Below are 101,520 nucleotides of genomic sequence, written 5' to 3'. Positions count from 1 at the left end.
TGTTTCGGTGGTTTTAGCGTTAGGGAAACGCCCGGTTACATTTCGAACCCGGAAGCTAAGCCTTTCAGCGCCGATGGTACTGCAGGGGGGACCCTGTGGGAGAGTAGGACGCCGCCGAACAATCATTGTGGGAAAGCCCCGCACCTTATGGTGCGGGGTTTTTCTGCGTTCCGGCTCGTTCGCTCGGGGAGCGTTTGCATTGCGATGCCTCGGGTCCTTAAGTGCTCAATTTCTCGGGGTAGTTGGCGTCGTTTCGTAGCATGACTGACGGGCCGTCGGTGACGGCCCGTCGGGTGGCTTTGGGGTTTGGGGTTTGGGTCAGGTCAGGCCGTCGATGTCCACGTTCCCAGTGACATCTCCGCGGTGATGCCGGGGCCGAAGCCGGCCATCAGGCCGCGCTGTCCGTCCTGTGCCGATGCCTCGTCGAACAGGCGGGCCAGGGCGTCGAGCACCACCGCGCTGGCAATGTTGCCGTACTCGGTCAGCGTCGCCCGGCTGAACCGGAACGCTTCGTCGGGCACGCCGAGGAAACGGCTCAGGTCGTCGAGGATGCGCGGACCTCCCGCGTGGACGATGTAGAAGTCCAAGTTCCCCGCGTCCCAGTGGTTTTCCTCCGCGAGGCCGCGGAGTGCCGGTGCGAGCGGTTCCATCGTGCCCGGAACCCGCTTGTCCAACTGGAAGTGGAATCCGGTGGATCGCACCGCGTAGGAGATCCAGTCCTCGGTGTGGGGGATCAGGTACGAGGCGTTCCGCTCCAGATGGACGCCGGTGCCGCCAGAGCCGCGCATCACGGCTGCCGCGACCGCGTCCCCGAACAGGCCGTTGGACAGCAGCGATCCGACTCCGATGTCCTCGGGCTGGTAGCACAGCGAGCAGAACTCGCAGGCGACGAGCAGGACGTTGGCGTGCGGGTACGCCCGGCAGAAGTCGTGCGCGCGGTTGATCGCGGCACCTCCCGCGGCGCAGCCGAGTTGGGCGATGGGGACCTGCCGGGTGTCCGAGCGGAACCCCATGTGGTTGATGAGCCACGCGGTCAGTGCCGGCATCATGAACCCGGTGCACGACACGTAGATGATCAGGTCGATCTCGCGTGGTTCCACCTCTGCCTGGACGAGTGCCCTGCGCACCACGTCAGGGACGCGCGCCTTGGACTCCTCTTCGTAGATGGCACTTCGGGCGTCGAACCCCGGGTGCTCCAGCACCTTGTCGATCGGCTGGATCAGATGCCGTCGTACCACGCCCGTATGCTCGATCAGCCTGAGCACGAGATTCAGCTGTGCGTGGTTGGCGTGCAGCTCTCGTGCCAGTTCGAGGGTGTCGTCCCTGGTGATGATGTATTCAGGGACCGCGATTGCCGGTTTGCACAAAACGGCCATCGATGCACTCCTTGCAGACTGTGGTCCGCCCAGAGCTGTTCTCGCTTTGCACTTCGCGTTGTTGTCACTTCCGTTGTCGGCCGGCGGAATCCTCAGCGATTACGCCGGCCTGATGACACAGACCCCTGGAAGGACGCGAGCGGGCCATCCGTCGAAGAATGAACTGTCCCCGTGCAGCTGGGTCATTCCTAGACCGTACGCCAGGGGAGTGAGTTCCGCATGCCGCCGCCGGGGCCGCGGATTCACCGCGGCCCCGGCCCCTCACCACACCACTGGCAAGGCCAACGGGTAACGCCAGATCGCCGTGGTGTTCCAGCGGAGTTCCTCGGCAGGCTTGGCGAGCCTCAGGTCCGGGAACCGCTGCAGCAGGGTGCTGAGCGCGACCTGGAGTTCCGTGAGGGCCAGCGGGGCGCCCAAGCAGTGGTGGGCACCCCAGCCGAAGGTCATGTGGCCGGTGGCCTCGCGGGACAGGTCCAGTTCGTCGGGGCGCTCGAACTTCTCGGCGTCCCGGTTCGCCGTCAGGTACGACACGTGCACGATGTCCCCGGCCCGGATCGTCACGCCGCTGAGCTCCACGTCCTCCAGGGCGACCCGCGGGATGCCGACCCCCTTGCGGAACGGGATGAACCGCAGCATCTCCTCCATCGCCTGCGGCAGGGCCTCGGGCCGTGCGCGCAGCATCGCCAGGTCCTTGGGCCGGGTTAGCAGCGTGTACGAGAGGTTGCCGATCTGGTAGGTCGTGGTGTCCTGGCCGGTGATGAGGAGCACCATGGCCATGACCGTGAGTTCCTTCGCGTCGAGGACCTCGTCCCCGACACGGGCCGTGGCCAGCGCGCTGATCAGGTCGTCCCCGGGGTCCCGCCGGCGCCGTGCGGTGAGTTCCGTGAAGTACTCCCGCATGTCGGCCTTGGCGCGGATGGCGTTGTCCTTGTTGTCGAGGCTGGTGTTCATCATCGTCCGGGCGTAGCCGCGCAACTGCGCCCGTTCGCCCTCGGGGATGTCCAGCACCTCGCAGATCGTCGTCAGCGGGAGCGGGGACGCGAGGTTCTCCATCAGGTCGCCCGGCGCCCCGTTCTCGACCATCCGGTCCAGCAGCTCGTCCACGACGTGCTGTGTGCGGGACCGCATGCGCTCCACCTGCTTCGGGGCGAACGCCTTGGCGACCAGGCTCCGTAGCCGGCTGCTCGCGGGCGGGTCCATGACGTTGATCGCCTCGTCCTGCACGATCGGCTCCGGCGTCATCCGCGGAAAGTCCCGCCCGACGATGGCGTGCCGGCTGAACCGCCGGTCCGTCGTCACGGTCCGCACGTCGTCGTACTTGGTGACCAGCCACGCCTCGCCCTCGCCGTAGGGCAGTCGAATGCGCGCAACCGGCTCTTCGGTCATGATCCGCCTGAGCGTCGGATCGAACTCCAACGCCTCGGCGTAATCGAAGGGACAGTTCCAGACGGTGGGGTCAGCTTCCTTTGCCATTCCGAACTCCCGGGGTGAGAAGGACGGGCGATTTCGTGAGCGGGGGAATTGCCGAGAACGATGAGCGAATTGCCGTCCGCGTACCGGGGGGCGGCAGGGGAGGAGTGCCTGGTGCCTGTCTTTGCTTGCCTTCACTCATCGGTCACAAAGGTGGTATTTCATCCCGGATAGCGTACGTAGCCGATGGGGGCGACGCCTCGGCTGTGCGCGGGGGGCGGCTGCCTGTGCGGCGGTGCCGGCTTTGTTTTTCGACGCGGCCTCTTGCGTCGTTACCCGCCGTTACGCGTCGCTACCTGGGATTACCCAGCGCTTGTGCGGCGGGTTTGGGGATCGCGTGGGGGGTGGGGGTGGGGGAGGAGGTGGTGGGCTGAATGGGTGGGGCGGGAGGTGTCTGATGCGGGGGTGCGGCGGGTGCCCGCGGTGTGGTCGGCGCGTGGGGCTCAGTCCGTCTGGTGTGCCGTTCGGGCTGCCTGTACGAAGGTCTCCAGCGCCTTCCAGAACGGGCTGTACGCGGCGTTGAACTCCTCGTTGCAGTCGGCGCCCTCGGACATACCGGTCCGTAGCGCTTCGTAGAAGGGGCCGGTGGCCTTCTGGAGGGCGAGTGCCGCGGCCGCGGCCGAGGGCGGGCCCTCCAGTTCCACGACCCGCGCGCAGCGACGGATCTTCGCGTACTCGGCGATCTCGCGGTCGTGCAGCGCGTCGAGCCTGGTGGTGCGGGTGCCCGAGGCCGGGCCCCGTAGCTCCGCGGAGATCTCCCAGTACAGTTCGCCGATCTGGTGAGCCTGTTCGATCAGGTCCAGGTAGGCGGTGCGCCGACTCTCCCGCAGCTTTTCCGCACGCTGCGACCGCGCGGCGGTCTCCGCCTGGATCTTGGCTGCCTGCGTACTGCCGCGACTGGTCACCCAGCTGGCCAGTACCGCCGTACCGCCCGTCAACGCCGCGATGGCCAGAGTCCACACCGTGCTGTCGCCCACGCGGCGCCACAATACCCATGGTGCGCGGTGCGGTTGGCTGGTTCTGCGGGTGCGGTGGCAATCCGTGTGAGGGGGCGTGCCGCACCGTGGCCTTCCACCGTTCCCGGTTGACTTGCTGTGGGTTTCCTTGGCTTGTCTTGCTGTCGGGATCGCGTTTCCCGATGCCTTTGTCCCGCCGTGCCCCAACTCCCGGGTTGCGGGATGGATCGTGCACCCCGTCTGCTGTAGTGCGCGGGCGGTGGTCTTCGGGTACGAGGCGAACGGTCCGGTGCGCCTCGTCCGGGTGCTGAGGGAAGTGCCCGGTCCTTTGTCTTTGGGGAAGGCGGCCGATGCTGCGGCCAGCCGCACTTCCCGGAAGGTCGTCGAGGCGTGGGGTGAGACCGGCGTCCCGGGTGTGGCCGTCGAGGACTTCACCAGTAGTGGGAGGTCGATCGGGTGCTCCGCCACCTCTACGGCGTCTGAGGCCGGCAGCGGACCGCTGAAGCGGGCGGTGCTCGCGTCAGCGCCCAGGGGAGACCCGCCCGGGTCCGTGCTCCTGGCCGGCAGGGCGGTGTAGGTGCTTTCCGTATCGCGGAGTGCGGTCCGCAGCCGTGTGGTGGCCTTCCGTGGCGCTGCTGGAGCGATTGGTCCCGAGCGCGTCCACGAGGTCCTGCAGGGACGTGCCGCCGAGCGTGGAGCGCGGATCGAACTCCTTGGGCCTGGCCATGGGCGGCATCCTGCCCCATGGCCAGGCGCCGGCTTCTCAGGGATGAGCGGGGGCCTGTGAGGGGCTGCCCGACGTGCTCCTGCGGGGCTCCGCCTACCGGGTCTTCTCCACGGGTGCCCCTCCTCTCTGACCGGTCGAGCACCGGCTGACATGCCTCTCACTGAGAGCTAAAGTCGATATATGGCCACAGGGGACCTCCCCGATGAGCTGGCTGACGTACTGGCCGGTATCCAACGGCTGATCCGGCGTCGGCTCCGGTCCGGCTTGCCCGCCCCGCGGCTGCGGGGCGCCCAGGTCGAACTCCTGCGGCTGGTCGCTGCCCGGCCCGGCATCCGCGTCTCCGCCGCCGCGCAAGAGCTCTACCTTGCGGGCAACTCGGTCTCCACCCTCGTCAACCAGCTCAGCCGGGCCGGCTACCTGTGCCGGCAGACGGACCCCCTCGACCGGCGTTCGGCCCAGCTCTTCCCGACCCTGACGGCCCGGTCGCGGCTGCACGACTGGGAGATCCGCCGCAGTGCCCTCGTCCGCGAACAGGTCACGCGCCTCACCGAGGCCGACCGGACCGCACTGGAGGCTGCCCTTCCGGCGTTGCGCCGGCTCGCCCACAACCTGCACCAGCAGACGGAGGGACCATGAGCAGCGAAGACCCGGGCCGGTCGGCCCCGCGGACCGGCCCCGGAGCGGCCGTGGACAGCACCGGAGCGTTGCCCGGCCGAGCGGTGGCCGCTGACACCGAGCAGGTTTCCGCGGCGGATCGGGCCTCGGGCGCCGACGCCCTCACCTGCCATGGCCTCCGCTACGACTTCGGTGAGACCCGTGCCGTGGACGGGGTGGATCTGGCGGTCCGCCCCGGTGAGGTCTTCGGTCTGCTCGGTCCGAACGGGGCGGGAAAGACCACCGCTATTCGCTGCATCACCACCCTCCTGCCCGTTCCCGTGGGCATGGTCCGGGTCTTCGGGCGCGATGCGGCACGGGAACGGATGGCCGTGCGCCGTCTCCTCGGCTACGTGCCGCAGCAACTGTCCGCCGACTCCGGGCTGACCGGCCGGGAGAACGTCGCGTTGTTCGCCCGGGTCTTCGACGTGCCGCGCCGCGAACGCGCGGCCCGCGTCGCCCAGGCGCTGGCTGCCGTGAACCTCACCGTCGCCGCCGACCGGCTCGCCAAGACGTACTCCGGCGGCATGATCCGACGCCTGGAACTCGCGCAGGCACTGGTCAGCGCACCCCGCCTGCTGATGCTCGACGAACCGACGATCGGGCTCGATCCGATCGCCCGCACCAGCGTCTGGGAGCGCATCAACGAGGTTCGCGCAGCCACCGGCATGACCGTGCTGGTCACCACCCACTACATGGACGAGGCCGAGCAGTACTGCGACCGTGTCGCCCTGATGCACCAAGGCCGGATCCGCGCCCTCGGAACGCCCGGCGAACTCCGCGAAGACCTACGTGCCCGCCGCGCCCGCACGGCAGGCACTCCGGCCGCACCGGGCACCGCTTTCACCCCCGCTTCCCCCTCCCCCTCTCCCTCCCCCTCCTCCCCTTCCCTCTCGTCCTTGTCCGCCGCGGAGCCGACGCTGGAAGACGTCTTCCGGGACGTCGCCGGCACCGGCCTCGACGAGCAGTCAGGAGGCTTCCGCGATGTCCGGAGCACCCGTCGCACCGCAGCACGAGTCGGTTGAGACCGGCGCTGCCGCCCGCCACTTGGACCTCCTGCTGGTCCCGCCGCGCGCCCGTGCCGGCTGGCGGGTGCTGCCCGCCAGGGTCGCCGCGATGTGCGTGGTGGAGTTGCAGAAGCTCCGCCACGACCGCACGGAGCTTTACACCCGCGCCGTCCAACCAGCCCTCTGGCTTGTGGTCTTCGGCGAGACCTTCACCCGTATCAAGGCCATTCCCACCGGTGGCACCCCCTACATCGACTATCTGGCGCCGGGCATCATCGCCCAGTCCGCGATGTTCATCGCGATCTTCTACGGCATCATGATCATCTGGGAACGGGATGCCGGGATCCTCACCAAACTGCTGGTCACCCCCACACCACGGTCCGCCCTGATCGCGGGCAAGGCGTTCGCCGCCGGAGTCAAGGCACTGCTCCAGGCCGTCGTGGTGATCGTCATCGCTGCGCTGCTCGGCGTGGCCATGACCTGGAACCCGCTGCGCCTGCTGGGTGTGGCCGTCGCAGTGGTCCTGGGCTCCGCCTTCTTCTCGTGCCTGTCGATTTCGATCGCCGGCATCGTGCTGACCCGCGATCGGCTGATGGGCATCGGCCAGGCCATCACCATGCCGCTCTTCTTCGCCTCCAACGCCCTCTATCCCGTGGCCGTCATGCCCGGTTGGCTCCAGGCCGTCAGCAGGATCAACCCGCTCAGCTATCAGGTCGACGCCCTCCGCGGACTGCTTCTGGGCACTGCTTCCCATCTGGCCCTCGACTTCGCCGTCCTTGCCGGCGCGGCGGTCGCCGGTATCGCCGTGGCCTCCTCGCTGCTCGGGCGGCTGGCGCGCTGACCCTCCGGTCGTGACCCCTCCGCAGGATGAGCTGTACGCCTCCCGCTCGACGGGCCGGAGCCCGTCGGGTCCCGCTCTCGGCTGCAACGTTTTGTGTTCATGGGGCTACCGTACGAGGCTCCGGCGGAGTCGCGTTCGGCCTGTGGAAAACCTTGCGCGAAGCGACGTTGGCGATGTCGTCGCTGTGCCTGCCCCTCTGAGTCCCCGTCGCCGTCAGTGGTGCGTGGTCGCAACGTACTTGGGTTCCGGGGTGGGGTGTCGGGAGCGCGTCGCTCGTTCACGGGGTGGCGTTGCGGTGCTCGGGGGCGTCGTTCCCTGTGCGGCATCGTTTCCGTGATGAACCCCACGTCTGGGGTTGCGGTGGCGGGGATGTGAGGGTGCTCTTCGGCGCTGGCTCACGGGTGATCAGTGCAGGCTGTCGGGCGCAAATGTGAGTGCATGTCAGGCAGTTGTGGGTCAGTCGGTGGGCGGGGGCGCCCGGCTGTCGTCACAAGAGAGGATGAACAGGCATACAGAAACTCGACCCGGTAGATCTGTCCAGGTGTCAGCACTGGTCAGGGCTATGAGGCAGGATGGGAGAGGCTACGTCGCCGCGTGTGTCGTGGTCGGCGACCTTTGTAGGTTTATCTCTAGAATCGTGCGATGCACATACCGCAGAAAGCCAGCGCTCCTCTGGGTGAGGTGATTCGGTGAACGGCCCCGATGCCACCGACGAGCAGTGGGAAGGGCTCGCCGAAGTCGTACCGCTACGCGGCGGCAACGAATGGCCCTCCTGGCCCGACCACCGGGCCCTCCCGGACGACGAACCGACGGAGGAGACCCGGCGGTTCATCGTCATCCGCGTCCAGACCTTCGCGGACGCGAGGGAAGTGGCCGAGTACCTCATGGCGCAGTTGCCGGTCCTGTTGGACCTCAGCAGCGCGGACACCGACGTCGCCAAGCGCATCCTGGACTTCGCCAGCGGGGTCGTCTTCGGGCTGGGAAGTGGCATGCACCGGGTGGACACCAATGTGTTCCTCCTGGCGCCGGCCGGTACCGAGGTCGCCGAGCCGGCGGCGGGCAGCGTCCCCCGTTCGTAGGAAGAGCAGTTGGGCGTAACGGTTCTCCGCGCGGTCGACTGCATAGCGTCCCCGCATGGATACCGACAGTGCACGTCCGGCGGTCACCGAATTACGGCTGTCCGCCTTCAAGACGCATCGTGGCGTCACCCTGCCGCTCGGCCCGTTGACGTTGCTCAGCGGCGACAGCGGAAGCGGCAAGTCCAGTGTGTTGCAGGCCTACGAGATCCTCGCCAGGCTCGGCAGCGGCGACCCGTTGGAACGGGCCGTGGGGGTGGTGGCGGGCGGGGCCTCCGCCTGCGTGCCGGCCGACGCCCGTCCCGATGACCAGGGGCGGCGCGGCTTCCGCATCGGCTGCACGGTCGACGGCTCGGTGGGCCCGGTCCACCTCGACCTCGCGGTTCAGGCCGAACCCGAACTCCGCATCGTGGGGGAGCGGTTGACCGGCTGCGGCGCGACGCTGCTGACCACCGCCCTCACCGATCCGACCCGCTCCGCCGTCCAGGCGGCCTGGTACACCGCCGGCGCGACCCCGGTGACCCGTGCTCCGCTCCCCGACGACCGGCTGGCCACCTCCCTCCTCCCGCTGCGGGTCGCGGGTAAGACGGAGGGGCAGCGCCTCGTCCTGGCCGCCGCGGAACAGGTCGTGGTGGCGCTGCGTTCGGTGTTCGTGTGCGATCCGCGGCCGGAGGCGATGCGGGGGCAGGCGGCGGGGGACGCCGCGGAAGGCGGCCCTGCCGCGGCGGGCGCGTCCGGCGGGGGAGGCGCGGGCCGCGGTCCCGGGGCGCGGGGTGGGGGCCGGGGCGGTGGTCCGGGCCGGGCCGGGAAGGGCGGTGGCACCGGAGGCCCCGGAGGGGCGGCGGCGCTGCCGCGTGGTCGTAAGGGCATCCGCAGCGGCAGTGAAGCCAGCGGTTGGGGCCACGACGAAGAGCGGGACGAGGGGCGGCTGCGGTCGTCCTGCGACAACCTCGCGGCCGTGTTGGAGCGCACCAGCCGCGAATGCGCCCGACGGCACGCCATCCTCGTCGCGGCTGTACGGGACGCCTGTGCCGGGCCCGTCGACGGGCTGCGGGCGGTGCCGCGGCAGCCGGATGCCACGACGGCACCGGACGTCACGGACGCCCGCGGAGCCGGCGACGGGGCGGTGACGGGTGGGCAGGGGCTGCCGGACCTACGGGACGTTCGGACGGTCCTCGACCGCGGTGACCTGGGAGAGATGCCCGTCGAGCAGCTCGGCGACGGAGAGCTGCGGTTCCTCGGGCTGGCGCTGGTGCTCCTCACCGGTCCCGGGGTGTTGGCGATGGATCCGGCCGGGGAGATCCCGTCGGCGCTGCAGCAGATGACGGTGATGGCGGACGGCATGGATCGCTGCATGGACCGGCGTCAGGCCCGGGAGCTGGTGTCGCTGGCCGTGCGGATGGCCGAGCGCGGACACGTCCGGCTGCTGGGCACGGTGCGGGACCCGACGGTCGCCGAGGGGCTGCCCGACGTGCGGGTGCTAAACCTAGGGGTATGAGTGAGGACCTTCATGCCCTGCAGCGACGCCTGGCCGACTTCGCGGCCGCCCGGGACTGGCAGCAGTACCACACCCCCAAGAACCTCGCTGCGGCGCTCAGCGTGGAGGCCGCGGAACTGGTCGAGATCTTCCAGTGGTTGACGCCGGAGCAGTCGGCCGCGGTCATGGTCGACCCGAAGGCGGCCGGTCGGGTGGAGGACGAGGTCGCGGACGTCCTCGCGTACCTGCTCCAGTTCTGCCAGGCGCTGGGCATCGACCCGCTGACCGCGCTCGCCGCGAAGATCGAACGGAACGAGTCGCGGTTCCCGGCGGTCCGGCAGGCACCGCCGGACCGGCCGCGGGGCGGCGAGTGACCGTCGGGCGGACGGACCGCGGGCGTCGCGGGACGGTCTGAGGCCGGAGGGGTGGCGGGGCCGCCACCCCTCCGGCCTTTCCACGCCGGTTGCGGGCCGGCTCGCGCCGCGGGCCGTACTCCGGTCCGTGCGCCGGTGCCGTGGGCGTCGTCCGGCGGCCGTTCCCGCCGTCGGAGGGTGTTGTGCGCCGCGAGGGGCGTGTCCCGAACGCAAGGTCGGGGCGGCGGAGGCAAGTGTGCCGAAAGGGCGTTGAGTGGTGCGTGTGGTCCCCGTCATGCTGGGGGGTTGGAGGCATCAGAGTGGCGTGCGGGGGAGTCTCGACGGTCCGAAGCGCCGCTGAGACCGCCTCAAATCCGCCTCCCGTCACTCTATGGAGTCACGGATCTTTCCACAGCGCCTTGGTTGTCCACAGATTTGCGAATTCCTCTGGCCTTTTTGGCTGTTGGGCCTCACTCTGGGTAGTGGAAGGAGGGCGGAGCGATGCGCATGACGAAGGAAGGAGGGACACGGATGGACGCGGTGCGGATCATCGCGGCCAGTCGGCGCGGGCTGGCTCAGGCGAACACGGTGCACGACGTGGTCGTCGAGGCGTGGCAGGCGCAAGCCTTGGCGGAGGCGATAGGCAGCCATCTCGCGATATTCGGTCCGTACGAAGTGCGGTCCAGAGCCCGAGGGTTGGGCGACGCGGGCGGGCGGTCCAGCGGGGGACTGCTGTGCTCGGCGACGACCAACGGCGGACTTCGAGCGACCCAGTTGACCGAGATACGCGATGCCAAAGCGGCTTTAATCGGTCTGTGCCAACTGCTGCGAGAGGTGTGCGAGGCGCTGGTGGGGGTGGTGATCTCGGCGGAGGAGGAGGGGCTGTACTGGACCTGCGTCGAAGCCATGGACACCGCCGACGAATCGCGGGACCACGTCGCCGGAATACTGGAGAAGCTGGAGGTACGCGCCCGGCACCTTGCCTGACAGTGGGCGGGCCGTCCCTCGACCTGCCCTCTGCCGCCACGGTCGGCCAGGCTGGCAACCCAGCCGACTGAGCAACCCCACCGGCACGCCTAGGGCGAGGCACGTCCTCCACGCCCGGGCGGCCCGCGGCCCTGGCCTTTCGCGCTCTCGGCCGGTCGCATCGGCAAGCGAGACCCGATTCTTTCGCTTCCGGTTCCGCTTCCGCTTCCGGTTCTCGCCGGCGCTTCGCCCGTTTTTCGTCTGCGGTGTTCTTCGGCGGTGGTCTTCGGCGGTCTTCTTCCGCGGTGTTCTTTCGTCATCCGTGCCGTCCTCTGTCCCGTCCGCCGTCCTGTTCTCTGCCCTGTTCTCCGTCCCGTTCTTTGGTCTCCTCTTCCGTCAGTCCTCCTTCCTCCCGTTGGCCCCTCGCCTCGCCTCGCTTCCCTCCTCTTCCTTCGCTCCTCTCCTCGCCTTCCTTCCTCTTTCGCTGTTCCTTCCTGCTTGTTTCCGTCTGGGGTGGTCTTTCTTGCGTCCTGCTTTCTTCTGCTGCCTGCGCTTTCGGCCTCTCTGGGGGCTCAGGGGAATCGGCGGTCGTCCCGCTCACGTTGCTCGTGCTGTGGCCACGTGCCTGCGTCGGGTTCTGGGGCGAGGGCCGCGGTACGACGCACACGGTGGTGGCGGATCGCGAGCTGACGCATCGCAAGGTGATGCATGGCGAGCTGATGCATGCCGATCCGGCGGCGAACGGGGCGATGCCTGGGGAGGAGTGCATCGAGGTGTTCCGCAGTCACGGAGCGCTCCACCGGGAACGGGTAGAGGGGCGCCCAGCCGGATGGCCTTCTCAAGTGCCAGGCACACTCTGCGCCACGTACGCCCTGCGCAGCGGGTCCATCGCGCACACCGGACCGCCACGTCCTCGCCGCACCCACCGGCCGCGCCAGAGACGTCACGTAGACCGGGCCCGCCGCGTGCATTGGGTCTGCCACGTACATCGCTCCCACTACGGGCTCCGGGCTCACCATGGACTCCGCGCCCACCACGTATATCGCCCCGCCGCGGAACCCGGGCCCGTCACGTAAACCGCCCCGGTCTGCCGGGCCTTCCACTCGCCCGCCGCGCAGCAGGATGGACTTGCTTGGGATGTTGATGGGCCCGGGTGATTGTTCGGTGGGCGCCGTGCAGGATGGAGGTATGGACCTACGCATCTTCACCGAGCCCCAGCAGGGGGCTTCCTACGACACCCTTCTGACGGTCGCCAAGGCCACCGAGGACCTCGGGTTCGACGCCTTCTTCCGTTCCGACCACTACCTCCGGATGGGGAACTCCGACGGCCTGCCCGGGCCGACGGACGCGTGGATCACACTGGCCGGCCTGGCCCGTGAGACCAAGCGGATCCGGCTCGGCACGTTGATGACGGCCGGCACCTTCCGGCTGCCGGGCGTGCTGGCCATCCAGGTCGCGCAGGTCGACCAGATGTCCGGTGGTCGGGTCGAACTCGGGCTGGGCGCCGGGTGGTTCGAGGAGGAGCACAAGGCGTACGGCATCCCGTTCCCGAAGGAGAAGTTCGGGCGGCTGGAGGAGCAGCTCGCGATCGTCACCGGTCTGTGGGCCACGGAAGTGGGTGCGGAGTTCTCCTACGAAGGACGCCACTACCAGCTGGAGAAGTCGCCCGCGCTGCCCAAGCCGGCGCAGGCCAAGGTGCCGGTGCTGATCGGGGGCCACGGGGCGACCCGCACGCCGCGGCTGGCGGCTCAGTACGCGGACGAGTTCAACATGCCCTTCGCCTCGTTGGAGGACAGCGAGCGACAGTTCGGACGGGTGCGGGCGGCCGCCGAGGCCGCCGGGCGCAAGGGCGACGACCTGGTGTACTCCAACGCCCTGGTCGCCTGCGTCGGCAAGGACGACGCCGAGGTGGCGCGGCGGGCCGCGGCCATCGGGCGCGAGGTGCACGAGCTCAAGGCCAACGGACTGGCCGGCTCGCCCGCGGAGGTCGTGGACAAGCTCGGCCGGTACGCGGCCATCGGCTCGTCCCGGGCCTATCTCCAGATCCTGGACCTGGCGGACCTGGACCACCTGGAACTGATCTCCGCCCAGGTCCAGTCGCAGCTGGGTTGAGGGCTGAAGGCTGAAGGCTGAGGGCCGAGCGCAGGGGGCGGCGTGCGCGGGGCGGGGGCGGGTGGCCAACGGTCGTGTCCCCGGGCACGTCGGGTCCGTTCCCGCCCGGGGCGAGCACGTCACGGGTGGGGGCGGCGCGATCCGGGGGCGGCGGGCGGCGAGACCGGGGCGCGCGGGGGTGCCTGTTGCCTGGCTGCGGCGCGCGGAAAAATCGGTGGGGAAGCGGCACCGGACACACCGATACTCATCGTGTGTTTCTGACCATCACCACCACAGGCACCACCGACCGTCCCGCGACCGACCTCGGGTTCTTGTTGCACAAGCATCCCGACAAGGCGCAACGGTTCTCGACCGCGTACGGCACCGCGCACGTCTTCTACCCGGAGGCGCATGCGGAACGGTGCACGGCCGCACTGCTGTTGGAGGTCGATCCGGTGGCCCTGGTCCGCCGGGGGAGCGGGAAGGGCCGTGGCGGGGCCCCGGACGCGGCGCTGGCGCGGTACGTGAACGACCGGCCCTACGCGGCGTCGTCGCTGTTGGCGGTGGCGCTGCGGAGCGTCTTCGACAGTGCGATGAAGGGGCAGTGCGAGGCCCGCCCGGAGCTGGTCGGGCGGCCGCTGCCGTTGCGCGTCGAGGTGCCGGTGCTGCCCGCCCGGGGCGGTGGCGCGCTGGTGGAGAAGCTGTTCCGGCCGCTGGGCTGGTCGGTGCGGGCCGAGCCGCTGCCGTTGGACGAGACCTTCCCCGAGTGGGGCGACTCGCGCTACGTGCGGCTGGTCCTGGAGGGTGCGTGCGAACTGGCCGCCGCGCTGCGGCACCTGTACGTGCTGCTGCCGGTCCTGGACGACGCCCAGCACTACTGGGTGACGCCCGACGAGGTCGACAAGTTGCTGCGGGCCGGCGAGGGATGGCTGGAGGGCCACCCCGAGCGGGAGTTGATCGTCGGCCGGTATCTGGCCCGTCGCCGGTCGTTGGCCCGTGAGGCGATGGCGCGACTGGAGCTGGCGCGGCTGGCCGAGACGGACGACGCGGCGGTCGAGGAGTTCGACAACGCGGTGGACGAGATGGCGGACACCGAGGAGCAGCCCGTGCCGCTCGCCGTGCGGCGGCGGGACGCGATCCTCGGCGTGCTGCGCTCGGCCGGCGCGGCCCGCGTCCTCGATCTGGGCTGTGGACAGGGGCAGTTGATCGGTGCGCTCCTCAAGGAGGCGCGGTTCACCGAGGTCGTCGGGATGGACGTCTCGATGCGGGCGCTCCAGGAGGCCCGGCGCCGGCTCCGCCTGGAGAGCATGTCCGAGCGGCAGGCGCAGCGGGTGCGGCTGGTCCAGGGTTCGTTGGCGTACGTGGACGGTCGGCTCAAGGGCTTCGACGCGGCGGTGCTCAGCGAGGTCGTGGAGCACGTGGACCCGGAGCGGTTGTCGGCGCTGGAGTACGCGGTGTTCGGTGCCGCCCGGCCCCGGACGGTCGTCGTGACCACGCCCAACGTCGAGTACAACGTGCGCTGGGAGTCGTTGCCCGCCGGGCGGGTGCGGCATCCGGACCACCGGTTCGAGTGGACGCGGGGGGAGTTCCGGCGCTGGGCGGGGGACGTCGGCGCGCGGTACGGCTACGCGGTGACGTTCGACCCGGTGGGACCGGAGGACCCTCAGGTCGGGGCACCCACCCAACTGGCCTGCTTCCGTCGCGAGGACGGTGGTGCCCGCGAGGACGGTGGTGCCCGCAAGGACTGTGGTGCCCGCGAGGACGGTGGGGTCAGTGCGGGTGGAGGTGTCTGTGTGGACGGCGGTGCCCGTGCGAACGATGGTGTCCATGCAGACGGTGGTGCCCGTGCGGGCGGTGAAGCTCGGGGGAGCGGCGAGTACGGCACACCGGACGTAAGAGGTAGTAGCGGGAGTAGAGGTAGTAGGGGAATGAGCGGGAAAGCGCGCGTCGAGGGGGCGGCGGCATGACGGACGGGAACCGCACGTCAGGGCCGCAGCAGGGGGCCGAGGGGCCGGCCGCGGGGGCGGAGTCCGGTGCGCCGGATCCGGTGCACGGCCCGGGCCCGCGGGCGCTCGGCGTGCCCGACCTGTCGTTGGTGGTGCTGATCGGCGCGACCGGCTCCGGCAAGTCGACCTTCGCAGCCCGGCACTTCAAGCCGACCGAGGTGGTCTCGTCGGACGTCTGCCGGGGGCTGGTCAGCGACGACGCCAACGACCAGGCCGCCAGCGGCGACGCGTTCGAGGTGCTGCACTTCATCGTGGGCAAGCGGCTCGCGGCCGGCCGGTTGACGGTGGTGGACGCCACCAACGTGCAGGCCGAGTCGCGCGCCCAGCTGGTGCGGCTGGCCCGCGAGCACGACGTGCCGCCGGTCGCGATCGTGCTGGACGTGCCCGAACAGGTCTGCGCGGAGCGGAACGCGGCGCGCGCCGACCGGGCCGGCCTGCCGCGCCGTGTCATCCAGCGCCACCAGCGCGAACTGCGCGGCTCGGTGGGGAAGTTGGCGCGCGAGGGGTTCCGCACGGTGCACGTGCTGCGCGGCGAGCGGGAGGTCGAGGGCGTCGAGGTCGTCCGGGAGCGGCGGTTCAACGACCTGCGCCACCTGACGGGGCCGTTCGACGTCGTCGGTGACGTCCACGGGTGCCGCGCGGAGCTGGAGGCCCTGCTCGACCGGCTCGGCTACGCGCTCGCCAGGGACGCCGCCGGGCGGGCCGTGGACGCGGTGCATCCCGAGGGCCGCACGGCGGTCTTCGTCGGGGACCTCGTCGACCGGGGACCGGACAGTCCGGGCGTGCTGCGCCTGGTGATGGGCATGGTGGCGTCCGGCCACGCCCTGTGCGTGTCCGGGAACCACGAGAACAAGCTCGGCCGGCACCTCGACGGTCGCACGGTGCGGCACACGCACGGCCTGGCCGAAACCGTCGAGCAGTTGGCGAGGGAGGACGAGGCGTTCCGTGCCGGGGTCGCGGAGTTCATCAAGGGGCTGGTCAGCCACTACGTCCTCGACGGCGGCGGACTGGTGGTGTGCCATGCCGGACTGCCGGAGAAGTACCACGGCCGCACGTCGGGCCGGGTGCGGTCGTTCGCGCTGTACGGCGACACCACGGGCGAGACCGACGAGTTCGGGCTGCCCGTGCGCTACCCGTGGGCGGAGGAGTACCGCGGCCGCGCCGCCGTCGTCTACGGGCACACGCCCACCCCGCGCGCCGGCTGGCTCAACAACACCCTCTGCCTGGACACCGGCTGCGCCTTCGGCGGGAAGCTGACCGCACTGCGCTGGCCGGAGCGCGAACTGGTCGACGTGCCGGCCGAACGGGTCTGGTACGCGCCCACCAAGCCGTTGGCGGCCGAGGCGCCGGGCGGGGCCGACGGCCGCCCGCTGGACCTCGGGGACGTGGCCGGTCGCCGCACGGTCGAGACCCGCCACATGGGCCGGCTCGCGGTCAGGGAGGAGAACGCCGCGGCGGCCCTGGAGGTGATGAGCCGCTTCGCGCTGGATCCGCGGCTGCTGCCGTACCTCCCGCCGACCATGGCGCCCTGCGCGACGGCCGAGCCCTCCGACGAGGCGGACGCCCGGGGCGAGGGCTTCTTGGAGCACCCGCGGGAGGCGTTCGCCGAGTACCGCGCGGCGGGCGTGGGCGAGGTGGTGTGCGAGGAGAAGCACATGGGGTCCCGGGCGGTCGTGCTGGTCTGCCGCTCCGAGGCGGTGGCCCGCGAACGGTTCGGCGTGCCGGACGGGGCGTCGGGCGCCGTGTACACCCGCACCGGCCGACCGTTCTTCGACGACCGCGCGACGACGGAGCGGCTGCTCGGCCGGGTCCGGGACTGCGTGGAACGGGCCGGGCTGTGGGCGGAACTGGAGACCCCGTGGCTGCTCCTGGACGCCGAGTTGATGCCCTGGTCCCTCAAGGCGACGGGGTTGCTGCGGACGCAGTACGCGGCGGTCGGCGCGGCGTCGAGGTCGGTGTTCCCCGGGGCGCTCGGCGCGTTGGAGGCGGCGGCCGCCCGCGGGGTCGACGTGGCGTCGCTGCTGGACCGCCAGCGCGGGCGGGCCGCCGATGCCGCGGCGTTCACCGACGCCTACCGGCGGTACTGCTGGCGGGTCGGCGCGGCGGACCCGAGCGCGGCCGCCGCCGGGTCCACCGGGTCGGCCGGCATCCGGCTCGCCCCGTTCCAGCTGCTCGCCGTCGAGGGTCGCAGCCTGGCTGCCGTGCCGCACACCGAGCAACTGGCCCTGATCGACCGCCTGTTGGCGGCCGAACGGGCGCTGCTGGAGGAGGCCGGCGACGCCGCACCGCAGGCCGCGGGGCCCGCCGCCGACCGCTCGCCACTGCTCGCGCCGACCCGGCGGTTGGTCGTCGACACTGAGGACGAGGCGTCGGTCGCGGCCGGCGTCGCGTGGTGGCTGGACCTGACCGCCGACGGCGGCGAGGGCATGGTGGTCAAGCCGGTCGGCGCGCTGGTCCGGCAGCCGGACGGGCGGCTCGTGCAGCCGGGCGTCAAGTGCCGCGGTCGGGAGTACCTGCGGATCGTCTACGGCTCGGAGTACACCCGCCCGGAGAACCTACGTCGCCTGCGCGCCCGGCACTTGGGGCACAAGCGCTCGCTGGCACTGCGCGAGTACGCCCTGGGCCTGGAGGCGCTCGACCGGCTGGCGGACGGGGAACCGCTCTGGCGGGTCCACGAGGCGGTCTTCGCGGTGCTCGCGCTTCAGTCGGAGCCGGTCGACCCGCGACTGTGACCGGCCGCGCCCCGGGCGGCCCGGGTGGTTCAGGCCCCCCGGGCCACCCGGGCCCCCGGCCCGCCCCGGGGGCGACGCCGCCCGACATGGCGCGACTCCCGACGTCGCGCGCCCGGAGCGGACAAGATGGGGAGATGGGATTCCATGTCGACTCAGAGGCCGGGCGGCTGCGCCGGGTGATCCTGCACCGCCCCGATCTGGAACTGAAGCGGCTCACCCCGTCCAACAAGGACACCCTGCTCTTCGACGACGTGCTGTGGGTGCGCCGGGCCCGGGCCGAGCACGACGGGTTCGCCGACGTGCTCCGCGACCGGGGCGTCGAGGTCCACCTCTTCGGGGACCTGCTGGCCGAGAGCCTGCAGATCCCCGAGGCGCGGACGCTGGTCCTGGACCGGGTCTTCGACGAGAAGGAGTACGGGCCGCTGGCGACCGACCACTTGCGGGCGGCGTTCGAGCAGCTGCCGGTGCCCGAACTCGTCGAGGCGCTGGTCGGCGGGATGACCAAGCGCGAGTTCCTGGAACGCCACCCCGAACCCACCTCGGTCCGCTTCCACGTGATGGACCTCGACGACTTCCTGTTGGGGCCGCTGCCCAACCACCTCTTCACCCGCGACACCTCCGCCTGGATCTACGACGGGGTGTCGATCAACTCGATGCGCTGGCCCGCCCGGCAGCGCGAGACCGTGCACTACGAGGCCATCTACCACCACCACCCGCTCTTCCGCGACGCGTCGTTCCACGTCTGGTCCGAGGGCCAGGCGGACTACCCCTCGACGATCGAGGGCGGCGACGTCCTGGTGCTGGGCAACGGCGCGGTGCTGATCGGCATGAGCGAGCGGACCACCCCGCAGGCGGTGGAACTCCTGGCGCGCGGGCTGTTCGCCGCCGGTTCCGCCCGGACGATCGTGGCGCTGGACATGCCCAAGCGCCGCGCGTTCATGCACCTGGACACGGTCATGACGATGGTCGACGGGGACACCTTCACCCAGTACGCCGGCCTGGGCATGCTCCGCTCGTACACCATCGAACCGGGGGCCGGCGCCCAGGACCTCAAGGTCACCGACCATCCGCCGGAGCACATGCACCGCGCCATAGCGGCCTCCCTGGGGCTGGCCGACATCCGGGTGCTCACCGCGACCCAGGACGTCCACGCGGCCGAGCGCGAGCAGTGGGACGACGGCTGCAACGTGCTGGCCGTGGAGCCCGGCGTGGTGGTCGCCTATGAGCGCAACGTCACCACCAACACCTTCCTGCGCAAGCGCGGCATCGAGGTGATCACGATCCCCGGCAGCGAACTGGGCCGGGGCCGCGGCGGACCGCGCTGCATGAGCTGTCCGGTGACGCGGGACCCCGTGCCGGGCCTCGGCTGACCGGGGGCGGAGCGCGGGTGCGGGCGAGCCGGGGCGGGGCCGGTCGGCCCCGCCCACCCGGGCGGGCGGCGACGCGGGCCCCGTGCCACGGTGGAGGCGGGCCCCGGTGCGCCTCCGTGCGCCGGGGCGTACGGGATTGGGGCGTGCTCCCGGGGGCAGCATCGTATAGAGATACGGAAGCTCGTATAGACTTCCAGAGTCCGTACGGGATCGATCCCGCCGCAGGTCCGATCCGCCCACCGGGTCCGCACCCGGTTGCGGTCCGGACCCGGTACCGACGACCCGCCCCTCCCGACCGCCGCGAACCAGGAGCCCCCCATGGCGATAGACCTCACGGGCCGCCACTTCCTCAAGGAGCTGGACTTCAGCGCCGAGGAGTTCCGCCGACTGATCGACCTGGCCGCCGAGCTGAAGGCGGCCAAGCGCACCGGTACCGAGGTCCGCCGCCTGAACGGCCGCAACATCGCCCTGATCTTCGAGAAGACCTCCACCCGGACCCGCTGCTCCTTCGAGGTCGCCGCCGCCGACCAGGGCGCGACCACCACCTACCTCGACCCGTCCGGCTCGCAGATGGGGCACAAGGAGTCGGTCAAGGACACCGCCCGCGTCCTCGGCCGGATGTTCGACGCCATCGAGTTCCGCGGCAGCCGCCACGCCGACGTCGAGGAACTCGCCGCGCACGCCGGGGTGCCCGTCTACAACGGGCTCACCGACGACTGGCACCCCACCCAGATGCTCGCCGACGTCCTGACCATGATCGAGCACGGCGGCGGCCGGCCCCTGCCGGAGACCGCCTTCGCCTACCTCGGCGACGCCCGCAACAACATGGGCAACTCCTACCTCGTCACCGGTGCCCTGCTCGGCATGGACGTGCGGATCGTGGCCCCCCGGAAGCTGTGGCCCGAGGAGACCGTCATCGCCCGGGCGCGCGCCCTCGCGGAGACCAGCGGGGCCCGCATCACCCTCACCGAAGACGTCACCGAGGGCGTGCGGGGTGCCGATTTCGTCACCACCGACGTCTGGGTCTCCATGGGCGAGCCCAAGGAGGTCTGGGACGAGCGGATCGCCCTGCTCGCCCCGTACGCGGTCACGATGGACGTGCTGCGCGCCACCGGCAAGCCCGGGGTGAAGTTCCTGCACTGCCTGCCCGCCTACCACGACCTCGGCACCGAGATCGGCCGGGAGATCCACGCCCGCCACGGCCTGGACTCGCTGGAGGTCACCGACGAGGTCTTCGAGTCCGCGCACTCGGTGGTCTTCGACGAGGCGGAGAACCGCATGCACACCATCAAGGCCGTGCTGGTGGCCACGCTGGCCCCCTGAGGCCGGCGGCGACCGCCGCCGGCGGTGCGCCGGGCGGCGCGGGGCCGTGCGCCCACGTGCGCGATCTTGCGGCGGGGATGGGTACCATCGAGCCGCTCACGGGGTTCGGACCCACCGGTCCGGACCCCGCTGCGTGCCCGGCCCACCCGCGCCGCGCGCCTCGCACCACCCAAGGGAGAACCACCCCATGCCCCGCCCAGGCGCGACGGGACTGCGCATCAAGTCCCCCGATCTGCTCATCGCCGAATCCGGCGCGGACCTGAACGGCCACGGGCTGCGGCGCAGCATGGGCCTCTTCCAGCTCGTCTGCTTCGGCATCGGCGCCGTCGTCGGCACGGGCATCTTCGTCGGGCTCTCCGACACCGTCGCCCAGGCCGGCCCCGCGGTCGTCGTCTCCTTCGTCCTGGCGGCCGTCACCTGCGTCTTCACCGCCTTCTCCTTCGCCGAACTGGGCGGCGCGATCCCGGTCTCCGGCAGCTCCTACTCCTACGCCTACGCCACCCTCGGCGAGCGCACCGCCTTCCTCGTCGGCTGGTGCCTGCTGCTCGAATACGGCGTCTCGGTCTCGGCGGTCGCCGTCGGCTGGGGCCAGTACCTCAACCAGCTCCTGGGGAGCCTCACCGGCTGGCAGCTGCCCGCCGCGCTCGCCAACCCGCCCGGCGACGGCGGCGTCGTCAACCTCCCCGCCGTGGTCGTGGTGCTGCTGGCCGCGCTGCTGCTGGTCCGCGGGGTCCGGGAGAGCGCCCGGGCCACCGCCGCGATGGCGGTCCTCAAGCTGGCGGTCCTGGTGCTGTTCTGCGTGATCGGCTTCGGGGCGTTCCGCAGCGGCAACCTCTCCCCGTTCGCCCCGGAGGGCCTCGCCGGGATCACCTCCGGCGCCTCCGTCGCGTTCTTCTCCTACATCGGCTTCGACTCGATCACCACCGCCGGCGAGGAGGTGCGCAACCCGCGCCGCAACGTCCCCCTCGCCATCCTGATCTGCATCGGGGTGGTGACCGTGCTGTACTGCCTGGTCGCGCTGGCCGCCATCGGGGCGCTGTCCTCCCCAGAGGTCGCCGGCCGGCCCGCGGCGCTGTCGCTGATCGTCGACCGGGTCACCCACTCCGACCTCGGCGGCGCGGTGATCGCCTTCGGCGCGGTCGTCGCCATCGCCTCCGTGGTCCTCGCCGTGATGTACGGCCAGACCCGCATCCTGATGGCGATGGCCCGCGACGGCCTGGTCCCGCGGGCCTTCGCCCGGGTCTCACCGCGCACCGCCACGCCCGTCGCCAACACCTGGATCGTCGCCGTGGTCTTCGCGGTGCCGGCCGCCGTCGTCCCGCTGGACATGGTGATGAACCTCAGCAGCGTCGGCACGCTGGCCGTCATGGCGGTGGTCAACGTCAGCGTCCTGGTCCTGCGCCGCACCCGGCCCGACCTGCCGCGCCACTTCCGGGTCCCGCTCGCGCCGCTCTGCCCCCTGCTCGGCGTCGCCTTCTGCGGCTACCTCGTCTACGGCACCGGCCCGGCCACCTGGCTCCAGTTCGCCGCGTTCCTCGCCGTCGGCGCGGTGGTCTACTCGCTCTACGGGCGCCGCCGTTCCCGCCTCGCGGCCGACGCCGACGCCGCTGCCGCCCCGGACGGTGCGGTGAGCGTCCCGACGTCGCGCCCCGACGCCGGGACGGACGAGGCCACCCGCGACGGGGCCGCACCTGCCGCCACGACGGCCGCGGCCCGCGCGGCACGGGAAGACTGAACGGCACCGCACCGCCGCACCGCACCGCCGCGCGGCGTCCGGCGCGGGCCGGCGGCCGCACGGCGCCCCGGACCCGCCGGACGCCCCGCCCGACCACCGGCGGTCACCGACCGCCGGCCGGTCTCCACCGCCCCCTTCCGGCCCGGCCGGACGCGCACCCGCCGCGCCGCTCCACCTATCGCGCCCTCGTGACGACGGTCACGAACCAGTGATAGCTTCGAGGGGCATTCCGCGCGTCCCGCACCGCCACCGCATCCGCGGCCACCGCACGCACCAGCCATCCGGCTGAAGGGGGCAGGCAGACCGATGAGTCCGTTCGCAGGATCCGCCCGCAGCACCGACGCATGGCGCCACCTCAGGGTCACCACCGAGGGCGGCGTCGCCACCGTCACCCTCGCCCGTCCCGAGAAGCTCAACGCCCTCACCTTCGAGGCCTACGCCGACCTCCGCGACCTGCTCGCCGAACTCTCCCGGGAGCGCTCGGTACGCGCGCTGGTGCTGGCCGGCGAGGGCCGCGGCTTCTGCTCCGGCGGCGACGTCGAGGAGATCATCGGCGTCACCCTCGGCATGGACACCGCCCAACTCCTGGACTTCAACCGGATGACCGGACAGGTCGTCCGGGCCGTCCGGGAATGCCCCTTCCCGGTCATCGCGGCGGTGCACGGCGTGGCCGCCGGCGCCGGCGCGGTGCTCGCCCTGGCCGCCGACTTCCGCGTCGCCGACCCCTCCGCCCGCTTTGCGTTCCTCTTCACCCGCGTCGGCCTCTCCGGCGGCGACATGGGCGCCGCCTACCTGCTGCCGCGGGTCATCGGCCTCGGCCACGCCACCCGGGTGCTGATGCTCGGCGACCCGGTCCGCGCCCCCGAGGCCGAACGCCTCGGCCTGATCAGCGAACTCGCCGAGGAGGGCCGCGCCGACGAACGGGCCGCCGCCCTGGCCCGCCGGCTCGCCGAGGGCCCCGCGCTGGCCCACGCCCAGACCAAGGCCCTGCTCACCGCCGAACTCGACATGCCACTGGCCGCCGCCGTCGAACTGGACGCGGCCACCCAGGCGCTGCTGATGAACAGCGCCGACTACGCCGAGTTCCACGCCGCGTTCACGGAGAAGCGGACGCCCAAGTGGCAGGGGAAGTGACCGCCCCCGCGGGCCCGGACCACCGCCCGCTGAAGGTCGCCGTCCTCGGCGGCGGCCCCGGCGGGCTCTACGCCGCGGCCCTGCTCAAACGACTCGACCCGGGTCGGGAGGTCACCGTCTGGGAGCGCAACGCCCCCGACGACACCTTCGGCTTCGGCGTCGTCCTCTCCGACGAGACCCTCGGCGGCATCGAGCACGCCGACCCGGACGTCTACCGCGCGCTGCAAGCGGAGTTCGTGCGCTGGGACGACATCGACATCGTGCACCGCGGCCGCACCCTCACCTCCGGCGGCCACGGCTTCGCCGCCCTCGGCCGCCGCCGGCTGCTGGCCGTCCTGCACGACCGCTGCCGGTCCCTGGGCGTGCGGCTGCTCTTCCGCACCGAGGCCCCGCCGGCCGCCCTGCTCGCCCGCGACCACGACCTGGTGATCGCCGCCGACGGCGTGCACAGCGCCACCCGCACCGCCCACGCCGACGTCTTCCGGCCCCGGCTGACCACCCACCGCTGCCGCTACATCTGGCTCTCCGCCGACTTCGCCCTGGACGCCTTCCGCTTCGAGACCGCCGACACCGGCCGGGGCATCGCCCAACTCCACGCCTACCCTTACGCCCACCCGTCACCCGACCACCACCCCTCACCGACGCCTCCCCGGACCGCATCCGCGCCCCCGCACCCGACCACCGACCGCGTCGGCGTGCCGGACGGCGGCGCCAGCACCGTCATCGTCGAGATGCGCGAAGAGGTCTGGCGCGCCAACGGCCTCGACGCCCACGACGAGTCCGCGGCGGCCGCCTGGTGCGCCGCGCTCTTCGCCGACACCCTCGGCGGCCGCCCGCTGCGCACCAACAACTCCAGCTGGATCGCGTTCCGCACGGTCGTCAACGAACGCTGGTCGCACGGCCGCATCGTGCTGCTCGGCGACGCCGCGCACACCGCCCACTTCTCCATCGGCTCCGGCACCAAGCTCGCCGTCGAGGACGCCCTCGCCCTCGCCGCCTGCCTACGGGAACACCCCGCCCTGCCGGACGCCCTCGCCGCCTACGAGGCCGAGCGCCGCCCGGTCGTCGCCTCCACCCAACGCGCCGCCCGCGCCAGCCTCGCGTGGTTCGAGGACCTCGCCACCTACGCCGACCAGCCGCCGCACCAGTTCGCCTTCAACCTGCTCACCCGCAGCCGCCGGGTCACCCACGACAACCTGCGGCTGCGCGACGCCGGGTTCACCGACGCGGTGGCCGCGGCGGCGGGCGTCCCCACCGGGACCCCGCCGATGTTCACCCCCTTCCGACTGCGCGGCCTGACCCTGCGCAACCGGGTCGTGGTCTCCCCGATGGACGTGTACGCGGCCGACGACGACGGCACCCCCGGCGACTTCCACCTCGTCCACCTCGGCGCCCGCGCGCTGGGCGGCGCCGGCCTGGTGATGACGGAGATGGTCTGCGTCAGCCCCGAAGGGCGGATCACCCCGGCCTGCACCGGCCTGTACGCGCCGCAGCACGAGCGGGCCTGGCGGCGCGTCACCGACTTCGTCCACGCCCAGGCCCCCGGCACCGCCGTCGGCGTGCAACTCGGTCACGCCGGCCGCAAGGGATCGACCCGCCGGATGTGGGAGGGCATCGACCAACCGCTCCCGGACGGCAACTGGCCGCTCGTGGCCCCCTCCGCGCTGCCCTACCGCCCCGGCGTCAACCAGACCCCGCACGCCCTGACCACCGCCGAACTCCACACCGTACGCGCACAGTTCGCCCGCTCCGCCGCGGCCGCCGCCCGCGCCGGCTTCGACCTCCTCGAACTCCACTGCGCGCACGGCTACCTCCTCTCCGGCTTCCTCTCGCCGCTGACCAACCGGCGCACCGACGCCTACGGCGGCTCCCTCGCCGGCCGCCTCCGCTTCCCCCTCGAAGTCTTCGACGCGGTACGCGAACAGTGGCCGGCGGACCGCCCCATGACCGTCCGGATCTCCGCCACCGACTGGGCGGACGGCGGCACCACCCCCGACGACGCGGTGGCCCTCGCGGCCGCCTTCACCGAGCACGGCGCCGACGCCATCGACGTCTCCACCGGCCAGGTCGTGCCCGACGAGCGCCCCGACTTCGGCCGCTCCTACCAGACGCCGTTCGCCGACCGGATCCGCAACACCCTCGGCGTGCCCGTGATCGCGGTCGGCGCCATCTCCTCCTGGGACGACGTCAACTCCCTGATCCTGGCCGGCCGCACCGACCTGTGCGCCCTGGCCCGGCCCCACCTCTACGACCCGCACTGGACCCTGCACGCCGCCGCCGAACAGGGCTACAGCGGCCCGGGCGCCCCCTGGCCGCTGCCCTACCAGGCCGGTAGCCGCACCCCGCCCACCGGCCGCACCGACGCGCCGAAGCCCCGCCTCACGCTGCCCTGACGCCGGCGGCCGGGCGCAGCGCGGGGCGGGGCGGGGCGGGGCCGATACGGGGCGCGGACCGGGCGCGCCGTCAACAGGGGTCGGGCAGGCCCTCCGGCAGCGGCAGGCCGGTGACCCGGGCGTCGACCACCGGCCGGCCGTGCTGCTCGACCCGCACCGCCACCTCCCGACGACCGTCGGCGCCCGCCGCGGCGGCCCGCGCCGCCACCCAGCACGGCGCGTCCAACTCGGCGTACCGCGCGAAGGAGCAGTCCAGCGCGACCGGCAGCGACCAGTGGGGCGCCACGGCCCGGGCGGCCTGCCGGGCCGCCTCGACCATCAGCATGCCCGGGACGTGGTCCACGGGATGGTCGAACAGCACCGGGTGCGCGGTGTCCACCCGCAACCGCCAGCAGTCGGCGAGGTCGGCGCGGCCGGTGGGGGAGAGCACCACGTCCGCGGCCCGGTCCCGGCCCACCACCGGCGGGGCGACCGGCTCCGACGGCGGCAGCCGGCGGGCGTTGGCGCGCAGCAGGTCGCCGTACTCGCCGCGCAGCCGGCGGTAGACGGCCGGACTGTGGCAGGTGTAGTCCAGGGACGCCCGGGCCAGTTCGGCGCCGTCGCGCACGATGCGGAACTCCTGGCGGACGCCGGCCAACTGCTTGCGGCGGCGGACCACCTCCTGGTCGGTGACGTGCAGCGCGACGTCGGCCGGCGTGTGGGTGGCGCGCAGCGCTTGCGGGCGCAGGACGTAGCTGACCTTCTGCCAGATGATCGGGTGGTCCAGCGGCACGCCGTGCGCGACGTGGCTCAGTAATATCCCCGTCTGCCGCACCGTCTCGATCAGCAGCAGCGGATCGTGCAGGCCGCCCGCCGGCCCGTAGAAGCTGTGCGCGCGGGGCCACTGGGCCGTCACCAGCCAGCCGCCCGGCCCCTCCTGCCGCCAGTTGGTCAGGAACACCTCGGAGACCGCCGCCCGGTGCACGTACTCCCGCGGTACGGTCGTGGTCAGCGCCCGCGGTCGGTTTCCGTCCGCCCACCGCCCCGGGAGGTCGTCGGATCGCTCACGTGCGGACGGGCTGAGGATGGCGCTGGCCATGAAGGTCCTTTCGGAGAGGAACGGCTCTCGGCGCCCCGGCGAACGGCATCCGATCTCCCGGCCAAGATACGAACCATGCGGTTTGTTTTCCAGTGATGAGCGCGCCGTTCCCCCGTCAGGGCGACACCCCTGGTGAACGGTCAGACGGCGATGCGCGCGGAGCGCCCCTGTGGGTCCAGATGGCCCAGCGCCCCCGGTGCCGCCAGGCCCGGCAGGGTGTGCCGCCACAGGGCCGTGACCCGCTCGGGCAGGTCGGCGCGGTTGGTCGCCGCCCGCGAGAACAACTGCACGCCCATGTAGGCGGCGACGAAGAACTCCGCGGCCCGTTCCGGCACGACGGCGGGCAGCAGTTCGCCCTTGTCGCGGGCGTCGGCGAACATCGCGGTGATGATGTCGGTCCATGCCTGGTAGGGGACCAGCGGCTCCTCGCTGAACGTCGTCTCGACCGCGATCCGGGTGCCGGCCTGCAACAACGGATCGCTGCGCAGCGCCAGGGCGACCTGGTGGGTGAAGTCGATGGCGTCCTGGAGGCGGGAGTCGCTGACCGGTGGCACGAACGGCTCGGTCTGCTCCCGGATGACCGCGCGCGCCAGGGCGTCCTTGGAGCGGAAGTGGAAGTAGACGGCGCCCTTGGTGACGCCGGCGCGCTGGATGATCTCCGCCATCGTGGCGGCCTGGTAGCCGCGGATGCCGATGACGTGAGCCGCGGCCTCGAGGACGGCGCGCCGGGTGCGCACTGCGCGTTCCTGCTTGACCACCGATCATCCTCCGTATGCTCTCTTGGAGTTGTTGTGCCCGGGCGCGCCCCGCTGCCGTGGCCGCGCAGTCTATTTCCGCATCATAAAGAAGCCAACCGTGCGGTATTGATAGCCGACGGCGCGTCCCTGGCCGGAATGCGTGGCCCGGCGACGCGGTGCCGCGCGGTGCCGTCGAACGTCCGAGGAGCAGATCGATGACCGTCCCCGCCGCACCCGGCCTCCCCGCAGTCCACCGGGAAGTGCGGCTCGTCCGCCAGGTCAGCGGTGAGCAAGTGACGGAGCGTCACTTCGAGCTGGCGGAGGTGCCGCTGCCCGCGCTCCAGCCCGGTCAGGTGCTGGTCCGCACCCGCTTCATGGCGGTCACCGCGGCGATGCGCACGCGGATGACCGCGGCCCGGCTGCCGATGCCGTCCTTCGAGCCCGGCCGGCCGCTGTGGGGCTCCGCGGTCGGCGAGGTCGTGGCCGCCGAGGGCGCCGCCCTCGCCCCCGGCGACCTCGTCCACCACCCTTACGGCTGGCGGGAGTTCGCCGCCGTCGACGAGGCGCGCGCCCAGCGGCTGGCTCCCGACGCCCTGCCCTTCCCGGCCGCCCACCTCTCCCAGGGGGCCACCGCCTGGGGAGCGCTGCGCCGGGCGGCCGGGGTCCGGCCCGGCGACACCGTCTTCGTCAGCGGCGCGGCCGGCGGCGTGGGCAGCATGGCCGGCCAGCTCGCCCGCCGCCTGGGCGCCACCCGGGTGATCGGCAGCACCGGCTCGGAGGCCAAGGCGTCCCGCCTGCGGACGGAGTTGGGGTACGACGCCACGGTGGTGCGCGGCGCCGGGCCTATCGAGGAGCAACTGCGCCGGGCGGCGCCGGACGGCATCGACGTGCTGCTGGACCTCGTCGGTGGCGAGCAGCTGCGCGCGGCGCTCGCGCTGGCGCGTCCGGAGGCGAGGTTCGCGCTGGTCGGCGCACTCTCCAGCCAGATGGGCGAGGGGGGTGGGGTGGTCAGTCCGGTCGAACTCGACGCGGGACTGATCATCACGCGCCGGGTGGCGCTGCGCGGCTTCGGGGTGTACGCGCATCCCGACCTTCCGGCCCAGTGGACGGCGGAGTTCGGTCGGGGGCTGCGGGACGGCTCCCTCGCCTTCCCGCACGTCCTGCTGCAAGGGATCGCGCAGGCGCCGCGGGCGCTCTGCGAACTCACCCAGGGGCGCCATGTCGGGTCGGTGCTCGTGGAGTTGTGAGAACGGCGCGGGGCCGGTGCGCGGCGCGGGGCGGGCGCCGCGGGCGGTCGGTCAGCCGGCCGGGACCTGCGCCGGCGCCGGGATTCCGGCCGGGAACCGGCCCGACGCGGCGGGCAGCAGCCCCCACAGCCCGGTGACCGCCTCCGCGTCCCACCACGTCCGGTCGCCGCCGCCCAGGTGCAAAAGGCCCACCACGATCGACGTCAGCAGCTGGGCGGTGCGGCGGGGTTCGGCGTCCGAGGGGTGCGGGCCGGTGAGGCCGTCCCCGATGCCGACCGGCGCGCCGGTGCCGCAGGTGACCGCCTTGTCGAGGAAGAGCGCGTACCAGCGCTGCTCCAAGGCGTGGATGTCCAGCCCCGGTGCGGTCTCCGGGCGCAGTCGCAGGCCGGCGCGGAGCACCGCGTCCGACTGCACCCGGCCGAACAGCTCCACGGCGAAGTTCCGGACCGCGACGGTCAGGGGCTCGGGAGAGCGCGCGAAGCCCTCCTCGATCTCGTTGAGGGTGGCCAGGGCGGCGTCCCGCACCGCGAGGGTGAGGTCGTCCTTCGACGTGAAGTGGAAGTACAGGGCACCCTTGCTCAGTCGGGCCCGCCGGCTGATCTCGACCATGCCTGCGGCGGGTACCCCCTTCTCCAGGAAGGTCTCGGCGGCCGAGCGGATGAGTGCCTGACGGCTTTGGATGGCGCGATGCTGCGTGGGCACGGTGTCCGTCCCGTCTCTCGTACGACTGCAACGTGTTTGCAGTCTACAGAGAAAACCAACCATGCGGTTCGCTATGGCTGAGCGAAATGGCCGGAACCCCGCTGACCTGTCGGGAAGTGATCGCTCGGGCCGGTGGGCCAGGGGTCTGTGCCGTGCGGCGCCGGGGGGCTATGTCCAGTGTGGGGGGCCTGGGGAGGCTTGTCGACCGTCAGGGACGGGCTAAGGCACATTGACAAACAGCGCAGGCGGTTTTTAAATCTCCGAAGGCGGTAAACGGGACGATCCCTTCCGATGCCGCCGCCTCGACGGTCGCGTGCCGCCCTTGGACAGCGGTGCGCCTCGGCGAGACCGCCTCTGCCGCCACAGTCGTCGACCGCAGGCCCGCCCGACCAGCTGAGCCCGCACAGTCACCCGAGCCCCCGCACCCACGGAACCCGGAAAGGTCCCCCTCCATGCGCGTATCAATGGAAGTCGGCGAACGTCCTGTGAGAGGCGCGCGGAGCGCCGGCGGTGAGACCCTCAAGGCCGCCGTCTTCGATCTGGACGGCACCCTCGCCAACACCCTGCCCGCGATCAGCAAGCTGCTGGTCAAGGTGGCCGCGGAGCAGGGCTGTTCGGTGACGGCGCGGCAGGCGGCCACGGCCATCGGCAAGCCCCCGGCCGCCGCGTTCGGGCGGCTGCTGGGCCGCCCCGAGGACGACGGCCGGGTCCAGGCCGCCATCTCCCGCTACCGGGAGCTGTTCGCCTACGAGGTCCTGTGCCAGGGGCCGCAGCTGCTGTACCCCGGAGTGACGGCCGGGCTGTCCGCGCTGCGCGCCCACGGCGTCGAACTCGCCGTGGCCACCTCCAAGACCACCCGCAGCGCCGAGGCCCTGCTCGACGTGATGGGCATCCGCGACCTGGTCGGACCGGTCGTGGGGCAGGACATGGTGCGCCGCGGCAAGCCGCACCCGGAGATGGTGCTGCGCGCGGCCGGCCGGTTGGGGGTCCCGGCCTGGCAGAGCGCGTACGTGGGGGACACCGTCGGGGACATGCGGATGGCGGTGACCGCGCGCATGGAGCCGGTCGCGGTCACCTACGGCAGCGGAACGTTCGGTGAACTCGCCGCGGTCGCCGGCACCCGGATGTGCAGCTCCTTCAAGGACGTGGTGTCGGTGATCGCCGCCGCCCGTCCGCGTCCGGCGGCGGCTGCCGCGGGGCCGGTCGTCCGGCCGCGCCGGGCCGCCGTCCCGGTGGGGGCGCAGCAGCGGCGACGCTGACGACGGGGGCACGGGGCGTGCCCGCGGCCCAGGGGGAACACCGGGGCCGCGGGCAGGAGGCGATGGCACGGGGCGTGCGAGGACGCGGGACACCTCCCGCTCGACCGGGGGTCGAGCGGGTCGGGTCAGCCGGCGTCCTGGGTGCGGGACGTCCCGGCCGTCGCCTCGTGCGCGTAACGGGCACCCGCCGCGTGCAGCGTGTCGTGCAGCCGGCGGAAGACCTCCGCCGCGCGGCCGCCCGGCCAGTCCGGGGGCAGCAGCGCCGGCGGCAGTCCGGGATCCGCGTAGGGCAGGCGGCGCCAGGCGTCCAGGGCGAGCAGGTAGTCGCGGTAGGCGGCCTCGGGGGGAACGGAGCGGCGCCGGTTCCACTGCTCCAGCACCGGTTCGTGCGCCGCCAGGAACGCGCGGTGCCGCGCGGCGAGCGCGTCCAGGTCCCACCAGCGGGCCACGGCCCGTGCGGTGGGCGTGAAACCGGCGTGGGCACCGGTGAACAGGTCCACGTAGGAGTCCAGTTGGAGCCGCTCCAGGGTGTGCCGGGTCTCCTCGTAGAGGTGTGCGGGGGCGATCCACACGCCGGGGGCGGCGGTGCCGAAGCCCAGGCGGGCCAGTCGGGAGCGCAGCAGGTGGCGCTTGTGCCGCTCCTCCTCGGGGACGGAGAAGACGGCCAGGACCCAGCCCGCGGGCGGTGGGCCGGTCGGCCGCCCGAATATCCGGCGGTCGCCGTCCGCCAGCAGTTGGCGGCCCGCCTCCGACAGGCCGTACGCGGCGGCGCCCGCGGTGGTGCGCTCCGGGACCAGCAGCCCGCGGCGCTTGAGCCGGGAGACCGCGGACCGCACCGACGGCGGGTCCACGCCGAGTACACCGAGCAGCCGGATCAGCGCGGCCACCGGCACCGGACCGGGCGCGCCCGGGTGGTCCGCTGTGCCGCCGCGCCCGTAGGCCCCGTAGAAGGTGACGATCAGGGACCGCGGGGTGTGCTGGGCTTGCTCGTCGCTCACCGGGTCACTCTAGTTCCCGGGAGCGCAGCCGGAACCGCTGGAGCTTGCCGGTCGGGGTGCGCGGCAGCGCGGTGTGGAAGACCACCTCGCGCGGGCACTTGTAGGGCGCGATCTGCGTTTTGACGAACGCCCGGAGCGCGCCGACCGTCTCCGGCCCGGGCGGTACGCCGTCCCGCAGCACCACGTGGGCGACGACCAGCTGACCGCGGTCCTCGTCGGGTCGGCCGACCACCGCCGCCTCGGTGACGTCCGGGTGCCGCAGCAGGGCGTCTTCGACCTCGGGGCCGGCGACGTTGTACCCGGCCGAAATGATCATGTCGTCCGCGCGGGCCACGTAGTGGAAGTAGCCGTCCCGGTCCCGTACGTAGGTGTCGCCGGTGAGGTTCCAGCCGTCGCGGACGTAGCCGGTCTGGCGGGGGTCGGCCAGGTAGCGGCAGCCGGTCGGGCCGCGGACCGCGAGCAGCCCCGGTTCGCCGTCCGGCACCGGCCGGCCGTCCGCGCCCACCACGCGCGCCTCGAAGCCGGGCACCGGCAGTCCCGTCGTCCCCGGCCGGATCGCGTCGTCGGCGGCGGACAGGAAGATGTGCAACAGCTCGGTGGCGCCGATCCCGTTGATGATCCGCAGGCCGGTCGCCTCGTGCCAGGCCCGCCACGTCGCGGCCGGCAGGTTCTCGCCGGCCGACACGCAGCGGCGCAGCGAGCCCAGGTCGTGCCCGGCGAGCTTGGGCAGCATCGCCCGGTAGGCGGTCGGCGCGGTGAACAGCACCGAGATCCGGTGCGCCGCGACGTCGGCGAGCAGCCGCTCCGGCCCGTTCCAGTCGGCCAGGTACGTCGAGGCGCCGACCCGCAGTGGGAAGACCACCAGACCGCCGAGCCCGAAGGTGAAGCCGAGCGGCGGGCTGCCGGCGAACACGTCGTCCGGTCGCGGCCGCACCACCTGCGCGGAGAAGGTGTCCGCGATGGCCAGGACGTCGCGGTGGAAGTGCAGGCACCCTTTGGGGCGGCCGGTGGTGCCCGAGGTGAAGGCGATCAGCGCGACGTCGTCGGAGGCGGTCGGCACCGCTTCGTACGGCGCGCCGCCGGGCCGGGCGCACCGCGTCAGGTCGTCCGGGCCGTCCCCGCCGAACGTCGTGATGCGCAGCCCCGGGACGCCCGCCCGGACCAGGTCGCTGACCGCGTCCGCGGCGCACAGCGCGTGCCGGACCCGGGCGAGCCCGCAGATCGTGGCGAGTTCCTCCGGCCGGTGCGCCGCCAATACGGTCACCGCCACCGCGCCGGCCTTCATGACCGCGAGCCAGCAGGCGGCCAGCCAGGGGGTGGTGGGGCCGCGCAGCAGCACCCGGTTGCCCGGCACGACGCCCAACGGGCCGGTGAGGGCGTGGGCGATCGCGTCGACGCGGGCTTGCAACTCCCCGTAGGACCACGCCCGACCGTGCGCGTCGCGGACCGCGGGGCGGTTGGGGCCCAGTCGGGCGATGGTGGCGTCGAGGAGTTCGGCGCCGCAGTTCAACCGGTCCGGATAGCCCAGGTCGGTGAGGTGCGGCCACTGCTCCGGCGGTGGTAGCCGATCGCGCGCGAAGGTGTCGGTGTGGGCCGAGGACCGTAGCTCCATGCGGGGTGCGCCCCCTTGGGCCGGGTGGCCGCCGCGCGGCCGGGGAGGGGTGGTGGTCGGGTGCGGGGACCGGGGAGGACTGCCGTACGGATCCTCGTCAGCGTAACGTCTTCGTGACGGCAGTCAACAGACCGCGATATCCAGCCGCCGGGCCGTCGCCGTGCCCGGTCCGCCACCAGGGAGCCGCCTCGTGACCGCATTCGCACTGGGACCGGAGGAACAGCAGTGGTGCGCCGAGCTGCGCGCCCGGACCGCCGAACGGCTGCGCCCCCTCGCCGAGCAGGGGCGGGCGGGCCGGATCAACCGGCCCCTGGTCGCCGCCCTCGGCGAACTGGGCCTGCTCGCCCGGCTCTTCCCCGACGGCGGCAGCCCCAGGGCGCTGGACCTGTGCCTGCTGCGCGAATCGCTGGCGCAGGAGTGCACGGAGGCGGAGACCGCGCTGGCGCTCCAGGGACTGGGCACCTGCCCGATCCTGCAGTCCGGGACGGACGCCCAACGGGCCCGCTGGCTGCCGGAGGTGACGGCCGGCCGGGCCGTCGCGGCCTTCGCGCTGAGCGAGCCGGGCGCGGGCTCGGACGCCGCGGCGCTCGCCCTGGCCGCCACGCCCGACGGGCCCGGCCGTTGGCGGCTCACCGGCGAGAAGTGCTGGATCTCCAACGCCCCCGAGGCCGACTTCGCCACCGTCTTCGCCCGCACCGGCGGCGCCGACGGTGCCCGCGGCATCACCGCCTTCCTCGTCCCCGCCGACCGCCCGGGCCTGGGCGGCGAGCCGTTGGACATGCTCAGCCCGCACCCCATCGGCACCCTGGTCTTCGACGGCACGCCGGTGACCGAAGCGGACGTGCTGGGCGACGTGGGCGGCGGTTTCGGGGTGGCGATGCGCACCCTGAACCTCTTCCGGCCGAGCGTGGGCGCCTTCGCGGTCGGCATGGCGCAGGCCGCGTTGGACGCCGCGCTGGCGCACGCCGGGACGCGCACCGCGTTCGGCGGGCCGCTCAGGGAACTCCAGTCCGTCGGCCACCGACTGGCCGAGATGGCCACCCGCGTCGAGGCCGCCCGCCTCCTGGTCTACGCGGCCGCGGCCGCCTACGACCGCGGCGCCCCGGACATCGCCCGCCGCTCGGCCATGGCCAAGCTCCTGGCCACCGAGACCGCACAGGAGGTCGTCGACGCCGCCGTCCAGATCCACGGCGCCCGCGCGCTGCGCCGCGGCCACCTGCTGGAACACCTCTACCGCGAGGTCCGCGCACCGCGCATCTACGAGGGCGCCACGGAGGTCCAACGCTCCCTGATCGCCAAGGAGCTGTACCGCGAGGCCGGTCGTCAGCCGGTCTGAGGCGTCGCCGCGCACGATGTCGCGTCCGGCCCCGACCGGCCCCGGCGGCCCCGTCGTGGCCGGTGATCGGGCGGGGGCCGGTCGCCGCGCCGGCCTCGCGCCGGACCGCTCTCCGGCGCGTCCGATGCCGCCGACGGCCGTCGAGGGTGGACTTACTAGGACGTCCAACTATATCGTCGTGACCAAGGCCCGCGGTGCAGGGAAGCCGGTGCGATTCCGGCGCGGTCCCGCCACTGTGACCGGGGAATGCGCTCCCCGAACGAGACCGGCCACTGACGGAGAGTTCCGTCGGGAAGGCCGGGGAGCGCGTGCTGATCCGGGAGTCAGGATACCGGCCGCGGGATGTTCCGTGTTGTCCACGAGGATGGAGCAGACACGCATGGCACCGGCACGCACCCGCGCCCCCGACCGGCGCACCGTATGGGTGCCGCGCACCGACGTCTGACGGTCACCCGGCCCTGCGCATCCCGCGCTGCCCGCACGCGCCGCTTCCGGCGACCGTGCCGGGTCCGCGCGCCATCCCCGGATCGCACCTGACGGAGAGCAGGCATTCATGGTCCGTGAACTGGCACATTTCATCGGCGGCAAGCACACCCCGGGCGTCTCGGGGACCTACGGCGACGTGCACGATCCCAACACCGGCGCCGTCCAGGCCCGGGTGCCGCTCGCCGGCCGCGCCGAGACCGAGGCGGCGATCGCCGACGCCGCCGAGGCCCAGCGCGGGTGGGGCGAGTGGAACCCGCAGCGCCGCGCCCGGGTGCTGCTGAAGTTCCTCCAACTCGTCGAGGGGGAGCGGGAGTCGCTGGCCCGGATGCTGTCGTCCGAGCACGGCAAGACCGTCGCCGACGCCCACGGCGACCTCCAGCGCGGCCTGGACGTGGTGGAGTTCGCCGCGGGCATTCCCCATCTGCTCAAGGGCGAGTTCACCGACAACGCCGGCACCGGCATCGACGTGCACTCCCTGCGCAGCCCCATCGGCGTCACCGCCGGCATCACCCCGTTCAACTTCCCCGCGATGATCCCGCTGTGGCAGGCCGCCCCCGCCCTGGCCTGCGGCAACTCCTTCATCCTCAAGCCCTCCGAACGCGACCCCTCGGTGCCGCTGCGGCTCGCCGAACTCTTCCTGGAGGCGGGGCTGCCGCCGGGCGTCCTCAACGTCGTCAACGGCGGCAAGGAAGCGGTCGACACCCTGCTCACCGACCCCAGGGTCGGGGCCCTGGGCTTCGTCGGCTCCACCCCGATCGCGGCGCACCTCTACGCCACCGCCGCCGCGCACGGCAAACGGGCCCAGTGCTTCGGCGGCGCCAAGAACCACCTGATCGTGATGCCGGACGCCGACCTCGACCAGGCCGTCGACGCCCTGATCGGCGCGGGCTACGGCTCGGCGGGGGAGCGTTGCATGGCGATCTCCGTGGCCGTCCCCGTCGGCGAGGCCACCGCCGACGCCCTGGTGGAGCGGCTCAAGGAACGCATCGGGCAGCTGCGCATCGGCCGCAGCGACGACCCCCAGGCCGACTTCGGCCCGCTCGTCAGCCGCGAGGCCCTGGACCGGGTGCGGCGCTACGTCGACATCGGCGTCAACGAGGGCGCCGAACTCGTCGTGGACGGCCGCGGGTTCACCCTCGCCGGCCACGAGGACGGCTTCTTCGCCGGCCCCTCGCTCTTCGACCGCGTCGCCCCGCAGATGCGCGTCTACCGCGAGGAGATCTTCGGGCCCGTCCTGTGCGTCGTACGGGCCGCCGACTACGAGGAGGCGCTGCGGCTGCCCAGCGAGCACCCGTACGGCAACGGCGTGGCGCTCTTCACGCGGGACGGGGACACCGCCCGCGACTTCACCCGCCGGGTGAACACCGGCATGGTCGGCGTCAACGTGCCCATTCCGGTGCCGGTGGCCTACCACACCTTCGGCGGCTGGAAGCGTTCCGGCTACGGCGACCTGGGCCAGCACGGACCGGACGCGATCCGCTTCTACACCCGCACCAAGACCGTCACCTCGCGCTGGCCCTCCGGGACCAAGGAGGGCGCGAGCTTCACCCTCCCGACGATGGGCTGAGCGCCGTGACCACCACCTCGCTCACCGAGGACCAACTCGCCCTCGTCGAAGCCACGCTGGACTTCACCCAGGACCACCTCGTCCCGCACGCCGTCGCCTGGGACCAGGCCAAGCACTTCCCCGTCGACGTGCTGCGCAAGGCCGCGGGCCTGGGCCTGGGCGGCATCTACGTGCGCGAGGAACACGGCGGCAGCGGACTGGGCCGCACGGACGGGGTGCTGATCGTCGAGACCCTGGCGTCCGGCTGCCCGTCCATCGCCGGCTTCGTCTCGATCCACAACATGGTCGCCTGGCTGATCGACCACTACGGCGACGCCGCCCAACGCCGGCGCTGGCTGCCGCGCCTGTGCGCCATGGAGGACCTGGGCAGCTACTGCCTGACCGAACCGGGCGCCGGCTCGGACGCCGCCGCCCTGCGCACCCGCGCGGTGCGCGACGGCGACCACTACGTCCTCACCGGCGTCAAGCAGTTCATCTCGGGCGCCGGCGCCTCCCAGACGTACCTCGTCATGGCGCGCACCGGCGACGACGGCGCGCGCGGCGTCTCCGCCTTCCTCGTCGACAAGGACGACCCCGGCCTGTCGTTCGGCCCCGACGAGAAGAAGATGGGCTGGAACGCCCAGCCGACCCGCCAGGTGATCCTCGACGGGGTGCGGCTGCCCGCCGACCGGCTGCTCGGCCGCGAGGGCGAGGGCTTCCGCATCGCCATGAGCGGGTTGAACGGCGGCCGGCTCGGCATCGCCGCCTGCTCCCTCGGCGGCGCCCGCGCCGCACTGGACCGCAGCCTGGTCCACCTCGCCGACCGCGAGGCGTTCGGCGGGCGCCTGCTGGACGCACAGGCACTGCAGTTCCGGCTCGCCGACATGGCGACCGAACTCACCGCCGCCCGCGCCCTGGTCCACCAGGCCGCCCACGCCCTGGACCGCGGCGACCCGCAGGCGCCGCAACTCTGCGCGATGGCGAAGCGGTTCGCCACCGACACCGGCTACACGGTCGCCGACCGGGCCCTGCAACTGCACGGCGGCTACGGCTACCTCAGCGACTACGGCATCGAGAAGATCGTCCGTGACCTGCGAGTCCACCAGATCCTGGAAGGAACCAACGAGATCATGCGCGTGATCGTCGCCCGCGGCCTGACGGAGGCCCTGCGGTGACCGACTCCGACGAGCCCGTCCTCCTGACCGAGGAGGGCCGCACCGCCCGCATCACCCTCAACCGGCCCCGCGCCCTCAACGCCCTCACCCACCCCATGGTCGAACGCATCGACGCCGCGCTGCGTGCCTGGGAGACGGACCCCGCCGTGGCGGCCGTGGTCCTCACGGGTGCCGGGGACCGCGGCCTGTGCGCCGGCGGTGACATCCGCTCCATCTATGAGGACGCCCGCGCCCGGGGCACCGCCTCGGCGGCCTTCTGGCGCGCCGAGTACCGGCTGAACGCCCGCATCGCGCGCTACCCCAAGCCCTACGTCGCCGTCATGGACGGGATCGTGATGGGCGGCGGGGTCGGCCTCTCCGCCCACGGCAACGTCCGCCTCGTCACCGAGCGTTCGAAGATCGCCATGCCCGAGACCGGCATCGGCTTCGTCCCGGACGTCGGCGGCACCTACCTGCTGGGACTGGCCCCCGGCGAACTCGGCACCCACCTCGCGCTCACCGGCACCGCGATCGGCGCCGCCGACGCCCTGCTGTGCGGCCTCGCCGACCACTTCGTCCCCGCGGACCGCCTGCCCGACCTGCTCGCCGACCTCACCACCACCGAGGTCTGGGACGCGCTGGAACGCCACGTGCGCCAGCCGCCCGGCGGCGAACTCGCCCGGCAGCGCGCCTGGATCGACTCCTGCTACCGCGCGGACACCGTGGAGGAGATCGTCGAGGCGCTGCGCGCCCACCCCGCGCCGGAGGCCGCACGGGCCGCCGAGACCCTGTCCGGGAAGTCGCCCACCGCCCTGAAGGTCACCCTCGCCGCGGTGCGCCGCGCCCGGCGCCTCGGGCCCCTGGAACGCGTACTGGAGCAGGAGTACCGGATCTCCTGCGCCGCCCTGTCCTCGCCCGACCTGGTCGAGGGCATCCGGGCCCAGGTCATCGACAAGGACCGGGCCCCGAAGTGGTCACCGGGCACGCTGGCCGAGGTCGGCGCGGCGGACGTCGAGCGGTTCTTCGCCTCCCCCGAACCGCCCTGCCCCGCCGCGTCCTTCGGACCCGCCCCCCGCGCGACGGCACAGGAGGTGCCCTGGTGAACGGCCCGTCCCGCACCATCGGCTTCATCGGCCTCGGCCACATGGGCGGCCCGATGGCCGCCAACCTCGTCAAGGCCGGCCACCGCGTCCTCGGATTCGACCTGGTGCCCGAACTCCTCGCCACCGCCACGGGGAACGGGGTCGAGGCGGCCGGTTCGGCCACGGCGGCCGTGACCGCGGCGGACGTGGTGCTCACCATGCTGCCCGCGGGCCGGCACGTCCTGGGCCTGTACCAGGACGGCGGGCTGCTGGCCGCCGCCCGCCCCGGCACGCTGTTCGTCGACTGCTCCACCATCGACGTCGCCGACGCCCGCACCGCCCACGACGCCGCGGTCGCCGCCGGCATGCGCGCCCTGGACGCCCCGGTCTCCGGCGGCGTGCCCGGCGCCGAGGCCGCCACCCTCACGTTCATGGCGGGCGGCGCGCCGGCCGAGTTCGCCGAGGCCGAACCGCTGCTCGCCGCGATGGGCCGGAAGGCGGTGCACTGCGGCGGGGCCGGCGCGGGCCAGGCCGCCAAGATCTGCAACAACATGATCCTGGGCGTCTCGATGATCGCCGTCAGCGAGGCGTTCGTCCTCGGCGAGCGCCTCGGCCTCTCGCACCAGGCGCTCTTCGACGTGGCGTCCACCGCGTCCGGCCAGTGCTGGGCGTTGACCGTCAACTGCCCGGTGCCCGGCCCCGTCCCCACCAGCCCCGCCAACCGCGACTACACCCCAGGCTTCGCCGCCCCCCTGATGGCCAAGGACCTCGGGCTGGCCGCCAACGCGGTGCGGGAGCACGGAGTCCCCGCTCAACTCGGCCTCGCCGCAGCCCAGTTGTACGCCGATTACGCCGCGGGAGCCGGCGCCCGGCAGGACTTCTCCGGCATCGTGCGCACCCTGCGGGACGCCGCCACCGCCCCACCGCCCGCCGAACCCACCAGCGACCCGAAGGACGGCACCGCCGCATGACCGCACCCCACGAGCCGACCTACGAGACCCTCCTCGTCGAACGCACCGGCCGCACCGCCCTGGTGACCCTCAACCGCCCCCGGGTGCTCAACGCCCTCAGCCTGAAGGTCATGCACGAGGTCGTCGCGGCGACGGAGTTGCTGGACCGCGATCCGGGCGTCGGCTGCATCGTCCTGACCGGCTCGGCGAAGGCGTTCGCGGCCGGCGCCGACATCAAGGAGATGGCGCCGCAGGGCCCCGTCGACATGTACCTCACCGACTGGTTCGCCGCCTGGGACCGGCTGGCGCAACTGCGCACCCCGACCGTCGCGGCCGTCGCCGGCTTCGCCCTCGGCGGCGGCTGCGAACTCGCCATGCTCTGCGACGTCCTGCTCGCGGCCGACACCGCCGTGTTCGGCCAACCGGAGATCAAGCTGGGCGTCATCCCCGGCATCGGCGGCTCCCAACGCCTGACCCGCGCCGTCGGCAAGGCCAAGGCGATGGAACTGTGCCTGACCGGCCGCATCATGGACGCCACCGAGGCGGAACGCGCCGGCCTGGTCTCCCGCATCGTCCCCGCCGCCGACCTCCTCGACGAGGCCCGCGCCGTCGCCGAGACCATCGCGGGCATGTCGCTGCCCATCGCGATGATGGCGAAGGAGGCGGTCTCCCGAGCCTTCGAAACCACCCTCGCCGAGGGCGTCCGCTTCGAACGCCGGCTGTTCCACGCGGCCTTCGCCACCGCGGACCAGAAGGAGGGCATGACCGCCTTCATCGACAAGCGACCGCCAAAATTCCAACACCGCTGACGGGCGGTGCCCGGCCCGCACCACTGCGCCCCGGAGCGGACCCCCTCGCGGGTTCCGCTCCGGGACGGCCGGCCACCGCTTCCGGGGCGACCCGGTCCGCAGGCCGACTCGACCGGGAGGACCGTCTTCGTTGCTCAGGAAGCGGGGTCCGTGCCCAGCTTCACCACGTGGTTGCGCTCGTCGACGAAGACGACCTTCGGCTCAAGGGTGCGGGCCTGGGCGTCGTCGACCGTGGCGTAGCCGATGACGATGACGATGTCGCCGGGGGCCACCAGTCGGGCGGCGGCGCCGTTGAGGCAGATGACGCCGGAGCCGGGCTCGCCCTCGATGACGTACGTCTCCAGGCGGGCTCCGTTGTTCACGTTCACGATGTGCACCTGCTCGCCCACCAGCAGGTCCGCTGCTTCCATGAGGTCGCGGTCGACCGTCACGGAACCCACGTAGTGCAGATTGGCCTCGGTGACGGTGGCCCGGTGGATCTTCGACTTGAGCATGGTCCGTTGCATGGTGCGCGGCGCCCTGCCTTTCTGACGTGGGTGTGAACCGGTCATGCGGAAGACCGGCGGAGCCCGGGGACCTGAGGGGGTGGCTGCGTGCGGGCCTTCGCTCGCGCGCCGTCGCCTCGGTGCCCCAGGGTGCGGAACGTACGGATCAGGTCGCGGAGACCGCGTCGGCGAGACTGGCCGGGCGCATGTCCGTCCAGTTCTTCTCGATGTAGTCGAGGCAGCTCTGCCGGTCGGTCTCCGTCACGACCACCTCCCAGCCCGCCGGTACCACGGCGAACGCGGGCCACAGGCTGTGCTGACGCTCGTCGTTGACCAGCACCAGGAACGTGCCGTCCTCGTTGTCGAAGGGGTTGGTCATGGTCTTTGGTCCTCCAGGTCTCGGTGCTCTCGGGTGTGCGGAAGGCGGGGGAGGGCGGCCCAGGGGCCGGGGCGGTTCAGGTGAGGGCCTTGGCCAGGCCGCGCGCGGTGCGGCAGCGGAAGACGGTCTCGACGTCGACGGGGCGGTCCAGTACTGCCTCAAGCCGGCCTGCCAGGCGTAGCGCCGACAGCGAGTCGCAGCCCAGGGCGAACAGATCGTCGTCCGCGCTGACGAAGTCCCGGCCGAGCACCTCGGCGATCAGGCCGCACAGCGTCGAGGGCCCCGGGCCACGGGCGGACTCCGGCTCGGCCGTCAGGAAGCGTTCCGTCGGTGCGTCCATGGCCTGGGGCAACGCGGTGAGCAGTGCGCGCAGCCGGTCGGCGGTCTGCTGGGCGAACGCCCCGTCGATCAGGTCGGGGCGGTGACTGACCTCCAGTCGGAGCCGGGGGCCGGGGGCGACCATCAGCTTCAACGGGTAGTGGTAGCCGTCGTATCCGGTGACCTGCACCAGCCCCAGGCCGTCGTCCGGTCCGCTCGGCAGCTCCTCGGCGGTCGGGAAGTTCTCGAAGACGACGCAGCTGTCGAAGAGCGTGCCCATGCCCGCGATCCGCTGGATGTCCGGCAGGGGCAGATGGTGGTGGGGCAGGAGTTCCGCGTGCTCCTCCTGGAGCCGGGCGAGCAGCTCCGCCACCGGCTCGGCGGGCTCCAGCCGTACCCGCACGGGAACGGTGTTGATGAACACCCCCACCATGTCCTCGACACCCGGCAGTTCCGCCGGGCGGCCGGAGACCGTGGCGCCGAACACGAGGTCACGCTGGAGGGTCCGCCCGTGCAGGCACAGCGCCCATGCGGCACGTACCAGCGTGTTGGGCGTGATGCCCTGGTGACGCGACACCTCGTGCAGCGCGTCGGTCTCGGCCTCGGACAACTCGACGACGACGCGCTTTGGCAGTGCCCGCACCCGAGCGGTGTCGTCGTCCGCGGTGAGCAGGGTGGGTTCCTTGAGCCCGGCCAGCGCCGCGCGCCAGGCCGACCGGGCCTGGCCCTGGTCCTGGGCGGCCAGCCACGACAGGTAGGCACGGTAGTCGGGAGGCTCCGGCAGGGCGCCGCCGCTGCCGTCGCCGTACAACCAGAGCAGGTCGCGCAGCAGGAGCGAGGTGGTCCAGCCGTCCACCAGCAGGTGGTGCATGCTCAGGACCACCTGCCAGTGGTCCGGGGCGAGGTGGACGCAGGTGCAGCGCAGCAGAGGCGGGGTGGCCGGGTCCATGCGCTGGTGCCGGTCGTCCTCAAGGAGCTCCGTGAGCCGCTCGGCCCGCTCCCCGGGCCGAAGGTCCGTGAGGTCGTACGCGTACCAGGGCATGCGGGCGTCGGCCGGTACCACCTGCACCGGCTCGCCCGAGCGCAGTTGCAGGAAGCCTGCCCGCAGCATGGGGTGGCGCCGCAACAGTGCGTCGCAGGCGGCCCGCAGGCGCGGTAGGTCGAGCGGTCCTGCTACTTCCAGCGCGATCTGCACGTTGTACACGTCCAGGCTGCGGCTGTCGTACCGGGCGTGGAAGAGCAGTCCTTCCTGTAGCGGTGTCATCGGCAGCACGTGGGAGACGGGCAGGCCCGTCCGGGCGCCGAGCCGGGCCAGTTCCTCGGTGTCGGCCTGGGCGGCCGCGGCGGCGGACACCGCCCGGGTCGCCGCGTGCGCGACGAGCGCGCGCAGCGCGGCGAACCACAGCCGGGCCAGTTCGCGGGCTTCGGCCTCCGCCAGGTGCAGCCGGGCCCACAGCCAGTGGGCGACCAGGCGCGGTCCCGCCGGGCCGTCGTCGACCACCGCGTTGACCTCGACGAGGTGCCGCATCGGCATCCGCGGATCCGCTCCGAGGGGCAGTGCGTCCGACTCGGGCGCCACGTCCCAGTCGCCGTCTCCCGAACCGCGTCCTCTGCCGAGGTAGTTGAACCCGACCTGGGGGCTCGGAAAGCCCTTGAGGTCGGCGGCCGCGTTCCGGTTCAGATGGCGTAGCAGGCCGAAGCCGAGGCCGTTGCGGGGCACCTCGGCGAGTTGGTCGGCGACCCTGCGCACTGCCGCGCCGAGCCGCGGGTCGGCGGGGTCGCCCTCGGCGTTCCAGTCGCCGAACCCCGCGTCGATGCGCACCGGGTACAGGGAGGTGAGCCAGCCGACGGTGGCGGACGGGTCCACGTCCTCGTCGAGCTGCTCGCGGCCGTGCCCCTCGACGTCGACGAGAACGGCCGTGCCGTCCGCCGCGCGGGGTCGCCAGGCGGCGACCGCGAGTGCCAGACCGGCGAGCAGCACCTCGTTGGTGCGGGCGTCGAACGCGGCGGGCACGGTCGTCAGCAGCGGGGCGGTCAGGGCCGTCGGGAGGGTGAGGACACTCTCCCCGGCCGTGGCGTAGATGTCGTGGGCGGCGGACAGCGGGGCGTCGCCGATCTGGATGCTGCGACCGCCCAACGTCCGCTTCCAGTACGGCATTTCCCGCATCACGTCGGGGCTGTGCGCGGCCTCGCGCAACCTGTCGCTCCAGTCCCGCAGGGTGAGTGGCACCGGCTCCTGGCGCGGGGCGGTGCCGGTCGTGGCGCCGTGCCACGCGGTGTACAGGTCGGTGAGCAGGACCCGCCAGGAGACCGCGTCCACCGCCAGGTGATGGACGGTGACGAGCAGTCGGCCCTGGCCGTCCGGGCCCGCATCGAACCAGGTGACCCGCATCATCGCGCCGTCGTACGGCGCGAGTGCCGCAGCGTCCTGCCGGGCGCAGCCGGTGACGCGACCCCGCAGGGCCTCCTCGGCCAGTCCTGACACGTCGACCCGGCGCACGGCGTCCCGCAGCGCGTCCCGGTCGACGGGTTCCAGCACCAGACCGCCGCTTGCGTCCAGGCGCCCGCGCAGCGCCTGGTGGCGTTCGGCCACGGCCTGTGCGGCGGTGACCAGGTGGTTCAGGCCGAGTCGCGGCGGGACGCGCAGGAGAGTCGACTGGTGGAAGGCGTCGATGGTGCCGCGGTGCTCGTGCAGCCAGTGCATGATCGGGGTGGCGAGGGCCGTCGCGGAGCCGTCGTGGTCCGCCTGCGTCTCCGCCCTCGTCTCCGGCTTCGTCTCCGCCCTCGTCGCGCCGGGGCCCCGCCGGGAGGTCTCGGCGTGGGCGGTGGGCCGGCCGTCCCGTTCCGGGGTGGTGTCGGTCCCGGTGCGGGGGGTGCTGACGTTCTGTTGCAGGAAGTGGGCGAGGGTGGCGGCCGTGCGGTGGGTGAAGACGTGCTTCGGGGTGAGGTGCAGACCTGCCTTGCGGGCGCGGGCGACGAGTTGGATGGCGGTGATGGAGTCTCCGCCGAGGGTGAAGAAGTCGTCCCCGGTCCCGGCGTCGTCCAGGTGCAACACCTGTGCGAACAACTGGGTCAGGGTGTCCGCGACGTCCCGGTCGGACGCCTCGGTTCCGCCGGCGGCTCCGGTCGCCCTGGCAGTTTCCGCTTCCCGGGCCTGCGCGAGCGCCTCGGCTTCCTGGCGCGCGGCGGCTCCCGGAGTCGGCTCCGGCGAGGGCCGGTGGTCCTCGGCGGGGAGCGGCTCGTGCGCGGGGAGCGCCGCCCGGTCCACCTTGCCGTTGGGGGTCACGGGCAGCGTGGGCAGCGTGACGAACGCCGACGGGACCAGGTATGCGGGCAGCCGCGCCGCGATCCGCTCGGCGAGCCCTGCCGTCCCGTTCTCCGGGACGTCGGACGCCACCACGTAGGCCACCAGCCTGGGTGTCCCGCGTCGGTCCTCCCGTACGGCCACCGCGGCCCGGGCGACAGCGGGGTCGGCCACCAGCGCGCTCTCGACCTCGCCCAGCTCGATCCGGTAGCCGCGGACCTTGACCTGGTCGTCCAGCCGGCCGCTGTACATCAGCATCCCGTCGTGCCGCCACCAGGCCGCGTCCCCGGTGCGGTACATCCGGCCACCGGGGGTGCGGAACGGGTCGGCGACGAAGCGTGCCGCGGTCAGCCCCGGGCGGTTGACGTATCCGCGGGCCAGCACGTCACCGCCGATGTACAGCTCGCCGGGTACGCCCGCCGGTACGGGGCGCAGGAAGCCGTCGAGGACGTAGATCCGGGCGTCGGGCACGGGCACGCCGATCGGCACCGCGCCCTGCGGCAGCGGGGCACCGGGCTCCAGTCGGTACTCCATGCAGCCCACGGTCGCCTCGGTGGGGCCGTACTCGTTCACGACCGTCGCTCCCGGGTGACGTGCGCGCCATTCCGCCAGCGCCTCCCCGGTCAACTGCTCGCCACCGAGCACCAGTTCGCCGGAGGGCGAGTACCAGTCGTCCGACGCCACCAGGATCGGCAGGTGGCTGGGGGTGGCCTTCACGAACGAGGGGGGGCGCCCGTCGCCGACCGGGGCGTCGAAGTCCTCCAGGTCGACGACGCGCACCAGCCCGCCCGTGACGAGCGGGCCGAAGAGGCCGGTGACGGTCAGGTCGAAGGAGGGCGGCGAGTGCACCAGCGCCTGTTCTGCGAGGCCGGGGTAGGCCGTGCTCGCGAAGGCGAGGTAGCCGTCGACCGTACGGTGCTCCACCGCAACGCCCTTGGGGCGGCCGGTGGACCCGGAGGTGTAGATGACGTACGCGAGATCCTCCGGCCGTAGGGGCCGGCCGCGCTCGGTGTCGTTCACCGGGTGCTCGGACAGCGGCGTCAGCTCGGCCTGGACGGCGGGGTCGCCCAGCGGGAGCAGTGACGGGTGCCCGGCGAGCCCCGGATGGCCCCGGTCGGCGCAGACGACCAGCGCGGGAGCCGCGTCGGTGAGCATGAACGCGACCCGTTCCACCGGGTAGCCCGGATCGACCGGTACGTAACAGGCGCCCGCCTTCCACGTGGCGAGCAGCGCGACGACCAGGTCCGTGCCGCGCGGCAGTGCCACGGCGACCGCGTCCCCGGGCCGCACTCCGCGGCGCAGCATCAGCCGGGCGAGACGGTTCGCCGCCTCGTCGAGTTCCCGGTAGCCGAGCGGGCGCTGTCCGTCGGTCACGGCCGGAGCGTTCGGCCGTCGTCGCACCTGCGCTTCGAACCGCTCGACGAGGGTGGCGGCCCGGCGGCCGGCCGCCCGCTCGGCCCCGGGGCGACGGCCCCAGGCGCCGAGCACCCGCTGCGTCTCCTCCCCGGTCAGGAGCGGGACGGCTGCCACGGGGGTCTCGGCCGCGTGGGTGAAGGCGTCGAGCAGGAGACGCAGCCGGGAGGAGACCAGCTCCATGCGGCGCGCGTCGAACAGGTCGGTGCGGTAGTTGAGTTCGAGCCGCAGACGGGGTCCGGGCACGGCGACGATGCTCAGCGGGTAGTGGGTAGAGCCGCTGATCTGCGGCTCGGCCGCATCGGCTTCCTCCGTCAGCGGCCCCAGGCGCAGACCGGGCGCGATCTCCTGGACGGACGCCCAGTCGAAGGGCGCGTTGCCGAAGCCCGTCGAGGTGTCGTAGAGCGTGCCGAGTCCGGCGAGGCGCTGCACCTCGTCCAGACCGACGTGCTGGTGCGGCCCCAGGGCGAGTTGCTCGTCCTGCACGCGGGTGAACAGCTTGGCCAGCGACTCGTCGGGGGAGAGGCGGATGCGGACCGGAACCGCGTTCATCAGCAGACCCACCATGGAGTCGGCGCCCCCGAGGTCCACGGGACGCCCGTGCACGGTCTGGCCGAACACCACGTCGTCGCGCCCCGTCAGCAGCGACAGCAGCAACGCCCATACGCCCTGCACCACCGTGTTGAGCGTGAGGTGGTGCGTCCGGGCGGTGGCCGTGAGCGCCTCGGTCGCCTCTTCCGACAGGACCAGCGGGAGCATCGCGGGCATCGCGCCGGCGCCCGCCGGGGCCGCACCGGGGGCCACGAGGGTCGGCTCCGCCAGCCCGTGCAGTGCCTGTTGCCACGCCTGATGCGCCGCGGCACGGTCCTGCCGGCCGAGCCAGCGCAGGAAGTCGTCGAACGGGGCCATCGGTCCGAGACCGGCGGGTGCGGCTGCGGTGTCCTTCGGGTCGTCGAGGCCGGGGCGCCCGTACAGCGCGCACAGGTCTTTCAGCACCAAGGGCAACGACCAGCCGTCCAACAGGATGTGATGGTACGTCAGGACGAGGACGTGCCGCTCCTCGGTCAGCCGGATCAGGGCGAACCGCATCAGTGGGGGCGCGGCCATGTCGAAGCGCCGCAGCCGGTCCTCCTCCATGAAGGCCAGCAGCCGCGCGCGCCGGGTCTCCGCGGGCTCCCCCGCCAGATCGTGTTCCGTCCAGGGCGTCGTCACGGTGCGCCGGACGAGCTGCACCGGCTGCCCGTTGGCCCGCACCCGGAAGCCCGTCCGCAGCACCGGGTGGCGGGCGAGCGTCGCGGCGCAGGCGGCGCGCAGCCGTGCGGGGCAGACGTCGCCGTGCAGCTCGAAGGCGGCCTGGACGGTGTAGACGTCCACCGCGTCGCTGTCGTACAGCGCGTGGAAGAGCATGCCCTGCTGCATCGGCGTGAGCGGCAGTACGGACTCGATCGGCGACTTGGGCACTTCGTTCACAGATAGCTCCCCAGGGGGCAGACAGGGTTGGCTGCGCGAGAGCGCGGAGGGAGGGGGGACGCGGGTCGGCCCGGCGGGGGAGGGGAAGACGGCGCGGACCACGGCGCGACGCCGTCGTACGGCCGGCGGCGGCCGGGAGGTGCGGGATCCGCCCGGTTCAGCTCCGGGTGATGAGGTCCGTCATCGAGACCAGGACACGGCGTTCGCCGGTGAACGCCTCTCGGCCGTGCGACCAGCGCATGTTGTCGATCACCATGAGGTCGTGGAGCTCCCAGTCGAAGCGCTGCTGGCGCCGCTCGAACGCCGACCGGACGGCGGCCACCGTCGCGTCGGGGATCGGCTCCCCGTCGCCGAACAAGACGTCGTTGGGCAGCCCGTCTTCTCCCAACACGGCCACCAGGGCCTCCCGCACCTCCGGGGCGAGCGAGGACTGGTGGAACAGCACGAGGTGGTTGAACCACAGGCGTCGCCCGGTGCGTGGGTGCGTCGCGAGGGCCGGCGCGCGGCGCACGGTGCGCAGACAGTCGTCCTCCCGCCACTCCCACTCCAGGCCACCGTCGGCGCAGAAGCGGTCCACCGCCGCCCGGTCGTCGGTCTGGAAGGCTTCGCGCCAGTCCATGCCGACACCGCTGCCGTAGTGGCGCACATAGCGCAGACCGCGCCGTTCCACGGCCTCGACCACCTCGGCCGGAATGTCGTCGAGCACTCTGCTGACGTCCGTGATGGGGGTCGCGCCGCCGGTCAGGGCCGGGGTCGCGGAGAAGAACGCCAGCCGTCCGGGCCAGGCGCCGGCGTACGAGGACTCGCAGTGCTGCGGGATCACCTCGCGCGCCGGGTACTCGGTCGAGGTGAACACCCCGTCGCCCACCTGGCTCCGGGGCGTGGACCGCTCCGTGTACGCCAGCGGCTCGAAGCCGAGCCATTTCAGGGCCCGTTCGAAGTCCTCGGTGCCCTCGGCCCGGGCGCCCCGGACCAGCGCCGCACCGTTCTCGGCGACGGCTTCGTCGATCATCCGGGCGTGCCCCTGCGTGAAGGACGCCAGCCCTTCGCCGTGTGCCTCGAACACGCCGATACCGGTTAGATCGTTCAACTCTCACAACTCCCTGGAAACCGGGTGGCACCACCGGTACCGCCCACCGGGCCGGCGCCGCGGGGCGCACGCGCCACCGTCGCCGTCCCGCCGCACGTCAGCTGCTGCCCGCCCACCGGCGGATCCTCGGTACCGGGCCGGGCCCCGGCTCGCGCCGTGGTGCGCGCTCCGCAGCGGGCCCGGCTGCGGTGTGCGTACGCATCTGGCTCCCCGTCCCTCCCCGTGTGCCGCGGCCGGCGCGGGACCGAGGTCCTGCGTGGCCAGCTGTCCCGCCCATCGTGGCGGGACGGCGAGAGCACGACCAGGCATATGGACCGGCAACCGGCCTGCCGCCCAATTGCCCGGCCAATTCCTGGAGGGGGGACAGGCCTGGCGCGCACACTCGGTGCCACGACCGCCGTTTTCGAAGAGGACTCCGACACCGCCCTCTTCACCCTGGAGCCAGCCACCGCCGACCCGAGGGAAGCCGGCGCGCCGCTGTGGGCCTGCGTGAACGGGGACCGCGGGCAACAGCCGTGGGCCCGGACCGCGTAGGCGGAGCCGCCTTCGGGGTTTCCGGGCGCGCCCGACGCCCGGCGGGGGTGGGGCGCCGCGGACCCGCGCCGCCTGGCAGCGGCCGGGCGGCGGTCACCAGGCACGCGGGCGGTAACTCGCCGGCGTCGGGCGGCAGCTTCGCCGGGCAGCGCGATTGCCGGTCGGTTGCCTGGTGAGCGGTTGTGCGGGAAGTGCAGCATCGTCTCGAATTGCCGGCTCCCGGCCCACCCCAGAGCGCACCAGAGAGCGGTTCACGAGAGAGCGGTTGACACTCCGAATGACTTCACGCGACGCAGTGACCTCACACCATCCCGCGGGCAGCGGCCTCCTCCCGCTCACGGTCGCCCAGCGGGGAGTCTTCTACGCCCAGCAGCTCGACCCCGGCAATCCCGCCTACAACACCGTCGTCGTCATGGAGATCCACGGGCCGGTGGACGGCGGCCTGTTGGCGCGTGCGGTGCGCCGGGCCGAGGCCGAGAGCGGAACCTTCGACGTGGAATTCGTCGAGTTGCCCGAGGGGCCCCACCAGCGCCCCGTCGCCCCGGGCTGCTCGACCTGGCAGGACCTGGACCTCAGCGGCGAGGCCGACCCCCTCGGCGCGGCGCGCGCGCTGATGGAGCGCGACAGCCGGACCGCGAACGACCTGTTCACCGACGTCCTGTCGGTGCACGTGCTGATGCGCGTCGGCGACGACCACTACCTCTGGTACCAGCGCAGCCACCACATCCTGTCCGACGGCTACGGCTCGGTGCGCCACTCCCGGCGGATCGCCGAGGTGTACGAGCAGCTGGCCGCCGGCGAGGAGGTCTCCGGTCGGCCGCTCGGCCGGCTCACCGACCTCCTCGCGGACGAGGCCGAGTACCGGGCGTCCGCGGACTACCGGGCGGACAAGGCGTACTGGACCGGCGCGTTCGACGACCGGCCCGAGACGGTCAGCCTGGCTCCCGGCGTACCGACCGGCGCCGCGGCCCGCGCCCTGGCCGCGACCAGTGAACTGCCCCACGCCGAACTGCAGGCGCTGCGCACCGCCGGGCGGGAAGCCCGTACCTCGTGGAGCGTGGTGATGCTGGCGGCGGTCGCCGCGTACCTGCACGGCATGACCGCAGCCACCGACCTCGCCATCGGAGTGCCCGTCGCCGCACGGGTCGGAGCACGCTCCGAGAACGTGCCGGGCATGGTCTCCAACACGCTCCCGCTGCGGCTCTCCGTCGATCCCGGGGCGAGCCGCAGCGAGCTGGTCCGGCACGTGGGACAGCGCCTCGGGCAACTCCTCGCGCACCAGCGCCACCCCTACGACGACCTGCGGCGCGACCTGCGGATGCTCGGGTCGAACGAGCAGCTGTTCGGCGTGCTGGTCAACATCATGCCGGCCGGCTCCGAGAGCAACTTCGCCGGCCGCGAGGCCACGTTGACCGCACTGTCGGGCGGAGCCGTCCACGACCTCAACCTCACCTGCCACCCGGGGCCGGACGGCCAGGGCATGCGGATCGATTTCGAAGCCAATCCCGAGCGCCACACCGCCGACGAACTCGCCGCGCACCAGCGCCGTTTCCTCGACTTCCTGACCCGCTTCCTCGGCGCGCCCGCCGGCCGGGCACTGGCCCGGACCGATGTCCTGACAGCGGCCGAGCGCGCAGCGGCGTTGGCCGCCGGACAGCTCCCGGGCCCGTCCGCTCCGGTGCCCGCGCGCACGTTCCCGGACCTGTTCGAGGAGCAGGTCCGCACCACCCCGCACCGTCCCGCGGTGCTCTCCGCCGCCGGAACCCTCGACTACGCCGAGCTCAACGCCCGCGCCAACCGGCTGGCCCGGGCGCTGGTGGAACGCGGGGCCGGGCCCGAGAGCGTGGTGGCCGTCGCCCTGCCGCGCGGCGTCGCCGCCCTGACGGCCGTCGTCGGCGTACTGAAGTCCGGCGCGGCCTACCTGCCCATCGACCTCGTCCACCAACGGGCACGGGTCACCACCATGCTCGACGACACCGCGCCGGTGCTCCTGCTGACCACGCGCGCGGCCGATGACCCCGCCCTCGCCCCCGATGTGGTGCGGCTGCACCTGGACGACGCCGACAGCCTCACCCCTCGGCCCGTGCCGGGACCGCCGGACACCGACCTCACCGACGCCGACCGTCGTGCGCCGCTGCGGCCCGCCCACCCGGCGTACGTCATCTACACCTCCGGTTCGACCGGCAACCCCAAGGGCGTCGTCGTCCCGCACACCGGCCTGGCCGGCCTCCTCGCCCACCAGAAGGCCCTCCTGGACCTCACCCCGGACACCCGGGTGCTCCAGCTGGCGTCACGGGGCTTCGACGCCTCGATCTGGGAGCTGTGCACCGCGTTGTTGACCGGAGCGGCCGCCGTCGTCGCCCCGGCGGAGCGGCTCCTGCCCGGGCCGCAGTTGGCCGCCCTGGTGCGCGAACTGGGCGTCAACTGCCTGCTGATGGCCCCGTCCGCCCTGGCCGCCATGGAGCCGGACGGTCTGCCCGAGGGCGTCACGCTGGTCGTCGGCGCCGAGGCGTGCGCACCGGAGCTGGTCGCCCGGTGGTCCCCGGGCCGACGCATGGTCAACGCCTACGGGCCCACCGAGTCCACGGTCATCGCCACCCAGACCCCGCCGCTGTCCGGCCGGACCGTCCCCCCCATGGGCCGGACCGTCCCCGGCACCCGGGTCCGGGTCCTCGACACCGCCCTGCGGCCGGTTCTGCCCGACGTCGCGGGCGAGGTGTACCTGAGCGGCGACGGGCTCGCCCGCGGCTACCTGAACAACCCCCGACTGACCGCCGAACGGTTCGTCGCCGACCCGTACGGGCCGCCCGGCACCCGCATGTACCGCACCGGTGACCTGGCCCGCCGGACCGCCGAGGGCGAACTGACCTACCTCGGCCGCACCGACAGACAGGTCAAGGTCCGCGGATTCCGCATCGAACCCGGCGAGATCGAGAGCGTCCTCGCCCAGGCGCCCGGCGTCGGCCGGGTGAGCGTCGTCGCCCGCGAGGACCGGCCGGGCATCCGCCAGTTGGTGGCGTACGTCGTCCCGGCGGCAGGCGCCGAGCCGCTCGACGCGACGGCGCTGCGCGACACCGTCGGTCGTGCGCTGCCCCCGTACATGGTCCCGGCAGCCGTGGTGTTCCTGCCCGATCTGCCGCTGACCCCGAGCGGCAAACTGGACCATCGGGCGCTGCCCCGACCCGAGTACACCGGCTCGGACACCGGGCGCGCTCCGCGCGACGCGCGCGAGGCCAAGCTCTGCGAGCTGTTCGGTGCCGTGCTCGGTGCGAGCCGCGTGAGCATCGACGACAGCTTCTTCGAGCTGGGCGGGGACTCCATCGTCGCGGTCCGGCTCGCCTCGCGGGCCACCCGCGCCGGCATCCCGCTCACCCCGCAGGCGGTGTTCGCGCACCGGACGGTGGCGGAGCTGGCCGCCCATGCCGCCGAACCCGTCGAGGAGCCGACACAACTCCCCGTGGAAGACGTCGAGTTGGTCTCGTTGGAGGTCGGCGAGCGAGCCCGTCTGGAGCAGGCGTGGCAGCACCTGGACACGACGGGTGAGGGCCCTGTGGCGGATGTGCTGCCGCTCGGCCCCCTCCAGCAGGGGATGCTCTTCCACGCCGGGTTCGCCGAGGGAGCCGACGCCTACACCGTGCAGAAGGTCTTCGGGCTGTCCGGCCCGCTGACCTCCGGCGCCTTCCGACGCGCCTGCCAGGCCGTGGTGGAGCGGCACACCGCCCTGCGGGCCGGCTTCACGCAGTCGGCGGCGGGTGAGCCGCTGCAACTCGTCGCCAGGCACGTCGAGGTGCCCGTGTACGAGCACGACCTGCGCGGACTGCCGCCCGAGGAGCGGGGCGGGCGCCTGGCCGACCTGCTCGCCCGGGACAAGCGGACCCGGTTCGACATGTTCGCGCCGCCGCTGCTGCGCTTCAGCCTGATCCGGCTGGCGGACGAACGGCACCTGGTCGCCCTGTCGGGCCACCACATCCTCTTCGACGGATGGTCGGTGCCCCTGATCCTGCGCGACGTGCTCGCACTCCTGCACGGCGCGGAAGCGGAGCTGCCCGCACCGGTACCGTTGCGTGCCTCTCTCGCCTGGGCCGCGAGCCAGGACCGGACCGCCGCCGAGCAGGCGTGGCAGCGGGCGCTCGCCGACCTCGACGGGCCCACCCTGGTGGCCCCCGCACGCCCGGCTTCCGCCGACTCCCTCCCGGGCCTGCTGGTCACCGAACTGCCCGCGGGCCTCACCGCGGCCGTGGAAAGCACGGCCCGCACCCGCGGCCTGACCCTCAACACCGTGATCCAGGGGGCGTGGGCGCTGCTCCTGCACACCCTCACCGGCCGTGACGACGTCGTCTTCGGCGGTACCGTCTCCGGCCGTCCGCCGCAGCTCGCAGGGGTGGACGAGATCGTCGGCCTGCTGATGAACACCCTCCCGGTCCGGATTCGCCTCAACCCCGGTGAGCCATTGGCCGCACTGCTCGCCCGGGTCCAGGACGAACAGAGCGCGCTCGTCGGACACCACCACCTCGGCCTGCCGGATCTGCACCGGCTCGCGGGACACGGCGAGTTGTTCGACACCTCGGTCGTCTTCGGGAACGCGCCGATCGACCGCGAGGAGATCCTCAAGCAGGCCAGGGGGTTGCGCGTCACCGTCGAGGAGTCCGACCCGACCGGTGGCACGCACTATCCGCTCAGCCTGTCCGTGGTGCCGGGCGAGCGGTTGCGACTGGAACTCACCTACCGGGGCGACCTGTTCGAGGCGGCGGACGCCGAGAGCTGCGTCGGTCGGCTGCGCCTGGCCCTGGAGGCCTTCGCGACCGCTCCCGACCGGCTGGTCGGCCGGATGTCACTGCTCACCGACGCCGAACGGCCAACCCCGGCACACCACACCGAGGACTCCGCGGGCGACGTCCCGGCCACCACGCTTCCGGCCCTCTTCGCCGCGCAGGCACGACGCACCCCGGACGCCGTCGCGGTCGTCTGCGACGGCGAGCGGATCACCTACGCGGAGCTGGCCGCCCGCGCCGGTCGGCTTGCCGGTGCCCTGGCCGCCCAGGGCGCGGGCCCGGGGCAGGTCGTCGCCGTCCGACTGCGACGGTCCGTCGAGCTGATCGTCGTCCTGCACGCGATCCACCTGGCGGGCGCCGCCTACCTGCCGCTCGACCCGGACTACCCCGACCAACGCATCCAGCACATGCTGGCGCAGACCCGGCCCGTCCTCGTCGTCGACGACGCCTTCCTGGCCGGCCTCGGACCCGAAGCCGCCGTCCTCGCACCGGCCTTGGGCCTGCGGCCCGAACACCCGGCGTACGTGGTGTTCACCTCAGGATCGACGGGCCGTCCCAAGGGGATCGTGGTCACTCACGCGGGCGTCACCAACTACCTGGCCGGCATGCAGGAACGCCACCCGCTCGGCCCGGCCGACCGCGTGCTGCAGCGCACCTCGCTCAGCTTCGACCCGTCGGTGTGGGAGATCTTCTGGCCGCTCCAGCAGGGCGCCGCCGTGGTCGTGGCCCGGCCCGACGGCGAGGTCGCCCCCGGCTACCTGCCCGCGCTGATCCGCGAGGAACGGGTCACCGTCGCCCAGTTCGTGCCGTCCACCTTGGAGGTCTTCCTGCGCGAACCGGGCAGTGACCGCTGCGACAGCCTCACCCGGGTGTTCGTGGGCGGCGAGCAGCTGACGGGAGCGCTGGCCGACCACTTCCATGCCGTGGTGGGAGCGGAACTGCACAACCAGTACGGCCCCACCGAGGTTTCGGTCTACACCACCACCGGCCGCGCCGTGGCAGGCGAGAACCCGGCCGGCGTACCGGTCGGCACGCCCCTCACCCACCTGCGTGTGTATGTGTTGGACGGGTTTTTGCGGCCGGTTCCGGTGGGTGTGGTGGGGGAGATTTATATCGGTGGTGCGGGGGTGGCTCGGGGGTATGTGGGTCGTCCTGGGTTGACGGGTGAGCGGTTTGTTGCGGATGTGTTTGGTGCGTCGGGTGGGCGGATGTATCGGACGGGGGATTTGGGGCGGTGGGGTGCGGATGGGGTGGTGGAGTACTGCGGTCGGTCTGATTTCCAGGTGAAGGTGCGGGGGCACCGGATTGAGCTGGGGGAGATCGAGGCGGTGTTGGCGGGTGATCCGTCGGTGGCGCAGGCGGTGGTGGGGGTGCCTGTGGATGGGGCGGGGGTGCGGCGTGTGGTGGGTTATGTGCGTGCTGTGCCTGGTGTGGTGGTGGATGTTGAGGGTGTGCGGGGTCGGGTGGCGCGGGTGTTGCCGGAGTACATGGTTCCGGTGCGGGTGGTGGTGGTGGAGTCCTTTGTGTTGACGCCGAACGGGAAGGTGGATCGGCGGGTTTTGCCGGTGCCGTCGTTTGGTTCGGGTGGGGTGTATCGGGCGCCGTCTTCGGTGCGGGAGCGGGTGTTGCACGAGGTGTTTGTTGAGGTGTTGGGGCGTGATCGGGTGGGGGTGGATGACGGTTTCTTCGAGTTGGGTGGGGATTCGATTTCGTCGATGCGGTTGGCGGCGCGGGCGCATCGGGCGGGGTTGTTGTTGACGGCGAAGGACGTGTTCGTCCACAAGACCATCGCCCGCCTGGCCACCGTCGCCCAGGACGTGGACCCCGCCGCCGGAACCCCTCGCACCGACGACCTGGTGCGGATCGACGCCGACGAACTCGACGAGCTCGAAGCCCAGTGGAAGAAGACATCGTGAGCCAGACATCCCTGGAAGCAGTCCTGCCGCTTACCCCGCTCCAGCAGGGCATGCTCTTCCACGCCCAGTTCGACGGCGGACCAGCCGACGGCGACGACGTCGACTTCTACAACGTGCAGACGCCGTTGGAACTCGTCGGTGCCCTCGACACGGAGGTACTGCGCGCTTCCTGTGCCGCCTTGCTGGAGCGCTACGGAAGCCTGCGCGCAGGCTTCCTCAGACGCCGTTCCGGCGAGGCCGTCCAGGCGATCGCCCGCACGGTGGAGCCCCACTGGGAGGAGGTCGACTTCTCCGGCTTCGGCGCCGACGAGCGCCGGGCGCGCCTGGCGAGGCTGCTGACCGAGGACCGCGCCCGCCGCTTCGACATGGTCAGACCGCCGCTCCTGCGGTTCACGCTGGTCCGGCTGGCAGCCGACCGGCACGTCCTGGTCCTCACCCACCACCACATCCTGCTCGACGGTTGGTCGGTCCCGCTGGTGCTCAGCGACCTGTTCCACAGCTACCGGGACGGCGGCACCACCAAGAACCTGGCCCCGGCGGTGCCGTTCGCCAACTACCTGGGCTGGCTCTCCCAACAGGACGGCGACGAGGCCGAACAGGCGTGGCGCGCCGCGCTGTCCGACGTCGACGGTCCGACCCTGGTGGCCGGCGGAGCCGGTACCGGCGCCTCGGACCGCGGTCAGCGGCGGGTCGTCGTGCAGCTGGCCGAAGCGGCCACCGCACGGATCGCGGAGGTCGCCCGCACCCGCGACCTCACGGTCAACACCCTGGTGCAGGGCGCCTGGGCACTGATGCTGACCTCCTTGACCGGTCGCCGGGACGTCGTCTACGGCAACACCGTCGCCGGCCGGCCCCCGGAGCTCGCGGGCAGCGACCGCATGGTCGGCCTGATGATCAACACCGTGCCCGCCCGGGTCCGCGTCGACCCGGCAGAGCCCGTGGCCCGCCTGCTGTCCCGCATCCAGGACGAGCAGACGGCCCTGTCCCACCACCACTACCTGGGCCTCGCGGACATCCACCGGGCCGCTGGCGTCACCGAACTCTTCGACACGACCCTCGCGTTCGAGAACTTCCCCGTCGACCAGGCCGTGCAGGGCGCTTCGGTGGCGGGCCTCACCATCGGCATCCTGCGGGACGCCGTCGAGGACACCCCGGAAGGCACCCACTATCCGCTGAGCCTGGCCGTCTACCCGGGCGAGGGCCTCCGCTTCGAGCTCAACTACCGCGAGGACGTGTACACCGCGCCGCTCGCGACCGGCATCCTCACCCGGCTGTGTGCGCTCCTGGAGGCCATGGCCGCGCACCCCGAGCTGCCGGCCGCACAGCTGCCCGTGTGGAGCGACGACGAGCCGGGCGACCTGCCGGGTACGTCCGCCGGCCGCCGGGTCGCGCACGCACCGCGGACCCTGCCGGACCTGTTCGAGGAACAGGTCCGTGCCACGCCCGAAGAGATCGCCGTGGCCGACGCCACCACCAGCCTGACCTTCGGCCGGCTCAACGCCGAAGCCAACCGGCTCGCCCGGCTGTTGCGCGCGCACGGCGCGGGCCCGGGCCGGCTCGTCGCCGTCGCCCTGCCGCGCACCACCGACGCGGTCGCCGCGATCCTCGCGGTGCTCAAGTCGGGAGCCGGATACCTCCCGATCGACGCCGAGAATCCCGTCGAACGGGTCGCCGCGATCTGCGCGGAGGCCCGGCCCGTGCTCGTCCTGGCCGCCGGCCCGACCGCGCACGTCCTGCCGGCCGACGTACCGGCACTGCTCATGGACACGGCCGAGCTTCCCGACGACGCCCGTGACCTCACCGACGCCGACCGGACCGGGGCCCTGCGCCCCGCCGACCTCGCGTACGTCATCTACACCTCGGGCTCCACCGGCCGCCCCAAAGGCGTCGCCGTCGAGCACCGCAACCTGGTCAACATGTTCCACAGCCATCGGGCGAACTACTTCGAGCCCGAGCGGATCCGGGCGGGCGGGCGCCGGCTGAGCGCCGCACTCACCAACTCGCTCGGCTTCGACGCGTCCTGGAGCCAGCTGCTGTGGATGGTCGCCGGGCATGAACTGCGCATCGTCGACGACACCGTGCGCAAGGACGCGCTGGCCCTCGTCGACCACGTGCGGGAGACCGCTGTCGATGTCCTCGACACCACGCCCTCCGTCGCCCGGCAGCTGCTGGACGCGGGCATGTTCGCGGGGGAGCGGCACCGCGTGCGGGTCCTCGCGCTCGGCGGCGAGGAGGTCGGCGAGGACCTGTGGGCCGAGCTGCGGGACGTCCCCGGGCTGTCCCTGTACAACCTCTACGGCCCGGCCGAGTGCACGGTCGACGCGATGTTCTGCCACGCCGACGCGGCTGCCCGACCCTCCCTCGGAGGCCCCGCCGACAACACCCGTGTGTATGTGTTGGACGGGTTTTTGCGGCCGGTTCCGGTGGGTGTGGTGGGGGAGATTTATATCGGTGGTGCGGGGGTGGCTCGGGGGTATGTGGGTCGTCCTGGGTTGACGGGTGAGCGGTTTGTTGCGGATGTGTTTGGTGTGTCGGGTGGGCGGATGTATCGGACGGGGGATTTGGGGCGGTGGGGTGCGGATGGGGTGGTGGAGTACTGCGGTCGGTCTGATTTCCAGGTGAAGGTGCGGGGGCACCGGATTGAGCTGGGGGAGATCGAGGCGGTGTTGGCGGGTGATCCGTCGGTGGCGCAGGCGGTGGTGGGGGTGCCTGTGGATGGGGCGGGGGTGCGGCGTGTGGTGGGTTATGTGCGTGCTGTGCCTGGTGTGGTGGTGGATGTTGAGGGTGTGCGGGGTCGGGTGGCGCGGGTGTTGCCGGAGTACATGGTTCCGGTGCGGGTGGTGGTGGTGGAGTCCTTTGTGTTGACGCCGAACGGGAAGGTGGATCGGCGGGTTTTGCCGGTGCCGTCGTTTGGTTCGGGCGGGGTGTATCGGGCGCCGTCTTCGTTGCGGGAGCGGGTGTTGCACGAGGTGTTTGTTGAGGTGTTGGGGCGTGATCGGGTGGGGGTGGATGACGGTTTCTTCGAGTTGGGTGGGGATTCGATTTCGTCGATGCGGTTGGCGGCGCGGGCGCATCGGGCGGGGTTGTTGCTGACGGCGAAGGACGTGTTCGTCCACAAGACCATCGCCCGCCTCGCCACCGTCGCCCAGGACGTGGCGGACTCCGAGACGCGGAACGGCCCCGCCGTACCCGCCGGTCCGCTGATCACCCTCGACGACACCGAGCGGGCCGAGCTCGACGCGAGCGGGTACCAGGTCGCCGACGTCCTGCCGCTGACCCCGCTCCAGCAGGGCATGCACTTCCACGCCCTGATGTCCTCGGACGCCCTCGACGTCTACGTCACCCAGCGGCCGTTGCGGCTAGCCGGGCCGCTGTCGCCCGCCGTACTGCGCACCGCGTGCGACTCCCTGCTCGCTCGCCACCCCGCACTGCGCGCCTCGTTCGTCTCGCTCGGCTCCGGGCGGACCGTCCAGGTCGTGCACGAGGACGTGCGCGTGCCCTGGCAGGAGGTCGACCTGTCGGCCCTGGACGCGGAGAAACAGCGTGCCGGGCTCGCCGAACTGCTGGCCGAGGACCGGACCCGGCGCTTCGACCTGGCGCGGCCGCCGCTGCTGCGGGTGGCGCTGATCCGGCTGGCGGCCGACGAACACCTGCTGCTGGTGACCCACCATCACCTGCTGCTCGACGGCTGGTCGCTGCCGCTCGTCTTCCGTGACCTGTTCGCCCTCTACGCCCACGCCGGCCGCGACCGGGGCCGGCCGCCGGCGCCGTTCGCCGACTTCCTGCGGTGGCTCGGCACCCAGGACGACGAGCGGGCCGCCGGGGCGTGGCGCGAGGCCCTCGCCGGACTCGACGAGCCGACCCTGGTCGCCCCCGGCTCCGAGCCCGCCCCCGGCACGCTGCCCGAGCTGGTCTCGACGGCCCTCGACCCGACGGCCACCGAGCGGCTCACCGCTGCTGCCCGCGCCGCGGGCCTGACCCTCAACACCCTGGTGCAGGGTGCCTGGGCGATGGCGCTCGGCCACTTCCTGGGCCGCGACGACGTCGTCTTCGGCGCGACCGTCGCCGGGCGCCCGCCGGAGCTCGCGGGCGCCGAGGAGACCGTCGGCCTGCTGATGAACACCATCGCCGTACGGGTGGGACTCGACCCGGCGCGGCCCCTCGGCGAGGCGCTGGCCGACCTCCAGGCCGCACAGGCCGGGCTGCGCCCGTACCACCACTTCGGGCTCGCCGAGGTGCAGCGCGTCGCCGGGCTCGGCGAACTCTTCGACACCGTCGTGGGCTTCGAGAACACCCCCGTGGACCGGGACGCCGTCCAGGAGCAGGTGCCCGGCCTGCGGATCTCCGTCGACGACACACCCGCACCCGGGGCGTCCCACTATCCGTTCAGCCTGGTCGTGGTGCCGGGCGGGAGCCTCAGCCTCGAACTGACCTACCGGGCCGACCTGTTCACCGCCGAGGTGGCCGGTTCCCTGCTCCAGCGGGTCCGCGCGGTCCTCGACACCTTCGTCCAGGCCCCGACGATCCCCCTCGGCCGGATCGCACTGCTCACCCCGCGCGAGTGCAGCGAACTCCTGGGCACCGCGGCCTCCTCGGCCGTGGCGCCGGCGCGCTCGACCTTCCCCGCGCTCTTCGAGGAGCGGGTCCGGGCGAGACCGGCCGCCGTCGCCGTGCACGACGGGCCGCTCGCCGTCACCTACGGCGACCTCAACGCCCGCGCCAACCAGCTCGCCCGCGCCCTGGTGGCCCGCGGCATCGGCCCGGAGAGCGTCGTGGCGGTGGCGATGCCGAGGTCGGCCCAGTCGGTCCTCGCCGTGCTGGCGGTCCTCAAGAGCGGGGCCGCGTACGTGCCACTGGACCTCGGCTACCCGCCGGAGCGGTTGCGCTACGTCGTCGCCGACGCCCGGCCGGACCTGGTGCTGACCACCGCCGAGGGCGCGGGCCCGATGGCCGAGGCGGGCGCGGGTGCGACCCTGTGCCTGGAAGGCGACTCGGGTACCGAAACCCTCGGCGTGCCGGCCGAGTTGATCGGCGGGCTCTCCGCGGCCGACCTGTCCGACGCCGACCGGACGGCACCGCTGCGCCCCGACAACGCGGCGTACCTCATCTACACCTCCGGCTCCACCGGCCGACCCAAGGGCGTCCTGGTACCCCACGCCGGCATCGCCGCCCTGGTCGCCCAGCAGCGCGCGGGGCTCGCCCTGCGCCCGGACGAGCGGGTGCTGCTGTTCGCCTCCCCGAGCTTCGACGCCTCGGTGTGGGAGCTCGCCACGGCCCTGCTCACCGGTGCCGCCGTGGTCGCCGCGCCGGCCGACGAACTGCTGCCCGGGCCGGCTCTCGCGGCGACCGTGGCCCGGCACGGCGTGACGACGCTGCTGGTACCGCCGTCCTCGCTCGCCGTCCTGCCCGACGGCGCGCTGCCCGAGGGCGTCACCCTCGTGGTGGGCGGCGAAGCCTGCCCGCCCGACCTCGTCGAACGCTGGTCGGTCGGGCGGCGCATGGTCAACGCGTACGGTCCCACCGAGGCGACCGTCATGGCCACGATGAGCCGGCCGCTGGCGGGTCGCACCCACCCGCCCCTGGGCGAACCGGTCGTGGGCGCCCGGGTGTACCTGCTGGACGACGCCCTGCGGCCGGTCCCGGTGGGCGTGACCGGTGAGCTCTACCTGGCGGGGGAAGGTCTGGCCCGCGGATACCTGCGCCGGTCCGGGCTGACCGCCGAGCGCTTCGTGGCCGACCCGTACGGCGCCGCGGGGTCGCGGATGTACCGCTCCGGAGACCTGGCGCGTCGCAGGCCGGACGGCACCCTGGAGTACCGGGGCCGGGGCGACCGGCAGGTCAAGGTGCGCGGCTACCGCATCGAACCCGGCGAGATCGAGTCCGTACTGGCCGAGGACCCCGCGCTCGCGCAGGTGGCCGTGGTCGTGCGTGAGGACAGCCCCGGCACGCGCCGTCTCGTCGCGTACGTCGCTCCGGTGGCCGGCGCCGAGCCGGACCCGGTGGCGCTGCGCGGCAGGGTCGCCGCCGCACTGCCCGAGTACATGGTGCCCGCGGTCGTGGTCACCCTGGATCGGCTGCCGGTCACCCCGAGCGGCAAACTCGACCGGGACGCCCTGCCCGAGCCGGACTTCGCCGCGGCCGCGGACAGCCGTGCCCCGCGCACCGCCCGTGAGCGGCAGCTGTGCGAGCTGTTCGAGAAGGCCCTCGGGGCGCGCCGGATCGGCATCGACGACAGCTTCTTCGACCTCGGCGGCGACTCGATCGTCTCCATCAGGCTCGTCACGCTGGCCCGGGCGGAGGGCCTGGACATGACGCCCCGGGACGTGTTCACGCACAAGACGGTGGCCGAACTCGCCACCGCGGTGAAGGAACTCGTCCCGGTGTCGGAGGCCGAAGCCTTCGAGGAGCCACTGATCACCCTGGACGAGGACGAGCTCGCCGAGTTCGGCGAGGACTGGCGGGACACGGTGTAGGACGCCGCTCCCGGACCACTCGCACCGCCCCCTTCCGCACCACCGCTGGACCACACCCAGGCCGGGACCCTGCTCGGCCGGTTCGGCGTGCACCAACAGGCGGCCCGGCCACCGGCGCGGGCCGCGCAGGACCGAACGACGACGACCCTTGCGGTCCCGACCCGGTGAGGACACCGAACATGACACTCACATCTCCGCCCGCTGCCCCGTCCCGCCCGGCCGAGGCCGACACACCGCTCGACACTCCCTCGGAGTTCCACCTCGACGCCGACGAAGTGGCCGAGCTGGAGGCCGCCGCGCACGAGCTCGCCCACTCCTACGGCGATCCCGCACTGCCGGACTTCTACGACCGGGCGCAGCTCGCCGAGGAACTGCTGCCCGCCCGACTGCGCTCCTTCCTGACGGCATACCGGCGTTCCGGGCGGTCGGCCGCCTGCCTGCTGCACGGCTTCCCGGTGGACGAGGCGCGGCTCGGCCCCACACCGGAGCACTGGCGCAAGGCCATCGACGGTGCGACCGCCCGGTCCCAGGAGATGTGGCTGGCGCTGTGCGGTCTGGTGCTGGGCGACCCGTTCGGCTGGGTGACGCTCCAAGACGGCCGCATCATCCAGAACATCCTGCCCATCCGCGGCGACGAGACGCGCCAGAGCGGGCACGGCAGCGAGACCCTCCTGGAGTTCCACACCGAGGACGGCTTCCACCCCAACCGCTGCGACTACCTCCTGCTGTTCGGACTGCGCAATCCCGACCGGGTGCCCACCATCGTGGCGTCGGTGCGCGACGTCCGGCTCGACGACCGTGACCGCACGGTCCTCTCGGAGGACCGCTTCCACATCCTGCCGGACACCGAACACATCCGGCAGCTGGAGACGCACGCCCCCGCTCACCCGGCGCTGCCCAGGCTGCGCGCCATGCGCGACCGGCCGACGCCGACCGCCGTGCTCTCCGGCGACCGGCTCAACCCCTACCTGCGCATCGACCGGCCCTTCATGAACGTACGGACCGGTGACACCGAGGCCGAGGCCGCGCTCGACAGACTGATGGCCGAGTTGCAGCGCGTCCAGCAGGACGTCGCCGTGGGCCCCGGCTCGCTGATGATCGTCGACAACTACCGGGCGGTGCACGGCCGCAGAGCCTTCACCGCACGCTACGACGGCACCGACCGCTGGCTCAAGAAGCTGACGGTCAGCCGGAACCTGCGCCAGAACCTCAACGGCTACGCCCTCCACCACCCCCGTGTCATCGTCTGAGCCGGGCCCGTCCACCCTCCGCACCGACCCTGCAGAAGGGCAGCCAACCGTGCGCACCGTCATCGTCTCCGGCGCGTCCAGTGGAATCGGACGTGCCACCGCCGAGCGCTTCGCCCGCGCCGGCGACTTCGTCGTCAACCTCGACGTGCACGCCCCGCCCGCGGACGCCCCGACCGGCCCCCGGGAGGGGGGCGGTCACCTGCGCTGGGTCGAACAGGACGTCGCCGACTGGGAGGGAGTGCGGACGGCCGTCGACGAGGTCCGGGCCGAGCGGGGCCGACTCGACGTGGTCATCGCCAACGCGGGCATCAGCGTGCGGCACGGCATCCTCGACCTGACCGAGGCCGACGCCCGGCGCACCGTGGACATCAACCTGATGGGCGTCCTCGCCCTGTGGCGCCACAGCGTTCCGCACCTGCTGCACCAGGGCGGGGGCGTGCTGTTGGCCACCGCGTCGGTCAACGGCACGCGGGGCTATCCGCTGTACGCCGACTACAACGCCTCCAAGGCCGGGGTGACCTCGCTGTGCCAGACCTTCGCCGTGGAGCTGGCCCCCCTGATCCGCACCGCCTGCGTCGCGCCCGGCGCCGTGCTGACTCCCATGCAGCGAGCCGAGTACACCGACGCCATGCTCGACGAGGTCAACGCGCGCATCCCCGCCCGCCGCCACGCCCGGCCCGAGGAGATCGCCGACGTCTTCCACTTCCTGGCCTCACCCGAGGCCGCGTTCGTCTCCGGCCAGCAGTTCGTGGTGGACGGCGCCGAGACCGCCGGAGCCACCACCGCGTTCTTCCCCGGCCCCACCGAGGCGACGCGGTGACCGCTGCGACGCGCGCACCACACCACCGAGTCACCACGTCAGCAGGAGTTCCAGGATGACCGCCATGACCAGCCGCCCCGAGCCGGCTCCGGATGCGCTCGGGGACGTGGACCTCGCGGACCCGCTGCTGCACGCCCGCCACGACCTGGGGCCACTGTGGCGTCGGCTGCGCACCGAGGCCCCGGTCCACTGGCAGCCGGAGAGCGGCACCCGCCCCGGGTTCTGGGTCATCAGCCGCCATGCGGACGTCGTCGCGGTCCTCAACGACCAGCAGACCTTCACCTCCGAGCGCGGCAACGTGCTCGACACCCTGCTGGCCGGCGGTGACTCGGCCGCCGGCAAGATGCTCGCCGTCACCGACGGGGACCCGCACAAGGCCCTGCGCAGTGCCCTGCTCAAGCCGTTCTCGCCGCGTGCGCTCGACGTCGTCGTCGACAGCGTGCGGCGTGGCACCCGGGCCCTGGTCCAGGAGGCGGTGGCCCGGGGCACGGTGGACTTCGCCGCGGACGTCGCCGCGCACATCCCGCTCGCCGCGATCTGCGACCTGCTCGGCGTGCCGCTCGCGGACCGCCGGCAGATCATCGAACTGACCTCCTCCGCGTTGTCCTCCGCGGACGGCGTCCCCACGGAGGAAGCGACCTGGTCGTCCCGCAACGGCCTGCTGTTCTACTTCTCGGAACTGGCCGCCGCGCGCCGCGAGAAGCCGCTGGACGACGTGATCAGCCTCCTGGTGACCAAGGAGATCGACGGCCGCCCCCTGTCGCACGAGGAGATCGTCTTCAACTGCTACAGCATCATCATGGGCGGCCACGAGACCACCCGGTTCGCCATGGTCGGAGGGTTGCAGGCGCTGATGGAGCGGCCCGAGCAGTGGCAGGCACTCAAGACCGGGCAGGTGAGCACGGCCTCGGCGGTCGAGGAAGTGCTGCGCTGGACGACGCCCGCCCTGCACAGCGGCCGTACCGCCACGCAGGACGTCTTCCTCGGCGGGCAGTTCGTCGAGGAGGGCGACGTCGTCACCACCTGGATGGCCTCGGCCAACGGTGACGAGCGGGTCTTCGACCGGCCCGACACGTTCGATCTGGCGCGCACCCCCAACAAGCACCTGTCGTTCGCTCATGGGTCGCACTTCTGCCTCGGTGCGTTCCTGGCCCGCGCCGAACTCGCGGCCCTGCTGGAGAGCCTGTGCGACCTGGTCGCCGTCGCGGAGCCCGCGGGTGCCCCGGGCCGCGTGTTCTCCAACTTCCTGAGCGGCTTCTCGTCCCTGCCGGTCACGCTCGTGCCGCAGGGCCGTCAGGCAACCTGAGGGACCCGATCCGCCCACGGCCCCCGAACCGTTGGGGCCGTGGGGGTTTCGCGGCCCGCGCTCGCTACCGCGCCGACGACGCCGCCAACTCCTCGGCCACCGCGGTCACGGTGGCCTGCGCATGGCTCTGCGGAAAGTGGTGCCCGCCGGGCAGGACGTGCATCCGGTGCTCGGCCGTGGTGTACAGGTTCCACGGCGCCACGTGCGCCACCGGGGACACCGCATCCTCGGCGCCGGCGAAGGCGACCAGCGGGCAGCCCACGGCGGCCGGCCGCGGGATGCGGTAGCCCTCCGCGAAGGCCATGTCGCTGCGCACGGCGCGCAGCAGGTCCCGCAGGAAGTCCGGAAAGTCGAGGAGTTCGTCGGGGAGGCCGCCGCTGCTGCGCAGCCAGGCGACCAGCCGGGCCTCGTCGCCGTCCGCGACGGGTTCCCGGTCGAGCGGCACGTGGGGAGCGCGCGATCCCGACACCAGAAGGACGCTCGGCGGCCGCAGATCGGCGCCCCGCTCGATCTCCCGCTCGATCCGTCGTGTCAGCTCATAGCCGAGCAGGGCGCCGAAGCTGTGCCCGAAGAGCGCGTACGGCACGGTGAACTCGCCGCGCAGCCCGTCGAACAGGGCGTCCACCAGCGTGTCGAAGGACTGCGGCAGGGGTTCGTCGATGCGGGAGCCGCGGCCGGGCAGCTCGACCGGCGCCAGCTCGACCCCGTCGGGAAGGTGCGGTTGCCAGGAGCGGAAGGTGCCGGCCCCTCCGCCGGCGTGCGGCAGGCAGATGAGCCGGGACCGGAGCGGGCCGGGCGTGTGCCGGGAACCGATCCAACTGACGGTGGCCGGGGTGGGGTTCGAAGCGCGCATGGGGTCAGCCTCGGCATGGCCGCCGACGCCGACCAGGCAAGGGGTGCGGCAAGTTGTGCGGAGTCCGCCCGCACGCGCCCGGAGTTGCCGCTTTCCTGCCGGTGCCGCTGCCGGCGGCCGGCGGCGCACCCGCCTGGTGTGCGGCGCGTCCGTCCAACGGTCCGTGGGCTCGCTTCCGGTGATGCTCGCCCGCCGTCCGCCCGGCCGGTCGCCGGGCAAACCGACCGGCAACCGGGATGCTGGTCGAAATGCCGCCGGGCCGCGGGTGAGTTACCGGCCGCTTGCCTGGCAGGAGCGGGGGCCGCGCCGCGATGCTGCGCAGCAGGCGGGCATGTGCACCGCGCCCCGTGCGTACCGGACGTGCCACACCTCCCTGACCTTCCGAGAGGACAACTATGCTGGGTGTACCGGACCGGGGCCTGCTGGCGTGGCTGGACGAGGCGTCCACCGAGCGCGGCCTGTACTACGCGAACCGCGACGACGACTGGGACTTCTCGTCCTACCACGACCTGGCGGAGCTGGTGCTGCGGACCGCCGCCGCACTGCGCGCGAAGGGCGTGGGCGAGGGCGACGTGGTGGGGCTGGTGCTGCGTTCCAGCCCCGGTTTCGTCGCCGGCTTCTTCGGCGCGCTGGCCGCCGGTGCGACGCCGTGCTCCATCGCCCCGCCGTTCGCCTTCCAGCGGGCCGACGAGTACGAGCGGCACGCGGCCCACCTGTTCGCGACGGCACGGCCCCGGTACACGATCTGCGACGACGAGTCGCTGGAGCGGATCCGCAAGGTCACCGCGGGGGTCGGGGTGCCCGAGCCGGAGGTCTTCGACCGACTCGTCGCGGGCGTGGCGCCGCTTCAGCGGCCGCGGCCGCTGCCGGAGACCGCGCTGGTGCAGTTCACCTCGGGCTCCAGCGGCTTCTCGCGCGGCGTGCGGATCTCCGCCGACGCCCTGCGGACCAACCTCACCGGCATGCGCCGCTGGATCGACTGGACCCCGGACCGCCCCGGCATCAGCTGGTTGCCCGTGCACCACGACATGGGCCTGGTGGGCTTCCTGCTGAACGCGGTCGTCACCGGCTGCGACGGCTGGATGATGCAGCCGGACGACTTCATTCGCTCGCCGCTGCGCTATCTGCGGTGCATCAGCGAGCAGGGCGCCGCCATGACGGGCATGCCGAACTTCGGTCTCGCCTACATTCTGCGCCGGGTCAGGCCCGCCCAACTGGAGGGCCTGCGCTTCGACTCGATGCGGGCCGTGATCATCGGGGCGGAGCGGGTCGACCCGCAGGTTCTGGAGGAGTTCCACGCGCTGTTGGGGCCGCACGGCCTCGACCGCGGCGCGCTGCTGCCGGCGTACGGCGGCGCGGAGGCGACGCTGGCGGTGACCGGTCTGCGGCCGGGCGACGGCTGGTCGACGCAGGTGCCACAGGACGGGGACGCCGCGTCGCTGGCCGGGACGGCGGTGGTCGGCTGCGGCCGTCCGTTGGAGGGCCGGGAGGTGAAGATCGTTTCGGAGGACGGCGAGGAACTGCCGGACGGGCAGGTCGGCGAAATCGTCGTCACCGGGGTGTCGATCGCGAGCGGATACGTCGGCGACGAGGGTTCCGCGTCCGGTACCAGCCTCGCCGGTCAGAGGCTCGCATCCGGTGACGCGGGCTTCGTGCGCGACGGGCAGTTGTTCGTCATCGGCCGGCTCGGCGACGGGCTCAAGGTCAGCGGAAAGATGGTCTTCGCCGAGAGCCTGGAGACCCTGCTGCACCAGCGGGGCATTCCCGAGCGCCGGGTCGCCGTCCTGCTCGGTGTCCGGGACGGTCGGCCCACGGGCGTGGCCGTCTTCGGCGGCGTGCAGGACGGCTGGCGGGAGGCCGTCCACGAGGTGCTCTCGGAGTGGCTCGGTGACGCCGACCTCCTGGCCGTCGAGCTGCCCCGCGGCGGCATCGCGGTCACTTCCAGCGGCAAGCCCCGCCGCCGGGTCATCTGGAAGGCGCTGTGCGCACGGGAGTTCACCGACGTCACCACCCTCCTGACGGGGGTGTGACCAGGACGGGAGCCCGGGCAGCAGGGCGACGCCGCCGACCCTGCAACGCGCCGCCCATTAGTGTGTCCATGGACAATGGTGTGCGTCGCACACTATGGTGTCTCATGTGTCCGTCGAAGAACTCACTCTCGCCCAAGCACACGAACTGCGCCGTGGGACGGTGGTCCTGGCCTGTCTGGCGCTGCTCCGAGAGCCGAGTTACGGCTACGCGCTTCTGGAGACGCTCAACGGTGCCGGGGTGTCCGTCGATGGCAACACCCTCTACCCCTTGCTGCGCAGGCTGGAGAAGCAGGGCCTGCTCACCAGCGAGTGGAACACCGACGAATCCCGGCCGCGGAAGTTCTACCGGGTGAGCCCCGACGGCTCCCTGGTCCTCGCCGGCCTGGTCCGCGAGTGGCAGGACCTCTCGGCCACGATCGCACGACTCACCAAGGAGAACGGATGAGCACCACCAGTCTCACCGAGCGCTACGTGGACGAGGTCGTCCGACGGCTCCCGGCCGCCCAACGCGACGACATCGGCGAGGAGTTGCGCACCACGATCGCCGACACCGTCGAGGCGCGCGATCCGGCGGACCCGCAGTCGGCCGAGCGCGCGGTGCTCACCGAGATGGGCGACCCCGCCCGGTACGCGGCCCGCTACACCGGCCGGCCGCTCGCGCTGATCGGGCCGGACCACTACCCGGCGTACATCCGCCTCCTGGTGCTGCTGCTCTCCTCCGTGCTCCCGGTGATAGCCACCGTGTCCGTACTGGTGGAACTGGCCGACAGCGGCGACGTCGGCGCGGCAGTCGGTGAGGGCGTCACCACCGTGCTGACGCTGGGCGCCCAGATGATCGCCGTGCTCACCATTGCCTTCGCCCTGGCCGACCGGCTCCGCAACCGTGACGGCGCGCCCGCCCGCACCACCGCATGGACCCTCGCCGACCTGCCCGAGCCCCGCAAGAAGGGCAAGGTTGGCATCATGGATGCCCTCGGAGCGGCGTGGTACGCGCTGCTGATCTCCCTGACCGTGTGGCAGCACGTCGCGAAGCCCTACGGGGCCGACGGCAACGGCGGCGGCAAGGCCGTCGAGGTGCTCGACCCGGCCCTGTGGTCGGGCTGGATCTGGCCCGTCCTCCTCGGCCTCGCCGCCATGCTGGCGCTCTCGGCGGCCCGGATCACCGTACGGGGGTGGACCGTTCGCCTCGCCGTCCTGAACGCCGTGACCCAGGCCGTGTTCGCCCTGCCGTTCGCCTGGATCCTCCAGCACCGGATGCTCTTCAACCCGGAGTTCCTGAAGACCGCGGCCACGGACGCGCTGACCCAGCAGGTCTACTCGGGGCTGGCCGTCATCGTGCTCGTCCTCGGCGTGAGCGCCGCGGTGACGGGCTTCCGCTCGGCCCGGCGCTGAAGATGACGCCCCCGGTGGCACCGACCGCGCCGGCGCCCGACGCGCCGGCGCCCGGGTGGACGCGCTCTCGCGTGCATCCGCCCGGGCACCGCGGGTCCCGTCGGCAGGCCGGCCGCCCGGCGCGGGCGGAGCGGGCCCCGGCCGGGCCCGTACCGCTGCCGTCAGCGGATCCGCAGGGTCTCCGGGCGCACCAGGTTCTCCGCGATCAGCAGGTCCTTCACCCGGTCCGAGAGCATGTCCAACTGGCGCAGCACGAGGATGACTTGCTGGAACAGCATCTGCCGGTAGGTGGCCATCATCGGGTTGGTCCGCGCGAAGTGCAGCCCTTTGGCCACGTCGAGGTCCATCCGCTCCCAGACCTCGCGCAGCATGAACCGGCGCGACATCAACTGGATCGCCTCCAGCAGGAAGTCCTCGCGCTCACGCAGCTCCGCGGCGGTGACCTGGCTGTACATGCCGGTGAGCGCGGTGACGCCGAAGGCGATGTGCCGGGCCTCGTCCTGCGCGACCATCCTGGTGATCTGCCGGATCACCGGGTCGCCGAAGCCGCTGCTCGCCAGGCGCAGCGCGGTGATCGCCAGACCCTCGACGACCACCTGCATGCCGAGGTAGACGATGTCCCACCGGGACTCCGACAGCAGATCGTGCAACAGCGTCTTGAGCCCGGGATTGATCGGGTAGACGGACTGCAGCTTCTCGTCGACGTAACGGGCGAACGCCTCGACGTGCCGCGCCTCGTCGGCGACCTGCGAGGCGGCGTACGTCTTGGCGTCGAGGTCGGGCACGGTCTCCACGAGACGGGCCGTGGTCACCAGCGCACCCTGCTCGCCGTGCAGGAACTGGCTGCACATCCACGCCTGGTACTCCCAGCGGAACTGGGTCAGCAGCTCGCGGGGCACCGGACTGCCCTCCCCGACGACGAAGGACGCCAGCCGCGCACCGTTCTCCTCCGACAACTCGGCGCCGAACTGGACGTCGTGGTCCCAGTCGATGTCGGTGGTGGCGTTCCACTGCGAGACCTTGTTCTTCTCGTAGAGGTTCCACACGCGGCTGTCGCGGTCCCCGTAGTTCCAGTTCAGGCACGCCTGGAACATCGCGTCGACCTCCATGAGGTCGGCCTTGACAGCATCCAGGGTGAAGAGCGTCGACTCGGACGTCTCGTCGGGCACTGTGGTCATTGGATTGCGGTCCACCCCTCCGGCGCGGAACAGAACTGTTCGCCGTCAGTTTTGGTGCGCCGAAGCCCGCTCTCCAGGAACTGCCGGGGCAACTTGACGGCAGACCGGTTGCCGGTTCCCTTGCCTGGCCCCGCCCTCCCACCGGCCGCACGATGGAGCACGGCGGGCAACAGCTCCCCCCGCACACCGGCCGAAGGAGGAGCGGGATGGGAACCCGTGCGACCTCACCAGTCGCCGCCCCGAAGGGTGCACCGGCGCACGACTGGGCCCGCCCGTGGATCGTCGGCCGGGTCACCGCGCCCGACCCGCGCCTGCGGCTGATCTGCCTGCCGCAGGCGGGGGGCAGCGCGGGCTCGTTCGCGCCCTGGCGCCTCGCGCCGCCGGCCGGGGTGGAACTCGCGACCGTGGAACTGCCCGGCCGGGGCGTGCGCAGCGCCGAGCGCCTGCCCGACACCCTCGAAGAGCTCGCCGATGCCGTGCTCGACGGCATCCGCGACGAGTTCGACCAGCCCTACGCGCTCTTCGGACACAGCTTCGGCGCCCTCCTCGGCTACGAGCTCGCCGTCCGCATCGCCCGGCGCGGCCTCACCCCGCCCCGCGCACTGCTCGTGTCCGCCGCACGCGCACCGCACACCCCGGTGCGCCGGCGCGTCTCCGACCTGGACGACCCCGAACTGCTCGGCTGGCTGGACGGGTTCGGCGGCTTCCCGCCCGAGCTGGCCCGCTACCCGGCGTACCTCCGGTACGCGCTGCGCACGGTCCGCGCCGACCTCGCCCTCACCGAGTCCTACCTGGCCGCGGGGCCGGCCCGGGTCGGCTGTCCGCTGCACGCCTTCGGCGGCGCCGACGACCCGCTCGTCAGCGGTGCCCACCTGGAGCGCTGGCGCGACTGCGCCGCGGCCGACTTCACGCTCCGCCTGCTGCCCGGCGGGCACGACTTCCCCTTCACCGGCGCGTCGGCGCTCGACGCGATCGTGTCGGCCCTGCACTGACCGGCGACCGACCGGGAGAGACGGGGCGCCGTCAGGTTCTCCTCGGCGCGCGCCCGCCGCTGCCCCGTGTGCACGGCGGCACCGGAACCGCGTCACGGCCCCGGTGTCAGGGCACCGGGGGCCGCCACGAGTGCCACCGCGGTGAGCACCAGCCCGGACCGTGCGGACCAACGCCCCGTGAACCCCGCGGCCCACGGGCCCGCAGCCGTCGGGACGGCATCCGGCAGGACCGCACGGAACGTGCCGTCGGCCCGCAGCCGCACCCGGTAGTCCCCGAAGCCGAACCGGGCCCCGATCCACGGCGAGAACGCCTTGTAGGACGCCTCTTTGGCGCAGAAGAGCACCCGGTCCAGCGGCACGCCGGCACCCCGCGGAAACTCCTCGCCGAGCCAGCCGCGCTCGGTGTCCGTGACGATCCGGTCCGCGACCGCGCGGGGCAGCGGCTCCTGCGGCTCCGCGTCGATCCCCACGGCGGCGAAGTCCGCGGCCCGCGCGACGGCGGCCGCGCGGTACCCCCGACAGTGGGTCATGCTGCCCACCACCCCCGCAGGCCAGCCGGGAGCGCCCAGCGCACCGGGCACCAGGGGTACGGGACGCACTCCGATCCGCTCCAGCGCCGCGCGGGCACAGCCCCGTACCGTGGTGAACTCCCTGCGACGTTCCTCGAACACCCCCGCCACGGCGACCTGTTCGGCGGCGAAGAGCACGGCGGTCGCCTCGGGACCCGTGTCGCCGAACGCCTCGTGGGTGCGGACGCCCGCGGGGACGAGGTGAGTGATCACCCGCAGATCATGCCACCGGCACGCCCCCGGATAGTTGCCGGTGCACTGCCTGGCCCGGCCCCTGACGCATCGGCCAGCATGCAGGGGAGGTCCACGGCGCAGGCCCGGACGAGCACACACCAACGGGCGGGGAGACGGGTACCCATGGCGCAGTCGTGTCCCGAGGAGTCGGCGGAAGCGCACCGGCGCCCCCCGGCGTTGTGGCGTGACCGCGACTACCTGTACTGGTGGACGGGGAACGGCCTGTCCGCGCTGGGCACCAGCATGTCGACGCTCGCCTACCCGCTGCTCGTCCTCTACCTCACGGGATCGGCGACGCAGGCCGGTCTCATCACCGTCCTGCACATGATCGGCAGGCTCGCCACCCTCGCGACCGGCGGAGCGCTCGCGGACCGGATGAACCGCCGCGCCGTTTTGTGCCTCGCCCCGCTGGTCCAGGCGCTGTCGATGGGCGCCGTCGCCCTGCTGGCGTACCGGGGGGACCCCTCGATCGCCCTGATCGGCGCGATGGCCCTGGTCGGCGGGCTCGCGGACGGGCTGCGGAACGCCGTGTCGATGCCGGTGCTGCGCCGCATCGTCCCCAAGGAGCAGGTCGCCGCCGCCACCGCCCAGAGCATGGGCCGCGACATGGTCGCGCAGCTGGTCGGTGCCCCCCTCGGCGGTCTGCTGTACGCGATGGGCCGTTGGATCCCGTTCCTCTTCGACGCGCTCTCCTTCCTCTTCGTCTCCCTGGGCTCCGTGCTGATCCGCCGCCCGCTGGGCCCGGACCGGCGCGCCGACGACGCACCACGGGCCGGCCTGGCCGAGGAGCTGCGCGACGGCCTGCGCATGATCAGGCGCAGCGACTACCTGGTGTTCACGATGATCTGGGGAGCTCTGCTGAACGCGGTGGCGGAGGGCTTCAGCCTGCTCTTCGTCGTGCTCGTGCAGCACCGCGGCGGTGGGCCCGCCGCCGTCGGCACCGCGACCTCCCTCGCGGTGGCGGGCGGCGTCGTCGGGGCCGTCATCGGGCCGTGGCTGATGGGGCGGCTGGGAGCGCGACGCGTACTCCTGCTGTCCGCATGGGTCTTCACGGTGTCCTTCGCCGCCGCGATGGCGGTCCCGAGTCCGTGGCAGATCGGCCTGGTCACCATGGTGGCCATGGCGGCCATGGTGCCGATGAACGTCGTCATCGAGTCCTACGAGGTCCGTCTCGTCCCGGACCAGTACCAGGGCAGGGTCGCCGCACTGAGCCGGTTCTTCGTCCAAGGGCTGCAGTGGGTCGGCCCGCTGGCGGCGGGGGTCCTCGCCGACGCGGCCGGGGTGGAGGGGGCCGTCCTCCTCCTCGCCGGGGCCATGGCCCTGCTGGCCCTCGTGCTGCACACCTCCCGGCGCCGCCTCACGGTCCTGGACGTCCCGCTCGCCGCCGTACGGGAACTCGACCCGCCGGCGGACGCCCGGCCGCTGCCCGACCCGGTCGGGTAGGGCCGGACGTCGCCAGGCAGGGGCGGAACCGGGCACGACCCACCCCAGGCACCACGCATCGCAGGAGAATCGCAGCAGAAGGGAAGGACAACACGTGACACCGTCAGTGGAGATGGGCATCGTCTCGACCGGCATGGCGTTCGGCGAGCGGCGGGACGTGGCCGCCACGGCAGCCGACTACGTCCCCTACCCGGAGGACGTCGCCGCCCTCGGGTACGAGAGCTACCACCGGATCGTCGACGGCGTCACCGCGACCGCCCTCGCGGTGGAAGCGGCCCGCGAGGCCCTGGAGAACGCGGACCTCGCCGTCACCGACGTCGACCTGATCGTCGTCGGCAACTCCGACGTCCCCGAGTACTTGGGCTGGGACGGTTCGGCGGCGGTCGCCAGGGCACTGGGCGCCCACGGCACGCCCACCGTGCTCTTCACCCAGGCATGCGCCGCCTGGTCGCTGGCGTTGGACCACGCGGCCGGCGCGATGGCGCTCTCGACCGACACGAACACCGTGCTGGTGGTCCTGGTCAACGTGGTCAGCGAGGCGCACAGCAACCGGATGGACTTCAACGGTTCCATCGCCAGTGACGGCGCCGTCGCGGCCGTACTGCACCGGGGGCACCCGCGGTTCAGGCGGCTGGCCTCCGCGCGCTTCACCAACCCGGAGTTCGCGGACCTGTTCCGCATCGAGCGCGGCGGCGCCGCCGCGCCCCTGCCGCTGCCGGGACGCGAGCACCTGCGCTCGGACCCGATGGTCGCGGTCTACGAGCACTTCGGACGGGACCCCGGGCGCTTCAAGGGATTCATCGAGGAGATCCACGGGCGGGTCGCGGACGTGGTCGATGAGGCCTTCGCCCGAGCCGGGAGGGACCGCAAGGACCTCGCCCGGCTCATCTACGTCAACGAGGGACAGCAGGGGATCCGCGCCGTGGCCGATGCCGTGGGCATCCCCTTCGAGCGCACCAACGCCCAACTCGCCAGCGAACTGGGCCACATGGGCGCGGCGGACCAGCTGATCTGCCTGTGGCGGCACGTCGAGGCGGGGGAGTTGGCGCGCGGCGACCTCGTGGCGCTCGCGGGCGTCGCGTCACCGGGCATGCACTGGTTCTGCACGCTGATCGAAGTCTGAGCGGCGCGGCCTTCCTCCCGTACGCGAACAGGCCCGTCCGGGGGCGGATCGTCAGGTGATCCGCCCCCGGACCGGCCTGCGCAGGGGACCGACCCACCACCAAGGTCAGCCCCTGGGCCGGTCCTTCAGGAGGGCCAGGCACGACTCGGCGCGGGCCGTGGCCGCCTCGCGCGGGGTCATCGACCCGTCGGCCGCGCCGTCGAGCGCCGACACGACGAGATCCTCCATCACGGAGGAAACGCGCGCGTAGGCCGACTCGGCGGTCGGCTCGATGTCCCCGAACAGCGTCCACCACCACCAGGCGTTGCCCGCCGAGTTCGCGACGAAGTCGGGGATCACGGCCGTACCCCTGGCGGACAGTGCGCGTTCGGCCCCGGCCGTCACCGAGATGTTGGCGCCCTCGACCACGTAACGCGCGCTCACCCGGTGGTGGTTGCGCTCGTCGACGGCGTACGGGATGGCCGCCGTCACCAGGACGTCGCACGGTACGGACAGCCAGTCGGACTCCACCGGCCGGTCGTCGGGGCGCAACCGTTCGCGGTCGACGAGCCCGTCCGCGGTGCGGTGCGCGAGCAGGTGTTCCACGTCCAGCCCCGCGGGGTTGGCCACCACACCGTGCTGGTCGGCGACCGCCACTACCCGCAGCCCGGCCTCGGTGAGGTAGCGGGCGAGGGCGCCCCCCATCGTCCCGAAACCCTGGACCGCGGCCGTCGCCCCGCGCACCCGGTCGCCCCGGTGCCGCAGCGCCGCGACCGTGGCCCGGGCCACCCCGTAGCCGCCGATGAGATCGGCCAGCGAGATCCCGCCGACCTCCGCCGCGAACCCCGCGTCGAGGCGGGCGAGGCCCGCCTCGGGACCGTCCGGCACGTGGGGCAGTGCCGCCTGCACGGTCGAGGCGATGCCGGCCTCGGCCGCGGCCTCGTCGAGCGACCGCTGCTGCACGCCGAGGTCCTCGCCGGTCGCCCAACAGGTGTCGATGTAGGGCTTCATCGCGCCGAGATAGCGGGTGAGCACACCACGGGCCTCGGGACGGCGCGGATCGAAGTCGATGCCGCCCTTCGCGCCGCCGTAGGGAACGTAGCGGTCAGAAGGACGGTAGTTCAGCGCCTCCTTGAGGCTCATCGTCCTGGCGAGGTCCGCGACCTCCGCGAGGGTGCAGCCGCTGCGCATGCGCAGACCGCCGCTGGAGGCACCGCCCAGCAGCCGGTCGATCACCAGATAGCCGCGTGCCTGCGTCTCCGGATCCGTCCAGGTCACCTGCAGATAGGGGTCAGTCATTACCGTCTTCCGGGTTCAGCGAGTGGTCGGGGATCGTGATCAGGGTCGGTCCCTGGCGTGCCAGGGCCGCGGCGACTTCGGCGGACACCGCGGCGGGGCTCGCGGCCACCACGCCGTGCGCTCCGTAGGCGGCGGCCAGGGCGGTGAAGTCGGGGCTCGGCAGGTCCGCGCCCAGGGGCGGGACGCCCAGCCGGGACTGCTCCGCGCGCACCGAACCGTAACCGCCGTTGTCCACGATGACGACGGGCAGCGGTCTGCCCAGCAGGACCGCGGTGGCCAGCTCGTTGATGCTGAACTGGAGGCCGCCGTCGCCGGTCAGCGCCACCACCGGCAGATCGGGGCGGCCCACCAGGGCGCCGATGGCCGCCGGCAGCGCGAAGCCGAGCGTGGCGAACCCGGTGGGGTGCAGGAACGCGTCGGGGCGCGGCACCCGGAACCCCTTGAGCGCGCCGTAGTGGGACACCATCGAGCTGTCGCTGGTGAGGACCGCCTCGGGCGGCATCGCCGCCCGCAGCGCGTCGATCAGCCCTGTCCACCGGGCTCCCTGACCTGCGTGCTCGGCCGCCATCCGGGCCTGGACGGCGGCGAGTTCACGCCGGTACGCCGCGCTCGCCGGCGTCCGGTCGGGCACGGCGTCGAGGGCGATGAGGAGCTGCCGCACCACGGTGTCCGCGTCGCCTGTGAGCGCGCGGGCCGCCGCCCCGTTGCGGTGCCGCTGCCCGGGGTCGATGTCCACCCGGACGACGTCGCCCGGCAGGTCCAGGGGGCCGGACCAGGTGTCGGTGTCGGCCAGTTCGGTGCCGACGGCGAGCACCACGTCGGCACGGCGCAGGAAGTCCCGGGCGGATCGCAGGTGCAGTGCCGCACCCAGCGCGTGCGGGTGGTACTCGTCGAGCACTCCCTTCCCGTTCGCCGTGGTGACGACCGGGGCGCCGGTCTCCTGCGACAGACGGGTCACGGCGGCGGACGCGGCGCGCGCGCCGCCGCCCGCGATGACGACGGGCCGTCGGGCGCCCGCGATCAGGCGCGCGGCGTGGGCGATCCCGTCGGGGTCAGCGGTCCGTTCGGGGTGTGCCGCCGGCCGCTCGGCGCCCGGGACCGGCTCCGGCGGAGCGGCCCGCGACACCTCCGCCGCGAGGACGTCTGCGGGGATCTCGATGTGCACGGGCCGCGGGCGGCGGCCGGCGAAATCGTGGAACGCCCGCGCCAGCAGCTCTTCGAGCCGGTCCGCGTCGGTGGCCCGCCGGCTCCAGGCACAGATGGCGTCCATCGCACCGGACTGGTCCTTGACCTCGTGCAGCAGGCCGTCGCCCGGCAGTTGTCCCACCGGGGGGCCGGCGGACAGGAACAGCACCGGTACGGAATCGGAGTACGCCTGTCCGGCCGCCGCCGCGGCGTTGAGCAGCCCGGGGCCGGCGGTGGTCAGGACGACACCGGGGCGCCCGGTGACCCGCGCGTACCCGTGGGCCGCGTACCCCGCGCCCTGTTCGTGGCGCGGGGTGACCGTCCTGATGCCGCTGCGGCCCAGATGCCGGAAGACCTCCAGGTTGTCGATGCCCGGGATGCCGAACACGGTGTCCACACCGTGCCCGGCCAGCGCGTGGACCAGCAGCCGGCCCCCCGTGCCGCGGACGGCCGCAGCACGGGGAGCCGGCCGGCGCTCGTGCCGGGAGGTCATGAGCGCGGCTCGACGTCCCGCTCCGCCAGCAGTTCCTGGATGTGCGCGTTGATGCGGTAGCCCTGGAGGAGGTCCGCGGCCAGGAAGGCCGCACCGGCCACCTTGCCCACGCACTCCGGTGCCGCGCACGCACAGGTGAACGGGCTGGACATCTCCCATTCGGTGGAGGGATAGAAGAAGGTCAGCTCGTCCCCGGGCACCAGCCGCCGGGTGGCGACGACGTTTCCGGCGGCGGCGTCCACGTAGGTACTCGGGTCGCAGGAGTGGTTGAGGAACCGGATGTCCGTGCCGATGACGTGCTTGTCCCGCCCGACCTGGATCGTGTACTTGGTGGCTTCCGCCGGGACGCAGTCGCTCAGGGTCATGATCTCGGCCCCCTCCTCGATGACCGCGCCGGCCACCAGCCCGCTCCCTACTGCCAGTCCCGTGACGGTCCGGTACTTCCGCTCCGCCGTGAGCTGCGTGCCGTGCGAGTTGCTCATGACTGTGGTGCCCTTCGTCTGTTCTTGCATGGGTTGAGGGGGGACGCGGAACGGCTCAGCCGCCGTCGAACGCCTTCACGACCAGGACGGCGTTGTGCCCGCCGAACCCGAACGAGTTGCTCATGGCAGTACGGATCTCGCGTCGCTCGACGCCCCGCGTGCCGAGGTTCAGCACCGTGTCCTCCGGGCGCGTGCAGTTCGTGGTCGGCGGTACGGTGCCGGTGCGCAGGGCCTCGATGGTCGCGATCAGGTCGACGGCGCTCGCCGCGCCCATCATGTGGCCGAGGACGGACTTCACCGAGGTCGTGGGGATGCGGGGCAGCTGCTCGGCGAACACTTCGCGCAGCGCGGCGAGTTCGACCCGGTCCCCACCGACGGTCCCCGTGGCGTGCGCGTTGACGTAGTCGATCCCGTCGGCGGCCGTCTCCGCGTCCGCCAGCGCCAGTCGCATCGCCCGCTGCAGCCCCGTCCCCTGGGGATCGGGAGAGGTCAGGTGGTAGGCGTCGGTGGTCGCGGCGTAACCGGCGACCTCGGCCAGAATGCCGGCGCCCCGCCGCAGCGCGTGCTCGGCCTCTTCCAGCACCAGCACACCGGCGCCCGCGCTCATCACGAACCCGTCGCGCTCCATGTCGAACGGGCGGCTCGCGCCCGCCGGGTCGTCGTTCCGCCGGGACAGCACCCCCGTCCTGGTGGTGGCGGCCATCTGCACGGCGGTGAGGCAGTCGTCCGAGGCTCCGGCCAGCATCACGTCCGCCGCGTCCGTCGCGATCATGCGCGCGGCGTCACCGATGCAGGTCGCCCCCGTGGCGCAGGCGGTGCTCGCCGCACCGGACGGGCCCTGCGCGCCGAAGTGCAACGCGACGTCGACGGCCGCGGAGTCGATCCCGCCGCTGACGGCGTAGTACGGGCTGACAGCCCGGGAACCCTTGGTGACCAGCGCCCGCGCGGCCTCGAAGGTCGACTTCTCCGCACCGTACCCGGAGCCGATGAGCACCCCCGTCCGGTCGCGCCGGACCGCCGGCACGTTCAGGGCGGCCGCCTCCACCGCCTGCACCGCCGCGGCGAGCGCGTACTGGGCAAAGGGGTCCAGGCGCCGGACCGTCCGCCTGGGCATGTACGCGCAGGGGTCAAACTCCCGTACCTCTCCGGCGATCGTCACCGCGAGGTCGGTGGTGTCGAACCCGGTCACCTCCGCGATCCCGCTCCTGCCGGACAGCAGCGCCTCCCACAGGGAGGGAACGTCCGGTCCCACCGGCGTGACCGCGCCGTAGCCGGTCACCACCACCCGTCGCCGTGCCGTGCGCGCCGCTTCGACCCTCACCGCCTGGCTCCGTTCTGCGCGCCGCCCCACAGCGCCGGGTGCTCCTCGCGCAGCAGTTGCCGCAGCTGCCCGGTGTCGGTCTTCCCGTTCCGGTTCAGCGGCAGGTCCGGCAGGACCACGACGTGGTTCGGCTGCTCGTACGAGGGAAGCAGCGAGCAGAGCAGCTCCCGCCACCCCTTGGGGTCGCCCTGCTCCGGATCGGCCACCACGAAGATCAGCCGGCTTCCCCACCGCGCGTCGTCGACCGGAACGACCACGACCTGCCGTCCGCACCGGCTCGCCTTCGCGGCGAGGGCCTCCGGGTAGAGCAGGTGCCCCATCCGGTGGACGGCCTGGGAACGGCCGATCACATACAGGTCGCCCTCGTCGGAGAGATAGCCGAAGTCGCCGGTCTCGTACCACTCGTCGGTCTGCTCGCGGATCGAACCGTCGGGCTCCAGATAGCCGACCAGGGCGTCGGGGGAGCGCACCCAGAGGTGACCGAACTCGGCACTGTGGTCCGCCTCCGCGTCCGCACCGTCGCCGGACTCCGCGGCCGGGGAGCCGGGTGCTGCGCCGTCGCTGCGCGCCGGAGCCAACCGGACGTCGATCCCCGCCAGCACGCTGCCGCAGCCCTTCGGCCGGTCAGGGGTGGCGAAGGAGACGTTGCCCAACTCGGTGCTCCCGTAGCCGTCCAGCAGCGGGGCGCCCACAACGGACCGGAACCGCTGGGTCAACGCCTGGTCCAGCGGGGCGCCCCCGGTGCACCAGAGCCGCACGCCCGCCAGCCCGTCGAGCAGACCCGGGTTCCGCCGGGCCAGGTTGAGCAGGCTCCGGTACGTCGACGGGGTGGCGTCGACGATGGTGGCGCCGTGCGACGCACCGGCCCGGATCGCCAGGTCGACCCGGTGGAACGGGGAGATCAGCAGGGAGGCGCCGGAGAGCTGGGCGAGGAAGATCAGCGAGAGGCCGTACTGGTGGGAGAACGGCAGCAGCGGAAGGAACGTGTCGCGCTCGCGGTAGCCCATGTGCGCCAGGGTCCGCTCCAGGTTGGTCAGGAACCCGTCACCCGATTTGACGATCGCCTTGGCCCGGCCCGTCGAACCGGTCGACCAGGCCACCAGCGCGTCGGTGCGCCGCCGCCACCGGGAGAAGTCCAGGGCGCTCGCGGCCGCATCCGCCGTGCCGGCCGCGCCCGCCGGAGGGCCGGCCGCCGCGACGAGCGTGTCCAGGGCCAGGAAGCAGGACGCCCGGGGGCCCGGGAAGAGCAGGCCGCCCGGCGTGTCACCGATCACCCAGCGGACCCGGCACTGCTCGATGACCGTACGGGTCTCGTCGTCGGTCTGGCGGTGGTCCAGGACGACCAGGGAGGCGTCGAGGTGCGCGAGGGCCAGCAGCGTGTACACGTACGCGGCGGAGTTCTCCGCCTTGAGCACCACCCGGTCGCCGGGCCGCAACCCGCGGCGGGTCAATTCCTCGGCGACCGCGAGGGAGGCGGTCGCCATGGCGGACCGGGTCGGGACCTCGACACCGTCCGCGACGTCAGCCGGCACACTCATCGTTTCTCCTGAGCTGTTCAACGCGTCACTGACCACGGACGGTCGTCGTGGTGGCCTTCGGCATGCCGTACGCGGACGGCCGCCGCGGGTGCCTCGCTCACGCCTCGCCGCCACCCGCCGCGACGCGCTCCGCCGTCTCCCGGATCGCGCGCACCGAGCGGAAGTTCCGCTGGGACAGCGCCTCGGAGGGGAAGGTCATGCCGTACCGGTTCTCCAGCCAGGCCACCACGTGCAGCACGCCGAGGCTGTCGATCGACCCCTCGGCGAGCAGGTCCCGCTCCGGATCGAGGCCGTCCACGTCGTCGTCGAGGAAGTGGTCGACGACGAACCGGACGATCTCGTCCTCGGAGATGACGGGCGTCGTGGTGGGTGTGGGGGGAGGCTCAACAGGCATGGACGTTCCTCTCGAAGAGTGCGGGTTGGTGGGCCACGCAGCCGCGGTCGGCAGTGAGGCATCCGCCGACGTCTCCGGTTGCGACCGCGCTCGTTGCCACGTACTCCCCGTCCGTCGAATGCGCGGCCGGCCACGCCACTTGGCGTGGCCCCCGTCATGGATGCTCGGGGATCCCTCACTGCGCGACCAGGCAGTGCACCGGCAATACGGGGGGCCAGAGCACCGGCAACTCAGGAGGCTGGAGGAGGCGGGTTCGGCCGCGACGCGTCGCGTCTGCCGCGCGGCGGCCCGCCCCGACGCCGCTCGTCCCGTCGAGGCCCGGTACCGACGCACCAGGCCGCGCAACCACCCCGAGCACAGGCACATCACCCCACCCGAAACACGGAGTTGCCGTGAATTTGCCGGGCCCTTTGCCTGGGTGCCGGGCCCGCCTCGCCCTAGCGTCGGCGCCATGACTCAGACCCCTGCCGCCCTCGACAACGAAGCCGTCGCTCCCGTGGTGAGCGGACTCGTGCGGCTGATCGCACCGCGCAAACTCGACCGGGTCGAGGCGGACCACCGCCTCGTCGGCGACCTCGGTTTCCACTCGCTCGTCCTCGCGGAACTCGGCTACAACCTGGAGGAGTTGTACGGCCTGCGGTCGCTCAACCCCGAGGAGGCCATGCGGCTGGAGCGCGTCAGCGACGTGATCGAGCTCGTCAGCACCGAGGTGGCCGCAGGCAGGGCGACCCTCCCCGACGCCGACGACGTCGCCGGCATGTTCGCCCGCTACGGCTTCGAGGGCCCCGCGGCATGACGGACCGCGCCTTCGACCGCCCGGCCTACGCACTGGCCGCCGACCTGGACCGGACGCTGGGCGACCCGAACGCTGACAGCGGCCCGTTCAGCTACGCCGCGATGGTCGCGCACGAGGAGAACGGCGAACTGCCGCCCGGCGCGGTGGACCTCATCAGGTCCTGGGGGTTCGCGCAGTACCTGGTGCCCGAGGAGTTCGGCGGCCGGCTGCGGAACCTGGAGCAGCTCTTCCTGCTGACCCGGTCGCTCTCGCGCCGCAACCTGACCGTCGCGGTGATGTTCGGCTCTGCGATCCTCGGCGCCAACCCGGTGTGGCTGTGGGGCGACGAGGAGCAGCGCGCGAAGGTCGCACGGGGCATCCTCGGCGGCGACCTCGCATGCTTCGCCGTGTCCGAACCGGACCACGGCAGCGACCTGGGCACCAACGAGACCGTGGCGGTGCGCCACGCCGACGGATACCTGTTGACCGGCGAGAAGTGGCCGGTCGGCAACGCCACCCGCGGCCGCTTCGTCACCGTCTACGTCGCCGTCGAGGACGCGGGCTCCTCACTGCTGCTGCTCGACAAGGAGGAGCTGGACGAGGGCAGTTGGGACAACCACCCCTTCGTGCGGACCGTGGGCCTGCGCGGACACGACCTCAGCGGCATCACCTTCCACGACACCAGGGTGCCCGCCCAGTCGCTGCTCGGCCGCCCCGGCGCCGGCCTGGTCGAGATCCTCCAGGTCCTCCAGATCACCCGCACGGCGATCGGCGGACTGTCGCTCGGCACCATGGACTCCGTCCTGCGGATCGCCCTGCGCCACGCGCGCGAACGGATCCTGTACGGGCAGGAGATCTACCGGCTGCCGGTGATCCGGCGGCACCTGGTCGACTCGTACCTCGACCTGCTGATCGCCGAGTGCACGGCGCTGCCCGTGGCGCGCGCGCTGTCCGTCGCGCCGTCCCGGCTCAGCCTGTGGTCCTCTGTGGTCAAGTACCTCGTCCCGACACTTGGCGAGCAGGTCGTCCAGGAGTGCGCCCGGGTCCTGGGCGCACGCAGCTACCTGCGCGAGGGCGTGGCCTCCGGCGTCTTCCAAAAGCTCCAACGCGACCACGCGATCGCGAGCATCTTCGAGGGCACCACCCACGTCAACCTGCACAGCATCGCCTCGCAGCTCCCGGCCGTGGCCCGGGTGGCCGACCGGCCTTCCCGCGGCGGCGAGGACGTACTGCGGCAGCTCTTCGACTGGTCCGAGGAAGCGCCCCAATGGCACCCCTCGGGGCGGGAACTGCGGCTGACCAGCGCTGCCGAGGACGAGATCACCCGCGGCTGGAACCCGGCCGTCGAAGAGGCGCTGCGGATCGCGGAGCACGAGCTTCCGCAGTCCGAGGGCACGGCGCTCGCCAAGGTCGTCGGCGAACTGTCCGCGCGCCGGACGGCGTTCTACGCGCACCTCGCCACCGCATCGCTCGACGCGGCGACGACGGAGGGGCAGGACCGGGCCGCCGAGCACTGCGTGTACCACGCGGCTGCCTCCTGCCTCTACACCTGGCTCCACACCTTCGGGTCGGAGCGCGCGGAGACGGGCGGCAGCGGATGGTTGGTGCTGGTGCTCCAGCGGCTGTTGCAGCGGCTGCGGCCGGAGGCCGTACTGGACGAGACCTTCCTGCCCTGGCTGGAGGAGCGGATCATGTCGAGCCTCGACGCGGCGGAGCACTTCTCGCTCCGTACGGTCAAGGAGGCCGCCGGGCAGTCCGGGGCGTGAGCGGTGCTCCGGATGCGCCGCGGCGTTCGACGCTCGTGTGGTTCCCGTCGTCCGGGTGGGGTGCCGGGCCTCCCGCACCCCACCCGGAATCCGACCGGGCCCCTAGCGGTCAAGTCCGAGGAGGGCGCCGCCTCCTGCCGGGCTGGGTCGGCGCGCGTGGGTGAGCAGCCAGTGCCGTACGAGTGCGTGGACCCGGTACTGGTAGTGCAGTTGCCGTTCGATGTGGACCAGCGAGGCATCGGCGAGGTCTGCCAGGAGGTGAGCGACCTGCATCGCATCGGGGTGGCCCTGCTGGACCCTGAGCACGTCGTCCAGGGAGAACGGGCTCTGCAACGCGACGAGTTCGTGCAAAAGTTCCTGGTGCGGCGCGGGGAGCAGGTCGTAACTCCACCGCACGCTCTCCGAGAGCGTGCGGTGCCGGGACAGGCGGCCCGCGTCGACCTGGTCCAGCAGGGGGAAGGGGTTGCCGCTCTGCAGGAGCGACGTCAGCGGAAGCGACCTGAGCCGCTGGGCCGCGATCTCCAGGGCCAGCGGAATGCCGTCGAGGAGCCGGCACAGTCGGGTGACCAACGGCAGATGGTCGCTCAGGTCGAGGGTCGGCAGGCCGGCCTGCACCCGGCGCAGGAAGTGCTCCACCGCACTGGGTACGGCCGTCTCGCCGCCTTCCGGTCCTTCCACCCGCAGCGGCTCCACGTCCCAGGTCTCCGCGGCACCGACGGACGGCGTGCGACGGGAGGTGATCAGCAGATGGAGGCCCGGATGTTCGCTGAGCAGGTTCCGCGCGATCCGTGCCGTGTGCTGGACGACGTGCTCGGCGTTGTCGAGCACCAACAGCCGGCACCCGGTCCGCGAACCACCGCGCAGGAAGCCGTCCTCACCGTCCAGTTCCCGCACGATGCGCATCATTTCACTGCCTGCGAGCGAGGAATCGAGGTGCTCGGGCGGGCAGTCGTGCAGGTCGGCGACGGCCACCCCCTCCCGGAACAGCGGGCGCAGCTGCACCGCGGCCGCGTGCGCCAGTCGGGACTTGCCGACCCCGCCTGCCCCGGTGAGGGCCACGAGCCGACTGCGCTGGACGGTGGCCACGACGTGCCGCAGGTCCGTCTGCCGGCCCACCAGCGGATCGTTGAGCAGCCAGGGCCCGCGCCAGGGCGGCAGCTCCAGGGCGGGCGAAAAGTGCGACTCGGTACGTTGCTCGGGCAGTGTCGGCCAGCCGGTGCTTCCCCAGGACGCCGTCTCGGCGGCGGTTGCGGTCGCGCCGAAGGCGGAGAGCAGCAGGTCCACCGAGGTGCGGCGCGGGTTGGTGTTGGAGCCGGTCTCCAGGTTGCGGATCGTGCGGACGCTGACGCCGGAGCGTTCGGAGAGCTCCTCCTGGGTCCAGCCGGAGATCTTGCGCTGATTGATCAAGAAGTTCCGCAGCCGGTGGACGTCTTTTCTGTCGTGCAGAAAGTGGCCGTTCGGAACTAGCATAGTTAATCCTCCCCCAAGAATTATATGTACAGCGCCCGGCGTACCTCGCGGCATGCGAATGGATCACCAAGCATCGGCCTGCTGGTCGACAGGGCGGTGCGCTGGAGGCGACAAGCTGGACCGAAACGGGCTGGTTTGCCGAGCGTTGATGTGGATCCTACTCGATCAAACGCGCGAGTCCATAGCCCCGGGTTCCCCGCTGGGACGGCGCTCCAGTACGCCACTATGGGCCCGCGCCTCGCTTGCTCAACTGCCCTTCGAACGTACCGGGTTCACCTGTGATGCTCACGAAAAGGGATTCCGTCAGGTCATTGTCGAAGCTAAATCCGACGCGCTCCACCAGGCGATGTATGCCGTGCTCACGACATGCTGACGCGAACGTAGCCGACGCGTATTGCTCGTCCACCAGGTGTCGTTGCAACACCGCTGCTCCGGGGCACGAGTAGCGGGTCGTCGGGGACTTTGCCGGGAGTTCACCGACCGCGTGTTGTGGGGGAGCGGGGGTGCGGCGGTGCGGCGGTGGCGACGGCGCCGCGGACGGCCGGGGCACCGTGACCGGACAGGGCGCGGGCCGTTCTCGAACAGCGGGCCGATGCGGAGCCGTTGACCGCCGGTGCGCTCCCGTTCGGGAACACGAGGTAATGCTGGGACATCGCCGTCGAGGTGACGCCCCACCACGCTTCGCATTCCTACGGGCTTTTCGGCAGCCTTCTCGTAATGCGAATCCTCTCCTGACCGGAACCCATCGCCGCCTTTCCTGACGAACCATATCGATGATGAGATCGACATCTCTCGGAGGTATTTCGGAGGTATTTCGTCCGCGGTCCCTTCGGCGCCCCGGCGTCATCGCGTCCGCAGTGAAGTACACATTGCGGCAGGCCACCAGAGGAAACTGGCAAGGGAAAAGTACTGATACGGCCGTTCCAGCACAGGCCACACCTGCCACCGTCGCGAAGGGCAGTCAACACCACTTCGACGCTCGGTATTACGGATTCCTCCGAGTCTCGCCTCGGGTCCGTTCACCGGCCCGGGCAGTACCACGGTTTCCGGACGGTTGTCGACGGCTTGACATGCACCTTCACTGTCCGGCAGGAATTTCCGCAGTCCGCGCATCCGGAGTGCTCCGCGCGTCTCCTCGTCGAGCGTGACCATGGCCGATCCGGTCGGCCGGCCCGCTGGCGGGCGCGATCGGAAGGCCGGGTGTTCGAAGATGCGTTGGGCGCAATGCTCGGGGAGATCGAGGCGCGCGCGGGAGGATGCTCAGCGCGGGGAGGGCGAGGAGCGGACCAAGGCGGAGCGCGGCGTGCACCGGCGTCGCCTTGCCGAACCGGCCGGCAGGTACGTGAATTCGGGTGTGGCCGGCCTCTTGTGTCGGCTTCCGGAGATGCCAACCCCAAGGGAACCGACGCCAGATGATCTGAAGGCGCACCGGAAGGGGGAGTCCCTATGGGCCGGAATGCCGGGATGAGCGGTGAAGTGCGGAGCGCGCGGGCGGTTCGTCGATCGGCCCCACGTGTTCTCGATGACCCACCAAGTGGAGTGCGTCGCGATCCTTGAACGTGCCGAAAAGCAGCGCCACTGACCCGTGGTCTCGATAAGTGATCATAACGTGCGCTGTGCGCGGTATGGGCGATATCTCGACGCTGAAATGGCGCTCCCGACGTTGCCTTGAACCCGGCGGCGAAGTGGCTGCCGTGAGTGCTCGCCGGCAACGCCACCGACGCCCGAGCAGTTGGTGGCGATGACGATGACGATGGCGATGGCGACGCGGCTTCGGCAGTTCGCGGCGGTGCACCCGGGAGGGCGCGAGCCGACCGGTGGCTTTCGTCGGGGTCTCATCCTCCGGTGGTGGTGCGGAGGATGAGCAGGCGATCGACCAGTTCGTCGACGTAGGCGGGGGTGAGCGGGCCCGTTCCGAACAGGATGCGGAGGTACATCGGGGACAGGATGAGGTCGAGCACCTGGAGGACGTCTGGCGGGTGTTCGCCTCGGTCGCGGGCCCGGTCGAGCATGACCTGCAGTTGACGGGTGCGTTCGGCGAGGAACGCGTCGCGGGCCTCCAGGCCCGGCTGTCCCGAGTTGGAAAGGGAGATGGCCAGGCGCAGTATCGCCGTCCCGTCCGGTCCGGCGACGTCGCGGGCCGCGGTGGCCGCGTAGGTGCGGAGGTCGCCCTCCAGGCTGCCGGTGTCGGGGGCGGGGGAAGTGGCGGCGAGCCGGGTGGCGGCCACGTCCGAGAGCAGGGCCTCCAGGTTTCCCCAGCGACGGTAGACGCTGGAGTCGGCCACGCCCGCGCGGGCGGCGACATCGCCGACCGTGAAGTTCCCGTAGCCGCGGTCGCCGACCAGGTCCGCGACTGCCTGATGCACTGCCGCGCGGACCCGGGCCGCACGGCCACCCGGCCGGCGGACCGGCTCCCTTTCCTTCTCCATGCCCCCACCTTAACGCAGTCACCACTTGCGTTTTTCGTCTCGGCGCCCCTACAGTCTCGCTAACGCAGTCAATAACTGCTTTAGGAGTCTCCATGAAGCCCCTGTTCTTCCCGCGCAACCCTTCGTTCTGGTTCGAGACCCTGCGCTCCTTCGGCCACATCGCCTACGGCGGCGCCGACTTCGGCGAGGTCGTGGTGACCACTGAACGGATCACCGATGACGACTACGACAGCTGGCACGACGAGTGGCTCGCCACCGCCGACCGGGTGGCCGATGAGGGACGCGCGGCCCTGGCCGGCGGGCATCGCGTCAGCGCCCGCGACGCCTTCCTGCGGGCGTCGAACTACTACCGAAGCGCCGAGTTCTTCCTGCACGGCGACGCCACGGACCCGCGCATCCTGCACGCGTACGACGCGTCGGTGAGGTGCTTCCGCCAGGCAGCCGCACTGTTCACCCCGGTCGTCGAGCCGGTGGAGATCCCTTACGAGGACACCACGCTGCCGGGGTACCTGTACCGCGCCGACGACTCGGGCACCGCCCGGCCGACCGTCGTCATGTTCAACGGATTCGACGGTACGGCCGAGGAGATGCACTTCGGCGGCGCCGCCGCGGCCGTCGAGCGCGGCTACCACGTCCTGTCCTTCGACGGCCCCGGCCAGCCGGGTACCCGCCACCACCACGGCCTGGTGTTCCGGCCCGACTGGGAGAACGTGGTCGGCCCCGTCCTCGACCACGCCCTCACCCGTCCCGAGGTCGACCCCGCCCGGATAGCCCTACTGGGCAACAGCATGGGCGGCCTGCTCGCACCGCGCGCCGCGGCCTTCGACCACCGACTCGCCGCCGTGATCGCCCTCGACGGCGTCTACGACCTGGGCGACCTGGCCGCCGGCGCCCTGTCCCTGGACCGCGCCGAGGCCGAGCGGAGGCTGCGCGCCGACCACGACCCCGAGCTCGACGCCGCCGTGGACGCGGCCGTCGCCGCCAGCCCCAAGATTCGCTGGCTCGTCGACCAGGGCAGGTACGTCATGGGCGCCGACACTCCGCGCGGGGTCTTCGCCACCTTCCTCGACTACCACCTGCGCGACGGCATCGCCCAGAGGATCACCTGCCCCACCCTGGTCTGCTCGGCCTCGGACGACGTGTTCTTCGAGGGTCAGCCCGAACTGCTCCACAAGCACCTGACCTGCCCGAAGACCCTGCTGGAGTTCACCGGCGCACTGGGCGCGGACGCACACTGCCAGGCCGGCGCCCAGCGCCTGGCCTTCGCCCGTGTGTACGACTGGCTGGACGATGTCCTGGCCGAAAACACCTGAGCCCGTCCCGTCGCCGCTGCCCTGGGACGATCCGCGTCCTCCGACGACGCCCGTGGCGGCGAAGCGCCGGCGGCCGAAGACGTACCGCCTCCTGGTGACGGGACGCGAACGGCAGGCGGTCAACCGGAACTGCTCCAACTCCTGCCCCGGGCGGGTGCGAGAGGCACCGCCGCCGTCGATGCGGTCTTCGCTTGGCCGCACCCGGACGGTGCAGAGCACCGCCTGCGAAAGCCCCGCCGAAGCGCGCCAAGTCGCAGAGGAAGCCCCACAGGTGCCTCCGCACCCCTATCCGACCCGCTGCATCGCAGGCCAGAAGGGGTGTGGAGGCCCCTGCCGATCAGATGTCGCGGAAGATCTCGATCTGCGCCCCGATCGAGTTGAGGCGTTCGGCGAGGTCCTCGTAGCCGCGGTTGATGACGTAGACGTTGCGGAGGACCGAGGTGCCCTCGGCGGCCATCATGGCGAGGAGGACGACGACGGCGGGGCGCAGGGCCGGGGGGCACATCATTTCCGCGGAGCGCCAGCGGGTGGGGCCGTCGACCAGGACGCGGTGCGGGTCGAGGAGTTTGACCTGGGCGCCGAGGCGGGTGAGGTCGGTGAGGTAGATGGCGCGGTTGTCGTAGACCCAGTCGTGGATGAGGGTCTGTCCCTGGGCGGTGGCCGCGATGGCCGCGAAGAAGGGGACGTTGTCGATGTTCAGGCCCGGGAAGGGCATCGGGTGGATCTTGTCCAGGGGGGCCTGGAGCTTGGAGGGGCGGACCGTCAGGTCGATGAGCCGGGTGCGGCCGTTGTCGGCCGGGTACTCGGCGCTGCGCTCGTGGTCCAGGCCCATCTCCTCCAGGACCGCCAACTCGATCTCCAGGAACTCCACCGGGACCCGGCGGATCGTCAGTTCCGACTCGGTGACGACGGCCGCGGCCAGCAGGCTCATCGCCTCGACCGGGTCCTCGGACGGGGCGAAGTCCACGTCGCGGTCGATCTTCGCCACGCCGTGCACGGTGAGGGTGGTGGTGCCGATCCCGTCGACCCGGACGCCCAACTCCTCCAGGAAGAAGCACAGGTCCTGGACCATGTAGTTGGACGAGGCGTTGCGGATGACCGTGACGCCGTCGTGCCGGGCGGCGGCCAGCAGCGCGTTCTCGGTGACGGTGTCGCCGCGTTCGGTCAGGACGATCGCGCGCTTGGGGGCGATCGTCCGGTCGACCTCGGCGAGGTAGGTGCCGTCGGTCGCGGTGATCTCCAGGCCGAAGTGCCGCAGGGCGGTCATGTGCGGCGTGACGGTCCGGGTGCCGAGGTCGCAGCCGCCCGCGTACGGCAGCTTGAAGCGCTCCATCCGGTGCAGCAGCGGGCCGAGGAACATGATGACGCTGCGGGTGCGGCGGGCCGCCTCCAAGTCCATCGATTCCAGGTCGAGTTGGGCCGGCGGCACGATCTCCAGGTCGTTGCCGTCGTTGATCCAGCGGGTGCGGACGCCGATGCTGCCCAGCACCTCCAGGATGCGGTAGACCTCCTCAATACGGGCCACCCGGCGCAGGGTTGTGCGGCCCGCGTTGAGCAGGGTCGCGCACAGCAGCGCGACGCAGGCGTTCTTGCTCGTCTTGACGTCGATGCTGCCCGACAGCCGACGCCCGCCGACCACGCGCAGATGCATCGGCCCGGCGTATCCGAGCGAGACGATTTCGCTGTCCAGGGCTTCGCCGATGCGGGCGATCATCTCAAGGCTGATGTTCTGGTTGCCGCGCTCGATCCGATTGACCGCACTCTGGCTGGTGCCGAGCGCCTCGGCGAGCTGCGTCTGTGTCCAGCCACGGTGCTGCCGGGCGTCACGGATGAGCTTGCCGATGCGTACGAGGTAGTCGTCTGCCATGGGGTGACCGTATCTCAGATATGAGATTGATGCGGCGCGCCACCCCGCCCGCTAGTTGTTCTACTACTATGCGAACAACTGGAGGTTGCCATGATGCGATCCGTACCGTCCGCCCCGCCCGCGCCCAACCGTCCGCGGGGCTGGATAGCCGCCTTGCCGTTCCTCCTCGTCACCGTCTGCCTCGGTGGCGTCTACGCCGTCGTCGCCCACCGGTTGCCGGAGCGACTCGCCACCCACTTCGGCGGCGACGGCCGACCCGACGGCTACGCGTCGGCGCAGGGCCTGCTGTGGGGGTGCCTGGGCATCCTGCTCGTCCTCGGCGTCGGCATCGGCGTCCTGGTGCGGCTTGGGATGCCCGCGCGAAGCGGGCGCACGCTCATCGCGACGGGCTACTTCACGGCCGTCGTCCTCGGCTATCCGGCGGCCGTGGTCCTGTTCGGCAACGCCGCCGCGACCGACGCCGCCGCGGTCCGCATGCCCCTGTCGCAACTGGCCGCGGCGCTGGGGGCGGGCGCGCTCGCCGCCGGGCTGGGCTGGCTGCTCGCCGGTCCCGACCCCGAGGAGCGCCGCCCGGAGCCCGGCCGGGTGCGCCGCCTCGACCTGCCCGCCGGCGTCCGGGCCGGCTGGACCCGCACCGTCAGCTCCCCGCCGATGGCCGCCCTGGCGGCGCTGATGGCCTGCGGCGGGATCGTCATGGGGGCGTTCGCCGGATGGGTCGGCGGCGGCGCGCTGCTCCTCGGCGCGCTGACGGTCGCGGTCCACTGCTCCGTGCGGGTGACCGTCGACCAGCGGGGGCTGACCCTCACCCCGGCGCTGTTCCCGTTCCCGCTGCACCGCGTACCGCTGGACAAGGTGGCCGAGGCGACCAGCCGCCGGATCTCCACGCTCGCCGAGTACGGTGGCTGGGGGTACCGCATCCGGCCCGGTGGCAGCGGTCTGCTGCTCCGTTCCGGCGACGGCCTGGTGCTGCGGCGCACCAACGGCCGGGAGTTCGTGGTGACGGTCGACGACGCGGCGACCGCCGCCGCGCTGCTCACCACCTGTCTCGACCGCAAGCGCTCCACACAGGGGGACTGAGGTGCTCTTCCGCGTCGATCCCGGCTCGTCCGTCCCGCTCGGCGACCAGATCGCCGCCTCGGTGCGCGGCGCCATCGCCGACGGGGCGGTCCTGGCCGGTGAGCGCCTGCCCGCCGCCCGCGCGCTCGCCGCCTCCCTCGGCGTCAACGTCCACACCGTGCTGCGCGGCTACCAGCGGCTGAAGGAGGAGGGGCTGATCGAACTCCGGCGCGGCCGCGGGGCGGTGGTCACCGGCGCCGCCGCACCGGCCCGGGCCCGGCTCGGCGAGGCCGCCGAGCGCCTCATCGCCGAGGCCCGCCACCTGGGCCTGACCGACGAGGAGATCGTGCGGGTGGTCCGGCTGGGACTGGCGGACGGCTGACGCGGCCCGGCCGTGTCGACGCGGCCGGGCGCGGGCCCTGCGGTCGGCCGCGCCGGTCGGCCGCCCCGCGCGGGCCGTCCGGTGCCGTACGCCCGGGCGCGGTACGGCGGTTGGGGCCGCCGGGTGCCGGGCAGGTGGCGGGGGATCGGAACCGGGACGTCCGCCCGCGGCGGACGGGACAGGGGGCGGCCATGCGGGCGACGACCGACGCGCGGGAGCCGGTGCCGCCGGCCACCGACGCGCTGCTCCGCACGTTCCTGACCGGCCTTCACGACCGGGTGCCCTTAAGGGCGTTGTGGGTGCACGGCTCGCTGGCCGGCGGTGACTACCAGGAGGGCCGCAGCGACCTCGACCTGGTCGCGGTCCTCGCGCGTCCCGCCACGCCGCGGGAGGAGGCGGAACTGGCCGGCCTGCACCGTCGGCTCGCCGCCACCGGCGGTCCGGCGGCCCGGGCGGTGCACTGTGCCTACCCCGACGTCGCCGCGCTCGACGATCCGGCGCGCGCCCATCTGGGCTGGGCGCACGAGGAGTTGCTGCACCGACCGCTCACCCCGGTCGCCCGCCGCGAACTCCACGCCTTCGGCCTGGTCCGGTACGGCGACGGCCCGGCCGCGCTGCTGCCCCCGGTGACCGACGCCCAACTGACCGCCTTCGTCCTCGCCGACCTGCGCGGGTTCTGGCGGCCCGCGCTGGAACACCCCGCGTACTGGCTGCGCGACGTCTGGGTGGACCTCGGGCTGCTGACCTTCGCCCGGGCGACGGTGACGTTGCGGGACGGCACCCTGATCACCAAGGGCGAGGCGCTGGCCGTACTGGCCGCGCTGGGCGCGCCGGCGCCGCTCCTCGCCGACCTCCGGCACCGGCGCTACGGCCCGCCGGCCGCCGTGCCGGGGCCGACCGCGGCCGCCGCGCCCGGGGCGTCGGCGGCCCACCGCGCGCACTGGCCGGCCCGGCGCGCCGCACTCACCCGGGCCTTCCTGGGCCCGGCGATCGACCGGACGCTGGCCGCGTACGGGGACGGGGGCGGGGGCGGGGGCGGTTGAGCAGCCCGGTCCGGCGACGGCCGCGCGCCTCCTCCGCCTGACGTTTCGTCAGGCGGAGGAAGCGCGGGCACGCCGGGTCGGAGTGCTCGGGGGAAAACGACGAGCGGCCGGCGCGGCGCCGAGGGCGCCGGGCCGGCCGCTGCCGGTGGTGCGTCGCGGGCGCCGGACCGGCCGCCCGGTGCGGCGGGTCAGTCCGTGCCGAACTCCATCGCGGCGCGGTCCAGCAACTCGTCGTCACCGGAGACCTCGCCGCGGGAGGCGATGGCCTCGGCGCCGCCCTCCGGCATGTTGCCGATCAGGCCGGTCGCGGCGGCCTGGGCGGCGCCGACCGCGGGGTTGGCGGTGCCGATCAGGCCGATCCCGGCGTACTGCTCCAGCTTGGCGCGCGAGTCGGCGATGTCGAGGTTGCGCATGGTGAGCTGGCCGATCCGGTCCACCGGGCCGAACGCCGAGTCCTCGGTGCGCTCCATGGACAGCTTGTCCGGGTGGTAGCTGAACGCCGGGCCCGTGGTGTCGAGGATCGAGTAGTCCTCGCCGCGCCGCAGCCGCAGGGTGACCTCGCCGGTGATGGCCGCGCCCACCCAGCGCTGCAGCGACTCGCGCACCATCAGCGCCTGCGGGTCCAGCCACCGGCCCTCGTACATCAGCCGGCCCAGCCGCCGACCCTCGTTGTGGTACTGGGCGAGGGTGTCCTCGTTGTGGATCGCGTTGACCAGCCGCTCGTAGGCGGCGTGCAGCAGCGCCATGCCGGGCGCCTCGTAGATGCCGCGGCTCTTGGCCTCGATGATCCGGTTCTCGATCTGGTCGGACATGCCCATGCCGTGCCGACCGCCGATGGCGTTGGCCTCCATCACCAGGTCGACGGGGGAGGCGAACTCCTTGCCGTTGACGGTGACCGGGCGGCCCTGGTCGAAGCCGATGGTGACGTCCTCGGTGAGGATCTCGACCTCGGGGTCCCAGAACCGCACGCCCATGATCGGCTCCACCGTCTCCACGCCGGTGTCCAGGTGCTCCAGGGTCTTCGCCTCGTGGGTGGCGCCCCAGATGTTGGCGTCGGTGGAGTACGCCTTCTCCGTGCTGTCGCGGTAGGGCAGGTCGTGGGCGACCAGCCATTCCGACATCTCCTTGCGGCCGCCGAGCTCGGTCACGAAGTCCGCGTCGAGCCAGGGCTTGTAGATCCGCAGGTTCGGGTTGGCGAGCAGGCCGTAGCGGTAGAACCGCTCGATGTCGTTGCCCTTGAAGGTGGAGCCGTCGCCCCAGATCTGGACGTTGTCCTCCATCATCGCCCGGACCAGGAGCGTGCCGGTGACGGCGCGGCCCAGCGGGGTGGTGTTGAAGTACGCCCGCCCGCCCGAGCGGATGTGGAACGCCCCGCAGGTCAGCGCGGCCAGGCCCTCCTCGACCAGCGCCGCGCGGCAGTCGACCAGGCGGGCGATCTCGGCGCCGTAGGTCTTCGCGCGACCGGGCACCGAGGCGATGTCGGGCTCGTCGTACTGGCCGATGTCGGCGGTGTAGGTGCACGGGACGGCGCCCTTGTCGCGCATCCACGCGACCGCGACGGAGGTGTCGAGGCCGCCGGAGAAGGCGATGCCGACGCGCTCGCCGGCGGGAAGGGAGGTGAGGACCTTAGACATAGGAAGAGTATGCATCCTCGCGCATGGTCATGCAAAGGGGGTGTGGAGGATGAATGGCACGGAAGGGGCTTCGGGCGTGTCGCCGCGTCGATCGGTCGGCGGGACGGTGGTGGTGTGGCCGCTGTCCCGTCGCAACGAAGTGAGTCGTCCGTATGACGGTGACCTGCGTGGACCGAGTCGGACGAGGCAGGTCGACTCGGTTCGTCGCGGCGAAGGGCCGGAGCCGGCCCGTGGGGGCGTAAGGGGACGTCTCGGTGCGGCCACCGCTCGCGTGCGGCCCCTCGACGGGATCAGACGGTGAGGACGAGCTTGCCCTGGAGGTGACCGCGGTCGAGCAGTCGGTGTGCGTCGGCGACCCGCTCGAACGGGAACGTCTCCTGCACGTGGACCCGGAGCCTGCCCTGTTCGACGAGTTCGACGAGACCTCGCAGCGCGACCGGATCGGGGTCGACCGCGATGCCGCTGAAGCGCATACCGGCGGCCTCGTACCTGGCGGCAAGCCCCGCATCCCCTTGGGCGACCGCCGTCACCAGGTGACCGCCTGGGCGGAGCACGCCGAGCGACCGCTCGACGGTGTCGCCGCCGATGGTGTCGAGCACCACGTCGATGTCACGAACCGTCTCGGTGAAGTCGACCGCCGTGTAGTCGATCACCTCGTCGGCGCCGAACCCCTCGACGAACCTTCGCTTGCTCCCGCTGGCGGTCGCGATCACGTGCGCGCCGAGCGCCTTCGCGATCTGGATCGCGACATGGCCGACCCCGCCACCGCCGCCGTGGACCAGGACGCGGTCGCCCTCGGCCACACCGGCGAGGTCGACGAGGCCCTGCCACGCCGTCAGCCCGACAACCGGCAGCGCCGACGCCTCGACGTGCGAGAGCGAGGCCGGCTTGCGCACCAGGTGCAACGCCGGCGCCGACACGACCTCGGCGTACGCGCGCGCCGCCCGCGGGAACAGCGGCATCCCGAACACCTCGTCGCCGGGCCTGAACCGCCATGTCTGCGGCCCCTGTTCGACCACGCCGCTGATGTCCCAGCCGAGGACGAACGGCGGCCGACCGAACAGCGGGAACTCGCCGGCGCGCAGGAGCGCCTCCAGCGGGTTCAGCCCGATCGCTTTGACGCGGACGAGAACCTCCGTCGGGAGGGGCTGGGGCTCGGGCGCGTCCACGATGGTGAGCACCTCGGGACCGCCGAGCGTGTGCTGGGTGATGACTCGCATGACTCTCCTGCTTCTGGAGGGGAAGAGAACCCAGGCTATGAATGTGATAGGGACCAGCAGGTGCCTAAGGCGCAGGTACCTTTGGCGCCATGAGCGGCTTCGGTCCCAGCGATCCCTTCCTCGCCGACTGTCCGGCGCGTCTGGCGGTCGAGCTGATCGCCGACAAGTGGACGGTGGTCGTGCTCTACGGCCTCAGCAAGGGCCCGGTCCGCCATGGCGAGTTGATCGAGCTGATCGGCGGCATCTCCCGCAAGATGCTCACCCAGACGCTCCGACGGCTACAGGCACACGGACTCGTCCGCCGGCACGCCTACGCCGAGGTGCCGCCCCGCGTCGAGTACGAACTCACCCCGCTCGGGGCGACGCTGATCGAACCGATCCACATGCTGACCGAGTGGGCAAGGGCCAACGGCGACGCCGTGCTCGATGCACTCGACGCCGATCCCGAGCCGGCCACCCACAGCGACTGAGCCACCCCTGGGGACAGCCCCTCCAGATCCACCCCGGCCGGTACGGCCACCCGGCCCCCCCCATGCGATCACCCGCACGACTGGGTTCACTGAGACAGAAGGCCAGCCGACCGGGTTCGCTGCGTAAACGCCTGGACGGGATGAGAGCGGTCAGCCGCCGTCGGGGCATGACCCGGAAGCGGCGATGTATTAGAGTTATCTCGACATCGAGATATCTGCCGAGAGGCGTACCGCTGCCGCGCTAGTAAGGGCTACCTAACTAAGGCTCACCTTAGCTGATCGGCAACGAACCTGTGACGGCAGGATTGCGGCGGTACGCGCGAATTCATTGAAGGAGACTGTCGTGTCGGCGAACAGCTTCGACGCCCTCAGCACGCTGCAGGTGGGCGACGAGTCGTACGAGATCTTCAGGCTGGACAAGGTGGAGGGCGCCGCCCGCCTCCCCTACAGCCTCAAGGTGCTGCTGGAGAACCTGCTCCGCACGGAGGACGGCGCCAACATCACCGCCGACCACATCCGTGCGCTCGGCAACTGGGACTCCCAGGCACAGCCCAGCCAGGAGATCCAGTTCACGCCGGCCCGCGTGATCATGCAGGACTTCACCGGTGTGCCGTGCGTCGTGGACCTCGCGACCATGCGCGAGGCCGTGAAGGAGCTGGGCGGCGACCCGGCGAAGATCAACCCGCTGGCGCCGGCCGAGCTGGTCATCGACCACTCCGTCATCGCCGACAAGTTCGGCACCAAGGACGCGTTCGGCCAGAACGTCGAGCTGGAGTACGGCCGCAACAAGGAGCGCTACCAGTTCCTGCGCTGGGGCCAGACCGCCTTCGACGAGTTCAAGGTCGTCCCGCCCGGCACCGGCATCGTCCACCAGGTCAACATCGAGCACCTGGCGCGCACGGTCATGGTCCGCGGCGGCCAGGCCTACCCCGACACCCTCGTCGGCACCGACTCCCACACCACCATGGTCAACGGCCTGGGCGTGCTGGGCTGGGGCGTCGGCGGCATCGAGGCCGAGGCCGCGATGCTGGGCCAGCCGGTCTCCATGCTCATCCCGCGCGTCGTCGGCTTCAAGCTGACCGGTGAGCTCAAGGCGGGCACCACCGCCACCGACCTGGTGCTCACGATCACCGAGATGCTGCGCAAGCACGGCGTCGTCGGCAAGTTCGTCGAGTTCTACGGTGAGGGCGTCGCCGCCACCTCGCTCGCCAACCGCGCCACCATCGGCAACATGTCGCCGGAGTTCGGCTCCACCGCCGCGATCTTCCCGATCGACGACGAGACGCTGAACTACCTGCGTCTGACCGGCCGTGACGCCCAGCAGGTCGCGCTCGTCGAGGCGTACGCCAAGCAGCAGGGCCTCTGGCTCGACCCGGCCGCCGAGCCCGACTTCTCCGAGAAGCTGGAGCTCGACCTCTCCACGGTCGTCCCCTCCATCGCCGGCCCGAAGCGCCCGCAGGACCGCATCGTCCTCGCGAACGCCGCCCAGCAGTTCGCCCAGGACGTGCGCAACTACGTCGCGGACGACTCCGAGGCGGGCAAGGAGTCCTTCCCGGCCTCCGACGCCCCGGCCGTCTCCAACGGCGTCCCGTCGAACCCGGTCACCGTGACCGCCCCCGACGGCACGACGTACCAGCTCGACCACGGCGCCGTCACCGTCGCCGCGATCACCTCCTGCACCAACACCTCGAACCCGTACGTGATGGTCGCCGCCGCGCTCGTCGCGAAGAAGGCCGTCGAGAAGGGCCTGACCCGCAAGCCGTGGGTCAAGACCACCCTCGCGCCGGGCTCGAAGGTCGTCACCGACTACTTCGACAAGGCCGGTCTGACGCCGTACCTCGACAAGGTCGGCTTCAACCTGGTCGGCTACGGCTGCACCACCTGCATCGGCAACTCCGGCCCGCTGCCGGACGAGGTCTCCAAGGCCGTCAACGACCACGACCTGGCCGTCACCTCGGTGCTCTCCGGCAACCGGAACTTCGAGGGCCGGATCAACCCGGACGTCAAGATGAACTACCTGGCGTCCCCGCCGCTGGTCGTCGCGTACGCCCTCGCCGGTTCGATGAAGGTCGACATCACCAAGGACGCGCTCGGCGTCGACCAGGACGGCAAGCCCGTCCACCTGGCCGACATCTGGCCGACCGAGGCCGAGGTCAACGACGTCGTGGCGAACGCCATCGGCGAGGACATGTTCAACAAGTCCTACCAGGACGTCTTCGCGGGCGACGCCCAGTGGCAGGCGCTGCCGATCCCGACCGGCAACACCTTCGAGTGGGACGCCGAGTCGACCTACGTCCGCAAGCCCCCGTACTTCGAGGGCATGGAGATGGAGCCGGCCCCGGTCTCCGACATCACGGGCGCCCGCGTCCTCGCCAAGCTCGGCGACTCGGTGACGACGGACCACATCTCGCCCGCCGGTGCCATCAAGGCCGACACCCCGGCCGGCCAGTACCTCACGGAGCACGGCGTCGAGCGCCGCGACTTCAACTCCTACGGCTCGCGCCGTGGCAACCACGAGGTCATGATCCGCGGCACGTTCGCCAACATCCGCCTGCGCAACCAGATCGCGCCGGGCACCGAGGGCGGCTACACCCGCGACTTCACGCAGGCCGACGCTCCCGTCTCCTTCATCTACGACGCCTCGCGCAACTACATCGCGCAGGGCACCCCGCTCGCGATCCTCGCGGGCAAGGAGTACGGCTCCGGCTCGTCCCGCGACTGGGCCGCCAAGGGCACCGCGCTGCTCGGCGTCAAGGCCGTCATCGCCGAGTCCTACGAGCGCATCCACCGCTCGAACCTCATCGGCATGGGCGTCCTGCCGCTCCAGTTCCCGGAGGGCCAGTCCGCCGAGTCCCTCGGTCTGACCGGCGAGGAGACCTTCTCCTTCACCGGCGTCGAGGAGCTCAACAACGGCACCACGCCGCGCACGGTCAAGGTCACCACCGACACCGGTGTGGAGTTCGACGCGGTGGTCCGCATCGACACCCCCGGCGAGGCGGACTACTACCGCAACGGCGGCATCATGCAGTACGTGCTGCGGAACCTGATCCGCAAGTAAGCGGTACGGCACGGCAGTGAACGAGGGCCGCACTCCCCGGAAGGGGGGTGCGGCCCTCGCGTCGTGCCACGTCAGCCGCGTCGGCCGGCCGCCTCGGGCGAGGCGACCGGCCGACGTTGCCGATCGGTCAGGAGAACAGCTTGGTGTAGATGTTCCAGCCGGTGCCGATCTGGACGCGTGGCTGGTAGGGGTTGGTGGCGTTGCCGGTGCCGTAGTAGGCGTAGAGGCGGCCGGTGGTGTCGCGGGCGACGAAGTCGGTCTTGCCGTCGAGGTTGATGTCGCCGGTGGAGACGAGGGCGTTGTAGCCGCCCCAGCCGGT

Annotated in this window: 68 protein-coding genes, 1 rRNA gene, 1 pseudogene and 1 riboswitch; of the genes and pseudogenes, 43 read left to right on the top strand and 27 right to left on the bottom strand. The window is 72.3% G+C overall.

Going from position 1 to position 101,520, the window contains the following annotated elements:
* The first annotated feature begins 3 nt into the window (after positions 1-3).
* Positions 4-120, top strand: a 5S ribosomal RNA gene (gene rrf, locus ABD385_RS30705).
* A gap of 203 nt (positions 121-323) precedes the next feature.
* Here the strand turns inward: rrf and ABD385_RS30700 are convergent.
* From ABD385_RS30700 to ABD385_RS30690, 3 genes are all read right to left on the bottom strand, one after another.
* Positions 324-1,376, bottom strand: a complete 1,053-nt coding sequence (locus tag ABD385_RS30700; protein ID WP_344582185.1) for a type III polyketide synthase — start codon at positions 1,374-1,376, stop codon at positions 324-326.
* Between the two features lie 261 nt (positions 1,377-1,637).
* On the bottom strand, positions 1,638-2,849 hold the full coding sequence (locus tag ABD385_RS30695) for a cytochrome P450 (protein ID WP_344582183.1): 1,212 nt from the start codon (positions 2,847-2,849) through the stop codon (positions 1,638-1,640).
* 440 nt (positions 2,850-3,289) lie between these two features.
* Positions 3,290-3,823, bottom strand: coding sequence for a hypothetical protein (locus tag ABD385_RS30690; protein ID WP_344582181.1), 534 nt, complete (start codon positions 3,821-3,823; stop codon positions 3,290-3,292).
* Positions 3,824-4,709: 886 nt separating this feature from the next.
* On the opposite strand from ABD385_RS30690, the gene ABD385_RS30685 reads away from it, so the two are divergent.
* The 15 genes from ABD385_RS30685 to ABD385_RS30615 all read left to right on the top strand — a co-directional run bounded on the left by ABD385_RS30685 (position 4,710) and on the right by ABD385_RS30615 (position 25,687).
* The gene (locus tag ABD385_RS30685; RefSeq protein WP_344582179.1) at positions 4,710-5,165 is read left to right on the top strand and encodes a MarR family winged helix-turn-helix transcriptional regulator; all 456 of its coding nucleotides are present in this window, start codon (positions 4,710-4,712) and stop codon (positions 5,163-5,165) included.
* Positions 5,162-6,208: an ATP-binding cassette domain-containing protein gene (locus ABD385_RS30680; RefSeq protein ID WP_344582177.1), complete on the top strand. Its 1,047-nt coding sequence runs from the start codon at positions 5,162-5,164 to the stop codon at positions 6,206-6,208. The genes ABD385_RS30685 and ABD385_RS30680 overlap by 4 nt, the downstream gene beginning before the upstream one ends.
* The gene (locus ABD385_RS30675; protein ID WP_344582176.1) at positions 6,168-7,031 is read left to right on the top strand and encodes an ABC transporter permease; all 864 of its coding nucleotides are present in this window, start codon (positions 6,168-6,170) and stop codon (positions 7,029-7,031) included. Before ABD385_RS30680 ends, ABD385_RS30675 begins: the two co-directional genes overlap by 41 nt.
* Positions 7,032-7,720: 689 nt before the next feature.
* The gene (locus tag ABD385_RS30670) at positions 7,721-8,110 is read left to right on the top strand and encodes a cell division protein SepF (protein ID WP_344582175.1); all 390 of its coding nucleotides are present in this window, start codon (positions 7,721-7,723) and stop codon (positions 8,108-8,110) included.
* Between the two features lie 55 nt (positions 8,111-8,165).
* A complete protein-coding gene (locus tag ABD385_RS30665) occupies positions 8,166-9,605 on the top strand; it encodes an AAA family ATPase (RefSeq protein WP_344582173.1) in 1,440 nt (479 codons plus the stop codon).
* Positions 9,602-9,958, top strand: coding sequence for a nucleotide pyrophosphohydrolase (locus ABD385_RS30660; protein ID WP_344582172.1), 357 nt, complete (start codon positions 9,602-9,604; stop codon positions 9,956-9,958). Before ABD385_RS30665 ends, ABD385_RS30660 begins: the two co-directional genes overlap by 4 nt.
* Positions 9,959-10,468: 510 nt before the next feature.
* On the top strand, positions 10,469-10,924 hold the full coding sequence (locus tag ABD385_RS30655; protein ID WP_344582189.1) for a DUF6099 family protein: 456 nt from the start codon (positions 10,469-10,471) through the stop codon (positions 10,922-10,924).
* Positions 10,925-12,091: 1,167 nt separating this feature from the next.
* Entirely contained in the window at positions 12,092-13,015 is a 924-nt protein-coding gene (locus ABD385_RS30650; protein WP_344582170.1) for an LLM class F420-dependent oxidoreductase, read from the top strand.
* A gap of 251 nt (positions 13,016-13,266) precedes the next feature.
* Positions 13,267-14,961 carry a 3' terminal RNA ribose 2'-O-methyltransferase Hen1 gene (locus ABD385_RS30645; protein WP_344582168.1) on the top strand — a complete coding sequence of 565 codons (1,695 nt, stop codon included), beginning with the start codon at positions 13,267-13,269 and terminating at the stop codon, positions 14,959-14,961.
* Entirely contained in the window at positions 14,958-17,732 is a 2,775-nt protein-coding gene (locus ABD385_RS30640; RefSeq protein WP_344582167.1) for a polynucleotide kinase-phosphatase, read from the top strand. Before ABD385_RS30645 ends, ABD385_RS30640 begins: the two co-directional genes overlap by 4 nt.
* 134 nt (positions 17,733-17,866) lie before the next feature.
* Positions 17,867-19,102, top strand: coding sequence for an arginine deiminase (locus ABD385_RS30635; protein WP_344582166.1), 1,236 nt, complete (start codon positions 17,867-17,869; stop codon positions 19,100-19,102).
* Positions 19,103-19,420: 318 nt separating this feature from the next.
* Positions 19,421-20,425: an ornithine carbamoyltransferase gene (argF, locus tag ABD385_RS30630; RefSeq protein WP_344582164.1), complete on the top strand. Its 1,005-nt coding sequence runs from the start codon at positions 19,421-19,423 to the stop codon at positions 20,423-20,425.
* Positions 20,426-20,612: 187 nt separating this feature from the next.
* The gene (locus ABD385_RS30625; protein ID WP_344582162.1) at positions 20,613-22,160 is read left to right on the top strand and encodes an amino acid permease; all 1,548 of its coding nucleotides are present in this window, start codon (positions 20,613-20,615) and stop codon (positions 22,158-22,160) included.
* 306 nt (positions 22,161-22,466) lie between these two features.
* On the top strand, positions 22,467-23,294 hold the full coding sequence (locus tag ABD385_RS30620) for an enoyl-CoA hydratase family protein (protein ID WP_344582161.1): 828 nt from the start codon (positions 22,467-22,469) through the stop codon (positions 23,292-23,294).
* Entirely contained in the window at positions 23,291-25,687 is a 2,397-nt protein-coding gene (locus tag ABD385_RS30615; protein WP_344582187.1) for an oxidoreductase, read from the top strand. The genes ABD385_RS30620 and ABD385_RS30615 overlap by 4 nt, the downstream gene beginning before the upstream one ends.
* Before the next feature lie 70 nt (positions 25,688-25,757).
* Here the strand turns inward: ABD385_RS30615 and ABD385_RS30610 are convergent, their stop codons facing one another.
* Both ABD385_RS30610 and ABD385_RS30605 read right to left on the bottom strand, forming a co-directional pair.
* The gene (locus tag ABD385_RS30610; RefSeq protein WP_344582160.1) at positions 25,758-26,765 is read right to left on the bottom strand and encodes a ScbA/BarX family gamma-butyrolactone biosynthesis protein; all 1,008 of its coding nucleotides are present in this window, start codon (positions 26,763-26,765) and stop codon (positions 25,758-25,760) included.
* Positions 26,766-26,905: 140 nt separating this feature from the next.
* Positions 26,906-27,523, bottom strand: a complete 618-nt coding sequence (locus tag ABD385_RS30605) for a ScbR family autoregulator-binding transcription factor (RefSeq protein ID WP_344582159.1) — start codon at positions 27,521-27,523, stop codon at positions 26,906-26,908.
* Positions 27,524-27,717: 194 nt separating this feature from the next.
* On the opposite strand from ABD385_RS30605, the gene ABD385_RS30600 reads away from it, so the two are divergent.
* Positions 27,718-28,749: an MDR family NADP-dependent oxidoreductase gene (locus ABD385_RS30600; protein WP_344582158.1), complete on the top strand. Its 1,032-nt coding sequence runs from the start codon at positions 27,718-27,720 to the stop codon at positions 28,747-28,749.
* A 51-nt stretch (positions 28,750-28,800) separates the two neighbouring features.
* Here ABD385_RS30600 and ABD385_RS30595 read toward each other — a convergent pair whose 3' ends face one another.
* On the bottom strand, positions 28,801-29,451 hold the full coding sequence (locus tag ABD385_RS30595; RefSeq protein ID WP_344582156.1) for a TetR family transcriptional regulator: 651 nt from the start codon (positions 29,449-29,451) through the stop codon (positions 28,801-28,803).
* Between the two features lie 452 nt (positions 29,452-29,903).
* On the opposite strand from ABD385_RS30595, the gene ABD385_RS30590 reads away from it, so the two are divergent.
* A complete protein-coding gene (locus ABD385_RS30590; protein WP_344582155.1) occupies positions 29,904-30,710 on the top strand; it encodes an HAD family hydrolase in 807 nt (268 codons plus the stop codon).
* Positions 30,711-30,835: 125 nt separating this feature from the next.
* On the opposite strand, the gene ABD385_RS30585 is transcribed toward ABD385_RS30590, so the two are convergent.
* Positions 30,836-31,708 carry a PaaX family transcriptional regulator gene (locus ABD385_RS30585; RefSeq protein WP_344582154.1) on the bottom strand — a complete coding sequence of 291 codons (873 nt, stop codon included), beginning with the start codon at positions 31,706-31,708 and terminating at the stop codon, positions 30,836-30,838.
* Positions 31,709-31,712: 4 nt separating this feature from the next.
* Positions 31,713-33,320, bottom strand: coding sequence for an AMP-binding protein (locus ABD385_RS30580; protein ID WP_344582153.1), 1,608 nt, complete (start codon positions 33,318-33,320; stop codon positions 31,713-31,715).
* A 190-nt stretch (positions 33,321-33,510) separates the two neighbouring features.
* Here ABD385_RS30580 and ABD385_RS30575 point away from each other — a divergent pair, with 190 nt between their 5' ends.
* The 6 genes from ABD385_RS30575 (at position 33,511) to ABD385_RS30550 (ending at position 40,683) form a co-directional block, all read left to right on the top strand.
* The gene (locus ABD385_RS30575; RefSeq protein WP_344582152.1) at positions 33,511-34,656 is read left to right on the top strand and encodes an acyl-CoA dehydrogenase family protein; all 1,146 of its coding nucleotides are present in this window, start codon (positions 33,511-33,513) and stop codon (positions 34,654-34,656) included.
* Positions 34,657-34,831: 175 nt separating this feature from the next.
* Positions 34,832-35,010, top strand: a riboswitch (cobalamin riboswitch).
* A gap of 199 nt (positions 35,011-35,209) precedes the next feature.
* The gene (locus ABD385_RS30570) at positions 35,210-36,709 is read left to right on the top strand and encodes a CoA-acylating methylmalonate-semialdehyde dehydrogenase (protein ID WP_344582150.1); all 1,500 of its coding nucleotides are present in this window, start codon (positions 35,210-35,212) and stop codon (positions 36,707-36,709) included.
* Between the two features lie 5 nt (positions 36,710-36,714).
* On the top strand, positions 36,715-37,863 hold the full coding sequence (locus ABD385_RS30565; RefSeq protein ID WP_344582148.1) for an acyl-CoA dehydrogenase family protein: 1,149 nt from the start codon (positions 36,715-36,717) through the stop codon (positions 37,861-37,863).
* Positions 37,860-38,945: an enoyl-CoA hydratase/isomerase family protein gene (locus tag ABD385_RS30560; protein ID WP_344582146.1), complete on the top strand. Its 1,086-nt coding sequence runs from the start codon at positions 37,860-37,862 to the stop codon at positions 38,943-38,945. Before ABD385_RS30565 ends, ABD385_RS30560 begins: the two co-directional genes overlap by 4 nt.
* 41 nt (positions 38,946-38,986) lie before the next feature.
* On the top strand, positions 38,987-39,895 hold the full coding sequence (gene mmsB, locus ABD385_RS30555) for a 3-hydroxyisobutyrate dehydrogenase (protein ID WP_425585514.1): 909 nt from the start codon (positions 38,987-38,989) through the stop codon (positions 39,893-39,895).
* Positions 39,892-40,683 (top strand): enoyl-CoA hydratase, encoded by a 792-nt coding sequence (locus ABD385_RS30550; protein ID WP_344582142.1) that lies wholly within the window; start codon positions 39,892-39,894, stop codon positions 40,681-40,683. Before mmsB ends, ABD385_RS30550 begins: the two co-directional genes overlap by 4 nt.
* A 134-nt stretch (positions 40,684-40,817) precedes the next feature.
* Here ABD385_RS30550 and panD read toward each other — a convergent pair whose 3' ends face one another.
* The 4 genes from panD to ABD385_RS30530 form a co-directional block, all read right to left on the bottom strand.
* A complete protein-coding gene (gene panD, locus ABD385_RS30545; protein ID WP_344582140.1) occupies positions 40,818-41,189 on the bottom strand; it encodes an aspartate 1-decarboxylase in 372 nt (123 codons plus the stop codon).
* Between the two features lie 145 nt (positions 41,190-41,334).
* The gene (locus ABD385_RS30540; protein WP_344582138.1) at positions 41,335-41,547 is read right to left on the bottom strand and encodes an MbtH family protein; all 213 of its coding nucleotides are present in this window, start codon (positions 41,545-41,547) and stop codon (positions 41,335-41,337) included.
* Positions 41,548-41,623: 76 nt separating this feature from the next.
* Positions 41,624-48,052: an amino acid adenylation domain-containing protein gene (locus tag ABD385_RS30535; RefSeq protein ID WP_344582136.1), complete on the bottom strand. Its 6,429-nt coding sequence runs from the start codon at positions 48,050-48,052 to the stop codon at positions 41,624-41,626.
* A gap of 157 nt (positions 48,053-48,209) precedes the next feature.
* Positions 48,210-49,142, bottom strand: coding sequence for a TauD/TfdA family dioxygenase (locus tag ABD385_RS30530; RefSeq protein ID WP_344582135.1), 933 nt, complete (start codon positions 49,140-49,142; stop codon positions 48,210-48,212).
* A gap of 811 nt (positions 49,143-49,953) precedes the next feature.
* Between ABD385_RS30530 and ABD385_RS30525 the strand changes: the two genes are divergently transcribed.
* From ABD385_RS30525 to ABD385_RS30505, 5 genes are all read left to right on the top strand, one after another.
* Positions 49,954-56,364, top strand: coding sequence for an amino acid adenylation domain-containing protein (locus tag ABD385_RS30525; protein WP_344582134.1), 6,411 nt, complete (start codon positions 49,954-49,956; stop codon positions 56,362-56,364).
* Complete coding sequence (locus ABD385_RS30520; RefSeq protein WP_344582132.1) at positions 56,361-62,837, top strand: amino acid adenylation domain-containing protein; 6,477 nt, start codon at positions 56,361-56,363, stop codon at positions 62,835-62,837. The genes ABD385_RS30525 and ABD385_RS30520 overlap by 4 nt, the downstream gene beginning before the upstream one ends.
* Positions 62,838-63,016: 179 nt before the next feature.
* Positions 63,017-64,087 carry a guanitoxin biosynthesis L-enduracididine beta-hydroxylase GntD gene (gene gntD, locus ABD385_RS30515; RefSeq protein WP_344582130.1) on the top strand — a complete coding sequence of 357 codons (1,071 nt, stop codon included), beginning with the start codon at positions 63,017-63,019 and terminating at the stop codon, positions 64,085-64,087.
* 49 nt (positions 64,088-64,136) lie between these two features.
* Positions 64,137-64,907: an SDR family NAD(P)-dependent oxidoreductase gene (locus ABD385_RS30510; RefSeq protein ID WP_344582129.1), complete on the top strand. Its 771-nt coding sequence runs from the start codon at positions 64,137-64,139 to the stop codon at positions 64,905-64,907.
* 55 nt (positions 64,908-64,962) lie between these two features.
* Positions 64,963-66,213 (top strand): cytochrome P450, encoded by a 1,251-nt coding sequence (locus ABD385_RS30505; protein WP_344582128.1) that lies wholly within the window; start codon positions 64,963-64,965, stop codon positions 66,211-66,213.
* A gap of 64 nt (positions 66,214-66,277) precedes the next feature.
* Here ABD385_RS30505 and ABD385_RS30500 read toward each other — a convergent pair whose 3' ends face one another.
* Positions 66,278-67,066 carry a thioesterase II family protein gene (locus tag ABD385_RS30500; RefSeq protein WP_344582127.1) on the bottom strand — a complete coding sequence of 263 codons (789 nt, stop codon included), beginning with the start codon at positions 67,064-67,066 and terminating at the stop codon, positions 66,278-66,280.
* A 395-nt stretch (positions 67,067-67,461) separates the two neighbouring features.
* On the opposite strand from ABD385_RS30500, the gene ABD385_RS30495 reads away from it, so the two are divergent.
* The 3 genes from ABD385_RS30495 (at position 67,462) to ABD385_RS30485 (ending at position 70,488) form a co-directional block, all read left to right on the top strand.
* Positions 67,462-69,096, top strand: coding sequence for an AMP-binding protein (locus ABD385_RS30495; RefSeq protein ID WP_344582125.1), 1,635 nt, complete (start codon positions 67,462-67,464; stop codon positions 69,094-69,096).
* 106 nt (positions 69,097-69,202) lie between these two features.
* A complete protein-coding gene (locus ABD385_RS30490) occupies positions 69,203-69,541 on the top strand; it encodes a PadR family transcriptional regulator (RefSeq protein ID WP_232817160.1) in 339 nt (112 codons plus the stop codon).
* Positions 69,538-70,488, top strand: coding sequence for an HAAS signaling domain-containing protein (locus ABD385_RS30485; protein ID WP_344582124.1), 951 nt, complete (start codon positions 69,538-69,540; stop codon positions 70,486-70,488). Before ABD385_RS30490 ends, ABD385_RS30485 begins: the two co-directional genes overlap by 4 nt.
* Positions 70,489-70,649: 161 nt before the next feature.
* On the opposite strand, the gene ABD385_RS30480 is transcribed toward ABD385_RS30485, so the two are convergent.
* On the bottom strand, positions 70,650-71,666 hold the full coding sequence (locus tag ABD385_RS30480) for a diiron oxygenase (RefSeq protein ID WP_344582122.1): 1,017 nt from the start codon (positions 71,664-71,666) through the stop codon (positions 70,650-70,652).
* A 206-nt stretch (positions 71,667-71,872) separates the two neighbouring features.
* On the opposite strand from ABD385_RS30480, the gene ABD385_RS30475 reads away from it, so the two are divergent.
* Positions 71,873-72,658: a thioesterase II family protein gene (locus ABD385_RS30475; protein ID WP_344582121.1), complete on the top strand. Its 786-nt coding sequence runs from the start codon at positions 71,873-71,875 to the stop codon at positions 72,656-72,658.
* A 92-nt stretch (positions 72,659-72,750) separates the two neighbouring features.
* On the opposite strand, the gene ABD385_RS30470 is transcribed toward ABD385_RS30475, so the two are convergent.
* Entirely contained in the window at positions 72,751-73,440 is a 690-nt protein-coding gene (locus tag ABD385_RS30470) for a 4'-phosphopantetheinyl transferase family protein (protein ID WP_344582119.1), read from the bottom strand.
* Positions 73,441-73,584: 144 nt separating this feature from the next.
* Here ABD385_RS30470 and ABD385_RS30465 point away from each other — a divergent pair, with 144 nt between their 5' ends.
* Together ABD385_RS30465 and ABD385_RS30460 are read left to right on the top strand one after the other, a co-directional pair.
* Positions 73,585-74,904 carry an MFS transporter gene (locus ABD385_RS30465; RefSeq protein WP_344582117.1) on the top strand — a complete coding sequence of 440 codons (1,320 nt, stop codon included), beginning with the start codon at positions 73,585-73,587 and terminating at the stop codon, positions 74,902-74,904.
* A 94-nt stretch (positions 74,905-74,998) separates the two neighbouring features.
* A complete protein-coding gene (locus tag ABD385_RS30460; RefSeq protein WP_344582115.1) occupies positions 74,999-76,027 on the top strand; it encodes a 3-oxoacyl-ACP synthase III family protein in 1,029 nt (342 codons plus the stop codon).
* 105 nt (positions 76,028-76,132) lie between these two features.
* Here ABD385_RS30460 and ABD385_RS30455 read toward each other — a convergent pair whose 3' ends face one another.
* The 6 genes from ABD385_RS30455 to ABD385_RS30430 all read right to left on the bottom strand — a co-directional run bounded on the left by ABD385_RS30455 (position 76,133) and on the right by ABD385_RS30430 (position 82,718).
* Entirely contained in the window at positions 76,133-77,305 is a 1,173-nt protein-coding gene (locus ABD385_RS30455; RefSeq protein ID WP_344582113.1) for a Glu/Leu/Phe/Val dehydrogenase dimerization domain-containing protein, read from the bottom strand.
* On the bottom strand, positions 77,298-78,983 hold the full coding sequence (locus tag ABD385_RS30450) for a thiamine pyrophosphate-binding protein (protein ID WP_344582111.1): 1,686 nt from the start codon (positions 78,981-78,983) through the stop codon (positions 77,298-77,300). The genes ABD385_RS30455 and ABD385_RS30450 overlap by 8 nt, the downstream gene beginning before the upstream one ends.
* On the bottom strand, positions 78,980-79,465 hold the full coding sequence (locus tag ABD385_RS30445) for an SET domain-containing protein-lysine N-methyltransferase (RefSeq protein WP_344582109.1): 486 nt from the start codon (positions 79,463-79,465) through the stop codon (positions 78,980-78,982). The genes ABD385_RS30450 and ABD385_RS30445 overlap by 4 nt, the downstream gene beginning before the upstream one ends.
* 55 nt (positions 79,466-79,520) lie before the next feature.
* On the bottom strand, positions 79,521-80,786 hold the full coding sequence (locus tag ABD385_RS30440) for a beta-ketoacyl-[acyl-carrier-protein] synthase family protein (protein WP_344582108.1): 1,266 nt from the start codon (positions 80,784-80,786) through the stop codon (positions 79,521-79,523).
* Complete coding sequence (locus ABD385_RS30435) at positions 80,783-82,324, bottom strand: class I adenylate-forming enzyme family protein (protein ID WP_344582106.1); 1,542 nt, start codon at positions 82,322-82,324, stop codon at positions 80,783-80,785. The genes ABD385_RS30440 and ABD385_RS30435 overlap by 4 nt, the downstream gene beginning before the upstream one ends.
* Positions 82,325-82,421: 97 nt before the next feature.
* Complete coding sequence (locus ABD385_RS30430; protein ID WP_344582104.1) at positions 82,422-82,718, bottom strand: phosphopantetheine-binding protein; 297 nt, start codon at positions 82,716-82,718, stop codon at positions 82,422-82,424.
* A gap of 451 nt (positions 82,719-83,169) precedes the next feature.
* Here ABD385_RS30430 and ABD385_RS30425 point away from each other — a divergent pair, with 451 nt between their 5' ends.
* The gene (locus ABD385_RS30425) at positions 83,170-83,514 is read left to right on the top strand and encodes an acyl carrier protein (RefSeq protein WP_344582102.1); all 345 of its coding nucleotides are present in this window, start codon (positions 83,170-83,172) and stop codon (positions 83,512-83,514) included.
* Positions 83,511-85,259 (top strand): acyl-CoA dehydrogenase family protein, encoded by a 1,749-nt coding sequence (locus ABD385_RS30420; RefSeq protein WP_344582101.1) that lies wholly within the window; start codon positions 83,511-83,513, stop codon positions 85,257-85,259. The genes ABD385_RS30425 and ABD385_RS30420 overlap by 4 nt, the downstream gene beginning before the upstream one ends.
* Before the next feature lie 102 nt (positions 85,260-85,361).
* Here the strand turns inward: ABD385_RS30420 and ABD385_RS30415 are convergent, their stop codons facing one another.
* Together ABD385_RS30415 and ABD385_RS30410 are read right to left on the bottom strand one after the other, a co-directional pair.
* The gene (locus ABD385_RS30415; protein ID WP_344582099.1) at positions 85,362-86,729 is read right to left on the bottom strand and encodes a helix-turn-helix domain-containing protein; all 1,368 of its coding nucleotides are present in this window, start codon (positions 86,727-86,729) and stop codon (positions 85,362-85,364) included.
* Between the two features lie 1,835 nt (positions 86,730-88,564).
* Positions 88,565-89,158 carry a TetR/AcrR family transcriptional regulator gene (locus ABD385_RS30410; protein WP_344582097.1) on the bottom strand — a complete coding sequence of 198 codons (594 nt, stop codon included), beginning with the start codon at positions 89,156-89,158 and terminating at the stop codon, positions 88,565-88,567.
* 92 nt (positions 89,159-89,250) lie between these two features.
* Between ABD385_RS30410 and ABD385_RS30405 the strand changes: the two genes are divergently transcribed.
* On the top strand, positions 89,251-90,471 hold the full coding sequence (locus tag ABD385_RS30405) for an alpha/beta hydrolase family protein (protein WP_344582096.1): 1,221 nt from the start codon (positions 89,251-89,253) through the stop codon (positions 90,469-90,471).
* A 337-nt stretch (positions 90,472-90,808) separates the two neighbouring features.
* On the opposite strand, the gene ABD385_RS30400 is transcribed toward ABD385_RS30405, so the two are convergent.
* A complete protein-coding gene (locus ABD385_RS30400; protein ID WP_344582094.1) occupies positions 90,809-92,338 on the bottom strand; it encodes a helix-turn-helix domain-containing protein in 1,530 nt (509 codons plus the stop codon).
* Positions 92,339-92,428: 90 nt separating this feature from the next.
* Here ABD385_RS30400 and ABD385_RS30395 point away from each other — a divergent pair, with 90 nt between their 5' ends.
* The 3 genes from ABD385_RS30395 to ABD385_RS30385 all read left to right on the top strand — a co-directional run bounded on the left by ABD385_RS30395 (position 92,429) and on the right by ABD385_RS30385 (position 94,819).
* Complete coding sequence (locus ABD385_RS30395; RefSeq protein ID WP_344582092.1) at positions 92,429-93,415, top strand: DUF1648 domain-containing protein; 987 nt, start codon at positions 92,429-92,431, stop codon at positions 93,413-93,415.
* 1 nt (position 93,416) lies between these two features.
* Complete coding sequence (locus ABD385_RS30390; RefSeq protein ID WP_344582090.1) at positions 93,417-93,776, top strand: GntR family transcriptional regulator; 360 nt, start codon at positions 93,417-93,419, stop codon at positions 93,774-93,776.
* Positions 93,777-93,967: 191 nt separating this feature from the next.
* On the top strand, positions 93,968-94,819 hold the full coding sequence (locus tag ABD385_RS30385; RefSeq protein ID WP_344582088.1) for a nucleotidyltransferase domain-containing protein: 852 nt from the start codon (positions 93,968-93,970) through the stop codon (positions 94,817-94,819).
* A 188-nt stretch (positions 94,820-95,007) separates the two neighbouring features.
* Here the strand turns inward: ABD385_RS30385 and argG are convergent, their stop codons facing one another.
* Together argG and ABD385_RS30375 are read right to left on the bottom strand one after the other, a co-directional pair.
* Positions 95,008-96,453 carry an argininosuccinate synthase gene (argG, locus tag ABD385_RS30380; RefSeq protein ID WP_344582086.1) on the bottom strand — a complete coding sequence of 482 codons (1,446 nt, stop codon included), beginning with the start codon at positions 96,451-96,453 and terminating at the stop codon, positions 95,008-95,010.
* A gap of 290 nt (positions 96,454-96,743) precedes the next feature.
* Complete coding sequence (locus ABD385_RS30375; protein WP_344582085.1) at positions 96,744-97,673, bottom strand: NADP-dependent oxidoreductase; 930 nt, start codon at positions 97,671-97,673, stop codon at positions 96,744-96,746.
* An 89-nt stretch (positions 97,674-97,762) separates the two neighbouring features.
* Between ABD385_RS30375 and ABD385_RS30370 the strand changes: the two genes are divergently transcribed.
* Together ABD385_RS30370 and acnA are read left to right on the top strand one after the other, a co-directional pair.
* Positions 97,763-98,143 (top strand): winged helix-turn-helix transcriptional regulator, encoded by a 381-nt coding sequence (locus ABD385_RS30370; protein ID WP_344582084.1) that lies wholly within the window; start codon positions 97,763-97,765, stop codon positions 98,141-98,143.
* Positions 98,144-98,486: 343 nt separating this feature from the next.
* A complete protein-coding gene (acnA, locus tag ABD385_RS30365; RefSeq protein ID WP_344582083.1) occupies positions 98,487-101,201 on the top strand; it encodes an aconitate hydratase AcnA in 2,715 nt (904 codons plus the stop codon).
* A gap of 127 nt (positions 101,202-101,328) precedes the next feature.
* Here the strand turns inward: acnA and ABD385_RS30360 are convergent.
* Positions 101,329-101,520 (bottom strand): annotated as a pseudogene (locus ABD385_RS30360) (hypothetical protein); the annotation flags it as partial.

This window comes from Streptomyces lunalinharesii (assembly GCF_039532155.1).
GTDB classification, from domain to species: domain Bacteria; phylum Actinomycetota; class Actinomycetes; order Streptomycetales; family Streptomycetaceae; genus Streptomyces; species Streptomyces lunalinharesii.
Note: the sequence above shows the minus strand (reverse complement) of the source record. Positions and strands in the feature narration are given on the sequence as shown.

What these genes read in the sequence shown, in the direction of transcription:
- ABD385_RS30540 (WP_344582138.1), bottom strand. Translation starts at nt 41,547, where the DNA reads ATGACCAACCCCTTCGACAACGAGGACGGCACGTTCCTGGTGCTGGTC.
- ABD385_RS30480 (WP_344582122.1), bottom strand. Translation starts at nt 71,666, where the DNA reads ATGACCACAGTGCCCGACGAGACGTCCGAGTCGACGCTCTTCACCCTG.
- ABD385_RS30430 (WP_344582104.1), bottom strand. Translation starts at nt 82,718, where the DNA reads ATGCCTGTTGAGCCTCCCCCCACACCCACCACGACGCCCGTCATCTCC.
- ABD385_RS30610 (WP_344582160.1), bottom strand. Translation starts at nt 26,765, where the DNA reads ATGGCCAGCGCCATCCTCAGCCCGTCCGCACGTGAGCGATCCGACGAC.
- ABD385_RS30370 (WP_344582084.1), top strand. Translation starts at nt 97,763, where the DNA reads ATGAGCGGCTTCGGTCCCAGCGATCCCTTCCTCGCCGACTGTCCGGCG.
- ABD385_RS30685 (WP_344582179.1), top strand. Translation starts at nt 4,710, where the DNA reads ATGGCCACAGGGGACCTCCCCGATGAGCTGGCTGACGTACTGGCCGGT.
- ABD385_RS30570 (WP_344582150.1), top strand. Translation starts at nt 35,210, where the DNA reads ATGGTCCGTGAACTGGCACATTTCATCGGCGGCAAGCACACCCCGGGC.
- ABD385_RS30600 (WP_344582158.1), top strand. Translation starts at nt 27,718, where the DNA reads ATGACCGTCCCCGCCGCACCCGGCCTCCCCGCAGTCCACCGGGAAGTG.
- ABD385_RS30650 (WP_344582170.1), top strand. Translation starts at nt 12,092, where the DNA reads ATGGACCTACGCATCTTCACCGAGCCCCAGCAGGGGGCTTCCTACGAC.
- ABD385_RS30590 (WP_344582155.1), top strand. Translation starts at nt 29,904, where the DNA reads ATGCGCGTATCAATGGAAGTCGGCGAACGTCCTGTGAGAGGCGCGCGG.
- argG (WP_344582086.1), bottom strand. Translation starts at nt 96,453, where the DNA reads ATGTCTAAGGTCCTCACCTCCCTTCCCGCCGGCGAGCGCGTCGGCATC.
- ABD385_RS30415 (WP_344582099.1), bottom strand. Translation starts at nt 86,729, where the DNA reads ATGCTAGTTCCGAACGGCCACTTTCTGCACGACAGAAAAGACGTCCAC.
- ABD385_RS30660 (WP_344582172.1), top strand. Translation starts at nt 9,602, where the DNA reads ATGAGTGAGGACCTTCATGCCCTGCAGCGACGCCTGGCCGACTTCGCG.
- ABD385_RS30655 (WP_344582189.1), top strand. Translation starts at nt 10,469, where the DNA reads ATGGACGCGGTGCGGATCATCGCGGCCAGTCGGCGCGGGCTGGCTCAG.
- ABD385_RS30485 (WP_344582124.1), top strand. Translation starts at nt 69,538, where the DNA reads ATGAGCACCACCAGTCTCACCGAGCGCTACGTGGACGAGGTCGTCCGA.
- argF (WP_344582164.1), top strand. Translation starts at nt 19,421, where the DNA reads ATGGCGATAGACCTCACGGGCCGCCACTTCCTCAAGGAGCTGGACTTC.
- ABD385_RS30505 (WP_344582128.1), top strand. Translation starts at nt 64,963, where the DNA reads ATGACCGCCATGACCAGCCGCCCCGAGCCGGCTCCGGATGCGCTCGGG.
- ABD385_RS30695 (WP_344582183.1), bottom strand. Translation starts at nt 2,849, where the DNA reads ATGGCAAAGGAAGCTGACCCCACCGTCTGGAACTGTCCCTTCGATTAC.
- ABD385_RS30455 (WP_344582113.1), bottom strand. Translation starts at nt 77,305, where the DNA reads ATGACTGACCCCTATCTGCAGGTGACCTGGACGGATCCGGAGACGCAG.
- ABD385_RS30500 (WP_344582127.1), bottom strand. Translation starts at nt 67,066, where the DNA reads ATGCGCGCTTCGAACCCCACCCCGGCCACCGTCAGTTGGATCGGTTCC.
- ABD385_RS30635 (WP_344582166.1), top strand. Translation starts at nt 17,867, where the DNA reads ATGGGATTCCATGTCGACTCAGAGGCCGGGCGGCTGCGCCGGGTGATC.
- panD (WP_344582140.1), bottom strand. Translation starts at nt 41,189, where the DNA reads ATGCAACGGACCATGCTCAAGTCGAAGATCCACCGGGCCACCGTCACC.
- ABD385_RS30550 (WP_344582142.1), top strand. Translation starts at nt 39,892, where the DNA reads ATGACCGCACCCCACGAGCCGACCTACGAGACCCTCCTCGTCGAACGC.
- ABD385_RS30640 (WP_344582167.1), top strand. Translation starts at nt 14,958, where the DNA reads ATGACGGACGGGAACCGCACGTCAGGGCCGCAGCAGGGGGCCGAGGGG.
- ABD385_RS30475 (WP_344582121.1), top strand. Translation starts at nt 71,873, where the DNA reads ATGGGAACCCGTGCGACCTCACCAGTCGCCGCCCCGAAGGGTGCACCG.
- ABD385_RS30700 (WP_344582185.1), bottom strand. Translation starts at nt 1,376, where the DNA reads ATGGCCGTTTTGTGCAAACCGGCAATCGCGGTCCCTGAATACATCATC.
- ABD385_RS30675 (WP_344582176.1), top strand. Translation starts at nt 6,168, where the DNA reads ATGTCCGGAGCACCCGTCGCACCGCAGCACGAGTCGGTTGAGACCGGC.
- ABD385_RS30425 (WP_344582102.1), top strand. Translation starts at nt 83,170, where the DNA reads ATGACTCAGACCCCTGCCGCCCTCGACAACGAAGCCGTCGCTCCCGTG.
- ABD385_RS30375 (WP_344582085.1), bottom strand. Translation starts at nt 97,673, where the DNA reads ATGCGAGTCATCACCCAGCACACGCTCGGCGGTCCCGAGGTGCTCACC.
- ABD385_RS30395 (WP_344582092.1), top strand. Translation starts at nt 92,429, where the DNA reads ATGATGCGATCCGTACCGTCCGCCCCGCCCGCGCCCAACCGTCCGCGG.
- ABD385_RS30665 (WP_344582173.1), top strand. Translation starts at nt 8,166, where the DNA reads ATGGATACCGACAGTGCACGTCCGGCGGTCACCGAATTACGGCTGTCC.
- ABD385_RS30400 (WP_344582094.1), bottom strand. Translation starts at nt 92,338, where the DNA reads ATGGCAGACGACTACCTCGTACGCATCGGCAAGCTCATCCGTGACGCC.
- ABD385_RS30495 (WP_344582125.1), top strand. Translation starts at nt 67,462, where the DNA reads ATGCTGGGTGTACCGGACCGGGGCCTGCTGGCGTGGCTGGACGAGGCG.
- ABD385_RS30420 (WP_344582101.1), top strand. Translation starts at nt 83,511, where the DNA reads ATGACGGACCGCGCCTTCGACCGCCCGGCCTACGCACTGGCCGCCGAC.
- gntD (WP_344582130.1), top strand. Translation starts at nt 63,017, where the DNA reads ATGACACTCACATCTCCGCCCGCTGCCCCGTCCCGCCCGGCCGAGGCC.
- ABD385_RS30445 (WP_344582109.1), bottom strand. Translation starts at nt 79,465, where the DNA reads ATGAGCAACTCGCACGGCACGCAGCTCACGGCGGAGCGGAAGTACCGG.
- ABD385_RS30620 (WP_344582161.1), top strand. Translation starts at nt 22,467, where the DNA reads ATGAGTCCGTTCGCAGGATCCGCCCGCAGCACCGACGCATGGCGCCAC.
- ABD385_RS30525 (WP_344582134.1), top strand. Translation starts at nt 49,954, where the DNA reads ATGACTTCACGCGACGCAGTGACCTCACACCATCCCGCGGGCAGCGGC.
- ABD385_RS30465 (WP_344582117.1), top strand. Translation starts at nt 73,585, where the DNA reads ATGGCGCAGTCGTGTCCCGAGGAGTCGGCGGAAGCGCACCGGCGCCCC.
- ABD385_RS30625 (WP_344582162.1), top strand. Translation starts at nt 20,613, where the DNA reads ATGCCCCGCCCAGGCGCGACGGGACTGCGCATCAAGTCCCCCGATCTG.
- ABD385_RS30405 (WP_344582096.1), top strand. Translation starts at nt 89,251, where the DNA reads ATGAAGCCCCTGTTCTTCCCGCGCAACCCTTCGTTCTGGTTCGAGACC.
- ABD385_RS30450 (WP_344582111.1), bottom strand. Translation starts at nt 78,983, where the DNA reads ATGACCTCCCGGCACGAGCGCCGGCCGGCTCCCCGTGCTGCGGCCGTC.
- ABD385_RS30410 (WP_344582097.1), bottom strand. Translation starts at nt 89,158, where the DNA reads ATGGAGAAGGAAAGGGAGCCGGTCCGCCGGCCGGGTGGCCGTGCGGCC.
- ABD385_RS30680 (WP_344582177.1), top strand. Translation starts at nt 5,162, where the DNA reads ATGAGCAGCGAAGACCCGGGCCGGTCGGCCCCGCGGACCGGCCCCGGA.
- ABD385_RS30580 (WP_344582153.1), bottom strand. Translation starts at nt 33,320, where the DNA reads ATGGAGCTACGGTCCTCGGCCCACACCGACACCTTCGCGCGCGATCGG.
- ABD385_RS30435 (WP_344582106.1), bottom strand. Translation starts at nt 82,324, where the DNA reads ATGAGTGTGCCGGCTGACGTCGCGGACGGTGTCGAGGTCCCGACCCGG.
- mmsB (WP_425585514.1), top strand. Translation starts at nt 38,987, where the DNA reads ATGGGCGGCCCGATGGCCGCCAACCTCGTCAAGGCCGGCCACCGCGTC.
- ABD385_RS30385 (WP_344582088.1), top strand. Translation starts at nt 93,968, where the DNA reads ATGCGGGCGACGACCGACGCGCGGGAGCCGGTGCCGCCGGCCACCGAC.